Here is a 111,188-nt window from a genome sequence, read left to right as displayed (position 1 = left end):
CCCAACTGGACCGGATGCATGTATCATGCAGAGGGGACGGGCGGGAGCCACCCCGAGACTGCACACATCACTGGACTTGACGAATGGGATCCTATTTGCCAATAAATGAACAAGTGTTCAGATAATCAGAGTGACTCGAACGCGACTGGCTCGGGAGGAGACGCGCAAATGTTCAACGCAAGCATGACATTCGATCTAGGCGAGGACGTGAACGCCCTGCGCGACATGGTGCACCGCTGGGCGCAAGAGCGCGTCAAGCCGATGGCGCAGGAGATCGATCAGAAGAATGAATTCCCCGCCGACCTCTGGACAGAGATGGGCGAGCTGGGCCTTCTGGGGATCACCGTGGATGAGGAATATGGCGGTGCGGGCATGTCCTATCTGGCGCATACCGTCGCGGTCGAGGAAATCGCGCGGGCCTCGGCTTCGGTGTCGCTGTCTTACGGCGCGCATTCCAACCTCTGTGTCAACCAGATCAAGCTCAACGGCAATGCCGAGCAAAAGGCAAAATACCTGCCGCGTCTGATTTCCGGCGACCATGTGGGCGCGCTGGCAATGTCCGAGGCCGGGGCGGGTTCCGACGTTGTGTCGATGTCGCTGCGTGCCGAAAAGCGCAATGACCGCTATGTTCTGAACGGCAACAAATACTGGATCACCAACGGTCCTGACGCCGACACGCTGGTGGTCTATGCCAAGACCGATCCAGAGGCGGGCTCTAAAGGCATCACCGCCTTCCTGATCGAGAAGGAATTCAAGGGGTTCTCCACCTCCAAGCATTTCGACAAGCTCGGCATGCGCGGGTCGAACACCGCCGAGCTGGTGTTCGAAGACGTCGAAGTGCCGTTCGAAAACGTGCTGGGCGAGGAGGGCAAGGGCGTGCGCGTTCTGATGTCCGGTCTGGATTACGAACGCGTGGTGCTGGCCGGCATCGGCACCGGGATCATGGCCTCCTGCATGGATGAGATGATGCCCTATATGGCCGAGCGCAAACAGTTCGGCCAACCCATCGGGAACTTCCAGCTGATGCAGGGCAAAATCGCCGATATGTACACCGCGATGAACACCGCGCGCGCCTATGTCTATGAGGTCGCCAAGGCCTGCGACAAGGGCACGGTGACCCGTCAGGATGCGGCGGCCTGCTGTCTCTACGCCTCCGAGGTGGCGATGACGCAGGCGCATCAGGCGGTGCAGGCCTTTGGCGGGGCGGGCTATCTGAGCGACAACCCGGTGGGTCGGATCTTCCGCGATGCCAAGCTGATGGAGATCGGCGCGGGCACATCGGAAATCCGGCGCATGCTGATCGGGCGCGAACTGATGTCGCATATGAGCTGATGCGGATCGCCTACTGGATCCCGATTGCGGTGCTGGCGGTGGTGCTGGCCGGGATCGGGTTTCGCTATGGCATCATGCGGCAAGGCATCACCGAGTCCGATGTGATCACGCTCTACGCGCAACAATACCTTGCCGATCACGCGGCCTCCGGTGGGGCCGGGATAGCGCGGATCAGCGACTGCGCGGCGCGACCGGCCGAGGGGATCTGGGCCTGGCTGGTGATTACATGCCGCCCGGAGGGATCCGCGTCTGATGCCGGATTTCGCTACACGGTCAACTGGTTGGGCGGGCTGATCGACCTGGAGGCGCCGGGGCAGACACCACCTGCCACGCCGCAGGCCTGACGGCACATTGGACAGAGCCGGACGGCGTTGGGCAAAGCGCCAGACGGGTCCGAAGCGGGAACGAAAAAAGGCGCCGCAGGCAGGCGACGCCACTTGGATCGAAAATCGCCGGGCGGGCCGCGCCCACCCGGCAACTGCAAAGGATCAGAAGCGGTGCACGTAAGAGACACCCACAGTGATCGGATCAATCTCGGCGGTGCCGATGGAGGCGCCGTTCAGCTTGGCGTCGGCGTCGATATCCATGTAGCGCACGTTCAGACGCAGCGCGCCCTGCTCGGAGATCTTCCAGTCCGCGCCCACGGTCGCGGCGAGACCAAAGCTGTTGTCCAGATCCAGACGCCCCAGCGGGGTCTCTTCGGAGAAGAAGGTGGTGTAGTTCACACCCAGCCCAACAAAAGGCGTGATCTTGCCGTTGGTGGGGATGTGATAGACCATCGACAGGGTCGGCGGCAGGTGCTTGGTGGAGCCGACATTGCTGCCGCCAAGCGCGATGTCATGTTCGAACGGCGACGCCGCCAGCAACTCGATGCCGAGGTTGTCGCGGATGAAATACTCCGCCGTGAGCGACAGTTGGGTGTCGTCGTCAATCGTGGCCGCAGCACCGGCGAGGGTGCCATTGTCGGATTTGGGGTTCACGTTGATGATCCCGACACCAAAGGTCCAGTCGCCCTGCGATTGGGCCATGGCAGGGGCGGCAAAGCTCGACGCGGCAACGCCCAGTGCGAGGGCGGAAACCAGAGTTTTCATGGGGGAAATCCCTTCTTCAATCAGTACGCCGCGACAGTGCCACGTCCGGCGCGCGACATCTCTGATCCAGATCAAATTGCCCCTGCCTTTCCCTTTGGAAAGACTGGGGAAAACCGCATATCAGCTATGCGCTACGTGCAGGGTTAAACATGACCGAGAGACGCATCATTCCGGGGCTGACAGAGGCAGGCGCTTGGGACATTCCTGAGCGGCTCAATATGGCCGCACAGGCGATGGATCACGCGGGTGATAAACTGGCGATTATAGACCTAACCTCCGGGACGCGTCGTGATGTGAGCCATGGTGATCTGGCCGTGATGGTCGATGGTCTGGCGCGCGCATTGGTGCAACGTGTCGCTCCCGGTGATCGGGTTGGCGTGCTCCTGTCTCAGTCGCCGTGGTGTGCGGCGGCGCATCTGGCGATCTGGAAGATCGGCGCCATTTCCGTGCCGCTCTTTAAACTGTTCCAGCACGATGCGCTTGCCAACCGGGTCGAGGACGCGGGCGCGCAATATGTGCTGACCGACCGGGAGGGCGCGGCACAGCTTGGCAATCTGGCCGAGCCGCTGATCGCCGCAGAGATTGGCGTCGAGGGCGATCCGGTGCCCTTTGCCGATACTGGTCCTGAGGACCCGGCGGTCATTATCTATACCTCCGGCACCACCGGCAAACCCAAGGGAGCCTTGCACGGGCACCGGATGCTGACAGGGCACCTACCGGGCGTGTCGATCAGTCACGACCATCTGGGCCAGCCCGGTGATTGTCTCTGGACGCCTGCGGATTGGGCGTGGATCGGCGGGCTCTTCGACGTCGCCATGCCGGGGCTTGCGCTGGGCGTACCGGTGGTGGCCGCGCGGCTTGATAAGTTCACGCCAGACACCTGCGCCGAGGTGATCCGCTTGGGCGAGGTGCGCAACGTCTTCTTTCCGCCCACCGCCCTGCGCATGCTGAAAGCGGCGGGGCAGGGGCTTCGGGCCTTGCGTTCCGTGGCCTCCGGCGGAGAGCCCCTGGGCGCGGAGATGCTCGCTTGGGGCCAGCGTCACCTGGGCGTCACCATCAACGAATTCTACGGCCAGACCGAATGCAATATGACGGTGTCCTCCTGTGGCGCAGATTTCCCCGTGCGCCCCGGCTGCATCGGGAAACCGGTGCCGGGGCATGTGGTCGATGTGATCGACGCAGACGGCCAGCCCACGCGTGAGGAAGGCGATGTGGCGGTGCGCCGTGGTTCCGGGTCCATGATGCTGGAATACTGGAACCGCCCCGACGCCACCGCCGAGAAGTTTCACGGCGACTGGCTGGTGACCGGGGATCGCGGCATTTGGGAGCAGGGCTATCTGCGCTTTGTGGGGCGTGAGGATGACGTGATCACCTCTGCCGGTTACCGCATCGGCCCCTCCGAGATCGAGGATTGCCTGCTGACCCACCCGGCCATTGCCACCGTCGGTGTGGTGGGCAAGCCCGACGCCCTGCGCACCGAGATCGTCAAGGCCTATGTGGTGCTGAAGCCGGACCACGCCCCGAACGAAAAAGAGCTGCAAGATTACGTCAAAGAGCGCCTTGCCAGCTATTCCTATCCCCGCGAGATCGCCTTTCTGGAGGCCCTGCCGATGACGGTTACGGGCAAGGTGATCCGCAAAGAATTGAAACGCCGCGCGGCGGCGGAAGTGGAGGACTGATCCAATGAAACTCCAATCCAAGGCAATGCCTTCCTCTGAAGGTTTCAAGGCAAACAAAGCTGCTCATCTCTCCGCCCTGGCCGAGATCAGCGAGGCCGCCGAGGCCGCGCGCTTGGGCGGGGGCGAGAAATCCCGTGCCCGTCATGAAAGCCGCGGCAAGATGCTGCCGCGCCGCCGGGTGGCGAACTTGCTTGATCCCGGCTCGCCCTTTTTGGAGGTCGGCGCGACGGCGGCCCATGGCATGTATGATGGCGCAGCCCCGGCGGCAGGCGTGATCGCAGGCATCGGGCGTGTCCACGGTCAGGAAGTCATGGTGGTCTGCAACGACGCCACCGTGAAGGGCGGCACCTATTTCCCGATGACGGTGAAAAAACACCTGCGCGCCCAAGAGATTGCCGAGGAAAACAACCTCCCCTGCGTTTATCTGGTGGACAGTGGCGGCGCCAACCTGCCGCAGCAGGATGAGGTCTTTCCCGACCGCGACCACTTTGGCCGCATCTTTTACAATCAGGCGCGGATGTCCGCGAAGGGCATTCCGCAGATCGCCGTGGTCATGGGCTCCTGTACCGCAGGTGGTGCTTATGTGCCGGCAATGTCCGACGTCACCATCATCGTTAAGGAGCAGGGCACCATCTTCCTTGCAGGCCCGCCGCTGGTGAAGGCCGCCACGGGCGAGGTCGTCTCGGCCGAGGATCTGGGCGGCGGCGATGTACACACGCGTTTGTCAGGCGTGGCGGACTACCTCGCTGAGGATGACGCCCATGCGCTGGCCCTCGCGCGGCGCGCGGTCAGTCATCTCAATCGCACCAAACCACAGGGCGTGAACTGGCAGAGCCCGGAAGAACCCGCCTATGACCCCGAGGAGATCCTCGGCGTGGTGCCGGGCGATCTGCGCACGCCCTATGACATCCGCGAGGTGATCGCGCGTCTCGTCGATGGCTCGCGCTTTGATGAATTCAAACCCCGCTTTGGAGAAACGCTGGTCACCGGCTTTGCCCACCTCAAGGGCTGCCCCATCGGCATCATCGCCAACAACGGCGTGCTCTTTTCAGAAGCCGCGCAAAAGGGCGCGCATTTCGTGGAACTCTGCAGCCAGCGCAAGATCCCGCTGGTCTTCCTGCAAAACATCACCGGCTTCATGGTGGGCCGCAGGTATGAGAACGAGGGCATCGCCCGCCATGGGGCCAAGATGGTGACGGCGGTGGCCTCCACAAATCTGCCCAAGATCACCATGCTGGTGGGCGGCTCCTTTGGCGCGGGCAACTACGGCATGGCGGGGCGGGCCTATTCGCCCCGGTTCCTCTGGACATGGCCCAATTCGCGCATCTCCGTGATGGGCGGCGAGCAGGCGGCGGGCGTTCTGGCCACGGTCAAACGCGATGCGATCGAACGCCAGGGCGGCACATGGTCCGCTGAAGAAGAAGCGCAGTTCAAGCAGCCCACCATCGACATGTTCGCCGAACAAAGCCACCCGCTCTATGCCTCCGCGCGGCTTTGGGATGACGGCATTATTGACCCACGCAAAAGCCGCGATGTGCTGTCACTGTCGCTCAGCGCCGCCCTCAACGCCCCCATCGAGGACACGCGCTTTGGCGTGTTCCGCATGTAACCTCTTCTAACCTCAAATATCCCGGGGGTCCGGGGGCAGAGCCCCCGGCCGCGACGGTCCCTCAAAAGGAGCACCGCAAGATGTTCAACAAGATCCTGATTGCCAACCGTGGCGAAATTGCATGCCGGGTGATGGAAACCGCCCGTCGTCTGGGTGTACGCACCGTCGCCGTCTACTCCGATGCCGACCGAGACGCCAAACATGTGGCCCTTGCGGATGAGGCTGTCCATATCGGTCATGGACCTGCCCCGGCGGATAGCTACCTGCTGCAGGACGAGATCCTCGCCGCCGCCAAAGCCACCGGCGCGCAAGGCATACATCCGGGCTATGGGTTTCTGTCGGAAAACCCCGATTTCGTGGAAAAGGTCGAGTCAGAGGGTCTCGCCTTCATCGGCCCCTCTGCCAGTGCGATCCGCAAGATGGGCCTCAAGGACGCCGCCAAGGCGCTGATGGAAGAGGCGGGCGTTCCGGTGGTTCCGGGTTATCACGGCGACACTCAGGACGCAGGCTTCCTCGCCGAACAGGCCAAGAGCATTGGCTACCCGGTCCTGATCAAAGCGGTCGCGGGCGGCGGTGGCAAGGGCATGCGGCTGGTCGAGGACCCCAGGGATTTCAACGATGCGCTCGCCTCGGCGCAGGGCGAGGCCACCACGTCCTTTGGCAACCCGGCGGTGCTGATTGAAAAATACATCCAGAAACCGCGCCATATCGAGGTGCAGGTCTTTGGCGACGGCACATCGGCGGTGCATCTGTTTGAACGCGACTGTTCGCTGCAACGCCGCCACCAAAAGGTGATCGAAGAAGCGCCGGCCCCCGGCATGACCGAAGAGATGCGCGCCGCCATGGGGCAGGCCGCCGTGCGCGCCGCCGAGGCGATCGGCTATGCGGGCGCGGGCACGGTGGAGTTCATCGTGGACGGCTCGGACGGGCTGCGTGCGGACGGGTTCTGGTTCATGGAGATGAACACCCGTTTGCAGGTCGAGCATCCGGTCACGGAACTCATCACTGGCGTCGATCTGGTGGAATGGCAATTGCGCGTCGCTTCTGGCGAAGGGCTGCCCATGCAGCAGGACGAGCTCACCATCACCGGCCACGCCTTTGAGGCACGGCTTTATGCCGAGGACGTGCCCAAGGGCTTTTTGCCCGCCACTGGCACGCTTTCGCATCTTGCCTTTCCTGAAGGTGTGCGCGCCGACAGCGGGGTTAGGGCAGGGGACACCATCAGCCCGTGGTATGATCCGATGATCTCGAAGGTGATCGTGCACGGCCCCTCCCGCGCCGCCGCGCTGCGCCAGCTGGATGACGCGCTCGCGCGGACCGAGGTTGCCGGAACTGTCACCAACCTTGCCTTCCTTGGCGCACTGACCCGTCACGCGGGCTTTGCTGCGGGCGACGTGGACACAGGCCTGATCGCGCGGGATCTCGGCACACTCGCGGCAGCTCCAGTCGCCAAGCCCGAGCATAAGGCCGCCGCTGCAATGGCCGCGCTTGATCTGATCGAGGCGCGCCCCGAGATGGGCTTTACGCTGTGGGCCGACCTGCACCGCTCCGTCACGCTGGAATGGCAGGGCGAGCGGTTCGAGGCCACCGTCGAGGTCAACGGCCCCGACCGTCAGGATTGGACGATCGAGGGCGCGCATATCGCCGTGAACCGCATGGCCTCAGGCTGGGTGATCGGCAGCATGCCCCTGCCGCCCCTGTCGATCTGCGGCGACACGATCACGGTGTTTGATCACTACGGGCTGAGCTTTACGGTGATCGACCCGCTGGAGCGCGCCGCCGGGGCCGCCGGGGATGGTAACCTGATCGAGGCCCCGATGCCGGGCCTGGTCAAGGCGGTCTTTGCGGAGGCGGGCGCCACCGTCAAGGAAGGCGACCGGCTCGCCATCCTGGAGGCGATGAAAATGGAGCACTCTTTGCTGGCCGCCCGGGACGGTGTGGTTGCAGAAGTTCTTGCGCAAGCCGGCGATCAGGTGGAGGCTGGAGCAGCGCTGGTCCGGCTGGAGGAAGACGCCTGAGCCGCGCCCATGAACCGGGAGGAGCAAAACCCATGAAAGACCGCGTCGAGATCTTTGAGGTGGGCCCACGCGACGGGCTGCAAAACGAAAAGCGCGACATCCCCGTCGCCGACAAGGTGGCGCTGGTGGATTGCCTCAGCCGCGCAGGCTTTTCCCGGATCGAGGTGGCGAGTTTCGTGTCTCCGAAATGGGTGCCGCAGATGGCCGGTAGCGCCGAGGTGCTGGCCGGGATCACCAAGGCCAAAGGCGTGCGCTATGCGGCGCTCACCCCGAATATGCGGGGCTATGAGGACGCGCTGGCCGCGCGCGCCGATGAAATCGCCATCTTTGCCTCCGCATCCGAGGGGTTTTCACAGGCTAATATCAATGCCTCGATTGCCGAGAGTATTGAACGCTTTGCCCCCATTCTGGAGGCCGCGCGCCATATTGACCTGCCGGTGCGGGGTTATGTCTCCTGCGTGACCGACTGCCCCTATGATGGCTCTGTCGCCCCCGACAAAGTGGCCGAGGTCGCGGATCGGCTGTTCTCGATGGGCTGCTATGAGATCTCGCTGGGCGACACCATCGGCAAGGCCACACCCGACAAGATCGCCAAGATGCTGATTGCGGTCAAAGACGCCGTGCCAGTGACGCGGCTTGCGGGGCATTACCACGACACCGCAGGCCGGGCGGTGGACAATATCGACGCCTCGCTGGCGCTGGGCGTGCGGGTGTTTGATGCCGCCGTGGGCGGGCTTGGCGGTTGCCCCTATGCGCCCGGTGCGGCGGGCAATGTCGCCACCGAGGTCGTGCACGAACACCTGACCCGGCTGGGCTATGACACTGGGCTGGATGGCGATGTCCTGGAGGAGGCCGCCGCCATGGCGCGCGCTCTGCGTCCCGTTGCCGCCGATGCCTGATACTTCATCACAATAAGGACCCTTTGGCCATGTATGACACGCTAACGCTCACACGCGATGATCGCGGCGTGGCGACCCTGACGCTCAACCGTCCCGAAAAGCACAACGCCATGTCGGGGCAGATGCTGCAGGAATTGCAGGATGCAGCGCGCGCGCTGGCTGCGGACCGAAGCGTGCGTGTGGTGGTCTTGACCGGCGCGGGAAAAAGCTTCTGCGCCGGGGGCGATCTGGCGTGGATGCAGGCGCAGATGGATGCGGATGCCGAGACCCGCGCCCGCGAGGCGCGGGTGCTGGCGGACATGCTGAACCTTCTGAACACCTTGCCGCAGCCCTTGATCGGGCGGCTACAGGGCAACGCGTTTGGCGGTGGCGTGGGCATGGCCTCGGTCTGTGATGTGGCGATCGGCGTCGACAGCCTCAGGATGGGCCTCACCGAGACCAGGCTCGGCCTGATCCCCGCCACCATCGGCCCCTATGTCATCGCCCGCATGGGTGAGGCGCGCGCGCGGCGCGTGTTCATGTCGGCGCGGCTCTTTGACGCGTCGGAAGCGGTGGAGCTGGGGCTTCTGGCCCGGGTGGTTCCAGCCGACTCACTCGACGCCGCGGTCGAGGCAGAAGTGGTGCCATACCTTGATTGTGCGCCGGGCGCGGTCGCTGACGCCAAGGCACTGGCGCGCGCCCTGGGTCCGCAGATCGATAAATCCGTGATTGATTTTACCATTTCGGCCCTTGTGGACCGCTGGGAAAGCCCCGAGGCCGTGGACGGCATCAACGCGTTTTTTGAAAAACGCGCCCCCGCCTGGCGTAGCAAATAAGGGGTTTCCCGCCGCTTTGGCCGGGCCGGTCCGCACCAACTTGTCGCGCGCTAAATTCCGACAAAAACCATCAGTTTTTAAGGCGTTGTTGCGTGTCTGCCGGTCTGGTCGAGAAAGCTTTTCACATTAACTTCCCCTTGGTTGACGGTGTAGGGGGACGGGAGTAGTAACGGCCCAAGTCAACACGCCAATTGACGGTGCACGAGCAGATCTTGCCGTGTGCGCGGAAAGGAGCCACTCGTGGAAGAGATGTTGCGGGAATACCTGCCCATTCTGGTGTTTTTGGCCGTCGCCATCGGCCTTGGTCTCGTGCTTATTCTTGCTGCCGTTGTTGTTGCGGTGCGCAATCCCGACCCGGAAAAAGTCAGCGCCTACGAGTGCGGTTTCAACGCATTCGATGACGCCCGCATGAAGTTCGACGTGCGCTTTTATCTGGTCTCGATCCTGTTCATCATCTTCGATCTGGAGATTGCCTTCCTGTTTCCCTGGGCCGTCGGCTTTAAGGACATCAGCGATACCGGCTTCTGGTCCATGATGGTGTTCCTGGGCGTGCTGACGATCGGCTTTGCCTACGAATGGAAGAAGGGGGCATTGGAATGGGAGTGACAGCTGGCGCGAACACCGCGGGTGTCGACAAGGAAATGGTCACCCAGGCCCTCAATGCGGAATTGCAGGACAAAGGGTTTCTGCTGACCTCTGCCGAGGACATCATCAACTGGGCGCGCACCGGTTCGCTGCACTGGATGACCTTTGGTCTGGCCTGCTGCGCGGTTGAGATGATGCATACGTCTATGCCCCGCTATGACGCCGAACGCTTTGGCATCGCGCCGCGCGCGAGCCCGCGTCAATCGGATGTGATGATCGTTGCGGGCACCCTCACCAACAAAATGGCCCCGGCGCTGCGCAAGGTCTACGACCAGATGCCAGAGCCGCGCTACGTGATCTCGATGGGGTCCTGCGCCAATGGCGGTGGCTATTATCACTACAGCTATTCCGTCGTGCGCGGCTGTGACCGGATCGTGCCGGTCGACATCTACGTGCCCGGCTGCCCGCCCACCGCAGAGGCGCTGCTTTATGGGCTGATGCAACTGCAGCGCAAGATCCGCCGCACCGGCACCCTTGTGCGCTAAGGGCAGGAGACACAGATGATTGAAGCATTGCAAGACCTTGGCCATCAGATCGAAGCCAAGCGCCCCGAGTGCGTGTTGTCCTGGGACATCGCGCATGGCGAGCTGAATATCGACGTGAAACCGGCCAATATCGCAGGTCTTGTGGAGTTCCTGCGCGTTGACAGCGCCTGCCGGTTCTCCACCTTGGTTGACATCACCGCCGTCGATTACCCCGAGCGCACCAAGCGCTTTGACGTGGTGTATCACCTGCTGTCGATGTACCAGAACCACCGCATCCGCCTGCGGGTTGCGGTGCGCGAAGAGGACATGGTGCCCTCCATCGTGGATGTGCACCCCTCCGCCAACTGGTTCGAGCGCGAAGTCTTTGACATGTTCGGCATCCTGTTCACAGGCCACCCGGACCTGCGCCGCCTGCTGACCGACTACGGCTTTCGCGGCCACCCGCTGCGCAAGGATTTCCCGACCACCGGCTACACCGAAGTCCGCTATGACGAGGCGCAAAAGCGCGTGGTCTACGAGCCGGTGAAACTGGTTCAGGAATACCGCCAGTTTGACTTCATGAGCCCATGGGAGGGTGCCGACTACATCCTGCCCGGTGACGAGAAAGAGGGGGCGAAATGATGGACGGCTCCAAAGGTTTCGACGACGCCCAGACGGGCGAGCAGAAGATCCGTAACTTCAACATCAACTTCGGCCCGCAACACCCGGCGGCCCACGGCGTTTTGCGTCTTGTGCTGGAACTGGACGGCGAGATCGTGGAACGCTGCGACCCGCATATCGGCCTCTTGCACCGCGGCACCGAAAAGCTGATGGAGAGCCGCACCTACCTGCAGAACCTGCCGTATTTCGACCGCCTCGATTATGTGGCGCCGATGAACCAGGAGCACGCATGGTGTCTGGCGATCGAGAAACTCACCGGGGTTGAGGTGCCGCGCCGCGCCCAGCTCATCCGGGTGCTCTATTCGGAAATTGGCCGCATCCTCAATCACCTGCTGAACGTCACCACGCAGGCGATGGACGTGGGCGCGCTGACGCCGCCGCTCTGGGGCTTTGAAGAACGCGAAAAGCTGATGATCTTCTACGAGCGGGCGTGTGGTGCACGTCTGCACGCGGCTTACTTCCGCCCCGGTGGTGTGCATCAGGACCTGCCGGATGAACTGCTCGACGATATCGAGGAATGGGCGATCGAATTCCCCGCCGTGATGGACGACATCGACGGGCTGCTGACCGAGAACCGCATCTTCAAGCAGCGCAACTGCGACATCGGTGTCGTCACCGAGGAGGAGATCCAGCAATACGGGTTCTCCGGCGTCATGGTGCGTGGCTCCGGCCTGGCGTGGGATTTGCGCCGTGCGCAGCCCTATGAATGCTACGACGAGTTCGACTTTCAGATCCCGGTGGGCAAGAACGGCGACTGCTACGACCGTTACCTTGTCCGGATGGAAGAGATGCGCCAGTCGCTGTCGATCATCCGTCAGGCGATCCACAAGCTGCGCGAGGCCACCGGCGACGTGATGGCGCGCGGCAAGATCAGCCCGCCCAAGCGCACCGACATGAAAACCTCGATGGAGAGCCTGATCCACCACTTCAAGCTCTATACCGAAGGCTTCCACGTCCCCGAGGGCGAGGTCTACGCCGCGGTCGAGGCGCCCAAGGGCGAATTCGGGGTCTATCTGGTGGCGGATGGCACCAACAAACCCTACCGCGCCAAGCTGCGCGCGCCGGGCTTCCTGCATTTGCAGGCGATGGACCACGTCGCCAAGGGCCACCAGCTCGCCGACGTCGCGGCCATCATCGGCACCATGGACATCGTTTTTGGAGAGATTGACCGCTAATGCTCCGTCGTCTGCATTCCGAACAACCCGATAGTTTTGCCTTCACCCCGGCCAACCAGGCCTGGGCAGAGGCGCAAATGACCAAATACCCCGAAGGCCGTCAGGCCTCGGCGGTGATCCCGATCCTGTGGCGCGCGCAGGAACAGGAAGGCTGGATCACCAAGCCGGCGATCGAATATGTCGCCGATATGCTCGGCATGGCCTATATCCGCGTGCTGGAGGTGGCCTCCTTCTACTTCATGTTCCAGCTGCAACCGACCGGCTCTGTTGCACATATCCAGGTTTGTGGCACCACCTCCTGCATGATCTGCGAGGCGGAGGATCTGATTGCGGTCTGCAAGGACAAGATCGCGCCCAAGCCGCATACCGTGTCCGAGGATGGCAAGTTTTCCTGGGAAGAGGTGGAATGCCTCGGGTCCTGCACCAATGCGCCGATGGCGCAGATCGGCAAGGACTACTACGAGGATCTGACCGCCGCGAGCTTTACCAAGCTGATCGACGATCTGGCCGCTGGCAAGGACGTGGTGCCGGGCCCGCAAAATGGCCGTTACGCGGCGGAGCCGAAATCCGGTCTTACCTCGCTCAAGGATTATGAGGCGGACAAGCCGCAGTATAACGCGTCTGCCGAACTTGCGACCGAGCTTGGCGACGGTGTGAAGCGCATTCAGGGCGATGAAGTACCGCTGCTGACCCCTTGGGTCGGCAAGGATGGCGTGGTTGCGGGGCGTGCAGCGGCAGAGCCCACTCCGGCAGCACCGGAGCGTCCGAAACCCGCCGCCAAGCAGGCGGAAGCGGCCAAGGCAGAGACGCCCTCCAAGCCTCCGGCAAAGAAATCCGACGCCGCCACCCCGGCACAGCCCGAGGCCGCCGCCGCAAAGGTGACGGAGCCGAAGACAGAGCCCAAGGCGGATGCGGCAGATGCGGTCGAGGAAAAAGAGCCCGAGACGCTGACCGCGGCGCGCGAGGGCGGGGCGGACGACCTCAAACTCCTCAAAGGGGTGGGGCCGAAGCTTGAACAGACGCTGAATGAGCTGGGCTTTTTCCACTTCGACCAGATCGCCAAATGGACCGAGGCCGAGGTGGCCTGGGTGGATGCGCGCCTGAAGTTCAAAGGCCGCATCGAACGTGACGGCTGGATCGACCAATCCAAGAAACTGGCAGCGGGTGAAGAGACCGAGTTTGCCAAATCGGCCAAGACAGACGGCCGTTACAAAGACAAATCATAATCGCAGATCGCGGCCATGGGGCCGTGCGCTGTGGTCAAGGATGACTGGACCCGATGACGAAGGACGAACAGGATAAGGCCATTGCTGCCAAGGGGCGGCACATCTCGCTGGTGATCGCCGGCACGATGGTGGCCTGGCTGATCCTGTCGCTTCTGATCGGTCCCGCGATCGGCCTGCCGGGCCGCTATGCGCTGCTGTTCGATTTCGCCGCTCTCGCGGCGATGATCTATGCGGGCGTCAACATCATTCAACTCTGGCGCATGCGTCAGAACAGTCAAAGGTAGGCACACATGCTGAAGGATCAGGACCGGATCTTTACCAACCTTTACGGGATGCACGAACGCACGTTGGCGGGCGCACAAAAGCGTGGCCATTGGGACGGTACGGCGGGCCTCATTGAAAAAGGGCGCGACTGGATCATCCAGACCATGAAGGATTCCGGCCTGCGCGGGCGCGGCGGTGCGGGCTTCCCCACCGGCCTCAAATGGTCCTTCATGCCCAAGGAAAGCGACGGGCGTCCGGCCTATCTGGTTATCAACGCCGATGAGTCCGAGCCCGGCACCTGCAAAGACCGCGAAATCATGCGCCACGATCCGCACACGCTGATCGAGGGCGCGCTGATCGCATCCTTCGCGATGAACGCACACACCTGCTACATCTACCTGCGCGGCGAATATATCCGCGAGCGCGAGGCGCTGCAGGCGGCGATTGACGAATGCTACGACAAGGGGCTTTTGGGCAAAAACGCCGCAGGCTCCGGCTGGGATTTCGACGTCTTCCTGCACCACGGGGCAGGGGCCTATATCTGCGGCGAGGAAACCGCCCTGATCGAGAGCCTTGAGGGCAAAAAAGGCATGCCGCGCATGAAGCCGCCGTTCCCGGCAGGCGCGGGGCTTTATGGCTGCCCGACCACCGTGAACAATGTGGAATCCATCGCCGTGGTGCCGACCATCCTGCGGCGCGGGGCGGAGTGGTTTGCGGGCTTTGGCCGTCAGAACAACGCGGGCACCAAGCTCTTTGCGATCTCCGGTCACGTCAACAACCCCTGCGTCGTCGAGGAAGCGATGAGCATTTCCTTTGAGGAACTCATCGACAAACACTGCGGCGGCATTCGCGGCGGCTGGGACAAGCTGCTGGCGGTGATCCCCGGCGGTTCTTCCGTGCCGTGTGTGCGCGGCGAGAAAATGCGCGACGCGATCATGGATTTTGATTACCTGCGCGGCGAGCTGGGCTCCGGCCTTGGCACCGCGGCGGTGATCGTGATGGACAAACAGACCGACATCATCAAGGCGATCTGGCGGCTGTCCAAATTCTACAAACACGAGAGCTGCGGCCAGTGTACCCCGTGCCGTGAGGGCACCGGCTGGATGATGCGCGTCATGGATCGTCTGGTCCGGGGCGAAGCAGAACTCGAAGAAATTGACATGCTCTGGGATGTCACAAAACAAGTTGAAGGCCACACCATCTGTGCATTGGGTGATGCAGCTGCCTGGCCCATTCAGGGTCTCATTCGCAACTTCCGCGAAGAAATCGAAGACCGCATCAAGGCTCAGAAAACGGGTCGCGTCGGCGTGATGGCAGCGGAATAACCTGAAGAGATGATAATGACCTCACGTTTTACTTTAACGCTGATACTGGCGGCCTCGGTGGGGCTTGCGGCCTGTGGTGGCAAGACCCGCGAGGACAAGCGCATGCGGTTTGACGGCATCGCCTTCCGCACCAGTGCCAAAGCGATCAACAAGAGAGAGACCCTCGCCGATTTTCGCATCGAGGTGCGTGATGCGCTGCAATCCCAGCGGGGGGCGCTGGCAGCTGCCGATCACCAGGCCAAACGCTATTGCATCGTGAACTTCGGCACCTCGCGGTTTGATTGGACCAACATCGCGCTGGACGCCGAGGGCAACTACAATATCCAGCTCGACAAGGGCGATGCGGTCTATACGGGACGTTGCGAGTCTTGATGCGCAGGTCGGCATATCATGGCCGGTCCGGCGGGGTGCTATTGTATAACAGCGCGTCTCACTCCTGTGGTTCTGTCAGAACCACCAAGGAGTCTGACATGTCTGAATCAATTGCCATTTCCCCGGCACGCACCGCCGTGATGGCCACCTCTCTGGCGGCTTTGGCGGCCCTGCTTCTGGCCTTTGGTGCCAGCGCGGGCGAGGCCAGGCCGTCGTTGCGCGATGTGCAGGAAATCGAGGATCCGCTGTTTGCCGTGGCCGTGGCCAGCGAAGTGGCCGATCAATGTGATCGCCTCGCGCCGCGCACGCTCAAAGGGCTGAACCAGCTCTATCAGATCCGCAGCCGCGCCAATGCGCTTGGCTACAGCGACGCTGAAATCAAGTCCTACATCAAGTCGGACCAGGAAAAATCCCGGATGCGCGCCAAGGGCGAGCGCCTGCTGCGGCAGGCAGGGGTCGATCTGGACCAACCAGAAACATTCTGCGCCTACGGGCTGGCGGAAATCGAGAAAAACAGCGCGATCGGCGTGTTACTGAGGGCGAAATAGACCATGTCTGACCTCCGCAAGATCAACATTGACGGAACCGAGATCGAAGTCGACGGGGCGATGACCCTGATCCAGGCCTGCGAGCAGGCCGGGATCGAGATCCCGCGCTTCTGCTACCACGAGCGTCTCTCGATTGCGGGCAACTGTCGTATGTGCCTTGTGGAGGTCGTCGGCGGCCCGCCCAAGCCCGCCGCCTCCTGCGCGATGCAGGTGCGCGATCTGCGCCCCGGTCCCGAGGGCCAGGCGCCGCAGGTGAAGACCAATTCACCGATGGTGAAAAAGGCGCGCGAAGGGGTGATGGAGTTTCTCCTGATCAACCACCCGCTGGATTGCCCGATCTGCGATCAGGGCGGCGAATGCGACCTGCAGGATCAGGCGATGGCCTACGGCGTTGATTTTTCGCGCTTCCGCGAGCCCAAGCGCGCGGTGGACGATCTGAACCTCGGCCCGCTTGTGGGCACCGCAATGACCCGCTGCATCTCCTGCACCCGTTGCGTGCGCTTCACCACCGAGGTCGCAGGCATTTCCCAGATGGGCCAGACCGGACGCGGCGAGGATGCGGAGATCACCTCCTACCTAAACGAGACGCTGGACTCGAACCTTCAGGGCAACATTATCGACCTTTGCCCGGTCGGCGCGCTGACCTCGAAACCCTATGCGTTTACCGCGCGTCCATGGGAGCTGACCAAGACCGAGACCATCGACGTGATGGACGCGCTGGGATCGAACATCCGCGTGGACACCAAGGGCCGCGAAGTGATGCGGATCCTGCCGCGCAACCATGATGGCGTGAACGAAGAATGGATCTCCGACAAGACCCGTTTTGTCTGGGATGGTCTGCGTCGCCAACGTCTGGACCGCCCCTATGTGCGCGTGGATGGCAAGCTGAAGCCCGCCACATGGCCCGAGGCGCTGGAGGCTGTCGCCACCGCGATGAAGGGCAAGAAAGTCGCAGGCCTGATCGGTGATCTGGTCCCGGTCGAGGCGGCCTATGCGCTGAAGAACCTGATCGAGAGCCTTGAGGGTAAGGTCGAATGCCGCACCGATAATGCGCGCCTGCCCATCGGCAACCGCGCGGGCTATGTCGGCACCGCCACCATCGAGGATATCGACACCGCCAAGGACATCATCCTGATTGGCACCAACCCGCGCGACGAGGCTCCGGTCCTGAATGCCCGCATCCGCAAGGCGTGGCTCAAGGGGGCCAATGTCAAACTGGTCGGCCCGGCCGCAGATCTGACCTATGATCACGATCATGTGGGAACGGATCGCGCCGCGCTTGACGGGCTGACAGCCCCGGAAGATGCGATCGTCATCGTGGGGCAGGGCGCTCTGCGCGAAGCCGACGGTCTGGCGGTTCTCGCCAAGGCGCAATCTCTGGGCAAGCTCTTGGTCCTGCACAGCGCCGCCGCTCGTGTGGGCGCCATGGACGTCGGGGCCGTCACCGAGGGTGGCATGGCGGCTGCAATCGACGGGGCGGAGGTGATCTACAACCTCGGGGCCGATGAGGTCGAAATCGATGCGGGCGCATTTGTGATCTATCAGGGCAGCCATGGCGACCGTGGTGCGCACCGCGCCGACGTGATCCTGCCCGGTGCGGCTTATACCGAGGAAAACGGCCTCTTTGTGAACACCGAAGGCCGTCCGCAGCTTGCCATGCGCGCAGGCTTTGCACCCGGTGAGGCCAAGGAAAACTGGGCCATCCTGCGGGCGCTGTCGGCGGAACTCGATGCAAAACTGCCCTATGACAGCCTCGCGCAACTGCGCAAGGCGCTGATCAAGGACGTCCCGCATCTGGCCAAGGTCGATCGCGTTGTTGCCAATGAAGGCGAGGCGCTGCCGGTTGAAAAACTCGGCAAGGCGGATTTCCTGCCTGCGGTTAAAGACTTCTACCTGACCAACCCGATTGCGCGCGCATCGCAGCTGATGGCGGAGCTCTCCGCTCAGGCCAAGGCGCGCCGCGACACGGCGATTGCGGCAGAGTGATCCGGGCGGCGCTCATATCGCTCGCGGGGCTTGCCCTCATGGCCTGCACGGATGTGTCGGGCGATGAGGTGAGCCGCGCCGCGCCCGATTATCTGGGCGTGGACACCAGCCTCCTCGATGGGGATCTGGTGCAGTTCCATGTCACCATGGACCGGGTCGGGGCGCTTGAGGATCTGAACGATTATGCCGATTGCGCGGCAGCACAATATGCGCTGATCCGGGGATACGGCTTTGCGCGTCATGTGCGCACAAAAACGAAACAAGAGGCTGGTATTTGGAAGGCCGATGCGGTCTACACCATCTCGCCAGCCTTACCGCGCGGTTTGCGCACCCTCGACGCCGAAGTCGTGGTGCAGGACTGCAAGGCAAACGGAATACCTACGGTGTGAGGACCCATGGCTGAATTCTTTAACACCCCAGGCGGCATTGCTGTCATCATCCTGGCGCAGACCCTGGCGGTTGTCGCCTTTGTGATGATCTCGCTTCTGTTCCTTGTCTACGGCGACCGCAAAATCTGGGCGGCTGTCCAGATGCGGCGCGGTCCCAATGTGGTGGGCGTCTATGGCCTGTTGCAGACCGTCGCGGATGCGCTGAAATACGTGGTCAAGGAGGTGGTCATCCCGGCTGGCTCTGACCGGACCGTGTTTATCATGGCGCCGCTCACCTCCTTTGTGTTGGCGATGATCGCCTGGGCGGTGATCCCGTTCAACGACACATGGGTGCTCTCGGACATCAATGTCGCCATCCTCTATGTGTTCGCGGTTTCCTCGCTTGAGGTCTACGGCGTCATCATGGGCGGCTGGGCGTCGAACTCCAAATACCCGTTCCTTGGCTCCTTGCGCTCTGCGGCGCAGATGATCTCCTATGAGGTCTCCATTGGTCTCATCATCATTGGTGTGATCCTGTCGACGGGCTCCATGAACTTTGGCGATATCGTGCGGGCACAGGACGGCAATGCAGGCCTGTTCAACTGGTACTGGCTGCCGCATTTCCCGATGGTGTTCCTGTTCTTCATCTCCTGCCTTGCGGAAACCAACCGCCCACCGTTCGACCTGCCCGAGGCGGAATCGGAACTGGTGGCAGGCTATCAGGTGGAATACTCCTCGACGCCGTTCCTGTTGTTCATGGCCGGTGAATACATCGCCATCTTCCTGATGTGCGCGCTCACCTCGCTGCTGTTCTTTGGTGGCTGGCTGTCGCCGGTGCCGTTCCTGCCGGACAGCCCGCTGTGGATGATCGCAAAGATGGCGTTCTTCTTCTTCCTCTTCGCCATGGTCAAAGCCATCACCCCGCGTTACCGCTACGACCAGCTGATGCGTCTGGGCTGGAAAGTCTTCCTGCCGTTCAGCCTGGTCTGGGTGGTCTTCGTGGCCTTTGCCGCACGTTTCGATTGGTTCTGGGGGGCGTTCGCCCGCTGGAGCACAGGAGGCTGATATGACCCAAATCGATTACACCCGCGCCGCCAAATACTTCCTGCTGCAAGACGTGTGGCAGGGGTTCAAACTGGGGCTGAAGTATTTCTTCGCCCCCAAGGCGACCCTGAACTACCCGCATGAAAAAGGCCCGCTCAGCCCGCGGTTTCGCGGTGAGCATGCGCTGCGCCGTTATCCCAATGGCGAGGAACGCTGCATTGCCTGCAAACTCTGCGAGGCGATCTGCCCGGCGCAGGCCATCACCATTGATGCCGAACCGCGCGAGGACGGCAGCCGCCGCACCACGCGCTACGACATCGACATGACCAAATGCATCTACTGCGGTTTCTGTCAGGAAGCCTGCCCGGTGGACGCCATCGTTGAGGGGCCGAATTTTGAATTCGCCACCGAGACCCGCGAGGAGCTGTTCTACGACAAGGACAAGCTGCTGGCCAATGGCGAGCGCTGGGAAGCCGAGATTGCCCGCAACCTTGAGCTGGACGCGCCCTACAGATGAGTGAGACGCCGAAAAACCCTTTCGAGGCCATGATGGCCCAGGCGCAGGAGATGGCGAAGGCCCTCAATCCTGCGCTTGAGAGTTTCTCTCCCAAAGGGTTTGAGGCGCTCTGGCCCACCATGCCCAAAGAAGTCATGGAGATGATGTTCGGCAACACCGTCAACAAAGACGGGCTTGATGCCAAAACCCGCCTGCTGCTGACGCTGGCGGGGTTGACCATGCAGGGCGCGCAGGCCGATACGGCCGTGCGTCAGACCGTGCGCCACGCTCTTGCGGCGGGCGCGAAGAAACAAGAGATCGTTGAAACGATCGGACAGATGTCGGTGTTTGCCGGCATTCCGGCCATGACCCGCGCAATGGATTTGGCGCAGGAGGTCATGGACGACAAAGGGGACGATGAGACATGAGCGTGTTTGCCTTTTACCTCTTCGCCATCAGCGCCATCACCGGCGGGCTGTTCACTGTGATCAGCCGCCAGCCGGTGCATTCGGTGCTGTGGCTGATTCTGGCGTTTATTTCCTCGGCCGGGCTGTTTGTGCTGCTGGGGGCGGAATTTGTCGCCATGTTGCTGGTGATCGTCTACGTGGGCGCGGTCGCGGTGCTGTTCCTCTTTGTGGTGATGATGCTCGACGTGGACTTTGCCGAGCTCAAGGCCGAAATGGCCCGCTACATGCCGCTGGCACTGCTGATCGGGCTGGTGATCCTGATGCAATTCGTGATCGCCTATGGCTCGTGGGAGAGCGCGCATGACGTGGCGCAGAACCTGAGCCAGCCGATCCCTGTTGATCGGCACAACACCGAGGCGCTTGGCCTCATTATCTACGACCAATATTTCCTTCTGTTCCAGCTTGCGGGTCTGATCCTTCTGGTGGCCATGATCGGTGCCATCGTTCTGACCCTGCGCCACCGCCAGGATGTGAAGCGTCAGGACGTGCTCGCCCAGATGTATCGCGACCCGGCCAAGGCAATGGAGCTCAAGGACATCAAACCGGGGCAGGGGCTTTGATCAATGATCGGACTTGAACATTATCTCACCGTCGCGGCGACGCTGTTCGTTATCGGCATTTTCGGGCTTTTCCTGAACCGCAAGAACGTGATCATCCTTTTGATGAGCATCGAACTGATGCTGCTGGCCGTGAACATCAACCTCGTCGCCTTCTCGTCGTTCCTTGGCGATCTGGTGGGGCAGGTGTTCACGCTGTTCGTGCTGACCGTCGCCGCCGCTGAGGCCGCGATTGGCCTTGCGATCCTCGTCTGCTTCTTCCGGAACCGCGGCACCATCGCTGTCGAAGACATCAACGTGATGAAGGGCTGAACTCGTTGCGCGGATTGACCTTCATAGCAATATTGACTTCAGCGGGTGTGCTTTGCGCGACCTCGGCTGTTGCAACCGGGTACGACGCCGGTTGCGATGATCCGGACGGCACAGGCTATCGCTGGGTCACGAACTACGGTTCCGTTATGCGGGCTGATTTGGTCGCTCCAAATTCTGACGAGGCAGAACGCGTAATCATGCTTCATTGCCAGTCAAACCAAGCATTAATTGCAGAAAACTCGCCCTACTTGCTGCGAGAGTTTTACAAGATGGCGACCTCCAAACGCCGTTTTACTCTCGATGCGGTTGAGCGTTACCTGCGAGAACAGCCAGGTTTTATCGAGCGGATAGCCTGGAATCCCGATACATGTCTGTGCGATGAGGCAACTCAGTCTTTGGCCTTTCAAGAAGACCCGAGGACGCCTCAGTCGAGACAAAAGGTGGAAAAATAATGGAAACCATCCTCCTCTTTGCCCCGCTTGTGGGGGCGGTGATCTGCGGCTTTGGCCATAAGATCATCGGCGAAAAAGCCGCCATGTGGACCGCTACCGGCCTGTTGTTCCTCACGGCGCTGTTGTCGTGGATCACATTCCTGTCCTTTGACGGCGAAACCCGCATCATCGAGATTTTCCGCTGGATCGAGAGCGGCAGCCTGTCGACCTCCTGGTCGATCCGACTGGACCGGTTGACCGCGATCATGCTGATCGTGATCTCTACCGTGTCGGCGCTCGTGCATCTTTATTCCTTCGGCTACATGGATCACGACCCGCAGTACAAAGAGGGCGAGAGCTACAAGCCGCGCTTCTTTGCCTATCTGTCGTTCTTCACCTTCGCCATGCTGATGCTGGTGACCTCCGACAACCTGGTGCAGATGTTCTTCGGCTGGGAAGGCGTGGGCGTTGCCTCTTACCTTCTGATTGGTTTTTACTACCGCAAGCCCTCTGCCGGGGCGGCGGCGATGAAAGCCTTCATCGTCAACCGTGTGGGCGACTTTGGCTTTTCGCTCGGGATCTTTGCGCTGTTTTTCCTGACGGACAGCATCAACCTTGGCACCATCTTTGCCGAGACGCCGGATCTGGCGGAGACCACCGTGTCATTCCTCTGGACCGACTGGAACGCGGCCAACCTGATTGCCTTCCTGCTGTTTGTCGGCGCGATGGGGAAATCGGCGCAGCTGATCCTGCACACATGGCTGCCGGACGCGATGGAGGGCCCGACCCCGGTGTCGGCACTCATTCACGCCGCAACCATGGTGACGGCGGGTGTCTTCCTCGTGTGCCGCATGTCGCCCTTGATGGAGGTTGCGCCCGAAGCGACCACCTTTATCACCGTGCTGGGGGCCACCACCGCATTCTTTGCCGCGACCGTGGGTCTGGTTCAGACCGACATCAAGCGCGTGATCGCCTATTCGACCTGCTCGCAGCTGGGCTACATGTTCGTGGCCGCAGGCGTAGGCATGTATTCGGCGGCGATGTTCCACCTGTTCACCCACGCGTTCTTTAAGGCGATGCTGTTCCTCGGGGCGGGCTCCGTCATTCACGCGATGCACCACGAACAGGACATGATGAACTACGGCGGCCTGCGCAAAAAGATCCCCTATACCTTCTGGGCGATGATGATCGGTACGCTGGCCATCACCGGCGTTGGCATTCCGCTCACCCACATCGGGTTTGCAGGCTTCCTGTCCAAGGATGCCATCATCGAGAGCGCCTATGCGGGCGGGTCCATGTATGGCTTCTGGATGCTGGTGATTGCGGCGGCGATGACGTCCTTCTACAGCTGGCGCCTGATCTTCCTGACCTTCTACGGCAAACCGCGTGGCGACAAGCACACCCATGACCACGCGCATGAAAGCCCGATGGTCATGCTGATCCCGCTGGGTGTTCTGGCGCTGGGGGCGGTGTTTGCCGGTATGCTCTGGTACAACTCCTTCTTTGGTCACGCAGACAAGGTGGGCAAATTCTACGGCATCCCGGTGGCCGAGGCAGTTGCGCACGGCGATACCGCCTCCCACGGCGACGACCACGCAAGTGACTCGCATGCCGCAGAAGAGGACCACGGTTCGGCGGATCACGGCACGGATGCCACCCATGGCGCCGAGGGCGAGCATCACTATGCCTTTGTTGGCAAACCGGGTGAGGGCGCGCTGTATATGGCACCGGACAACCATGTTCTGGATGACGCCCATGCTGCGCCAAAATGGGTGAAGGTCTCCCCCTTCATTGCCATGCTCCTGGGGCTTGGTCTGGCGTTCCTGTTCTACATCGTGAACCCGGAGCTGCCCAAACGCCTCGCGCAGCAGCAGCGTCCGCTTTACCTGTTCCTCAAGAACAAGTGGTACTTTGACGAGCTTTATAACGTGGTCTTTGTCAAACCGGCGCTGGCGCTTGGCCGCTTCTTCTGGAAGAAGGGCGACGGCAAGACCATTGACGGGTTCCTCAACGGTGTGGCGATGGGCATCGTGCCCTTCTTCACCCGTCTCGCTGGCCGGGCCCAGTCCGGTTACATCTTCACTTACGCCTTCTGGATGGTGCTGGGGATCGCAGCCCTTGTCACCTGGATGTCGATCGGCGGAGGATCGCACTGATGGATCACAATCTCCTTTCCATCGTAACCTTCATTCCTGCGCTGGCGGCGGCGTTCATGGCGCTGCTGATGCGCGGTGACGACGAAGCCGCACGACGCAACGCAAAGATCCTGGCGCTCTTTGCCACCACGATCACCTTTGTGGTGAGCCTGTTCATCTATGCGGGCTTTGATCCGGCCAATCCCGGCTTTCAGTTCGTCGAGGAGCGCGCCTGGATCTTTGGCCTGAAGTACAAGATGGGCGTTGACGGCATATCGGTGCTGTTTGTGCTGCTGACGACCTTTGTGATGCCGCTGACCATCCTGGCCAGCTGGTCCGTCACCACCCGGGTCAAGGAATACATGATCGCCTTCTTGGTGCTGGAGACGCTGATGCTCGGCGTGTTCATGGCGCTGGACATGGTGCTCTTCTACCTGTTCTTCGAAGCCGGCCTTATTCCGATGTTCCTGATCATCGGCATCTGGGGCGGCAAGGACCGGATCTACGCCTCGTTCAAGTTCTTCCTCTACACCTTCTTTGGCTCGGTGCTGATGCTGGTGGCGATGGTGGCGATGTATTTCGATGCGGGCACCACCGATATGGTCCGGCTGCTGGCGCATGAGTTCTCCTATGCGGGCTTTGACGTGCTGGGCGTTCACGTGGTGGGCGGCATGCAGACGCTGCTGTTCCTCGCCTTCTTTGCCTCCTTTGCGGTGAAGATGCCGATGTGGCCGGTGCACACATGGTTGCCGGACGCACACGTTCAGGCCCCGACGGCGGGCTCCGTGGTGCTGGCGGCGATCCTCTTGAAGATGGGCGGCTACGGCTTCCTGCGGTTCTCCTTGCCCATGTTCCCGATCGGGGCGGAGGTGATGACCGATGTCGTCCTGTGGATGTCGGCGATCGCAATTGTCTATACCTCGCTGGTGGCGATGGTGCAGGACGACATGAAAAAGCTGATCGCCTATTCCTCGGTCGCCCACATGGGGTTTGTCACCATGGGCATCTTTGCGGCGAACCAGCAGGGTGTGGACGGGGCGATCTTCCAGATGCTGAGCCACGGCTTCATTTCGGCCGCGCTCTTCCTCTGCGTGGGGGTCATCTATGACCGCATGCATACCCGCGACATCGACGCCTATGGCGGTCTGGTGATCCGCATGCCCGCCTACGCGCTGGTGTTCATGTTCTTCACCATGGGCAACGTCGGCCTGCCGGGCACCTCTGGTTTCATCGGGGAGTTCCTGACGCTGGTCGGCACCTTCCAGGAAAACACCTGGGTTGCCTTTGTCGCCACCACCGGCGTGATCTTCTCGGCCTGCTATGCGCTCTGGCTCTATCGCCGGGTGGTCTTTGGCGATCTGATCAAGGAAAGCCTCAAGGCCATTCAGGACATGAACGCCCGAGAAAAATGGATCTTTGCGCCGCTCATCGCGATGACGCTGCTGCTTGGTGTCTACCCGTCCGTCGTCACCGATGTGATCGGTCCCTCGACCGAAGCGCTGGTGCAATCCGTCAACACGGCCGTTGCCGACGCGGGGCCCCTCTGGGATGCCGCCGAGGTCGATGTCGCCGCCACCAATTCCCACTAAGGAGCTGATGAGATGCAAGCTGATCTCTCCGTGATCCTGCCCGAGATCATCCTCGCCGTCTTTGCGATGGCGGCGCTGCTCGGTGCTGTCTACACCGTCAAGGACAAGCTGGCGCCGATGCTCGTGTGGGTGACCGCCGCGCTGATGGTGGTGCTGGGCATCTGGATCGGAACCTCCGGCTCCGGCTCGACCGAGGCCTTTGGCGGCATGATCGTCAACGACGCCTTCGCGCGCTTTGCCAAGGTTGCGATCCTGTTCTCTGCCGCCGCCGTGATGGTGATGGGGCAGGACTATATGTCCAAACGCGGCATGCTGCGGTTTGAATACCCGATCCTGATCGCGCTTTCTGCCATCGGCATGATGGTGATGGTCTCCGCAGGCGATCTGATGGCGCTTTACATGGGGCTGGAACTGCAATCGCTGGCGCTTTATGTGGTGGCCGCCCTGCGCCGCGACAGCGTCAAATCCACCGAGGCGGGTCTCAAGTATTTTGTGCTTGGCGCGCTCTCCTCCGGTCTGCTGCTCTACGGCGCGTCGCTGGTCTATGGCTTTGCGGGCACCACCAAATTTGCGGGCATCATCGAGGTCGCCCAGCACGGCGAAGTCTCCATCGGCCTGTTGTTCGGGATCGTCTTCCTGATCTCCGGCATGGCGTTCAAGGTCTCTGCGGTGCCGTTCCACATGTGGACGCCGGACGTCTACGAGGGCGCGCCGACCCCGGTCACCGCCTTTTTTGCCTCCGCACCCAAAGTGGCCGCGATGGGTCTCTTTGCCCGCGTGTTGCATGATGCCTTTGGCTACGCGATCGAGGACTGGAGCCAGGTCATCGCGCTCCTGTCGGTGCTGTCGATGTTCCTCGGCGCGGTTGCGGCCATTGGCCAGACCGACCTCAAACGCCTGATGGCCTATTCGTCGATTGCCCATATGGGCTATGCGCTGATCGGTCTGGCAGCAGGCACCGCGCTGGGTGTGCAGGCGCTGCTGATCTACATGTCGATCTATGTGGCGATGAATATCGGCACCTTTGCCTTCATCATGATGCTGCACCGTGACGGCAAACCCGTCACCGACATCGCCGCGCTGAACCAATACGCCAAGCGTGAGCCGGGCCGCGCGCTTGGCATGCTGGTGCTGTTGTTCTCGCTTGCGGGCGTGCCGCCGATGCTGGGCTTCTTTGGCAAGTTCTTCGTGCTGCGCGCCGCGGTCGAGGCGGACATGGCATGGCTCGCGATTGCCGGTGTGATCGCCTCGGTCATCGGGGCCTACTACTACCTGCGCATCGTGTTCTTCATGTACTTCGGCGCGGAGGGTGATGACGTGGAAACCTCCCGCTCGCCGGTGCTGCTGGCCTTCTTTACGGTTGGGGCCGGGCTGATGCTGGTCGGGGTTGTCACCACCTTTGGCGTCGAGGGGGCCGCGGCCTCTGCAGCGGCCATGCTGGTCAACTGATGATCGCAGGCAAAAATTTCACAAAAGGCCCGGTCCGGCGCGACCGGGCCTTTTGCCTTTTGTCACACCGGGTGCTAAAGGGGCGCGCATGACAGATTGGCCGATCGGATACGGGCGCCGTGTGCTGGCAGAAGTCGACAGCACGTTGGACGAGGCCGCCCGCCTTGCGCCCGACCTTCCCGGGCCGGAGTGGATACTCGCCCTGCGCCAGACCAAAGGCCGCGGACGGCGCGGACGCGCGTGGACCGATCCCAAGGGCAACTTTGCCGGCACGCTGGTCTATCGCCCCGAGGGCACGCCCGACCAGATCGCCCTGCGCAGCTTTGTCGCCGCACTTGCGCTCTATGACGCCGTGGAGACCGTGACTGGCCGCACCAGCGGTCTGGCGCTCAAATGGCCCAATGATGTGCTGCTGAATGGTGGCAAGCTTGCAGGCATCCTCCTTGAAAGCGCGGGCGCCAAATCCGGTGTCGATCATCTCTCTATCGGGATTGGCGTCAATCTGGCCGAAACCCCGATGAAGGAATGGCTGGAGCCCGGTGCGGTCTGGCCGGTGTCGCTCCAGTCGGAAACCGGCGTGCGTGTCGATCCGGAGACGTTTCTGTCGGCGCTTGCCCTTGCATTTGCCCGCCATGAGGACCAGTTCACCACCTACGGCTTTGCGCCCATCCGCGAGTTGTGGCTGTCACGGGCGGCCAAGCTGGGTGAGGTGATCACCGCCCGCACCGCGCGCGAGGAAACCTCGGGCACCTTTGAAACCATCGACGACGCGGGCAACCTCGTTCTCAAGACCGCAAAGGGGAAAGTCACCATCCCCGCCGCGGATATCTTTTTCTGACGGAGGCGGGGCACATGCTTCTCGCGGTTGATTGCGGCAACACCAACACTGTCTTTGCGCTTTGGGATGGCGATCAGATGATCGGCCATTGGCGCACCTCGACCGAATGGCAGCGCACCGCAGATCAGTATTATGTCTGGCTCTCCACCCTGATGAACCTGCAAGGCATCAAGGCGCAGATCACTGATATGATTATCTCGTCGACCGTGCCGCGCGTGGTCTTCAACCTGCGTGTGCTCTCGGACCGCTATTTCAAGACCCGCCCGCTGGTGGTGGGCAAACCCGAATGCGCGCTCCCGGTGGATGTGCGCGTCGACGAAGGCACCACCGTCGGCCCTGACCGTCTGGTCAATACGGTCGCCGGGTATCACAAATACGGCGGCGATCTGATCGTCGTTGATTTTGGAACCGCAACCACATTCGACGTGGTGGCCGTGGACGGCGCCTATGTGGGCGGCGTCATCGCGCCGGGGGTGAACCTCAGCCTTGAGGCGCTGCACCACGCCGCCGCCGCGCTGCCCCATGTCGACATCTCGAAACCACAAAATGTCATCGGCACCAACACGGTGGCCTGTATGCAATCCGGCGTGTTCTGGGGCTATGTCGGCCTCGTGCGCGAGATCTGCGATCGCATCAAGACCGAATCCGGCGTGCCGATGACAGTCATATCAACCGGCGGGCTGGCGCCGCTCTTCCAGCAGACAGCAGATCTATTTGACGCATACGAGGATGACCTGACCATGCAAGGTCTGCGGCGCATCCACGAACATAATAAGGATATCGGTACTCACGCATGAGCAGTGAACGTTTAATCTATTTGCCCCTCGGCGGGGCAGGTGAAATCGGCATGAACGCCTACGTCTATGGCTATGGCGCGCCGGGCAAGGAACGCCTGATCCTGGTGGATCTGGGCGTGGCCTTTCCGGACATGGACACCACCCCCGGCGTGGACCTGATCATGCCCGACATCAGCTGGCTGGCGCAACGCGCCGATCAGCTGGAGGGGATTTTCATCACCCACGCCCACGAGGACCACATCGGTGCGGTGGCGCATCTTTATAACCGCCTCAATGTGCCGGTCTATGCGCGCGCCTTCACCGCCAATATCGCCCGTCGCAAGATGGAAGAGCAGGGCCATGACCCCGACGCCGTGGTGACGATCTCGCCCTGGCCCGAAGTGACCAAGCTCGGCCCCTTCACCATCGGCGCGGTGCCCATCTCGCACTCGATCCCGGAATCGGGTGGTTTGGTGATCGACAGCCCCGCAGGCCGGGTGATCCATACTGGTGATTTCAAACTGGACGCCAACCCCATCGTGGGCGAGGCCTTTGATCCCGACCTCTGGGCCGAGATTTCCAAGGACGGCGTGCTGGCGCTGGTGTGCGATTCCACCAATGTGTTCTCACCGCATGCGGGCCGCTCCGAGAGCGATCTGGGCGACAACATCACCAAGCTGATCGCAGAGGCCTCCGGCATGGTGGCGGCGACCACCTTTGCCTCCAACGTTGCGCGCGTCAAAACGCTGGCGCAGGCGGGCGAACGGGCAGGGCGCTCTATTGTGCTCTTGGGCCGTGCCATGCGCCGGATGATCGAAGCCTCGATCGAAACCGGTGTGCTGAGCGATTTTCCCAAAGTGGTGCAACCCGAGGAAGCGGCTGATATTCCGCGCGAAAACCTGATGCTGATCACCACCGGATCGCAGGGCGAACGCCGCGCCGCCTCCGCGCAGCTGGCCCGTGGCAAGTATCGCGGCATGGAACTCAAGGAAGGCGATCTGTTCCTGTTCTCCTCCAAGACCATTCCCGGCAATGAAAAAGGCGTGATCTGGATCATCAACCAGTTCTCCGAGAAGGGCGTTGATGTGGTGGATGACAGCTCTGGTCTCTATCACGTGTCTGGTCACGCCAACCGCCCCGACCTTGAGCAGATGCATGACATCGTGAAGCCCAAGATCTTGATCCCGATGCACGGCGAACACCGCCATCTGCGCCAGCATGCGCGCCTCGGCGAGGACAAGGGCATCGCCTCCGCCATTGCCGTCAATGGCATGATGATGGACCTCACGGGCGATACGCCCAAAGTGGCCGACTATATCGACACGGGCCGCACCTATCTGGACGGTTCGGTCAAGATTGGCGCCATGGATGGCATCGTGCGCGACCGCATTCGTATGGCGCTCAACGGTCATGTGGTGGTCACGGCCATCCTCGATGAAGAGGACGAGCCGCTTGGCGAACCTTGGGTGGACCTCAAGGGACTTGCCGAGACCGGTCAGTCCAACGCCACGCTGGCCGAGGTCATGGAAGAGGACCTGAACCAGTTCCTGATGCGCGCGGGCAAGAAAACGCTGAAGGATGACGATAAGCTGGAACAGGAACTGAAGCGTATTGCGCGTCAGACCGCCCAGTCCGAGATCGGCAAGAAGCCCGAAGTGACGGTTGTCGTCAGCCGTATGCGCTGATCGCGGAGGAGGGGGCGCTGCCCCCTCGTGCCCCTTCGGATCACTTCACCCCCGAGGTATTTTTGAAAAGATGAAGGGGGCGCAGGCCTCTGAAACGGAAAACGCCCGGACCGCTCTGGTCCGGGCGTTTTTCGCAAGAGCGCAGGTCGGCAGAAGGCCGCAGCCCTGATCAGGCGTGGCGCGGGCGGCTCAGCAGCAGGGCCGGGGCCTTGATCACGCGCTGAAGACCGGCACCGATGGCCAACAACATGCTGCGGAAGGCTTCGGCGCGCATCTTGCGGGCACGCAGTTCGATTTCTTTCAGATCGTCGCTCAGAAGCGGTGCGGTTGTCATCAAGTCCATAACATCACCTTGGGGGTATCGTGTTGATACAGCCGATGTAGAGGATGTCGGGCCTGATGACATCGCATAGCTCGGCAATCCCGCTATGCCGCTGCTGCAATGCAGCACCGATTGGGGGATCACGCGTGGCCACAAAAAACCGCCCGTGCCTGGGGCAGGGCGGTTTTCCGATAAAGCGATCCGATCAAGGGTCAGCTGGCGCGACGCTCGTCGAAACTCAGCGCGATGAAGCTGGGCATATGATCGCCCATGCCCACGACCTTGTCGTCGCGGCGATCATCCTTGCGGCCGCGCCCACGGGACTTGCCGGATTTCTGGCTGTCCTGCTTGTCTGCACGGTCGGATTTGTTTGCTGCCTTGGTGGTCGGCTGTTCAGCCGCCTGTTCGGGGGCGGGTGCAGGCGCCGGTGCGGCGGTTTGTGCCTCCGCAGCGGCCTCGCTGTTGCCACCACGGCTGCGGCTGCGACGGCTGGGTTTGGGCTTGTCGGTGGTCTCGGGCGCATCCGCTGCGTCCTTGGCGGCGGCTTTGCGCGGCGCCGGCTTGACCGGGTTGTCCAGCCGGTTGATCTGCTTCTGCACCAGGCCTTCGACCGCATCCAGCGCCTTCTCGTCGCGCGGGGTGCAGATGGTGATCGCCTTGCCGTCGCGACCCGCGCGCCCGGTGCGGCCGATGCGGTGCACGTAGTCCTCGGCATGGCCGGGCACGTCGAAGTTGAACACATGGCTCACCGACGGGACATCCAGACCGCGTGCGGCCACGTCAGAGGCCACGAGGATCTTCAGCGCGCCATCGCGGAACCCGTCCAGCGTTTTTGTCCGCTGGCTCTGATCCAGATCGCCATGGATCGGTGCGGCGTCATAGCCGTATTTCTTCAGCGATTTGGCGACGATATCCACGTCGGTTTTGCGGTTGCAGAAGATGATGGCGTTTTTGACGGCTTCACCTTCCTGATTGATCAGCTCGCGCAGAACGCGGCGTTTCTCGCTGCCTTCGCGATCCTTGCGGGAGGCTTTGAACATCACCACCGCCTGTTCGATCGTCTCGGAGGTGGTCGCTTGCCGCGCGATCTCCACCCGTTCGGGGCCGGAGAGGAACGTATTGGTGATGCGCTCGATCTCCGGCGCCATGGTGGCGGAGAAGAACAGCGTCTGGCGGGTGAAGGGCGTCAGCGAGAAGATGCGTTCGATGTCGGGAATAAAGCCCATATCGAGCATCCGGTCGGCCTCATCCACCACCATGATCTCGATGCCGGTCAAGAGCAGCTTGCCGCGCTCGAAATGGTCCAGAAGGCGGCCCGGTGTGGCGATCAGCACGTCAACGCCACGGTCGATGGCTGCATCCTGTTCCTTGAAGGAGACGCCGCCGATCAGCAGGGCCTTCGTCAGCTTGACGTGTTTGGCGTAGGTGTCGAAGTTCTCCGCCACCTGTGCTGCCAATTCGCGCGTCGGGCAGAGCACCAGCGAGCGCGGCATGCGCGCCCGGGCGCGGCCACGGGCAAGGCGGGTGATCATCGGCAGGGTGAAAGAGGCGGTCTTGCCGGTGCCGGTCTGAGCGATCCCGAGGACATCGCGTCCTTCCAGTGCGGCGGGAATCGCGCCTGCCTGGATCGGGGTCGGGCTTTCATATCCTGCTTCCTCAATGGCTTTGAGGACCTTCGGATTAAGGTTCAGATCGGTGAATTTTGTCATATGCGTCCGTTTTTGCGGACACTGACCTGGCCCGCGCGTGTGTCTCTATGCCGGTATCAGTCGGACGCCTGAACAGACAGGAGTCCCCGGTTGAGGCGGCACATAGCAAAATTGCGTGATATGGTCAAATGATCGCGAATTTCCGCCGAGAATTCGCCGGAGGTTCTGGGCATTTGCAGTATTTTGGGAACAGTTCAGCGGAAGTCGGGGAAATGTTTCTGCCGCGCCTGCGTTTGGGCCAGCGGGCGGGTGCGCAACAGGCCCTCCGCCTGAAGCCGCCGGCGCAATTCGGGACCATCGGCGCAGACCTCGTCAAAAAAGGCGCGCAGCCCAGATTCGCCCTGTTCGGCCTCGAGCGCGGACAGCACCTCGTGCAGTGTGACACCGCCTGCCGCGCGCGGTTTCGCCGGGCGCAGATCTGATCGGTAGGATCCTTTTTGCAGGCGGTAGCGGTAGTGGTGCAGCCAATGATCCCAGTCGGTCGCATGCCGGTGGCACAGGTCGACCGCGTCCAGCTCCGTCTGGGCGGGATTCTCCGCCCCGCCGACAAAGACGTTATGGATGCGCAGATCGACATCGTCGAGGCCGGTGCGCACGAACAGCTTGCCCTGCACGTGACTGATGAACCCGCCCCTCAGGTAGCTGCCGAACCGGGGATAGAGACGGGTGCCCGTCGCCTCGGCGTCCTTACCGGCAGGGAGGCGCGCCTTGTAGTGATCCGCACTGCCGGCCAGCAGTTCCAAGGGGCGCACGCGGGCGCAGAGCGTGTCGGGCGCGAGGCCTGCCAGATGCGCCGAGATTGGCGTGTCCGACCAGAGGAATTCATCCACGTCGATATGGATCAGCCAATCCAGGTCGCGGGCCTGACGGCGATAGGCACGGGTGGCGTTCAGGCTCTGACGGACCTGATGTTTCTGCGGCACCCGGCCCCGGCGTTTTTGCCAATGGGCCTCGGTGGTCTCGATCACCCGGATGCGCGGATGCGCCTTGAGATGCGGCAGGGCCGCGGGGCAGGGCGCGTCCAGATAGAGAAACAGCCGGTGGGCCCCCTGTTCAAGGTGCCAGGCGGCAAAGTTCAGGATCGCGCGTGCCTCGGCCTTGAGCGTCGCGACGAGGCCCCATGTTCCCGGGGCTGCGGGATCTTGCATCTCAACACCTGCCTGGCTGATTGAAAACGGGCGCCCGGTGAAGGGCGCCCGCGGTCTCAGACCATCATTTCCTTGGTGGAGGAGAGTTTCAAGTCGGGATAATCCCGTTCCACCCTATCGATGTCCCACTGAAGACGCGTCAGATAGACGATGTCGCCATCGTTATCATGGGCGATGTGCTGTTTGTTGGCGTTGGTGAATTTGTCCACCGCCGCCTTGTCGCCATGCACCCAGCGTGCCGAGGTGAACTGGCTGGCCTCAAAACGCACCGGCAGGCCGTATTCCATCTCGATCCGGCTGGCGAGCACTTCGAACTGCAACTGGCCGACGACGCCGACAATAAAGCCGGAGCCGATCGAGGGTTTGAACACCTTGGCAGCACCTTCTTCGGCGAATTGCATCAGCGCCTTTTCCAGATGCTTGGCTTTCATCGGGTCGCCCGCCCGAACGCCTTGCAACAGTTCCGGCGCAAAGGACGGAATGCCGGTGACGCGCAAGGCCTCGCCCTCGGTCAGCGTGTCGCCGATGCGCAGCTGGCCGTGGTTGGGGATGCCGATGATGTCACCGCCCCAGGCCTCTTCGGCAAGCTCGCGGTCGGAGGCGAGGAACAGCACCGGGTTGGAGATCGCCATCGGTTTCTTGGTGCGCACATGGGTCAGCTTCATGCCGCGCTTGAAATGGCCGGAGGCCAGTCGCACAAAGGCGACGCGGTCGCGGTGTTTGGGGTCCATATTGGCCTGCACCTTGAAGACAAAGCCCGCGACCTTCTTCTCCTCGGGGGCGATCTGGCGGGGCTCGGCGGACTGGACCTGCGGCAAGGGGCCGTAGGCACCGATGCCGTCCATCAGCTCGCGCACGCCAAAGGAGTTGATCGCAGAGCCGAACCAGATCGGGGTCATATGGCCCTCGAGCACCGCTTGCGGGTCGAGTGCGGGCAGCAGCTCGCGCGCCATTTCGACCTCTTCGAGCAGCTTTTCCAAGAGGTGTTCGGGCACGTGTTCGGCCAGTTTGGGATCATCGAGCCCGTTGATGGAGATGCTCTCGGCAACCTTGTTGCGGTCGGCGCGGTCCATCAGCTCCAGCCGGTCACGCAAGAGGTCATAACAGCCGATGAAATCGCGCCCCACACCGATGGGCCAGCTGGCGGGTGTCACATCAATGGCGAGGTTTTCCTGAATCTCATCAATGATTTCAAAGGTGTCGCGGCTTTCGCGGTCCATCTTGTTACAGAAGGTCAGGATCGGCAGATCGCGCAGGCGGCAAACCTCAAAGAGCTTCTGGGTCTGGCTCTCGACGCCCTTGGCACCGTCGATCACCATGACGGCTGCATCCACCGCCGTGAGCGTGCGGTAGGTGTCCTCGGAAAAGTCCGAGTGGCCGGGGGTGTCGACGAGGTTGTAGCGGAAATCGCCGTAATCAAAGGACATTGCGGAGGCCGAGACGGAGATGCCGCGGTCTTTTTCCATCTGCATGAAGTCCGACCGCGTGCGCCGGGCTTCGCCCTTGGCACGTACCTGGCCCGCCATCTGGATGGCACCACCATAGAGGAGGAACTTCTCGGTCAGGGTGGTCTTGCCCGCATCCGGGTGCGAGATGATCGCAAAGGTGCGGCGCCGCGCGATTTCCGGCGGCAGATCGGGGCGGTTATGAGCGGTGTCCAACATGAGGCTGGCCTTAGCCAGAAAGCGGGTGCGAGGCAAGGAAAAGCGGTGTCTGTGCCATGATCGGAGGGGACGCAGGACCGGGGGCGCTCCCGCCCATCCGTCGGTGCGCCCCATACGGGGCACCCCGCGTCCGGTTGGGCCGGGCGCCGGGCCATTCGGCCCGGCGAGGCTCACAGCCCCGCACCGGGGCTGTGAGCCATGCCCAACGCCGGACTGGGCGTCTTGTCGTCAGACGAGACACCAGACCGGGGGCGGGAGGAATTGCGACCCCCCTAAATTTTCGCGGAACAAAATCCTGCGGCGTCACGTTTCCTCTGCGAACGCGAAACAAAACGGAAAGGAATTTCCCATGCCGAAGGATCAAGCCGCCCCGTCCACCGAAGACATTGCAACCCAGATGGACGTGCTGCGCTCCGACATTTCCGCGCTCAGCAAATCCGTCTCCGACCTCGCCAAGGATCGCGCAGGCAGGGCGCGGGATGCCGCGCGGGATACTGCACGCGAACAGAGCCAGGCCGTGGCCGATGGCGCAGCCCAGATGACCCGTCAGGCCGAAGACGCGGTGCGCGCGCAGCCCCTGACCGCCACCGCAATTGCGGCCGGGCTGGGCTTTGCCCTTGGGTATCTGAGCAATCGCCGCTGATCCGATGCTGGGTCACATCAAATCAAAGGCCCGGCGTGGAGCGCGCCGGGTCCAGTTCTCCCTGCTGAGTGCAGGGTGTGCCGCGGTTGGTGCCGGGTTTGGCTCTGCCTCGCTCTATGTCGCATTGCTGCAGGCGGGGCAGGGGCACGCGATGGCCGCCTTTGTGCTGACCTGCATCTGGTTTGGCCTGTCAGGGGTGTTCCTGCTGCTGAAGGGGATGGTCGGAGACCGGATGTCTGACCGCGAGGATGCCCCGGCCGCAACCGCGCCGCCGGTGGCGCATCCCAATGGTCATGCGGCGACCGCGCCAGGGGTTGCCGATGCGTTTCTCGCTGGCATGAGCGAAGGTGCGGGCTTTGCCCGGATGCAACAGCGGCGCGGTGACTGACTGCGGCCCGCTCGTCAGCGGGCCGGGGCCTGCGTGCCGCGACAGGCGCCGACGTTGCGGGGGGTGAGTGTACGCGCAGCTCCGCTGCCGGTGGGCACAGATCAGCGGAGCGAGGCCCGCCGCAGCAGGTCCACCGCATCCGGCCGCTCTTCCAGAAGCGGCCGCTTGACGTCCAGCCCATGATCGGCCCGCGCGCCATGGCGTCGCGTGCTGCGCATGCGCCATTGCACGTCTGCCGGCAGGGTCGGCTGCGAGATCGGGTCCACGAGGAGCGACTCCGCCGCGATGCCCTCGGCATAGATGATGTAATGCCGGTCAAACAGGATCTGGAAATAGTCGACAAAACCGCCATCCTGCACCACCACGGTATCGCCATTGACCAGATCGCGGGCGCGCAGCAACAGTTCCAGCCGACCCGCCTGCAGGGCATCGGAGCGCTGATAGACCATCAGCCGATGATCCGGGCTGACCAGCAGGTCGCGGGCGTTGTTCAACGCCCCCTTGCGGATCAGGATCGGCGCCATTTCCCCAACCGCCCGCAGTGTTGTCTGGCCGATCCAGGTGATGGGCTGCGCGCCGCTGTCGCGCGTCAGGATGCGATCACCGGGGCGCAGATCCTCGATGGCGCGCTGCGCGCCGGTGGCCAGCGTGATGCGGGTGCCGCGCGCAAAGGCGACGCAGGACATTTGCGCCAGCCGGTGCTGCAGGCCCTGCCGCGTGCCGTTCACCAGACGATAGCCAGTGAACGGGGCCAGTGGGGCCTGTGGTAGCAGGTAGATCGCCGCGATCATGCCCTCCGGATCGGTTTCGACGATCAACAGCGCCTCCACCGCAGCGCCGAGTTCCGGCATCAGCGTCACGACGCCATCCAGGAACAAGGGCGCCCCCGGCGTGCCGAGCGCACTGTCGTGATGCACGGAAAACCCGCCATCCAGCTGCGCGCAAATGCCCAGCCGCGCCGGGCTGGCACTGCTGCGCAATTCATAGACATCATCCATCACCAGCTCGTCCAGGATGCCGATCGGATCGCCTGCGTTCACGCCGAAACTGGCGCGGAACAGGTCCGCCGGATAGGCCGGCAGCGACTGGATGGAATGGGCGGTGCGGCTCACGTTGATCATGCGCGGTGGTCCAGGCTTTGGGTTTCAGGGGGCGCGGCGCCTCGTACAGGACACCCGATATTGCGCGGGTCTTGGTAAACACTAGGTTCACACTTGGGCGAGAACCGGGCGCTGGCGGGAAAAATTCTGGTCCGGGCGCTCCGTCCCGGCTGGTCAATCCCCTGCGCGGCTGGCAGGGTCTGGCAAACCACACGCATGGGGAGAAGTGTCATGGATCTGGGTATTCGCGGAAAGCGCGCATTGGTATGTGCATCGAGCAAAGGGTTGGGTCTGGGCTGTGCAGAAGCATTGGCAGAGGCCGGTGTCGACCTGGTGATGAATGCCCGTGGAGCCGAGGCGCTGGAAGCCTCGGCGCAGGATCTCCGGGATCGGTTTGGCGTCCGCGTGGATACGGCCGCCTGTGACGTGACCGATGAAGGCGCGCGCGCAGAGCTGATCGAACGCGCCAAAGGGGTCGACATTCTGGTGACCAACGCCGGTGGCCCGCCTCCGGGCGTCTGGAGCGATTGGGACCGCGACGATTTCATCACCGCGCTTGATGCCAACATGCTGACGCCGATCGCGCTGATGAAAGCGCTGCTGCCGGAAATGATGGACAAGGGTTGGGGCCGGGTGGTCAATATCACCTCGCAATCCGTCAAGGCGCCGATCGCAGCGCTGGGCCTGTCCAATTCCGCCCGCGCCGGGCTGACCGGCTATGTCGCGGGCACCGCGCGCCAGGTGGCCGGGGCGGGCGTGACGATCAACAATCTGCTGCCGGGGATCCATGCCACCGACCGGGCCGTGTCGCTTGATACCGGGGTGGCGCAGTCCCAGGGGATCAGTCTCGACGAGGCCCGCGACCAACGCGCCGCCACCATTCCGGCGGGGCGCTACGGCACCCGGCAGGAGTTCGGCGCAACCTGCGCCTTCCTTTGTTCGCAGCACGCAGGGTTTATCGTGGGCCAGAATATCCTCCTGGACGGTGGTGCCACCAATATGACGATCTGATCCATGGCTGAGAAATTCTCCTTGAAGGATCAATTGTTCAATCTTCAGAAGACCCGCTACCTCGCCGGTCTGTTTTCGGGCGCGACCTCCGATTTCGACGCTGCGGGGTTCGAGGCGTCGGTGATGGCGCGGCTGCTGGATCTGGAGCTGAAGGACCGTATCAACTGGATTGCCGAGCAGCTTGCGGTGCATGTGCCGGGCCCCTTGTCGCAGGTGGCGCCGGTGATCGCGGCGGCCCTGCCGCCGCCGCTTGATCCGAGCTTGCGCGATGACGATTTCGGCGATTTCATCTTTGCCCCGCTGGGCGAATGGGTCACGGCGCTGACCACGCAGGAGGCTGATCTGCCGCTGGCGCTCGACACGCTCGAAGCGCTCACCCAGCGCTTTTCGATGGAGTTTGCCCTGCGCCCCCTGCTGAAACGCTGGCCCGATCCGGTGCTCTCCCGCATGATGCAGTGGACGGATCATGACCATTACCACGTGCGCCGGCTGGCCAGCGAGGGCAGCCGGCCGCGTCTGCCCTGGGGGCTGGCGGTGAACCTGCCGCTGGAGGCGCCGCTGCCGATCCTCGACCGGCTGCATCGGGATCCGGCGCGCTTTGTGACCCGATCGGTTGCCAACCACCTCAACGACATTGCCAAGAAGGAGCCGCAGATCGTCATCGACCGGCTGACCGATTGGCAAGGGCAGGGGATGCAGGCGCAGAAAGAGCTGGACTGGATCACCGCACACGCGCTGCGCGGGTTGGTGAAGGCGGGCGATCCACGGGCCTTGCGGCTGTTGGGCTATGACCCGGATCTGGAGCTGACCGCGCGGTTGCAACTGCCCGCCAGCGTGCGCATCGGCGACAAGCTGGCCCTCGGGGCCGATGTGCAGGGGGCGCGGGGCGCGCGGGTGCTCGTGGATTATGCGCTGACCTTTCAGCGCGCCGGTGGCAAGACCGCCACCAAGGTCTTCAAGTGGAAGACCGGCAGCCTCGGCGCCGACGGGCTCAGCCTGCAGAAATCGCATCCGCTGAAGGCGCAGGCCTCCACCTTTACATTGTTGCCGGGGGCGCATCGGGTGACGCTGCTGGTCAATGGGGTGCCGCGGGCCGAAGGCGAGGTGGAGCTCCTTGCCTGACCTGCGCCGGCTTGGTATCAGCCCGCGATGCCCCAATGTGCACCCGACACAGGATAGAAGGCCCCGCAATGTCCGAGCAGATGACCCAATCCGCGCTGCCGCCCGCCCAGGCTGACGGCCATGAGGTGACGCCGCGGCTGGAGATCCGCAACCTGCGCCGTTTCTTTGACGGGCGCGCGGTGGTGGATGACGTGTCCCTCCGGGTCCTGCCGGGGCAGGTCACCTGTCTCCTCGGCCCGTCGGGCTGTGGCAAGTCCACCACCCTGCGCATGGTCGCAGGCGTGGAGATGCAGGACGCTGGTGAAATCTATGTCGACGGCAGCCTGATCTGCGACACCGTGTTTCGCGTGCCGCCGGAGCGGCGCGAAATCGGACTGATGTTTCAGGACTTTGCGCTGTTTCCGCATCTGAGCGTCGGGGACAACGTCGCCTTTGGCCTGAAGGGCGCGAAGGAGAAGAAACGCGCCCGCGCCCGCGAGCTGCTGGATCGGGTCTCGCTTGGCCAGTATATCGACGAGTATCCGCATCAGCTGTCTGGCGGCGAACAGCAGCGGGTGGCGCTGGCCCGGGCGCTGGCGCCGCGCCCCAAGATCATGCTGATGGATGAGCCCTTCTCCGGGCTCGACAACCGGCTGCGCGACGGTATTCGCGATGAGACACTGAGCCTGCTGAAAGAGGAGGACACCGCGGTCCTGCTGGTCACCCATGAACCGGAGGAAGCGATGCGCATGGCCGACGAGATCGCGCTGATGCGCGATGGCCGGATCGTGCAGCAGGGGGCGCCCTACAATGTCTACACCCGCCCGGTGGACAAGGCGGCGGTGGCCTTCTTTTCCGATGTGAACACGCTGCCGGCGCGGGTCAACGGCGCTCTGGCGGATACGCCCTTCGGGCAGTTCCTGGCGCCCGGGGTGCCGGATGGCACGGATGTGGAGATCGTCTTTCGCCCGCAACACATCCGTATCGATTTCGACCGCAACGGTCGCGGACCGGAGGCTACCCACACGCAGGGCGTGCCCGCCCGTGGCGTGGTCCAGCGGGCGCGGTTTCTCGGCAATGAGAGCCTGGTCGAGTTCCGTATGGATTTCGACGGGTCGATCCTGAAGGCGACGGTGCCCAATGTCTTTCTGCCGGCGGTGGGGCGCGCGATGTGGCTGACGGTTCCGCGTGATCGGTGTTTCGTCTTTCCACGGTGATCTTCCTCCGTCATGGTGGCCGCGGAATCGACGGAGGTCGCCATGTTGGAACACTATGAAATCCGCCCGCTGTCGCGGGATGAAATCGACACCGCCGTGGACTGGGCCGCGCGCGAGGGCTGGAACCCGGGCGCCCAGGATGCGGCTTGTTTCGCCGTGCAGGACGGTCAGGGGTTCTGGGGCGGTTTCCTCGACGGCGAGATGATTGCCTGTATTTCGGTCGTGACCTATGGCGCGGCGTTTGCCTTTCTCGGTTTTTATATCGTTGACCCGGTGCACCGGGGGCAGGGCTACGGCTATGCGTTGTGGCAAAAGGCGCTGGAGCATGCCGGCCGGCGCACGGTGGGGCTCGACGGGGTGGTGGCGCAGCAGGAGGCCTATCGCCGTTCCGGGTTCGAATTTGCCTGGCGCAATATCCGGTTCGGCGGGGTGCCCAAGGGGCGGCTCAAGGTGTCGGATGCCTTTACGCTGACCTGGCTCGACGGGCTGTCGCCCGAGGTGGCGGGTTTGGATGCGCGGGTGTTTCCCGCGCCGCGGCCGAGTTTCTGGCAGGCCTGGCTCAGCGCGCCGGGGCATGTGAGCATCGCGGTACATGCCGACGGCGAGATGCAGGGGTTCGGCACCCTGCGCCGTTGTCGCACCGGGGCCAAGATCGGCCCGCTGGTGGCCACCCATCGGGCGGCGGCGCTGTCGGTTCTGGCGGGGCTGCTGAAAGACTGGCCGCAGGATCAGGAGATCTTTCTCGACGTGCCCGAGACCAACACCAGCGCGGTAGAGCTGGCGAAATCGCTGGGATTGCAACCGGTGTTCGAGACCGCGCGAATGTATCGCGGCAAGGCGCCCGAGGTGGCACAGGACCTGATCTACGGCGTGACCAGTTTCGAACTCGGGTAGGGGCTACCTGAGGAAGGGCGCTGTGACCGGGGATCGGGGACGACCGCCCTTGGGGTAGAAGGCCCGCCGGGGGCGCTCCCGCCCGTTTCCACCGCCGCAGGGCGGCGATCAAAACCGTTGGGCCGGGCGCCGCGCCCCTGACGGGACGCGGCGGGGACCTGCGCCAATGTCAACGCAGCGCCACCCCCTTGCGCCCGGCCAGATCGGTGAAGAACTGCCACGCCACCCGGCCCGACCGCGCGCCACGCGTGGCCTGCCATTCGATCGCCTCGGCCCGCAGCGTCTCGGCATCGACCTCGACGCCATAGGCGGCGCAATAGCCCGCGATCATCGCCAGATAGGCGTCCTGGTTGCAGGGGTGGAACCCAAGCCAAAGACCAAAACGATCCGAGAGCGAGACCTTTTCCTCCACCGCCTCGGAGGGGGTGATCGCGGAGGAGCGTTCATTCTCGATCATGTCGCGGGGCATCAGGTGGCGGCGGTTGGAGGTGGCGTAGAACACCACATTCTCGGGCCGGCCTTCGATGCCGCCATCCAGCACGGCCTTCAGGCTCTTGTAGTGCTGGTCGTCATGGCTGAACGACAGGTCATCGCAGAACAGGATGAACCGGTAGGGCGCGCCGCGCAGATGGTTCAGCAGACGCGCGACCGAGGGCAGATCCTCCCGTTGCAGCTCCACCAGTTTGAGGTCGGGATGCGTGGGCACCAGGGAGCCGTGGATCGCCTTCACCAGCGAGGATTTCCCCATCCCGCGCGCGCCCCACAGCAGCGCATTGTTGGCCGCGTGACCTGCTGCAAACCGGCGGGTGTTGTCCAACAGCGTGTCGCGCGAGCGGTCAATCCCCACCAGGAGATCCAGCTCCACCCGGTTGATTTCGGGCACCGGCTCCAGCCGGTCCGGGCCCACATGCCAGACGAACCCCGAAGCCGCCGCAAAATCCGGTGTCGCCAGCGGGGCCGGGGCCATGCGCTCCAGCGCCTCGGCAATGCGGCTGAGTGTGTCGTGATCCAAATCCTGCGCCATCGCTCGGGGTCCTCCTGTACGTCTTGGGCGTGACAAACCATGTTCCGCCGCACCCGGCAAGAGGCAGCCGCCAGATCCGGCCCCGGCTGCCGCCCCCCGGAAGCGACGGGGTGGTGGGTCACTGGTCGTGCAGTCCCTTGCCGGCGAGGATGCGCGGCGCGTGTTTGTCGATCCGGGCGTTGCGTGTCTTGGCCTGTTTGGCATCCGACACATGCAGGACATAGCCGCGCTGCCGCCCCGGCGTGAGCGCGGCAAACGCCTCGGCCAGTGCGGCATCCGCCTCCAGACGGGCGATCAGCTCTTCCGGCCACTCCAGATCATCCTTCGGGAAGGGGACGGTCACACCGGCGTCTTCGGCTGCGATGGCCTGACCGACAAATGCGCGGAGCTGATCGGCGTCGCGCGCCACCTCGGCCGCGGTGGTAAACCGCATCACCCGCATGGACCGGGAATTGGCGCCGGGGGCGACCAGACGCGCATCGGGGTCCTCCAGCAGGACCCCTTTGAAGAACGAGACCGAGCAATAGTCCTTCATCGCCCAGAGCGTGGCGAGGTTGCTGCCTTTGTAGGTGTAGCAAGGGGAATTCCATTTGAAATCCTCCTCCAGCGGGCTGTCTTGCAGGATCCTGCGCAGGGCGATGAGCGGTTCTTGCCAGCGAGTCAAGGCGACAAAATACGCCTCCACCCTGGGATCTGACACTGACATGGCTGGGCTCCAATGATGTACTCAAATCGCAACCAGAGTGCCGCGCGCCGGCGCCGCTGTCCAGTTGCGCCCCAAAGCGAGCCCCCCGCCGGCCGGCCCGGGCCGAGACCAAAAAAAGGCGCGCCCCGTGGGACGCGCCTTCTGATTGGGTCATTGCAGGGGGCGGAGCTTACTCGCCGTCCAGCTCGTCATCGTAGTAGCCTTCGGCGCGCAGCTGTTCCTCGCGCTTTTTCTCGACACGGGCGACGAGGAAGATCGACACCTCATAAAGCCCGTAGACCACCGTGAAGAGGATCACCTGGGTGATGACATCCGGCGGGGTGACCAGCGCGGCCAGCACCAGAATGGCCACCACCGCATATTTGCGCATGCCGCCCAGCCCCTCGGCACTCACCAGACCGGCTTTGCCCATCAGGGTCAGAAGCACCGGCAGCTGGAAGCACAGGCCAAAGGCCATGATGAATTTGAGCGTGATATCAAGGCTCTCGTTCACCTTGCCAAAGAAGGTGATTTTCACCCCTTCCGAGGTTTCCGGCACCACTGCCACATCCGCGGGCACTTCGCCGCCGGTGGCCTGCGACAACAGACCGGCAAAGATCGAACTCACGTCCGCAAAGCCCAGGAAGAACTGCATCGCCAGCGGCGTGACCACAAACTGCGCAAAGCTTGCGCCCAGCAGGAACATGAAGGGCGAGGCAATGAGGAACGGCAGAAACGCGCCCTTTTCGCTCTTGTAGAGACCCGGTGCCACGAACCGCCACAGCTGGAAGCCGATCACCGGGAAGGACAGCGCAAAGCCGAACACCATGGAGATCCGGAACAGCGTGAACAGATATTCCTGCGGCGAGGTATATTGCAGCGTCGGGGAGGGATCGCCCAATTCGCGCAGGGTCTGCTCGATCGGGGCCACCAGGAACTGCAGGATCGGCTCTGCCACCATGAAGGCCAGCACGATGCCGACGGCAAAGGCGATCACCGCCCGGATCAGGCGGCTGCGCAGCTCCGCCAGATGCTCGATCAGCGGCGCTGTGGAATCGTCAAGATCTTCTGTCTGGCTCATGCCTTGGTCTCACTGTCGGAAGACGGCGCGCTGCTGGCTGGTGCAGACAGTGCCGCCTCGGCCTCTTCTGCCTTGGCCATCGCCTCGGCGGCCTCCTTGGCCTTGCGCTCTGCCGCGGCCCGCGCGGTGGCGGCCTGTATCTTCTTGGCGCTTTCGGCCCGTTCTGCGGCCAGCTTGCCGGTCTCGCTGTCGGGGTCGAATTTCGTCGGGTCGATGGAATCGGTCAGGTCACGCGTGGCCTGTTTGACGCTGTCCATCGCCGACCCCATCGGGTTCGTCGCCGTTTTAAAACTCTTCTGGATGTCACTGACGCCCGCCTCATCCGCCGCGTCTTCCATCGCGCGGCTGAATTCGCGGGCCATGCCGCGTGCCTTGCCCACGAAGCGGCCCACGTTGCGGAACAACTTGGGCAGATCCTTGGGCCCGACCACGATCAGGGCCACAACGCCAATGACCAGAAGCTCGGTCCAGCCAAGATCGAACATCTAGGGGTTACACCTTGTCTTTGTCGGCTTCGGGGGTGACATCCTTGGCCTCTGCGGCGGCGTCGTCTTCCAGCTCCTTGCTGCCCTCGCTGATGCCCTTCTTGAAGGAGGTGATGCCTTTGCCCACTTCGCCCATCAGCGAAGAGATCTTGCCGCGGCCAAAGAGAACCAGAACCACGACAGCGATGAGGAGAATGCCGGGAAGGCCGATGTTGTTCAGCATGGGGTTTGCCTTTCGTTATGCGGGGCGCGGGACCTGGTCCGATGCGCCGAAATACGGTGTCCTGCCTTGAGTGTTAGGCGCTGCATGGGCCGGAGCAAAGCACAGGCTGGCAATCGCGCCCTCCGTTCGGCCCCGGATCTGCGATTTTTTCCGCAGGCCCGCACTCAACTGACAGGTTTGTGTCAGTTGCTCTGGTCTAGGACAGGATCATCGAAACCGTCAAGACAAGGATGACGACAGATGACCAAGACCGTGGTGGAAGTGGTAACCTTCAAACTGAACCCGGGCGTCAGCGACGCCGACTATGTGGCCGCAACCCAAAAGACCGAGAGCTTCATCGGCGGCATGCGCGGCTTTGTCGACCGGCGCCTGTCCAAGGGCGAGGACGGCACCTGGATGGACTATGTGATCTGGGCCGATCTAGCGGCTGCGCAGGAGGCCAGCGCCAAGTTCCCGCAAGCCGACTGCACCGCCGACATCATGCGCATGATCGACCAGAGCAGCCTGGTGATGCGGCATGAAACGCAGATGTGGACGATGCAACCGGCGCCTGCCATGGGTTGACCTTGAGGTGCGGCGCAGGTGAAAGATTTCTCCATGCGCCGCACCGACCGCCTTTTCGAGATTATCCAGATCCTGCGCGACGGGAAATTGCACCGGGCGCAGGACATTGCCGCACGGCTGGAGGTCTCCACCCGCACCATCTATCGCGACATGGACACGCTGGTGGCCTCAGGCGTGCCGGTCGAGGGCGAGCGCGGTGTCGGCTATCTGGTGCGCGAGGCGATCACCCTGCCACCGCTGACCCTGACCCCGTCCGAGCTGGAGGCGCTCAACCTCGGCATGGCGATCGTGGCCGAGGCCGCCGATCCGGAGCTGAAGGCCGCGGCAGAGAGCCTCGCCACCAAGGTCGACGCGGTGCTGCCCATTGAGACGGTGACAGAGGCGGATGCCTGGAAGTTCGCGGTCTACCCCTTTGCCGATGCGGCGCGCGGGTTTACCTGGATGCCGACCCTGCGGGCGGCGATCAAGGCCCGCCAGAAACTCGCCCTGCGCTATCGCCGCATTGACGAGACCCTGACCGAACGGGTGATCCGCCCCTTGCATATGGAGTATTGGGGCCGGGTCTGGACCCTGACCGCATGGTGCGAGACGCGGGGGGATTTCCGGGTGTTCCGCGTCGACCTGATCGAGAGCGCCGAGCCCTTGCCGGAACTGTTTGTCGATGAACCCGGCAAGCGTTTGCAGGACTATGAACCCGACGCGGAAAAACACGGAGCCTCACGCGGCGGCGCCGCACCCTGAGGGCGCGGCGCGCGATCCCCTTGTGGGGCACAAAGGTCAGGCAGGCAGGGCAGCTGGCCCCGCCGTGGCCTTATTGCAGATAGGGCAGCGGATCGACGCTTTCGAAGCCGTCGCGCACCTCGAAATGGACATAGGCCTCTTCCGCCGTGCCGCGCAGCTGGGCGATGGACTGGCCGCGGTTGACGCGATCGCCCTTCTTGACCTTGATGCCATCCACATTGGCATAGACCGACAGCAGGTTGCGGTCGTGGCGGATGACGATGATCGGCACCTTGTTGGAATCGGCCGTGATCGCGGCCACCGTGCCGGCCTCTGCGGCCTTTACCGCGCTGCCCGGCGCGGCGGAGATGTCGATGCCGTCGTTCTTGCCCTTGGAGTAGGCGCGAATGATCTTGCCGGTGACGGGATAGCCCATCGCCGCCTGCGAGGCGCGGGTGGGCTGTTCGACATCGACCGAAGGTTTGGGCTCGGACGTCACGTTGGCGACGGGGGCGACCTCCTCATCCGGCAGCGGCTTGGTGGCGCTGGGCGGCGTGGGGGTGGCGCTGCCCTGTCCGGGCGCGGTCACCGCTGTCTCGGTGGCCTCCGGCGTGGGGGCCGGGGCGTTGGGGTCCTTCAGCGGGATCAGCAGGTATTGGCCTTCGCGGATGGCAAAGTCACTGCCCAGCCCGTTCCATTCCGCCAGCGATTTGACCGGGATCTGGTAGAGCCGGGCAATGGTATAGGCGGTTTCGCCGCGCGTCACCTTGTGGCGCACCGGCTCCGGGCCCTCCTGGACGCGGGTGGGCGCGGGTTTGGCCGGCGTCTCCTGAAGCGTGGTGGTGGTCACCGACCCCGGATTGGGCGAGCTGGCCGGGGCGCTGTCGATGGCGTTGCCGGCCAGCGACGCGATGTCGACGCCGCCGGGGCTGCGGTTGCTGCCGCGCGCCGAGGCGTCGGGGGCACGGCGCGGCAGCACCAGCACCTCGCCCTTGCGCAGCGGATCGCGGGTTTCGACGCCGTTGAACCGGGCGACCTCCACCGCAGGCAGGCCGACCCGCGTGGCCAGATCAGCGACGGTATCGCCATTGCGCGCCACCGCCACCTGATACGACGGATAGGTGATCAGCCCGCGCGAGTCCGGCGCCGGGCGGCTCTCGGTTGCGGTCTGGGCGGCCTTGGTGGTGTTGAAGGCACCGATCTGCCCGCGCAGGTCGTAATCCAGCGGCGCGGTGCAGGCGGCGGCGATCAGCGCCAGCGGCAGCAGGGCGGCGGGGCGCAGGAACTTCGGGTGGAAGACCGTCTGGGGGCGGGTCATGTCTCTTGCTCTCCTCGAATGACGTCTCCTGTTGGGCGGAGACTTGGACGGCAGCGGTTCTGTCTTGCCCGGGCCTGACCGGTGGACCGCTACAGTGCAACGGGGCTGACCCCGGAATAGGACAGCTCAGGTGTCTTTTCCAAGCCCTTCCAGCAGCGGAACAAAGCGCACCGGGCGCAATTCGTCATATTCCAGCCCATTTTCGCTCTTGCGGACGCGAATGAGGGTCTGCACCGCGTCGGATTGGCCGACCGGCACCACCATGATACCGCCGACCTTGAGCTGCGCCAACAGCGGGCCGGGCGGGTCCTCGGCGGCGGCGGTCACGATGATTCGATCAAAGGGCGCCTGTTCCGGCAACCCATGGCTGCCGTCGCCCACCAGCGAGGTAATATTGGCCAGTCCCAAGGTCTGGAACACCTGCCGGGCCTCCTGCACCAGGCGGCCATGGCGGTCGACGGTGTAGACCCGGCGCGCCAGCTTGGCCAGGATCGCAGCCTGATAGCCCGAGCCGGTGCCCACCTCCAGCACGGTGTCGCGGGGCGAGATCTGAAGCGCCTGCGTCATCAGCCCCACCACCGAGGGCTGCGAGATGGTCTGACCGCAGGCGATCGGCAGCGGCACATCCTCATAGGCGCGTTCGGAGAAGAAGCCCCGCAGGAACAGGCCGCGATCCACCGCTTCCATCGCTTCCAGCACAGCCGCCTCCGTCACCCCGCGCGAGCGTAGGGCAAACAGGAACTGCATCTTGGTTTCCGCGTCCGGGCCAGTCATTCGATCGCCTTCAGGGCCTCCAGCGCGTCATGGGCGGTCAGATCCGCCCGCATCGGCGTGACGGAGACATAGCCCTCCAGGTTGACCGCCGCATCGGTGCCCGGCGCGGTCGCCACCTGCTGGTCGCCGCCCTTGACCCACATGTAGCGCCGCCCGTTGGGCGAGAACTGTTCTTCGGCCGAAAACCGAGTGCCGGGACGGGCGCCCTGGGTGCTGACCCGCAGGCCCTTCACATCCGCAGCCGCTACCGGCGGGAAATTGATGTTGTAGAACAGGCCATAGTCATGATCGTTTTCGGGCTGCGCCGCCAACAGCTTGCGCAGCACCTCGGCGCCATGCTGGCGGGCGGCCTCAAACGGGTTGTCCAGATCGCGATTGGCGGGCCCGTAATATTGCGACAGCGCCATGGCGGGCAGCCCCTGCAACGCGCCTTCCATGGCCCCGCCCAGGGTGCCGGAATAGAGCGCGTTCTCGGCAGAGTTGTTGCCCCGGTTCACCCCCGACAGCACCAGATCGGGGCGGTGATCCTTCATCACCACATGCAGACCGGCCAACACGCAATCCGCCGGAGAGCCTTCGGCGGCAAAGCGGCGCGGCCCCAGTTCCGAGATCATCGAGGGATGGGTGTAGCTGATGCAGTGACCAACGCCGGATTGCTCAAAGGCGGGCGCCACGGTCCAGACCTCGCCGTCGGGACCGGCAAGCTCGGCTGCGATCTCTTCCAGCACCGCCAGCCCCGGGGCGCTGATGCCGTCGTCGTTGGTGACCAGAATGCGCATTTTGCCCCCTTGACTGCGTGCGGTTTTCTCCGGTGTCGGCGGGAATTCGCCCCCGCGCCGGTTGCTGCCCTGCATAGGCGGCAGGGGCGGGCAGGGCAAGGAATTTGCAGGCCGGTGACCGGGCGGATGCGCCGGGGTGTGGCCAAATCACCCGCCGCCCGCGCACGGGCCAGCGGGCGCTGGCCGTTGTGGGGCGTGATGGCGCGGTTGGCCGGGCGCTAGTCAGACAGGATCTGGGGCAGGAGATCGGCCGCTGCCTCAGCGGGCGAGGTCAGCACGGTCCGGTCCTCGCCGGGGAAAAACCGCGCCCGCAAGGCGGTTGGCATCGGCGGCGGCGTCAGCAGCGTGACCCGTGGGCCGGTGCGCAGGGTTTCCTCCTGCCAGCTGCGGGCCAGGGCGATCTGTGCCGATTTGGTCGCGCCATAAGCGCCAAAGAATTTCTCGCCGGCGCGCGGATCGTCAAAGAACACCGCCTTGCCGTGCTGTCCCAGCAGCGGCGCGACATAGGGGATCAGGACCGAGGTCGCAGTGGCATTGATCTCCATCGACTTCTGCCAGTCCTTGGCGGCCACATGATGCGCCGGGCTCAGCGGGGCGGCGTGGATGGCGCTGTGCACCCAGAGATCCAGCTTGCCCCAGCGGTCAAAGATGCCCCGGCACAGGGTCGCCATGGCCTCCGGCACGGTGATGTCCATCGGGGCCAGCGTGGCAGAACCGCCCGCGGCCTTGATCCGGTCGTCCAGCTCTTCCAGCGCGCCGGTGGTCCGGGCGACGGCAATGATGTGATGGGTGGGCGCAAGCGCCTCGGCCAAAGCGGCGCCAAGGCCCCGCGAGGCCCCGGTGATAAGGGCGAGTCTGTCGGTCATGGCGCCTACATGCGGTGACCTCGCGCCGGGGTCAAGCCCCGCCGGGTGGCCGCGGTGGCGGATGCGACGGTTGCGCGCCTCAGTTGGCGAGGATCGGCAACCGCCCGACGGTACCGCCGCGCTCCACCAGCAGACCGTCGGGGTCGATGGCGACGATGCGGCCGATCGGCAGGCGCGCGCCGGGTTGCACCGTCTTGATCCGGCCCGACGACAGGCGGACCATTCCCTGCAAGGCGTCCTGCGGACCAAACAGCCCGATCAGGGTGACGCGGCGATCTGGCAGGGCGTCCTTCTGGGTGGCGATGGATTCTGCGGTGGTCTGTGCTGTGTTGGCCATTGGCATCCGGTTCTCCCGCGGCGACCGGTCCGTCGACCGCGCCGCCACGGGAACTGTCTTGTGTGAGTGGTGAGTGGTGTCTGGCGTATCGGCAGGTCGGTATCAGGCCCGCCGCGACGGCAAAAGCAGATCCCGCCAACCGCCGACGCAACCGGCCAGAGATGGCCGAGGTGCCCCGGAAAATGCGCGGCAGCTTGCCGGTCAGCCGGCGTGCTCAGGCATCATAGGCCAGCGAGGCAAGATCATGCCCATAGGCATGCAGGAAGGTCAGCAGATCCTCCAGGTCGAGGCCGATCTCCTGCATCCGGGCGAGGTCGTGATTCACCTCGGAGACCTGCAACTCCGGATACTGGCCTTCGGGGCGCATATGCAGCATGCAGGCCAGCGGGCCGCCGCTTTCGGGCGGGATCTGGTTCGACAGCCACGCGGGCTGGCTGCCCATGCTCTCGGCCTCGCGCAGCTCGAACAGGTCGAGATACGCGTCGAACACCTCTTCGCTGACACCGGCCCAGGTGCCGAGGATGAATTCCTCGCCGCGCGAATCCGCCAGCGGGATCGCCAGTACCGCCCGCAGGAACCGCAGGCTGCCGAAACGGCAGAAATCCTCGGTCAGCACATCGCCTTCGGAGACAAAGATGGCGGCGTTGTCCTGCACCTGCAGATCCGCCGGCACGATGTCGGGCCGGTCGCAGGAGAGGCTGAGAAGCTGGGCAAAGGTCGCGCCGCAACAGCGGCACTGACGCGATGAGCTCAGCATGCGGGCGAGATGCGCGTCCAAGAAGGCGCCCCTTTCGAAAGTCAAATAGAGAATGGCGCCGACCTGTCCGGATCAGCGCCATCGCGTTATACGCGGCTCCCTTACGCCTGTTGGCGGCAACTTGCAATCATTGCGCCGCAGCACGCGCCCGAACCCGCCGGGCGGCGGCGCGCATCTCGCGCCAGGCGCATGCGGGGCCTGTCGCGCTCAGGTGGCCAGCGTGGCCCCGTTCCAGGACGCCCCCGCATCGGGCATGTCCTTGATTTTCTTGCTCACGCGGCTGCTGCCTTCGAGCGTGTCGAGATATTCCGCGCTCACCGAGCCGGTGACATACTGGCCGTCGAAACAGGAACAATCAAAGGCTTCGATATCCGGGTTGCCGCCCTGCGCCGCCCAGATCAGATCGTCGAGGTTCTGATAGAACAGCTCATCCGCGCCCAGCTCCTCGCGAATCTCCTCGATCGAGCGGCCATTGGCGATCAGCTCATGCTTGGTCGGCATATCGATGCCATAGACATTGGGGTATTTCACCGGCGGCGAGGCGGAGGCGATATAGACCTTCTTGGCGCCGGCTTCACGACACATCTGCACGATCTTCTTGATGGTGTTGCCGCGCACGATCGAGTCGTCGATCAGCAGGATGTTGCGGTCCTGCATTTCGCGCGGGATCGCGTTCAGCTTGCGACGCACGGATTTCTGCCGCTCTTCCTGACCGGGCATGATGAAGGTGCGACCCACATAGCGGTTCTTGACCAGCGCCTCGCGGTAGCGGATGCCGGTGATGTTGGAGACCTCCAGCGCCACGGGCCGGGCGCTGTCCGGGACCGGGATGATGGCATCGATGTCCAGCCCCGAGGCCTCGATCTGCTTGGCCAGGGTCTGGCCCATGCGGATCTGGGTCTTGTAGACCGAAATCCCGTCGAGCAGGCTGTCGGGCCGCGCGAGGTAGACATATTCAAAGATGCACGGCGTCAGCTTGCCCTCGACCGCTTGGAACTCATGCTTGTTGCCGTCGAGATCAATCAAGATCGCCTCGCCGGGCTTCAGATCGCGCAGTTTGGTGAACCCGTTGATGCCAAAGGCCACATCTTCCGAGGCAAAGGCGTAGTCGGCCCCGTCGCCCGCGCCATCGGCGTTGCGTTGGGCGACTGACAGCGGCCGGATGCCATGCGGGTCGCGGAAGGCCAGCATGCCGACACCGGCAATCAGGCAGATCACCGAATAGGCGCCCTGCACCCGCTCCATGGTCATCTTCACCCCGGCAAAGATGTTGCGGATCGGATCGGCGTTGCCGTTGACCTTGATCGCATCGGCCACTTTGTCGGCCAGCACGTTCAGCAGGATCTCGGAATCCGAGGTGGTGCGCAGGTGGCGGCTGTATTTGCCGGTGACCTTGGCGCGCTGTTCCTCGGTATTGGTGATATTGCCGTTGTGGACCAGATAGATGCCATAGGGCGCGTTTACAAAAAACGGCTGCGCCTCGGCAGCCGACAGCGATCCGGCGGTGGGGTAGCGCACGTGGCCCATGCCGACGCGGCCCTGAAGCGTCTCGGCATCCTTGGCGCCAAAGACATCCTTGACCAGACCGTTGGCTTTGCGTTCGCGAAAGAACCCGTCGCCATAGGTCACGATGCCAGAGGCATCCTGGCCGCGATGCTGTAGCATCAACAGCCCGTCATAGAGTTCCGCAAACACTTGTTCGGTTCTGCTTGCGATGCCCAAGATACCGCACATGGCGAGGCTCCAATATAGTCGTTCGTGTGGCTTACAGCCCGCAGGCTGCGGCAGGAGAGACCCGGGCAAGGGTGCCACGAGTCGCGAGCCCGATGCGGGGCACCGGGACAATACTAGGGGAATTTCTCGTGAACGGGGAGGCGGAGCGCAGGCGGTGCAGCGGGCGGCATGCCTTGGCTGCACTGCGGCTGTGGCGGGCCAGAGGGGCAGATCCTGCCGCGCACGGCGGGCGGCGCAGGTCAGCTGGGGACTGGGTCAACACAGGGGCTTTGGCTCCGAATCCTGTCGAACAGTGACGGCTCTCACATAGGCGGTCTGGCAGGCAATGTCACCAAAGGATCACATTCAACAGACAGATCGGGGCGGGAATTCACATCTGGCGCGGGCTGCGCCTGTTCCGCAGGCAAGCGGAACGGGGTCCTGGCCCGATATGGGCCGGAAAACGGCGCGCGATCAGGCGGCGTAGCGGCCAAACAGCAGGTCGATCGGATCGAAGGCCGGTGCCGGTGCCATGTCGCCACCAAAGAAACGCGCATCCTCGGCGTCCTCGTCCGCATCCTCTACGGCAGTCTGGTCCTGTTCCGGCTCCATACGCCCGGCGTTGACGATCAGGCGGGTCTCGGCGAGGGACAGCACGCTGTAGTAGCTTTCGTCCTCGACCGCACCGGCATTCATCACCATGCCGCCTTCGGTCCAGAGCAGTTCTTCTTCTTCGCAATCGACATGAATACGGGCCAGGCGCTGGGGCAGGGCGGTGCTGATGCCGTTATGGCCGATCAGCGCCACCAGCTTGACCGTGACCACCGGCAGGTCAAAGAGATCCAGCGCCAGATCGCCCTCGATGGCGACAATGGCATCGGACGGCAGGTCGAGGTCGGCGTCATTGCCAAGCGCGCCGGCGGGCACATGCACCATGGCCGTCAGACGCGGAACCGAGTGGCGGATATTGACCACTTCGCGCAGGCCGCCGTCAAAGGTCTGAACCATGTCGCCGGGGCGCAGGGCGCGGGCTTGCTTGAAGCCGAATTCGGTCTCGATCAGGGTGCCGGGGAGCACGCCGCCATGTTGCGGACGCAGACGGGTGTTTGCCTGGTCTTCGGCCTCCTGCGAGCGCAGGTCCAGAAGCAGGTCAACCGGCTGATAGTTTGTAAACGCGGTGGTGTGATCCAGCAGCATGTCCAAATGTCCCTTCTGAGAGCGTCGAGGCTTTTTGCCTTCGTTGATCTCAATTGGCCTCTGAATTGGGACAAGAATGGGGCAGGCTTGCGTCGGTTTCGGTACCAGAGCCGCTTTCATGCAGGAAAATCACAGTCAAACCCAAAGGTTAACGCCCGATCTGGGGGTAATTAAGGGTTTGTTAAGGTAATCGGCAGCGCGTTTGCGAAAACTTTACGGAGTTAAGAATCGATTCTTCATTCTTAACAAAACGTTAATGCCCGGCCTCGCTGGGTTAACGTCACGGCAGCGGTGGGGATAACTCTGTGTATAGTCGCCACTGTCTCCGGCCGTTTTCAAAAATGTAAAAGGGCGCCCCGCAGGAGCGCCCAATCGCATGGTAACTGTGATGCGGAGATCAGCCCTCGCAGGAGGAGATCAGATCTTCGTATTTCTGCGTCACCCAGCCCAGTGCCTGTTCGGGGTTCTGTTCCTCGACCTTGCCGATCACCCGGTTGAACACCGCCGCCGAGCGGCTTTCGTCGACCATGGTAAAGCTCTGCCCGGTCATCACCACGTTGTAGACGAAGAACCCGATCACCACGAGCAGGATGCCGCGCAGCACGCCAAAGAAGAACCCCGCCCCCTGATCCAGTCCGCCAAGCGCCGACCGTTGCACCAGCCCGGCCAGCAGCGGCGTGAAGAAGGAGACGACGATCAGCGCAATCGCAAAGACCGCAAAGAACGCCGCAATCAGCGACAATTCGCAGCTGTCGGCGATGAATTCGCCGACCACCGGGATTTCCGCCATCAGCGGTTCCGCCTGTGGTGCGAACATATAGGCCAGGATACCGGCGGCGACCCAGCCGATGATGGCCATGACTTCGCGTACGAAGCCGCGTGCATAGGCGAGTAGCGCCGACACTACGATAACCAGCGCCACTGCGCCGTCGATTATGGTGAAACCTTCCATGTCCCTCGCCTGTTTGCCCGCGAAATATCTCTTGAGTGGCCTTTTAGCCTGCTCCGAAATATTCGCCAACAAATCCTGTGAGGTCGGCGGCCGGGCGCAGGGTCAGGCCGGGGACAGAGACAGATTTGCCACCGCTCGGAGCGATCGCTGCCGTGAAACCAAGTTTTTGCGCTTCTTTCAACCGGTTTTCCGTCTGTGGCGCCGGTCTGAGCGCCCCGGACAGGGATATTTCGCCAAATATTGCCGTATCCGCCGGAAGTGCCGTGTCCTCGCGGGCGCTGAGCAGCGCCGCGGCCACCGCCAGGTCAGCGGCAGGTTCGGTGATTTTCATCCCACCCGCGACGTTCAGATAGACATCAAGCCCGGCAAAGGGGATGCCGCAGCGCGCCTCCAGCACCGCGAGGATCATCGCAAGGCGCGAGCTGTCCCAGCCCACCACCGCGCGGCGCGGCTGTGAATGGGGCGAGGGCGCCACCAGCGCCTGCATCTCCACCAGCACCGGCCGGGTGCCCTCGATGCCGGCAAAGACCACCGACCCGGGCGAGGGCTGACCGCGTTCGGACAGAAACAGCGCCGAGGGGTTGAGGACCTGTGCCAGCCCGCCGCCGGTCATCTCAAACACGCCGATCTCGTCGGCGGGACCAAAGCGGTTCTTGACGGCACGCAGGATGCGGAACTGATGACCGCGCTCGCCCTCGAAATAGAGCACCGTGTCGACCATATGCTCCACCACGCGGGGACCTGCGATCTGGCCCTCCTTGGTGACATGGCCCACCATGATGATGCTGATGCCGTTGGTCTTGGCGAATGTGGTCAGTTCATGCGCGGCGGCGCGCACCTGGCTGACCGATCCCGGTGCGCTGTCGACGTTATCGGCCCACATGGTCTGGATGGAATCGATGATCGCCAGTTGCGGCTTTTCCGCCTCCAGCGTGGTCAAGATATCGCGCAGATTGGTTTCTGCTGCGAGCTTGACCGGCGCCTGCTCCAGCCCCAGCCGCTGCGCCCGCATCCGCACCTGCGCAGAGGCTTCCTCGCCGGAGACATAGACGGTCTTCAGCCCCGCATGGGCGAACTGCGCCGCCGCCTGCAACAAGAGCGTCGATTTGCCGATGCCGGGATCGCCCCCCACAAGGATGGCCGACGCCTCCACCAGACCGCCCCCAAGCACGCGGTCGAGTTCGGCGACCCCGCATAATGTGCGCGGTGGTGGTGTTTCCTGCGTGGCCAGATCGGTGAGCGGCACCCGCTTGCCGCGCATGGCGCCCAGCGATTTCTTGGCCGGACCGGCGGAGGTGAGGCCCTTGTCCTCGGAAATGGTGTTCCATTCGCCGCAGCCTTCGCAGCGACCGGACCATTTGGAATAGGAGGCCCCACAGGCGGAGCAGGAGAATGTTGTCTTTGCCATGGGCGATCAGTGGCAGATGTTTCCGGTTTGTTCAAGGGGGGCGCCGAGGCCTTGTGCCATTCTGCCCCTAGGCGTTTGCGATCCGCACGGGGACGCTCCCGCCAGTCGCACGATCATCACAGATGATCTCCTCCTGTTGGGCCGCGCGCCGCTGGCGCGGCGCGAAGGGGCTGCCGAGAAGCGGTTCAGGGGCAGGTCTGCCCTGAACGCGCCCTGTCTAGCCTGAATGCGAGTCGCCGGCGCCTCAATGATCTGCGACCGCGCGGGGCGCGGCGGCCCGCTGGGCCGTCATTGACCCGCCGCCGACTCGCGTTTGATCTGGCGGTCCGTCAGAATCGACAGGAGGATGGAGGCCAGGATGCAGGCGGTGAAGAGATACATCCCCCAGGCCACCTCGATGGTGGCGTAGCTGATGCCTTTCGCCAGCGTGATATAGAGCGCAATCAGGAAGACATCCGCCATCGCAAGCTTGCCGAGGATGTTGAGTACGGGCAGGCTGCGCGCATCCAGCAGGTGGAACTGCACCAGCGCGAGGCCGATGGTCTTGAGGTAGGGGGCGAAGAGCGCAAATGCGGTGACCACCAGCGCCAGCACTATGTCGCTGTCCCAGAGGCTCTGAAGGCCGGTGAGGACGGAGATTTCCGACAGGCCGAAGATCGGCAGCAGGCCCGCTCGCAACAAGGGCGCAAACCATGCGATGGGGTAGAGGATCAGCAGGGAGAGGTTGGCGAGGCGGAGAAAAAGAGGCGTTTTGCCGCGCGCGCTGTCTGCAGTCATGGAAGCCGACACTTCAGGTTCTCCGTATCAAAGCTCTTTTGCGCGCCGGATTTCGATGCGACAATCCGTTCTGCCACGATGATCGCGGTTTCGGTCTTTGTGCAAGGGCGTTTCTCTTTTGCTGCCAGCACATTGTTGTAGACCCACAGGCCCAGAATCCCGCAGCCCACAGCCAGAACAGCGCCCGTGACGTAGGAGCGGCGGCGACTGCGGACATGTGATGTGTCCACGGGCGGCGCGTCGGTGGTCTGGGCAATTGTGTCTTTTGGTTTCGGGGCCGATGGATCGTTGCGCAAACAAGAGCCGATTGCGGCCGCGACCAGCATGCCCACAAACGCAGCCAATACGGAATGGGTGCTGTAGGCTGATCTCAGGATGTTCTGAGTGTCCCCTTCAAAGAAAAGCGCCATCCCTGCCAGAAGATAAAGCGTTGCCGCGATCGCAACGGCGAAGAACACAAACGAAATGCCGCGCGCATGGCTCGCAAGTCCCAAAAGCCGCACAAGGCCCCAAATCAAGTGGCTGAATGCTGCAATGAGGGCCAGATAAACCCAGATGATAGCGTCGACAATGGGGGCAACAATCGGGGCAAGTACAGGTGAGAGCAATTCTGCGATCAGGCTGACAAAGGCTGCAAACAGGCCGAGTATAGCCTCAACGATTGGCGCGAATATGGCGGCGATCATGTCGCCGAGTAATACGTTTAAATTCATAAATAAAACTCTTTAAAAAATTGGAGCTAACGCTGTTCTACCGTACCGCCTCGATCGGCCCCTCCGCGCTGCCGGAGATGAACTGTTCCACGTAAGGGTCGCCCGACTGATCCATCTCTGCCACAGGACCCGTCCAGCGGATCTTGCCGCCGTGGAGCATGGCAACATTGTCGGCGATGGCACGCACCGAGGTCATGTCGTGGGTGATGGTCATGGCGGTGGCGCCCATCTCCACCACGATCTCGCGGATGAGATCGTTGATGACGCCGGACATGATCGGATCGAGCCCGGTGGTGGGCTCGTCGAAAAAGATGATCTCCGGGTCGGCGGCAATGGCGCGGGCGAGGCCGACGCGTTTTTGCATACCGCCGGACAGCTCTGCGGGCAGGCGGTCGGCGACATCAGCCTTCAGGCCCACACGGCGGAGTTTCTCGATGGCGATCTCGCGGGCCTCATCACGGGGACGGGCGAGGCTGCCACGCAAAAGACGAAAGGCCACATTCTGCCAGACCGGCAGGCTGTCAAACAGTGCCGCACCCTGAAACAACATGCCAAAGCGGGCAAGGAAGGCATCGCGGTCGCCCTGGCCCACGGGTTTGCCGTCCACGCGGATTTCACCGGTGTCAGGTTCAATGAGGCCAAGCACACATTTCAGCGCCACAGATTTGCCGGTGCCGGAGCCGCCGATGATGACCAGAGAGGAGCCCTTGGCGACCTCCAGATCGACACCGCGCAGAACTTCGTTGGAGCCGAAGGCCTTGGCGACCTGACGCATTTCAATCATCGGATGGGTCATAGCGAGAAGAACACCCCGGTCAGCACAAAGTTGGCGGCGAGGATCAGCACGGCGGCGGCCTCGACCGAGCCTTTGGTGGCGCGGCCCACGCCCTGCGCGCCGCGGCCCGATTGCATGCCGTAGTAGCATCCCATGAGGGCGGCGATGGTGCCAAAGGCTGCGCCCTTGACCAGGCTGGAGACGATATCGCGCAGCTCAAGGAAATCGACGGTGTTTTTCAGATAGGCAGCGGCGTTGAAATCCAGGGTCTCGGTGGCCACCACATAGCCGCCCATGATGCCGATGATGTCACCGACGCCGACCAGCACCGGCACGGTGATCAGGGCCGCCAGCACGCGCGGCGCGACGAGATATTTCATCGGGTTGGTGGAGAGCGTCACCAGCGCGTCGATCTGCTCGGTGACTTTCATGGTGGCGATTTCGGCGGCAATGGAGGACGTTACCCGCGCCGCGATCATCAGCCCCACCAGTACCGGGCCCAACTCGCGGACCATGCCGATGGCGACAATCTGCGGCACCACGGCTTCGGCATTGAACCGCGCGCCGCCGGCGTAGATCTGCAGCGCCAGCGCGCCGCCGGTGAAAATCGCGGTCAGGGCGACGACAGGCAGGCTGAGCCAGCCGACCTGCAGCAGCGCATTGGCAAACTCGCGCGGATAGAACGGCGGGCGCAGCATGTGGCTGAAGGTCGAAGCGGCAAAGCGGGTGATCCGCCCGAGGGCCGCGAGGCGGCCCAGCGAGGTGCGGCCGATCATCCCAAGGGCGGAGATGGGGCTCATGCGCTATAGGTCCTCGCATAGCGATTGCCGAGCGCGGTCAGAACCTCATAGCCGATGGTGTCGGCGGCATTGGCCAGCACATCCACCGTCTGCGCCTCGTTCATCAGGCTCAGATAGGGGGGTACCTCGTCCAGATCGGTGACGTCAACGGTGACCAGATCCATCGAGATCCGCCCCACAACGGGGCAGGGGGTGGAACCCGCATAGGCCATGATGCCCTGCCGCTGAAAGGCGCGGTGCAGACCGTCCGCGTAACCCGCGGCAATGGTGGCAATGCGGGTGTCGCGCTGTGCGATCCAGGTGTTGCCGTAGCCCACGCTTTCGCCGGGCGCGAGGTCGCGGATCTGGATCACCGGCACCTCCAGTTCGACCACCGGCAGCGCGTCGCTGTAGGGCGCACCGCCATAAAGACCGATGCCCGGACGGCAGAGATCAAAGTGATAGTCGCGGCCCAGGAGCAGACCGCCGGTGGCGGCGAGCGAGCGGGGCAGGTTCAACCCCTCGGTCATCTCGATAAAGTTCTTCAGCTGATAGGGGTTCATCCCATGGCCGGGTTCATCCGAACAGGCCAGATGCGACATCAAGAGGACCGGGTTCTGATCCAGTGCAATGTCGCGCACCGCCATCCATTCAGCGGCCTCCATCCCGAGCCGGTTCATGCCGCTGTCGAGCTGCACGCCAAAGGGATGTCCCGGAAGGCTCTCGAAATGGCGCAGCATCTGGTCGAGCGAGTTGAGCATCGGCGTCAGCTGGAAGTCGCGCAACAGTTTTGCGTCGCCCTCCATATGGCCGGAAAAGACCGAAATCCCGGGTCCCGGTCCCAGCGCGCGCCGGAGCGCGATGCCCTCTTCGGCGATGGCGACAAAAAAGTTGCGTGCGCCTGCCTGGGCCAGCGCCTTGCCGACGCGGCCAGCCTCCAGACCATAGCCATTGGCCTTGACCACCGCTGCGGTCTCGCAGTTGGTCTTGGCATCCAGATTGCGCCAGTTGATCGCCAGCGCATCCAGGTTGATTTTCAAACGTGCCGTACTCATGCGTCGTTCATGACATGGAGGCCACCGGGGTCAAGGGGGAAACCGCAGCGGTGTGGCTTTGGGCAGGCTGTTGCGCTGTGTTTGCGGGCGGGGAGGGGGCGCTGCCCCCGGCCCGATGGGCCTCCCCCGAGATATTTTTGAAAAGATGAAGGGGGCCAGATGAAGAAGGTCAGTGGCCCCGGCGCGGTTTTGCGCTCAATAGCCGTCGGGCTGCTGTTGCCAGGATTTGGCGAGGTTGCCAAAACGGGTGAATTGCGCCTCAAACGCCAGCTCCACCGTACCGATGGGGCCGTGACGCTGTTTGCCGACGATGACTTCGGCCTTGGCGTGCAGACGCTCCATCGCCTGTTTCCACTCTTCCATCTTGTCGAGTTCGTGATCGCCGGGTTTTTCGCGTTCCTTGTAGTATTCTTCGCGGAATACAAACATCACCACATCGGCGTCCTGTTCGATCGAGCCCGATTCCCTGAGGTCCGACAGCTGCGGGCGTTTGTCCTCACGGCTTTCCACCTGACGCGACAGCTGCGAGAGGGCGACTACGGGAATGTTCAATTCCTTGGCGATGGCCTTCATGCCCATGGAAATCTCGGCGATTTCGTTCACCCGGTTGTCGGACATGCCGCGGCAAAGCTGCAAGTAGTCGATCACCAGAAGATCGAGCCCGTGGGTCCGTTTCAGACGTCGCGCGCGCGCGGCAAGCTGCGAGATCGGGATCGCAGGCGTGTCGTCGATAAAGAGTGGGCAGCTCTCCAGGTCCTTGGCGGCCTGCACGAAGCGGCGGAATTCCTCTTCGGTCATGTCACCTTGACGGATCTTGTGCGAGGAAATCTCGGAGGCTTCGGCCAGGATACGGCCCGCCAGCTGTTCGGCCGACATCTCAAGCGAGAAGAAGCCGACGACGCCGCCGTCCACCGCGCCTTCGCTGCCGTCCTGTTTGATGCCGCGCTTGTAGGCCTTGGCCACGTTGAAGGCGATGTTGGTGGCGAGCGAGGTTTTCCCCATCGAGGGACGACCCGCGAGGATCAACAGGTCCGACGGGTGCAAGCCGCCAAGTTGTTTGTCGAGATCATCCAGCCCGGTGGAAATCCCGGCCATGCCGCCGCCGCGCTGGTAGGCCTCATTGGTGACGTTGACCGCCTCGGTCACCGCGCGCAGGAAGGATTTGAACCCTTGTTCGGTCTGGCCCTGTTCGGCCAGTTGGTAGAGCGACTGTTCCGCCTCGACGATCTGTTCCTTGGGTTCGGAGGCGACATCGACGCGGCGGGCCTTTTCGGCGATGGTCTGACCAAGGGCGATCAACTCGCGCCGGATCGCCAGATCATAGATCATCTGCGCATAGTCGCGCACCGCAAAGGCGGAGATCGAGGCCGAGGCCAGCTTGGCCAGATAGGCGGGGCCACCCAGTTCGCGCAGGCCCTGGTCGTCCTCCATGAAGGCCTTGAGCGTGACCGGTGAGGCCAGCGCATTTTTTGAGATGCGGGCAGCGGCGACCTCGTAGATCCGGGCGTGCACGGGATCATAGAAATGCGAGGAGTTTATGATCGAGGCGACTTTGTCGTAGACGTCGTTGTTGGTGAGAATTGCCCCCAGCAGTTGCTGTTCCGCCTCGACGGAGTGGGGCAATTCCGATGCCTGTGCGTCATCTGCCGTACCGCTGGCGTCCGGGGACGCGGGCGGCTGTGGATCGCCGTTGAAAGAGGTGATCTCGTTCATGTCTGCTCTCTATTAATAGGCTCGTGTTCTACGCCGGAACCGGGCCGGATTTCCATCTGGAAATCCCTGTGGATGGTTTGAGGATAACCGCAGAGACGGGTGTGGGCAATTTTTCGAAAAACCATGAGGGTCTGCCGCCGCTTCTGTATCTGGTGTGTCACCCCTGCTTTGGCCACAGGATATGGGAAAGGCCGCCCCGATTCGGTGCGGCCTTGTCCACAGTATGCAGGGGCTCTGGTGGGAAAGTTTTCCTCAGCCTGTCTTGTTTGCCTCTTGCCAGGCGCGCGGATCGCGCAGGAATTTCTCTACCTCGTCAAGGGTTTCGGTGCTGAAGGCCCCCTGCGCGCGGGCCTCTTTCAGCACGTCCCACCAGGTGCACAAGTAGTGCAGCGCGACGCCGTGATCGCCCAGTGTCTTGGTGGTTTCGGGGAAGATGTCGTAATAAAAAATCACCGCCGTGTGGCCGCAGGTCGCGCCCGTGTCGCGGATCGCATCCACGAAGGAGAGCTTGGAGCCGCCATCGGTGGTCAGGTCTTCGACCAGAAGCACCCGCTCGCCTTCGGACATTGCGCCCTCAATACGGGCGTTGCGGCCGTAGCCTTTGGGCTTTTTGCGCACATAGGTCATCGGCAGGGCGAGGCGTTCGGCCACCAAGGCGGCAAAGGGAATGCCCGCGGTTTCGCCGCCGGCGATATTGTCAAAGGCCTCAAAGCCTGCATCCCGCATCACGGTGACGGCCATGAAATCCATCAGAGTGGAGCGGATGCGCGGGAAGGAAATCAGCTTGCGGCAGTCGATGTAGCTCGGCGAGGGCAGGCCGGAGGCCAGCGTGTAGGGCTCATCGGTGTTGAAGTTCACCGCGCCGATTTCCAACAGCATCCGGGCGGAGAGGCGGGCGATTTCTTCTTTGGACGGGTAGGAGGAGGGGATCATGGCGTATCCTTCGAGAGCAGAGTGCCAGAGGCGCGGGCGGGAGCCTCCGGCGGGGATATTTATCGAGAAGATGAAGTCAGGCGACGGTCCAATGCACCGGGAATCCGGGGTCAAAGACGGTGACCGGGCCGTCCGGCGTGTCGATCTGTTCCGGGAACGCGACGGGGGCGTCCTGTTTCACCAGCGTGATTTGGCCGGGGTTTTCCGGCAGTCGGTAGAAGGCGGGGCCGTTCCTGGAGGCGAAGCTTTCGAGCTGCTCCAGCGCGCCGTCTTCTTCGAACACATGCGCCAGCAGCGCCATGGTGTTGGTGGCGGTGAAACAGCCGGCACAGCCGCAGGCTTGCAGCTTGTTGGCGTCCGTATGCGGCGCCGAGTCGGTGCCAAGGAAGAACCGTGGATCGCCCGAGGTGGCGGCCGCGCGCAGGGCGATCCGGTGTTCCTCGCGCTTGGCAACCGGCAGGCAATAGTAATGCGGCTTGATGCCACCGACGAGGATGTGGTTGCGGTTGATGATCAGGTGATGCGTGGTGATGGTCGCGCCCAGATCCTTATCCTGCGACCGCACGTAATCGGCAGCGTTCCGGGTGGTGATATGTTCCATCACCACACGCAGGCCCGGGGTCGCCTGACGGATCGGATCCAGAACCCGGTCGATAAACACCGCCTCGCGATCAAAAATGTCGATGTCGGGGGCGGTGACCTCGCCATGGGTGCAGAGCGGCAGGCCGATTTCTGCCATCTTCTCCAGCACCGGGCGCACCTTGTCGAAATCGCGCACGCCGGAAGCGGAGTTGGTGGTCGCCCCGGCGGGGTAGAGTTTGACCGCTTTGACCAGACCCGACGCATGGGCGGCGGCGACATCTTCGGGGTCGGTGTCCTCGGTGAGGTAGAGCGTCATCAGCGGCTCGAACGTCATGTCACCGGGCAGGGCGGACAGGATACGGTCGCGGTAAGCGCCTGCCTGTTCGCCGGTCACCACCGGCGGCACCAGGTTTGGCATGATGATGGCACGGCCAAAATGGCGCGCGGTCTCCGGCAGCACCGCGCGCAGCATGTCGCCGTCGCGCAGATGAAGATGCCAGTCGTCGGGGCGGGTGATCGTCAGGCTCTGGGTCATGGCGCAGGCGTTAGCACAGCCCCATGAGCTTGGGAAGGCGCTCCGGACGCCGGTGTTACCCGCGTGTCAGCGGACCGGGCGGGGGGCCGGGCGGTGGCGCGCGGAAAGCACCCTGTTCCGCCTGGTCCTCCAGCGCCCGCAGGCGGCGGCGGAACCGTGGCATCCGGCGGCGGTCGTTCACGTTGCGGCACAGCAGCATGGTCAGATAGGGGCGCTCCAGATAGTCCAGCCGGTTCAACAGGTTGCGCAGGTAGACATTGTTGTCCCGCCGCGCCCGTGCCAGGCGGTGGAACGCCGGGGCGGACAGCCGACCACTGCCGGCCAGCGACATGATCCGATAGAGGATCTCCATTTCGATCAGGCGTGTCTGGATCGCCTCTCCCATGCAGGGCATCCGCAAGCGGGTCACATTGGGCCGGGCAAACAGCGCCGCATGCATCGCATCCAGCGATTGATAGGGATCATAGAGCACAAAGGCCCGCTCGGCCGCATCCAGCATGTCCGGCGCATAGCCGTAGCGGTCGGTAAAGGAGGTGCGGCGCATCTCGACAAAGCGGTCGTCCCATTCGGTCATGCGCGGATCGAGCGTCGCCTGCGGCTGGATCGCCACCACGGTTGCGCCCGGGGCCGCCACCGAATAGGCCGCCGCCGCATAGCCGCAGGGGCCGGCGCCATAGAACACGACATTGTCGAATTCCTCAAAGAATCCGTCGTCGATCAACTGGTCGAAAAAACCGTAGATACGGTTTTCGCGGAACCAGGTGTCGCCGTCGGAAATCAGGCAGAGGTGGGACCAGCCCAGGTTTTTCACCAGGTCAAACCCGAGCGGCTGCGCGGTCTCGGAAAAGCTCTCGATTCCCTGGCGGCTTTCGAAGGTCACCAGCAGCGTGTTGCCCTGATCGATGAAGGTGGCGAAGTGGCGCGGGCCCAGCGGCTGATACATGCCGTTTTCCTCGGCCATATCCGCCAGCCGCTGCTGCCATTCGGCGGGCTTCAACCCGGAAAGGTCCTGCTCCAGTATATCTGTGTCGTCCTGCATGCGCGCCACCTGCCACCCGTTATTCGGTGTTGTTCAGATCCAGACCTAGGCGCAGATTGAGGCTAAATTTAGAAAAACCTTGGCCCAATTGTCGACGATCGCCGCCACGCTGCGCTGCTGTGACAGGTGGGGCAGGGGGCGGCCGTGTCAATCCTGACCGGAGGGAGCATCGGGCTTTGGCTTGCGCTCGACCGGCGTCACCGGCGTGCCGCGCCGGCCCAGGGTGGCAAAGCCGGCCAGGGTGCGCCCGGTGACCTCGCTAATGGGGCGCGAGGGGGGCGTCATCATCAGCCGCCCGAACAGGGCGCGATAGGGCTCCTGGCGCATCAGCTCCATGAACCGGTCCTTGCGCCATTGCACCGCGCTGTCGTGCAGTTTGCGCAGCTTGCGATCCTCCAGCAGCATGTCGAGGATGGCGTCGCGGGCCGGGCGGTAGCGGGCGATGGAGGTGTCCTCGGCGGTGTTGAAATTGCGCTCCACCCAATAGTCGATGTCCAGCAGGTCTTCCGAATGCACCGCGCGGCCGCGATCCGCCTTCAGGATATAGCTCTCCATCGCGCCCAGCGGATAATGGTTCAGCTGCGCCAGCTGGTAGTTGTCCTGACCGTAGTTTGAAAACACCCGCTTGGTCTTGAAATCCCCCATCAGTTCGCGGCCGACGCAATCGAACCAGCGGTACTGCTCCAGTGCGGCGTCGTCCTTGATGCTGCGGGGGCGGTGGATGCCGATCTTGCGATAGGTGCCGGAGTTGCGAAACAGGGTCTTGAACATCGAGGCCCGCCACGGCCAGTGCATCACCGCCGGGGCGGCCCGGGTGAAACGGTCGGTGACGCGCTCGCCCTGATAGCGCACCTGATCGGCATTGCCGAACAGCCGCCAGGTCAGGGTGATCGCATCCGCATCGGGCAGCGCCGCCAGCAGATCCGCGATCTGGCCCTTGCCGGCGTGGATGTTGACAAATTCGTCGATGTCCAGCGCCAGGATCCAGTCGGCGCCCTTGGTCAGCGGATGCTTGTCGGCGCGTTTCATTGCGGTGAACTGGATCCCGCCCTTGTCAAAGGGGCCGGTGTTTTCCTCATGCGTCAGGTGGCCCAGCGCATCCAGCCGGTCCAGCATCTGGGTCGTGGGGTCATCGCAATCGTTTGAAAAGACAAGAATATCCGTGAAGCCCACCGCCTTGTGATGGGCCAGCCACTCCAGCAGGAATGCGGCTTCGTTGCGAACGGTCAGAACTGCCAGCGTGCGCATTCTCAGCTCTCCAGATCCAGCGAAAGCGCCCAGGCCACGCGTTCGGTCGCGCTGAGGTCGATCTCCAGCGCCTGTTGGTACAGCTCTTCGAATTCCGCGCGCTGGTGCAACTCGGCAGCCTTGGTCCGATGCCAGTCCAGCCCCGCCGCATGCAGATCGCGCAGGGTCTTGTCCTGCATCAGCCGCGCCAGTTCCGCCTGCATGCGCGGCAGGTTGCGCTGGATGGTGATGTCGCGGTGATCGTTCCAGTCCATCCGGATCCAGTAGTTGAGCCCGATCGAACGGTCCACATGCAGCGCCCGACCGCGCTGGCGTTTGACCAGAAAACTCTCGGCCGAGCGCAGCGCATAGTGGTTCAGCTGCAATAGGTCATAGCCGATGGATTTCTTCGAGCTGCGCCAGCCGTTGTCGACCACCTCCGCCGTCATGTCCTGACCGGAGCCATTGACCCATGTGACCTGCGCGCGTTTGTCCTCCGCCAGCTTGTTGGGCCGGTGGCAGGAGATTTTCTGATAGGCGCCAATGGGTTTGAACATGGTCTTGAAGCCCCAGACCGTATGCGGCTTGGGGCAGAACTGCGGCGCGCAGTGGTCGAATTGGGCAATGACCGGCCGGTCGGCCAGCGCGGTGACGCCATTGTGGCCAAACAGCCGCCAGGTCATCGCGACATTGGTGGCCTCCGGCACATGGTCAAAGAAATCCGCCAATGTGCCATTGCCGCAGCGCACGTTGATGAACTCGTCGACGTCGATATGGATCACCCAGTCGGCCTGTTTGATCACCGGCTCTTTCAGCGCCTGGTTCAGCGCGTATTGCTGCGGCGAGTTGCCCTTCCAGTTGTCGTTGTTGCGATGCTGGAGGAGGCCAAGCTCCTGCAGGCGATCCAGCAGCTCGGCGGTGCCATCGCTGCATCCATTGGTGTAGATCAGGAAATGATCCACCCCGATCATCCGGTGATAGGCCACCCATTCCAGGATATAAGGCGCTTCATCCTTCATGCAGCCGACGATCACATTGCTGCTCCGGCCTTTGGGCAGCGTGCGCACGGGCGTTTCCGCGTAGGGCGGCATTGGGGTGGTCTCGTCGAGGCTGCCGATCCGGTTGTGCGGCTTGAACGAAGAGCCCTGCAACATCTCGAAATTCTTCAACGCCAGCGGTGGCATCAGCCGCTGCGCCCGGGCGCTCGGGGCGGCAGGCGTGTCGGTCTCCTGCGCCGCGCGGGCGCTCCGGTGCGCCTGCAAGTCCCCCTCGCGTGCGGCGCGCTCCTCGCGGGTGGCTTTCTCGATCCGGTGCAGGAAGGCCAGCAGGTATTGCGAGGCGCGAAACCCCATCTGCGGGTCCGCCTCCGCCCAGTCCTCAGAGGAGATTTCCACATCAAACAGCGCCGGCGACAGATCCGCATGCCGGGCACAGAGGCGGGCGTTGTCGGCGGCAAAGAACCGTGTCACCGCCCCCAGCCGGGCCGGGTCGATGGGCGGTCCATCGACCTGGAGATCCTGGATCATCTGCCGCCACAGCTTGCGCGGCAGGATGTGGTTGCCCTGCGCCAGAAGCCGCAACAAAAGCGCGTTGAACTGGCGCCCCCGCGTCAGCCAGGCCGCCGGGATCGGCGCGTCGGGCCGCTGTTCGGCGACCCGCCCGATCTGGCCGTCGATGCCAAAGGCGGCGCGGATTTCTTCGGTCACATCGGCGCTGCCGAAGCGTGCCGGATCATAGGGGCGAAAGGTCACCGAGCCGGCGCCAAAGACCTCTTCCCAGAACTCTTGCAGCGCCAGATAATCGAGCCAGAAGGGCGCGCCCTGGCTTTCCTCGAACTGGCCGGCCTGAGGATCCACCGGCGGCAGGGTCTCCAGGGCCGCCTGCCACCAGCTGTTCTCGCGCGTCATCTCCACCTCGCGGGCCAGCCCGGCGGCGCGCCCTTCGAGGACCTGCGCGGCAAAGACCTCCGCCAGCATCCGCGCCTGTGCGTCCAGATGCGCCACGATGCGGATATCCTCCGACAGCGGCGCCAGCAGCGCCTTCAGCCGGTCCAATTCGCTGCGGCGCGACAGCTGCGTGCCCAGCTGATGGGCGCTCAGGATCAGCGTGTGCGGGCTGTGCTGGGCCACGTCGCGGCGCAGATCCTCCAGCAGCGTCTCGCGCAGCTGGGCCTGTTTGGCCGCGCCGATGTAGCCGCGATTGTAGCGCAGCGGGTCGACGTGGTCGGGATCGGTGACCGCCATGAACAGGCGGGTGTGGTTCTTGGCCCCCGCCGCGCGCGGCACCAGCACGCCCTTGTCCAGCAGCTGGGCCCGTTTCTCTGCCAGCACCGCCTGCACGCGCGTCGCGCCCGCCACATGAAGTCCGATATGTAGATAGATCCGCATCAGCCCGCCCTGTCCTGCGTTGTGTCCGGCGCTGTGTCCGGCGCCGCGTCGGACGGGGGCTGGCGTTCCCCGTCCGGATTGATGTTGGACTGTCCCCACCAGGGCAGGCGCCGCCCCAGGAACCGCTCCAGCCGCTGCGGCGCGTCCGCTGCGGCCACATCGACCTCCAGATACAGGGGGTCATCGCGGAACCAATGGGCCAGCGCCTCGTAATGGCCATCGATCCAGATCATCTGCTCGTCCATGTCGTGCCCATATCCGACCGGCAACCCCGGCACCGTCGACAGCGGCAGGCGCAGCTTGCCGAGGTTGTTCCAGCGCATGATCGAACGCGCCATCTCCTCGGTCGCCCGCCGGGTGGCGACAAAGCGCAGTTTCGGGTGCAGCTTGCGCAGCGCCAGCAGCATCGCATGGTCGCATTGCGGCCAGACCGAATTGCCGCCGTAGATAAAGCTCACCTCGCTCAGCGCGGTATAGCCCGCCAGCAGCGCCGCCGGGTCGCCGTATTTATAGAGCCCCTCGTACATCAGGTTGCCGACAAACACGCGGTCGCTTGGATCGGCGGGATCTTCCTGGTCCTTGATACGGTGATCGGCCACGCGGTAGCCGGCGCGGATCAGCGCGTTCTTCAGCGTGGTGGTCCCGGATTTCGGCAGTCCGAGGTTGATGACGTCCAGTCCCATCAGTGCGGCCTCACGCCAGTCCCAGTCGCTGCAGCATGGCGTCTTCCTGCGGTGGCAGCGGCGCGGCGGCCTGCAACTGCGCCCGCATCTGCTGATAGGCGGGGTCCGCCAGCAGCGCATCCCGCCGCGCCAGATGGCGGGCCACGCAGTCCGCGTGCAGGCGGGCGATCTCCGGATCGGCCTTCAGCTGCGCCAGCGCGTCGTGCAGGGCCGGCAGCATCCGCTGGATCGAGCGATCCTCCCAGGCCGGATCATTGCGCTCGCGCCAGTAAGTGTCGTCAAAGGCCCGGTTCTCGCGGTTCACATCGCCGCGGTCGGTCTTGACCAGATAGCTGTCCAGCGCCCGCAGCGCATAGTGGTTGAGCGTCGCCAGCGCGCGCGCGCCGCGGGCGGGAAACCTGCGGATGCGGCGCGGGTTTGCCGCCACCAGAAACCGGTGCGGCACCGCCCGTCCGCTGCCGTCGCACCAGCGCGGGCGGGCCTCGGCCGGGGTGTTCTTGCGCAGGAACGGGCGATGCGCGCCGTAATAGCCCAGCGGAAAGTCCCGCCGGGTCAGCGTCTTGACCTCGATCGCCGTCTCGCCGCACCAGACATCCGGGTTGTGGCTGTGGGTGAATTGCTCGATCACCGGACGGTCCTCAAATGCCTCGACCCCGCCATTGGCAAAGAACTGGAAATTGAGCGAAATCGCCTGCGGCTCGGCACAGGCGGCAATCAGCGCCGGGATGCTGTGATCGCCCACATGAATGTTGAGGAACTCGTCCACATCCGCGATCCACAGCCAGTCGGCCTGCTGCACCACCGGCTGGTGGGCGCAATCCTTCAGCGCCTCCATCTGATAGGCGCGCCCCTTCGCCGGGTTGGGCAGATGCGTGACACCGCCCCGCGCCGCCAGCGCATCCAGCAACGCATCGGTGCCATCGCTGCAATCGTTGGAGTAGAACAGGAAATCGGTCACCCCGATCAGGCGGTTATAGGCAATCCATTCCAGCAGGAACGGACCCTCGTTCTTGACGCAGGTCACCGCGGTGATGCGCATGTCGCTGTTCCTTCCCCTCGTCGACCCAGGCCGCGGCGCGGTCCGGTCTGCCCTCTGCGCGTCTGCCCCTGTGCGTCTGCCCCCTGTGTCCGGGGCTGTGCGCGCGTATGACTTGTTGCATCCCCGCGCGCGCGCCGTCAATTGCCCTGACAGGAGAACGCCGCACCTGTTGCATCGCCTCCGCGTGACGCCTGTTGACGGCTGTTGACGCCTGGGCGCAGAGCGTGTCCTCTGGGCGTCGGAATATGCAAAACAGGGGCACGCGGGCGGATGACCACAGAGGCAACAGAAGCGATGCCGCAGCAGGCGGCAGGGACGCAGGGATTTGCATCGATCAACGCGGTGCAGGCCCGGCTGGCCGCGGCCGGCTATGTCTGTGGCCGGGCGCTGGCCACCGTGGTCTTCCTCTCCGCCCGCCTCGGTCGGCCCCTGTTCCTGGAGGGCGAGGCCGGCGTCGGCAAGACCGAGATCGCGAGGGCGCTGGCCTCCGTCACCGGCCGGCCCCTGATCCGGCTGCAATGCTACGAGGGGCTGGATGCGGCCAGTGCGGTTTATGAGTGGAACTTTGCCGCCCAGATGGTGGCGATCCGCGCCGCCGAGGCCTCCGGCACCGCCGACCGCAAGACCCTGCAAACCGAGATGTTCTCCGAGGATTTCCTGATCGCGCGGCCCTTGCTGCGGGCGATGCAACCCGATCCGCGCGGCGCGCCGATCCTGCTCATCGACGAGCTGGACCGCACCGACGAGCCGTTCGAGGCCTTCCTGCTGGAGGCGCTCTCGGACTTCCAGGTCACCATTCCGGAGCTGGGCACCATCAAGGCGCCAGAGCCGCCGACGGTGATCCTCACCTCCAACCGCACCCGCGAGGTGCATGACGCGTTGAAGCGGCGCTGCCTCTATCACTGGGTCGATTATCCCGATTTCGACCGCGAGATGGAAATCCTGCGCGCCCGCGTCCCCGAGGCCGCCGAGACCCTCAGCCGCGAGGTGGTCGCCTTTGTGCAGGCGCTGCGTACCGAGGATCTGTTCAAGAAACCCGGCGTGGCCGAAACCATCGACTGGGCCAACTGCCTGCTGGCGCTTGACGTGGTGGCGCTCAGCCCCGAAGTCATCGCCGACACGCTGGGCGCGATCCTGAAATATCAGGACGACATTGCAAAACTCCAGGGGTCCGAGGCCAAGCGCCTGCTCGATCAGGCCCGTGCCGCGCTGCCGGAGGGCTGACATGCGCCTTCATCTTCTTAAAAATATCCTGGGGGTGCGGGGGCAAGGCCCCCGCGCGTGCTGATGGCGGACTATGTCCAACTTGCTCTGCCGGATCGCCCGAAACTGGTGGCCAATCTCACCCATTTCGCCCGGGCGCTGCGCAAGGCCGGGCTGAAGGTCGGCACCGGGCGCGTCATCGACGCGGTGGAGGCGGTGGCCGCGGCGGGGTTCACCTCGCGGCGCGATTTCTACTGGACGCTGCACGCCTGTTTTGTGTCGCGCCCCGAGGACCGGGCGGTGTTTGCGCAGGTGTTCCGGCTCTACTGGCGTGATCCGCGCTATCTGGAACACATGATGGCGGCGATGCTGCCCGCGATCCGCGGCGTGCAGGAAGAGCGCGGCGCCAAACCCGCCGAGAAACGCGCCGCCGAGGCGCTTTTGGACGGGCAGCTGCCCGATGCGCCCGCCGAAGACGCACCCGACGGCACCGAGATCGAGCTGGACGCGACCATGACGCTCTCGGCCGAGGAGCGGCTGAAGACGCTGGATTTCGAACAGATGAGCGCGGCGGAGATCGCTGCGGCCAAACGCATGCTTGCAGGTCTGACCCTGCCGGTGAAACCGTTGAAAACGCGCCGCCATCGACCGGATGCGCATGGCGCGCGGGCGGATTGGCGGCGCACGATACGGGACGCCTGCCGCACCGGGGGCGACATCCACCGGATGGCCCGGACCGCCCGGACGGAGCGCGATCCGACCCTGGTGGTGCTCTGCGATATTTCCGGCTCGATGAGCCAATACAGCCGCATGGTGCTGCATTTCCTGCATGCTGTCGCCAATGCGCGTGGTGGCCGCAAGACACAGGGCTGGGCCCGGGTGCATGGGTTTACCTTCGGCACCCGCCTGACCAACATCACCCGGCATCTGCGCCAGCGCGATGTGGACGCAGCGCTGGCCGCCGCCGGGGCCGAGGCGCAGGACTGGCAGGGCGGCACCCGGATCGGCGCCTGCCTGCATGCCTTCAACCGCGACTGGTCGCGCCGGGTGATGGGGCAGGGGGCGGTGGTGCTCCTGGTGACCGACGGGCTGGATCGCGAAGCACCGGAGGATCTGGCCCGCGAGATGCAGCGCCTGCGGTTGTCTTCCCGGCGCCTGATCTGGCTCAACCCGCTCTTGCGGTGGGACGGGTTTGCCCCGCGCGCCCAGGGCATCCGCGCCATGCTGCCCCATGTGGACAGCCTGCGCGCCGGTCACAGCATTGCCGCGCTCGAAGATCTGGCCGCCGTGATCTCGCGCCCCGAGGATGCCGGCGAAAAGGCGCGGCTGCTGGCGATGCTGGCGGAGTGAGCACGCACGCCCCCCCGCCGCACGCCACCGGCAGGCGCAATTTGGCACGATTTGTCCTTGATCTTCGCGGCTTTAGGGCCAAGCTTTGAGGGGCAACAGGCACCGGGATCCACACCATGACATCTGGCACCGAACAGGCTGACGCCGCCCGCTTTGAAAACGCCTCCGAACTGGCGCTGCACTGGCACCGCGAGGGGATCGGCGCGGTGCTGTGTACGGTGGTGCAGACCTGGGGATCGGCGCCGCGCCGCACCGGCTCGCAACTGGTGGTGGGCGGTGACGGCCGCATCGAGGGCTCGGTCTCCGGCGGCTGCGTCGAGGGGGCGGTGATCCTGGAGGCGCAGGAGGCGCTGGCGCAGGGCGCCCACAAGCTGCTGGAATTCGGCGTCAGCGATGATGATGCCTTTGCCGTCGGGCTGGCCTGCGGCGGCACCATCAAGGTGCTGCTGGAGCCGGTCGGCAAGACGCTGGACGAAGAGACATTGGAGGCGCTGGTGCTGGCCCGTGCCGAACGCCGCCCGCTGGCCTATGAGGTCAACCTGACCGGCGGTCAGGGGCATCTGGTCAATACCGCCTCCTACCCCGATCGCATGCGGATGGATCGCTCCGGTGTCGAGGAGGATGGCGAGACCTTCGTGGCGGTGCACAACCCGCCGCTGCGGCTGATCCTGGTCGGCGCGGTGCATATCGCCAAGGCGCTGGTGCCGATGGCCCGGATCGCCGGCTATGACCCGATCCTGATCGAACCGCGCGCCGCCTTTGGCTCTGCCGAGCGGTTCCCGGGCGAGCGTATTCTCGACGACTGGCCGGATGAGGCGGTAGAAAAACTGGGACTGGATGCGCGCACCGCGCTGGTGCTCTTGACCCATGACCCCAAACTGGATGACCCGGCGCTGATGGCGGCGCTGCGGGCGGAGTGTTTCTATATCGGCGCGCTGGGCTCCAAACGGACCCACGGCCAGCGCCAGCAGCGGATGATCGCGGCGGGCTTCTCCCAGGACGATCTGGCCCGCGTTCACGGGCCTGTCGGGCTTGACATCGGCGCCGCCAGCCCGGCGGAAATCGCGGTGTCGATCCTCGCTGAGATGACCGGCGTGCTGCGGGGCAAGGTGGCATGAAATTCGGCCCACTCGCGCTGACCGCCGCCGAGGGGGCGCTGCTGGCGCACTCGTTGCAAGGCGCCGGCGGTCGGATTGCCAAGGGCACGCGGCTGACGGCGCAGGACCTCGACGACCTCCGGGCCGCCGGCCATACCGAGGTGATCGCCGCGCGGCTCGACCCCGGCGACCTGCATGAGGATGAGGCGGCGTTGCGGCTGGCGCAGGCGATGGCGCCGGATGCGGCGGCTCTGGGGCTTCGGATTTCGGGCGCGGGGGCCGGGCGGGTGAACCTCTATGCCACCACGCCGGGGGTGGCGCGGGTGCGCGCGGATCAGATCCTGGCGATGAACAGCGTCGATCCGATGATCTCGGTGGCGACGGTGCCGGATTTTCACCGGGTGGATGCAAACAGCATGGTCGCGACGATCAAGATCATTGCCTACGCGGTGCCCGACGCGGATCTGGCGCGCGCCGTGGCGGCGGCCTGGGCGGCGCTTCAGGTGCTGCCACCGGTCTATGGCACCGCCAGCCTGATCGAAACCCGGGTGACCGAGGACACGCCCGCCGACAAGGGTCGCGCCGCGATGGCCGGGCGGCTGGACCGGATGGCAATGACCCTCAGCCCCCGCGTGGTGGTGCCGCACCGCGCCGCGGATATTGCACAGGCGCTGGGCGACGCCCCGGGCGAGGTGCTGTTTGTCCTCACCGGCTCTGCCACCTCCGACCCCGCCGATGTGGCCCCCGAGGCGGTGCGGCTGGCGGGGGGCACGGTCACGCGCTTTGGCATGCCGGTGGATCCGGGCAATCTGCTGTTCCTCGGCCAGCTGGGCACAAAGCCGGTGATCGGCCTGCCGGGCTGCGCCCGCTCGCCAGCGCTCAATGGTGCCGACTGGGTGCTGGAGCGGGTGGTCTGCGGCATTGATGTGACGTCGGCGGATATCGCCGCGATGGGGGTGGGCGGCCTGTTGAAGGAAATCCCGACCCGGCCGCGGCCACGGCGGGATGGGGAGTAAACACCGAAGCCCGTGCCTGACCCTGGGGAGGCGGGGGGGCGGCGGGAAGCGCCTTTCCGGCGGGAAGGTCAGGTGCTGTCCGACCTTTCGGACGGACGCAGCATGCAAATCCGCAATCGTCGCCGCGCCCCTTGCCGCAAAAATTCCTCGCGCCATCTCAAGACGCGTGATTAACTGATCTCAGCCAGACAAAGAATTTCAAGCTAGGGAGGAATTTATGACGAAGGTCTCCATGACCGTGAACGGTCGCCCCATGTCCGGGGAGGTCGAAGGTCGTACACTCTTGGTGTCGTTCCTGCGCGACCAGCAGGGGCTCACCGGCACCCATGTGGGTTGCGACACCAGCCAATGCGGTGCCTGCGTTGTCCATGTGGACGGCAAGGCGGTGAAATCCTGCACCATGCTGGCGCTTGAGGCCGAAGGGGCGGAGGTTGCTACGATCGAGGGGCAGGCGGCTCCTGACGGCACACTCAACGCGATTCAGGCGGCGTTTCAGGAACACCACGGGCTGCAATGCGGCTTTTGCACGCCCGGCATGGTGATGTCGGCAGCGGCATTGCTGAAGGAGAACCCAAAACCCTCCGAGGCCGAGATCCGCCATTATCTGGAGGGCAACCTCTGTCGTTGCACCGGCTACCACAATATCGTCAAGGCGATCATGGCAGCCTCGGGTCAGGACGTGACCTCGATCGCGGCGGAATAACGCCCGCCCCAAGTGACCTGTGCCAGCCCGTTTGCAGACGGGCTGAGGAACGTAGCCCGTATCAATCCAGCGGACCGCTCGGTCAGGCGGCGCGGCGGGAAGAGGAGCCCAAAGCGCAACAGCCCAAAAGGACCCGGCCCGCATTCTGGGAGGAGTTTGGATTATGCCTAAAGATATTGACGCCAAGGAGAGCGGCATCGGCGCCGCCACCAAACGGCGCGAAGACATCAGGTTCCTGACGGGAACCGGCAATTACACCGACGACATCAATGTAAACGGTCAGGCCTACGTGCATTTCCTGCGCTCGGATGTGGCGCATGGGCGGATCACCTCGCTTGATACCGCGGCGGCGGCGGCGATGCCCGGCGTGCTGCGGGTGTTCACCGGGGCGGATTTCGAAAGCGTTGGCGGTCTGCCCTGCGGCTGGCAGGTCACCGACCGCTTTGGCGAGGTGATGCAGGAACCGGCGCATCCCGTTCTGGCGCAGGGCAAGGTGCGCCATGTGGGCGATCCCATCGCCGCCGTGGTGGCCGAAAGCGCCGAATTGGCCCGCGATGCCGCCGAGGCGATCGAGCTGGAGATCGAAGACCTGCCCGCCGTGATCGACATGAAGGCGGCCCTCTCTGAGGATGCGCCCAAGGTGCATGACGATCTGACCTCCAACCTCTGCTATGACTGGGGTTTTGTGGAGGAAAACAAGGAGGCGGTGGCCAAGGCCTTTGACGACGCGGCCCATGTCACCACGCTGGAGCTGGTCAACAACCGGCTGGTCGCCAACCCGATGGAGCCGCGCGTGGCGGTGGGTGATTTCAACCGCGCCACCGGTGAAAGCACGCTCTATACCCCCAGCCAGAACCCGCATGTGATCCGGCTTTTGATGGGGGCCTTTGTGCTCGGCATCCCGGAGCATAAATTGCGCGTGGTGGCCCCGGATGTGGGCGGCGGCTTTGGCTCCAAGATCTTCCACTACGCCGAAGAGGCGTTCTGCACCTTTGCCGCCAAGGCGCTCAATCGTGCAGTGAAATGGACCTCCTCGCGGTCCGAGGCCTTTATGTCCGACGCCCATGGCCGCGATCATGTCACCAAGATCGAACTGGCGCTGGACGCAGACAATAACTTTACCGCGCTGCGCACCGAAACTTACGCCAACATGGGCGCCTATCTCTCGACCTTTGCACCCTCGGTGCCGACCTGGCTGCATGGCACGCTGATGGCGGGCAATTACAAGACGCCGCTGATCTATGTGAACGTCAAGGCGGTGTTCACCAATACGGTGCCGGTCGATGCCTATCGCGGCGCGGGGCGGCCCGAGGCGACCTTCCAGCTGGAACGCGTCATCGACAAGGCGGCGCGCGAACTGGGTGTCGACCCGATCGCACTGCGGCGGCAGAACTTTGTCACCGAGTTCCCCTATGCCACGCCTGTGGCGGTGGAATATGACACCGGCGACTATGTGGCGACGATGGATAAGCTCGAAAAGATCGCGGATATCGCAGGCTTTGCCGCGCGCCGGGCCGAAAGCGAGAAATCCGGCAAGCTGCGCGGTCTGGGTGTGAACTGCTATATCGAGGCCTGCGGCATCGCGCCCTCGAACCTCGTCGGGCAATTGGGCGCCCGAGCGGGGCTTTATGAGAGCGCCACGGTGCGGGTCAACGCCACCGGCGGCATCGTGGTGATGACCGGCAGCCATAGCCACGGGCAGGGGCATGAGACGTCCTTTCCGCAGGTGATCGCCGAGATGATCGGCATTCCCGAGGATATGGTGGAGATCGAACACGGCGACACCAACAACGCCCCGATGGGCATGGGCACCTATGGCTCGCGCTCGCTGGCGGTGGGCGGCTCTGCCATGGTGCGCGCAACCGAGAAGATCATCAACAAGGCCAAGAAGATCGCCGCCCATCTGATGGAGGCCTCGGACGCCGATATCGAGCTGAAGGACGGCAAGTTCTCGGTCGCGGGCACGGATAAATCCGTGGCCTGGGGGGATGTGACCCTCGCCGCCTATGTGCCGCATAACTACCCGCTGGAGGAGATCGAACCGGGGCTGGAGGAGACGGCGTTCTACGACCCGGCCAATTTCACCTATCCGGCGGGGGCCTATGCCTGCGAGGTTGAGGTTGACCCCGACACCGGCAAGGTCACCATCGAACGCTTTGCCGCCGCAGATGACTTTGGCAATGTGGTCAACCCGATGATCGTCGACGGTCAGGTGCATGGTGGTCTGGGGCAGGGCATCGGTCAGGCGCTCTTGGAGGGCTGTGTTTATGACGAGGACGGTCAGCTTTTGTCGGCGTCGTTCATGGATTACGCCATGCCACGCGCTGACGATGTACCGTTCTATCAGGTGGATCATTCCTGCCAGACGCCCTGCACCCACAACCCGCTGGGGGTGAAAGGCTGTGGCGAGGCCGGGGCGATCGGCTCGCCGCCGGCGGTGGTCAACGCGGTGGTGGATGCGCTGCGCTCTGCCGGCAAGGATGTGACCCATATCGACATGCCGCTGACCCCCGCGCGGGTCTGGGCGGCGATGCAAGGTTAAAGTGGGGCGAGGGGCGCTGCCCCTCGCGCTCCCCGAGGTATTTTGAAAAAGATGAAAGCCCCGGCCGGGGATCTTTCGGAAAGGATGAGCGATGTATGAGTTTGAATTCGCGCGACCATCGAGCGTCGCTGATGCGGTACAGGCGCTGAGCGAAGAGGATGCGCAGGCGCTGGGCGGCGGGCAGACCCTGATCCCGACGCTGAAGCAACGTCTGGCGATGCCCACGACCCTGGTGAGCCTGGGCGGCATTGCCGAGATCAAGGGGGTTTGCCAGACCGACGATGGCAAGCTGGCGATCGGTGGCGGGACGACCCATGCCGACGTGGCAGCGGGCGCGGACGCCTATCCGGCGCTGGCCGCGCTTGCGGGGCAGATCGGTGATCCGGCGGTGCGCAACCGGGGCACCATCGGTGGATCTTTGGCCAACAACGACCCGGCTGCCTGCTATCCGGCGGCGGCGCTGGCGTCGGGCGCAACCATCGTGACCAATGCCCGCGAGATTGCGGCGGATGACTATTTCCAGGGCATGTTCACCACCGCGCTTGAGGAGGGTGAGATCATCACCGAGGTGCGCTTTCCGGTGCCCGAAGCGGCGAACTATCAGAAGTTCCTGCAACCGGCGTCGCGCTTTGCCATGGTTGGCGTCTTTGTCGCCAAATTTGCGGATGGTGTGCGGGTGGCGGTCACCGGCGCGTCAGAGGAGGGCGTGTTCCGCTGGACCGAGGCCGAAGCGGCGCTGTCGGCCAATTTCAGCGCGGATGCGATCACCGGCCTCAGCGTCGCGGAGGACGGTATGATCGGCGATATCCACGGCACCAAGGCCTATCGCGCGCATCTGGTCGGCGTGATGACCAAACGGGCGGTCGCCGCCGCAGGCTGACAGCCTGGTTTTGGAAAACGGGTCGAACGCAGGAAAAGCGCTCTGTCGATGACAGGGCGCTTTTTTGCAGCGTCGCGCCACGTGTCGATCAGGTGCGCAGGAAGCCGGCGATGTCGGTCAGCAGCGTCTGGGTGTGATCCGCCAGACCGCGGATCTCGGTTGCGATCACGGCAAACCCCTTGCCCTGATCGCCGATCCGCGCCGCCTCGATCGAGGCGTTGAAGGCGATCAGGCGAATGTTGCGGCCCACGGCCTCGGCATTCTTGATCGCGTCGAGCATGTCGCCGGAGCGCTGCGCGTCCCGGCTGCGTTGTGCCGCGCTCAGCTGCTCCACCAGCGCGTCGAGGAAACCGGAGATGGCGGGCTCCAGCCGGTGCAGGCAGAGTTCCTCCACCTGGGGGAGGGCACGGATCCGCTCCATCATCGAGGCGCCGCCACCGGTGGTCACCGCATGGAGCGGTTCCAGCACATCGAGGCAGGCGACACGGCGCTCCTCCAGATGTTCGGGCAGTTCATAGCTGCTGTCCTGCAAACGGGTGACCAGATCCTCCGACAGCATCTGATGGGCGGTCGCGATCCGCTTTGCCGAGAGGGTCAGCGCGCGCTCGCTCTCCGGGTCGCCGCTGACCTTTGTGTCCTGATGCAACAGGGCGACGAGCGACAGTGCTGCGATGCGACACGGGCCGATCGCCATCACGGCGTCGCTTTGAATATCGGTGAGAGTCATATGGCCCGTCCCTGGTTAAACTGCGGCAATGCTACGCCGGGTTAGATTAAGGCTCCGCTAATGAATGCAAGAATTTCACGACAGATTTGCGCGTGCCGCCGGACGAGGGCGGGGGATTGCGATGATATATAAAACGTATATATTTCATATTCGAATCACCAATGGAGCGTAAAGTGGGACTTGTCAAAATCGGGGACGATCTGCACGAAGATATCCGGCGTGCCAGCGGTGTCATGTGCCGCTCGATCAATGCCCAGGCGGAGTTCTGGATGAAGATCGGCATGCTGGCGGAGGCCAACCCGACCCTGACCTTCAGCGAGATCCTGCACCAGCAATTGCAGGCCGCCGCGGTGGCGCCGTCGGACGAGACGGCCGCGTGACATGGTCAAGTCGCCTCAGGAGCTGACCTTGATGCGGCAGTCCGGGCGTCTACTTGCCTCGGTGTTTGACATGCTGGACCAGATGCCCTTGCTGGGGCGCAGCACGCTGGAGATCAACGATCGCGTCGAACGCTTTATCGAGCAGGAGCTTCAGGCCCGCCCGGCGAGCAAGGGTCAATACGGGTTTGAGTATGTGCTGAACTGCTCTCGCAACCATGTGGTCTGTCACGGGGTGCCGAGCGCGTCGGAGGTGATCACCGACGGCGACATCATCAACCTGGATATCACCCTGGAAAAGAACGGCTATATCGCCGATTCCAGCAAGACGTACCTGGTGGGCAATGTGTCCGGCGCCGCCCGGCGGCTGGTCCGCATCGCCTATGGTGCGATGTGGCAGGGCATTGCCCAGGTGCGCCCCGGGGGGCGGATGGGGGACGTCGGCCATGCGATCGAGCGGTATGCGCGCAGACACGCCTGCTCGGTGGTGCGGGAGTATTGCGGTCACGGGATCGGACGGCAGATGCACGAGGCGCCACAGGTGCTGAACTTCGGCCGCCCCGGCACCGGCGAACGGCTACGCGCGGGCATGGTCTTTACCGTGGAGCCGATGGTGAACCTCGGCAGTCGCCGGGTGGAAACGGAGCCGGACGGCTGGACCATCGTCACACGGGACCGCCGGTTGTCGGCGCAGTTCGAACATACGGTGGCGGTGACCGATGCCGGGGTCGAGGTTCTGACGTTGCGCCGGGGCGAGCGGCCCGCAGGACAGCCGCTCCGCGCGTGACCTCAGCCCCGCAAACAGCCCCGCCTGAACAGCCCCGGCAACGCGGCCCGTGGCGCTGGGCGGGCGGCGGCGCGGTATAAAAAAACCTCCCGGCACCAGGTGCGGGGAGGTCGCGGGCGCAGGGAGACCCCGCGCCGGATCGCCATAAGGGCGTTACTTGCTCGGAAGCGGGCCGATCATCATGATCATCTGACGGCCTTCCATCTTCGGCATGTTTTCGACCTTGCCGAGTTCCTTGATGTCCTCGGCCACCCGTTGCAGCAGCTCGCGGCCCAGGTTCTGGTGCGCCATCTCGCGGCCACGGAAACGCAGGGTGACCTTCACCTTGTCGCCGTTTTCCAGAAACTTGACCACGTTGCGCATCTTCACGTCATAGTCGTGGGTGTCCGTGTTGGGACGGAACTTGACCTCTTTGACCTCGATGATCTTCTGCTTCTTGCGCGCTTCGCTTTCGCGTTTCTGCTGTTCATACTTGAACTTGCCGTAGTCCATGATCTTGCAGACCGGCGGATTGGCGTTGGGCGAGATCTCCACCAGGTCCAGACCGGCCTCTTCGGCCATCTGCATGGCCTTGGCGGGATGCACAACACCGACGTTATCGCCATCTGCACCGATCAGGCGGATTTCGGGAGCGCGGATTTTGTCGTTGACGCGCGGGCCGGTATCACGGGTCGGCGGCGCGTTATGAGGTCTGCGAGCTATGGGTTCTATCCTTTGATAATTGCAGAAATTTGAGCCGGGAATTTAATCGGTGTCCGGCGGTCTTGCAAGCCGGAAACACGGTGCTTTTCATCATTGAGGGGAGTTTTCACGATAGAGCGCGCCCCCCGGCGGCGGAGCATGGCCGAGGGGAGCAGTATTTACCACTTCCCCCTTGTTGTCGACGCCTAAGACGCACATGAACATGCGCAATCCGTCCCGCGTCGGGACGTCAGCATGGAAGGACTATGCCATGAAAATCGCAGGAGTGGGCGCCGCTGTCGGCGTCGTGGTCGTCGCAGGGGCGTTCTGGTATCTGAACCAATCCGAGGAACCGCTTGCCACGGAGGCCCCGGCAGAGGTGGCAAACGAAGTCGCCCCGGCGGACACCGAAACCGCGGCTGAGACCGAAGCCGAGACCGACACCGCCGCCGAGGCGGCCGCAGAGGCCGCAGCCGAGGCCGAAGCCACCGCCGAGGATCTGCAACAGCAGGTCGAGGATGGCGTTGCCGCGGCGGAGGACGCCGCCGAAGAACTGGCCGATCAGGCCGCTGACGCGGTCTCGGATGCTGCCGACGCCGCCTCCGAGGCGGCCGCCGACCTTGGTGAAGGCGCCAGCGCCGCAGCCGACGCCGCGCAGGAGCAGGCCGCCGAGGCCGTGGACGCCGCCGAGGACACCGCTGCCGCCGTGGCAGAGACCGCAAGCGAGGCGGTCGACAGCGTGACCGAAGGCGCGGCTGATCTTGCCGAGGGCGCTCAGGAGGCCGCCGAGACCGCAGCGCAGGAGGTTCAGGACAGCCTGACGCAGGATGTGGGCGATGCGCTGCCGGACGAGAGCACCGTGGCAGAGCAGGCCGAGGCCGGCGCGGGGGCCGATACCGAGGCAGCGGCAGAGGCTGAGGCAGACGCCGCCGCCGCGGACACCGATGTCACCACCGAGACCTCGACTGAGTCTTCGACGGAGACCACAACCGAAGCCGACGCCGGCACCGACGCCGATGTGGCGGCGGACAGCCCGGCCACGCTGCTCACGCCCGAGGGTTTTGACTATGACCGGGTGATCGAGCTGATCGACGGCTCGCAACTGGACCCGCTGAAAAAGACCGCGGTGAAATCCGCGATCACCCAGGCGCGCGACAACCCCGATTTGCTGAAAGCGGCGCTGGAGCAGGCCCGCACTGCGCTCGGGCTCTAACGCCCCCGCGGCAAACGCCAGACATCAGACAGGGGCGGCGCATCAGCGTCGCCCTTTTTGTTGCGCGTCCCGATGCGCAAATAATTCTGCTGGAGCGCTGCGGTCACAAGCCCTGGCAGAGGTTCACGCACGGGAGGCCTTCTATCGCGGTCTCGAGGTCACGCTGTCGGAATGAAAAATGCGGACCTCGCTGACGAGATCCGCAGTGTTTCTGTTTGATGTGATGTGCCCGAGGGCTCAGTCGAGGAAGGCTTTTTCCACCACGAAATGTGCGGGCTTGGAATTGGCGCCTTCTTCCAGACCATAGGTGTTTTCAAACAGGTCCTTCAGTTCCAGGTTGAACGCCAGGTTGCCGCAGATCATCGCGCGGTCGCTTTCCGGGTTCAGCGGCGGCACGCCCAGATCCTCAAACGCCTCGCCCGAGCGCATCAGGTCGGTGATGCGGCCCATCTTGGCGCTCTCTTCGCGGGTGGTGGTAGGGTAGTATTTGATCTTCTTCCAGAAACCCTCACCGATCACCTCGTTCAGAAGCTCGTCGTCCTTGAGGCTCTCGATCAACTCGCGGCCATAAGTCAGCTCACCGGCCTCGCGGCAGGTGTGGGTGATGATGACCTCGTCGAATTTCTCGTAGGTTTCCGGCTCGCGCAGCAGCGAGGCAAAAGGCGCAAAGCCGGTGCCGGTGGCAAAGAACCAGATCCGCTTGCCGGGGACCAGCGCGTCATGCACCAGGGTGCCGACGGGTTTCGGGCGCAGGATGATCTCGTCGCCGACCTTGATGTGCTGGAGCTTGGAGGTCAGCGGGCCGTCCTGCACCTTGATGGAGTAGAACTCCATTTCCTCGTCCCAGCTTGGGGACGCGATGGAATAGGCGCGCAACAGCGGTTTCTGCTTGCCGGTCTTTGGGTCCGGATCGCCCATCAGACCGATCATCACGAACTCGCCCGAGCGGAACCGCAGGGACGCAGGCCGCGTGCAGCGGAAGGAAAACAGCCGGTCGGTCCAGTGCTTGACCTCTGTCACGGTCTGGGCGTCGGGCAGGGTCGGTTTGGCCTTTGCAGGCGCGGCGGCTTCGGTCACAGGCTCACTCACAGTCTCGGTCACGGCGGCAATCTCGTTCATCATGTCTCTGCCAGCGGGGATAGGCTGGCACCTCTGATTAAGCATTGATCCAGGTCAGGGGAACCCCTCCTGCGGCAATCTTGCGCAGATCCGGCCCGGCATCGCAGATGCGGGGCCGGGCAGGGGCGGCCTGACGGCGGGGTCTTGGGGCTGGCTTAGCGCGCGGCGTTCGAATGCGCGCGCAGGCGGGCCTGATAGTTGTGGCTTTGCCAATTGGCGCGGAACTGCCACTGGTCCTCTGGCTGGCGGGTGGCCAGGTCGTCGGAGATTTCCACCTCGTCGAACCCCACCCGGCGTGCCATGGCATATTGATCCGAGATCACATGCCCCTTGGCCCGCAGACGCCCCTCGTATCCCATCAGGCGCAGCATGCGCGCAATGGTGAAACCGCGCCCGTCGGCAAAAGAGGGGAAATCAACGCGGATCATCTCCACGCCGTCCAGCTGCCCGGCCAGCGCGGCCGCATCGGTGTCGGAGGCCAGGTCGAGCACATGCTCGCCCTCAAAGCCGCCGGTCCAGTCATCATGGGCAAAGCCCGTATCGGTCACGATAACGCTCATGTCACTCAAGCTCCTGTACGGACGAATTTGCCATCCACCACGTGGATGCCGCATTCTTCCTTGTTCTGGTTGCGCCAGCGGCCGGCGCGGGGGTCTTCGCCTTCGGCCACCGGGCTGGTGCAGGGGGCACAGCCGATCGACGGATAGCCCTTGGCCACCAGCGGGTGCCGGGGCAGGCGGTTTTCATCCATATAGGCGCGCACATCCTCGGGCGCCCAATGGGCCAGCGGGTTGATCTTCATCCGCCCCGTTCCGTCCTCGACCTCAAAGAAATCAAGCGCGGCGCGGGTGCCGGACTGGAACCGCTTGCGGCCGGTGATCCAGCCGTCATAGCCCGCCAGCGCCTTTTGAAGCGGGATGGTCTTGCGCAGGGCGCAGCAGGCATCGGTGTCGGAAAACCGCAGCGCGCCATAGGGGTCCTTGTCGGCGATGTCATCGGCCTTGATGACATGCACGTTCCGCAGCCCCAGACGCTCGCTCACCTCCTGCTGGTAGACCAGCGTTTCGGTGAACAGCAGTTCGGTATCGACAAACAGCACCGGCACCATCGGGTCGATGATGGCGGCCATGTGCAGCAGCACCACCGACTCCGCGCCGAAAGACGAGACCAGCGCGATATTGCCGGCATCGCGAAGCGCCCCCTCCATCACGGAGGTCGCCGAATGGTGCTTGAACCGCGCATTGAGCGCCGCCACCTGTTCGGCCAGGGCCACCGCGCTGCGCGAGGCAGCGGGCTGTCCCTGTATTTCCTGGTCTATGCGGGTCATGGCTCAGGCCACCTTTTTGTCTGCCGCCGGGTAGAGCGCCGCCTTGAAGGGCTCCATGCCAACGCGGCGATAGGTCTGGAGGAATTCCTCCTCCGCACTCTCGCGCTGCTCCAGATAGGTCTCCACGATGCGCTCCACCGCGGGGACGATCTCGTCATAGGCAAAGCCGGGCCCGGTGCGGGTGCCGATCGCTGCCGTTTCGGTCGCGTCACCGCCGAGGGTGATCTGGTAGTTCTCGACCCCTGCGCGATCCAGGCCAAGGATGCCGATATGGCCGACGTGGTGGTGACCGCAGGCGTTGATGCAGCCGGAGATCTTGATCTGCAGATGGCCCACATCGTGCTCCATCTTCAGATCCTCGAACCGGGTGGCGATCTCCTGCGCGACCGGGATCGAGCGGGCGGTGGCCAGCGCGCAGTAATCCATGCCGGGGCAGGCGATGATGTCCGAGATCAGCCCGATGTTGGCGGTGGCCAGATCGGCGGCCCTCAGACGCGCGTGGATCGCCGGCAGGTCGTTCTTGTGCACATGCGGCAGGATCACGTTCTGCTCGTGGCTGATGCGCAGCTCGCCATAGGCGAACTCTTCGGCAATATCGGCCATCTCGCGCATCTGCGCGGCGGTCGCATCACCCGGGGTCGCCCCGTGTTTCTTGATCGAGATGGTCACGATCGCATGCCCGGGCGCCTTGTGCGCGGCCAGGTTGGTATCGGCCCAGGCGCGGAACACCGGGTCGGAGTCGTAGGCGGCGTCAAAGGCCTCGGTGCTGCCGCTGCGGAACTCCGGCGCGGCAAAGTGGCGCTTGATGTCCTGGAACAGCGCCTGATCGGCACCGCCAAAAGTCGGGCGCACCTGTTCAAACCGCGCGTCGGTCAGCTCGCGGATCTTCTCCAGACCCATTTCATGCACGGTGATCTTGATGCGGGCCTTGTATTTGTTGTCGCGGCGCCCGTACTGGTTCCAGACCGAGATCACGCTCTCGATATAGGGCAGCAGGTCATCGGCAGCGACAAAGTCGTTCAGCACCTTGCCGATCATCGGGGTACGGCCAAGGCCACCACCCACCAGCACCTGATAGCCAAGCTCGCCCGCGTCATTGCGAACGATCTTCACCGCCAGGTCATGCGCCTTCAGCACCGCACGGTCATTGGCGGCGCCAGAGACGGCGATCTTGAACTTGCGGCCCATGAACTGGAATTCCGGATGGTCGGTGGACCACTGCCGGATCAGCTCGGCGATCGGGCGCGGATCTTCGATCTCGTCGGCGGCTGCACCGGCGAAATGGTCCGCGGTCACGTTGCGGATGGTGTTGCCCGAGGTCTGGATGGCGTGCAGGTTCACCTCCGCCAGCGCGTCCAGCATGTCCGGCACGTCCTTCAGCTTCGGCCAGTTGTACTGGATGTTCTGACGGGTGGTGAAATGGCCATAGCCCTTGTCCCATTTCTCGGCCAGCAGCGCCAGCGCGCGCATCTGATCGGGATTGAGCGTGCCATAGGGGATCGCCACCCGCAGCATATAGGCATGCAGTTGCAGGTAGAGCCCGTTCATCAGGCGCAGCGGCTTGAACTCGTCTTCGGTCAGCGCGCCGTCGATGCGACGCTCGACCTGGGCGCGGAACTGACGGTTGCGCTCGGCGAGAAAGGCGTGGTCGAAGTCGTTGTACTTATACATTGGCTGCGGCCTCCTGTTTGCCGTGGCGGTAGTTCGAGGGTCCGGTGCGGCGGAACTCCTCGCGGAAGTGGGTGGGTTCAGGACCGGTCTCCCCGGCCTGGGCATCGGCGAGATAGGCGCCCACCGCGACCTGCGGCTGGCTCTGCGCCTCCAGCAGGCGCAGCTGCGCCTCCGCCTCGTCGACGATCAGCTCGGCCTCTTCCAGGACGCGGGTCCAGCCGCCCGCGGCGGTGAGATAGATCACATCGCCTTCGAGCAGGTCGTTGGCGGTGACGACTTTGGGGGTAAATGCACGGGCCATCAGGCAAGCTCCATCTGAATATCGGTGCGGGCGGCGGTGGCGGCAGCTGCGCGCGGCGCCAGCCCGAGGAAGGTGAGGGCCGGGCCGTCAAAGGCGGCGGCGGCCAGATCGGCGGGCAGCCGGTCGAGGGTGGTGGCCAGCACGCGCTGGCTGTCACGAGAGGCGTTCTCCACCACGGTCACGGGCGTCGCCGGGTCAGCGCCATGCATCAGCATGCGTCCCTGCACGAACCGGGCGGATTTCTTGCCCATATAGACGGCAGCCACCTCGCCCGGACGGGCAAGCTGCGCCCAGTCGTGATCGGCAAAACCCTTCATGTCGTGACCGGTGAGGAACCGCACCGAGGAATTGCGCCCGCGCTGGGTCAGGCTCTGGCCGATCGCGGCCACGGCGGCAGAGGCGGCAGTGATGCCGGGCAGGATCTGCGTGTCCACATCGGCGGCCTCGCAGGCGGAAAGCTCCTCGTCGAGGCGGCCAAAGATCGTCGGATCGCCCGATTTCAGCCGCAGCACGCTGCGCCCGCGCTTGGCATGATGCACCAGCCGCGCGCAGATCTCTTCCTGCGCCATCGAGGGGCCGAAGCCCTCCTTGCCGACGTCTTCGAGAATGGCCCCGTCATGGGCCAGCGCCATGATCTCGGCGCTGACCAGACGGTCGTAGAGGATCACATCCGCCGTGCGCAGCGCCTTCAGCACCTTGAGCGTCAGAAGGTCCGGGTCTCCGGGGCCGGAGCCGGCAAAGGCCACCACGCCCGGGCACATCACGCCCTGCGGTCCCGGAAGGGCGGGCAGGTCGGCGGGGATATGGCTGGTGTCGCGTGGCATTGGCGGGTCCGTCCGTGGTGTTTGACTTGGGATTAGATATAGGAAATATTCCCGTCTGGACGCTATATGCGCCGGGAAATAAGGACATGCGTCCGCAGCCCTCCGGGCAGGAAGTCCGGATGTCCTCAGGTTTGGAGAATTTTGGAATGACAGTGCGGATCGACGCCACGGATCGGAAAATTCTGGCGGAACTGCAACGCGATGCGGGGCAATCCCTGGACGAAATCGCCAAGCAGGTGGGCAGTTCCAAGACGCCGGTGTGGAATCGTATCCGCAAGCTGCGCGAGGCCGGGGTGGTGGGCAATCAGACCATGATCCTCGATGCCGAGGCGCTGGGGTTCGAGGCCTGTTTCTTCGTGCTGATCCGGACTTCGGAGCACGAGGCCGACTGGCAGGCCGCGTTCCTCAAGGCGCTGCGCGAACGCCCCGAGGTGCAGGAGGCGCATCGGCTTGCCGGTGACATCGACTATATTCTCAAGGTTCGGGTCCGCAACGCGCGCGCCTACGACAAATTCTATCAGGCGCTGATCTCCGAGGTGCGGGTGCACAATGTCACCGCGCTCCTGTCGATGGAGGAGATCAAATCCACCACCCATTTGCCGCTGGAGCAGATCCGGGTGGAGTGACCCGGCGGCGATCCGCAGCGCCAACCTGTGTATCGCAGCAAACTCTGACCGCCGCGTGACGGAGGCACGCCCGCGCGCCGCCGTGGGCGGCGCCGTGCCGCGACCCTAGAGGGGCGAGCGCAGCACCAGTTGCCGCCCGTCCTCCAGCCGCCACGGCTGCTGATCCGTGCCGCTGGTGGCAGGGTGTACGCCAATGTCGGCGAGCAGATGCGGCGAGGTTTCCGCCAGCCTGCGCAGATCCTGTTCCGGAACCCTGACAACCGGCGCAGATTTTCTCACGCCAAATCTTTCGCGAATCCGGCGAAGAAGACTGCGGACCCCGGAGCGCCTGCCCAGTGCTGCCTGGGTGTTCAATGCTGTGGTCATGGTCTCAATCCCCTTCCTCTCGGTGTCGGTGCAATGGGAATACGGTGTCTGGGGGCTTGCGCGCAAATCAGTTAAATTCCATGATTGGATCAGAAAAACTGATCCATGAGGGAGCGTCATGCGCCTGCCGCCGTTGAATGCCCTGCGCGCCTTCGAGGCCGCCGCCCGCCATCAGGGGTTCATCCAGGCGGCCGAGGAGCTGTTCGTGACCCGCGGTGCCATCAGCCGTCAGGTCAAGATCCTGGAGGATCACCTCGGGGTGGCGCTGTTTCACCGACATGCCCGCGGGGTGGAGCTGACCACCGCCGGGCGGCGGCTCCATCCGGTGCTGACCGAGGCGTTCCAGATGATGCAGCGGCAGGTCGAACAGATCGCCTCCGATGCCTCTGAGCTGCGGGTGATCTGCCCGCCAACCCTGTCGATCCGCTGGCTGCTGCCGCAGCTGGAGACGTTCCGGGCGGCCCATCCGGAGATCAAGCTGCGGCTGACCACCGACTTCTACAGCACCAAGGGGTTCGAGGCCGCCGAGTACGACCTTGGCATCTCCTTGCAGAACCGCCCTGGCCGGTCGGCATCGCTCCAGGTGCTGCCGCTGTTTGAAATGGTGCTGTCACCGGCCTGCGCGCCGGCGCTGCTGCCGGACCTGGCGGCGAAGGGACCCGCGGCGCTGGCGCAGCAACGGCTGCTGCACGAAAGCCCGCGGCGCAGCGACTGGCCCACCTGGGTGCAGCACTTCGGCGTCGCGCAGGTCGACGCCACCGCCGGCGAGGTGTTTCCCAACCTCGACATGGCCACGCGCGCGGCGGTGATCGGGGCCGGTGTGGTGATGGCGGATCTGGTCCTCTGTGCCGAGGAGCTGGCGCGCGGCGATCTGGTGCTGCCCTTCCCGGAGATGACCTGCGGCACCCCGGATGGCGCCTATGCGCTGGTTGGCGAGGCGGAGAAATGGCACGATCCCAAGGTGGTGGCCTTTCGCGACTGGCTGATGGCGGGGCCCTGCGCGGCGGCGCTTTCGGCGCTGCCGCAGTGACGGGACGCAGGCTGCGAAGGTGGGGGGCGCTGCCCCCTCGGGGCGTTCGCGCCTCCCCCCCGAGGTATTTGACAAAAGGTGAAAGAGACGCGCCGCGCCGCGTCAGCGGCGCCGGGCCCAACGGCGCAAGGGGATCTGTGATCCCCGCCGCGCGGGCGGGAGCGCCCCCGGCCGGGTTTGTCCTCAGCTGCGCGTCACCCACAGGCGGGTCAGCCCGTGGAAGTGATAGGTGTTGGAATAGACAGGCTGTTCCGCCAGCGCCAGCTCCGGGCAGCGCGCAAACAGGATCGGTAGGGCAATTTCCATCTCCAACCGCGCCAGCGGCGCGCCAACACAGAAATGCAGCCCGCCGCCAAAGCTCTTGTTCACCTTGGGCGGCCGTGTCGGGTCAAACTGATCTGCGCGCGCCAGCGCCTCCGGGTCGCGGTTGGCCGCCGCCAGCATCAGCGCCACCAAATCACCGCGCTGGAAGGTATGGCCGAGCATCTCGATCTCCTCGTAGGCGTAGCGGGTGAACATATGCAGCGGCGGATCATAGCGCAGGATCTCCTCCACCAGCCCCGTGATGCCCTCGGGGGCCAGCCACTCCGGCGACCAGCCCTGTTCCAGCATTGTCTTCACCCCGTTGCCGAGCGAATGCACCGTCGCCTCGTGCCCGGCATTGAGCAGCAGGATGCAGGTGCCGATCAGTTCGTCGGTGGAGAGGCTCTCGCCATCTTCTTCGGCCTGAATGAGGCGGGTGATCAGATCATCGCCCGGTGTCTTGCGGCGCTCGTCCACATAATCGGTGAGAAAGGCGATGAACTCTTCGCTCGCCGTGGCGGCGGAATGTTCGGTCTCGATGGTCTTGGAGGCCTGATACATCGCCACCATCTTGTGCGACCAGTCCAAGAGCTTCGGGGCCATGTCTTCCGGCACGCCGAGCAGGCGGCAGATCGCGATCACCGGCACTTGGGTGCAATAGGCGGTCAGCAGATCAAAGGGCGCATCTTTGGGAAAGGCGTCGATCAGATCATGGCACAGCGTCTCCAGCCCCGGTGCCAGCGCCTTGATCTCGCGGCTGGTAAAGGCGCGCAGCACCAGTTTGCGCAGGCGTGTGTGCCGGGGCGGTTCCGCATCCAGCAGAGAATGTGCTTCCACCTGCAAGAAGGGCGCCAGATGGGCCGGGCCCTCGGTGGCCATCTCGGCGGGGATTTCGCGGCCAAAGCGGCGGTCGCGCAGCAGCATATGCACCGCGTCATGGCTAAAGGCCGCCACCATTTTATAGTCCTGCCAGTACCCGAGCTTCCCGGCCGCGCGCGCGGCGTCGTAAAACGGGTAGGGGTCCTGGACAAACGCCGGCTCGGTCGGGGATTGGATCAGTGTTTTCATGGCTATGGGTTTTTGCCGAGGTCTCTGGCCTTGGCAAGGGGGGCTTTGCTACTGTGGCGCAATGTTGAAAACACGTCACCCCCGTCTGGCCCTGATCCTGGGCGTTGCCATCGCCATTGCGCTGCTATCGGCTGCGGTCTGGTCCTCGGGCTACCGGCAGGCACTGACCGCCCTGGCGGAGCGCAGCGCCTCCGATCTGGCGCTGGCCTCCGACCGGGTTAGCACGCAATTGCAGATCTACCGCGAACAGGCGGTGCTGGTGGCGACCCATCCGGCGCTGCGGCGGCTGGATGAGCCGGTGGGCCGGCGCGCCGCCCAGGCGCTGCTGCGCGGGGTGGCGGACAAGACCGGTGCGCTCGACGTGTTCTATGCGGATGCGCAGGGACAGGTGCTGGCCGCCGCCGAAGGGGTCACCAGCCCCAGCGTGGCCACCAGTGACTATTTCCGCCGCGCCATGCAGGGCGCCATGGGCACCGAGGCCCGGGTGCTGGCGGGCAGCGACCGGCGGGTCTATTTCTTTGCCGCGCCGGATTTCGGCCCCGATGGCCGGGTGCGCGGCACCCTGGTGGTGGCGGCGGATATCGAGCTGGTGGAGCAGACCTGGCGCGGCTCCTTGCCGGCGGTCTATTTCACCATCCGCGACGGGCAGGTGTTCATGTCGAACCACTCCGAACTGCTGTTCTGGCAGCGCGAGAGCACCCGCCCGGGGTTGCGCGCGGCGTCGGGTGCGCCGCAGCCGCTGCGGGTGCGTCACATCGGATCGCACGAGATCTGGCAGCAACGCTGGAGCCCCTATCTGCCCAACCAGGCGCTGCATCTGGGCATCGACCTGCCGGCGATCGACATGCAGGGCGAGATCCTGGTGGACATTGCCCCGGCGCGGCGGCTGGCGGCGCTACAGACCATGGCAATGGCGGCGGTGGGGCTGGCGTTCGGCACCATCCTGTTCCTGGTGGCAGAGCGCCGCCGGACCCTGGCCGCCGCCAATGCGGAGCTGGAGCAGCGCGTCGACACCCGCACCCGTGCCCTGTCGGAGGCCAACGTCCAGCTGCGCCGCGAGGTGCGCGAGCGCAAGGAGGCGGAAGCGGCACTGAAACAGGCGCAGGCCGAACTGGTGCAGGCTGATAAACTCTCGGCGCTGGGGCAGATGTCGGCAGGGATCAGCCACGAGCTGAACCAGCCCTTGATGGCGATCCAGCAGTTTGCCGAGAACGGTCAGGCCTTTCTGGAGCGCGGCAAGGCCGAACGCGCGGGCGAGAACCTCACCCGCATTGCGCAGATGTCGGCGCGGATGGCCCGGATCATCAAGAACCTGCGCGCCTTTGCCCGCAACGAGAGCGAGCCGGTGGGCCGGGTCGACCTGGTGCAGGTGATCACCGCGGCGGTGGAGCTGACTGAAACCCGCCTGCGCGACCATGACGTGACGCTTGACTGGCAACCGCCCGAGGCGGGCGCGATCTGGGTGCGCGGCGGCGAGGTACGTCTGACGCAGGTGTTTGTGAACCTGATCAACAATGCGGTGGATGCGATGATGGGACAGGACGACCGCCTGGTTCGGATCGTCGTCAACGCGGGCAATCGGCTGACGGTGACCGTGCAGGACATCGGCCCCGGTCTGAAGCAGCCCGAAAAGGTGTTTGAGCCGTTCTACTCGACCAAGGCGGTGGGCAGTTCCGAAGGCATGGGGCTGGGGCTGTCCATTTCCTACGGTCTGGTGCAAAGCTTTGGCGGCAATATCCGGGGCACCAATACCGAACATGGCGCCCTGTTCACGGTCGAACTGGACTACTGGAAAGAGGAAACCGCCGCATGATGCGCTCCCTGTCACCGCTGCCCACGCGCAAGGTCCTGCTGGTGGATGACGACGCCGCCGTGCGCGAGGCGCTGGGCCAGACGCTGGAACTGGCTGATCTGGACACCATGACGGCGGGGTCGTTTGTGGCCGCCAAGGATCACATCACCGCCGATTTCGACGGGGTGATCCTGTCGGACATGCGCATGCCGGGGCGCGACGGGTTCCACCTGCTGGACTACGCCCAGGGGGTGGATGCGGAGCTGCCCGTGGTGCTGCTGACCGGCGAGGGCGACATCCCGATGGCGGTCAAGGCGATGTCCGAAGGGGCGTTTGATTTCCTCGAAAAACCCTGCGAGGCGGCGACGCTGCTGGCGGTGCTGGAACGGGCGCTGAAGACCCGGGCGCTGGTGCTGGAAAACCGCCGCCTGCAAACCCAGCTCGAAAGCGGCGATCCGGCGGCGCGGATGCTGTTCGGCTCCTCTCCGCAGGCGCAGGAGCTGCGGGCGCGGGTGCGCTCTGTCGCGCCGACCGAGGCGGAGGTGCTGGTCTCCGGCCCGCCGGGCAGCGGCATTCCCAAGGTGGCCGAAGTGGTGCATCTGATGTCGCGTCGCGGGCAGGGGGCCTTTGTCAAACGTCCCGCCGCCGGTCTCACGCCCGAGGCGTTCGAGGAGCTGTGCCACCGCGCCGAAGGGGGATCGCTGTTCCTGGACGAGCTGTCGGCGATGCCCGAGGCGACGCAATTTGCGGTGCTGGAGCGGCTGGAGCAGGGCCCGGAGGTGCGCATCATCGGCGGCTCCTCCGCCGATCTGGCCGATCTTGTTGCGGCGGGAAAATTCAACGCCGACCTGTTCTACCGGCTCGATGTGATGCGGGTGCGCATCCCCGCGCTGGCGGAGCGGCGCGACGACATTCCGGTGCTGTTTCGCCACTATGTGAGCCAGGCCGCCGAACAGGCCGGGATCGAGGCGCCGGAAATCAGCGCCGACACCCTCGCCGGTCTGATGGCGCAGGATTGGCCCGGCAATGCGCGCTCGCTGATGTCGGCGGCGATGCGCTTTGTCCTTGGCATGCCGGAAGAGGTCTCCGAGGCTGCCGATCTGGGGCTGGCAGAGCAGATGGCACAGGTGGAGCGCTCGCTGCTGATCGCCGCGCTGGGCCGGCAGAACGGCAAGGCCTCTGCCGCCGCCGAGGCGCTGAAGCTGCCGCGCAAGACCTTCTATGACAAGCTCACGCGCTATGGGATTCGCCCCGAGGATTACCGGCGCTAACAGATGTGCGGTTTTTCGCACAATGCCCGGCACCCCATGTGCGGGATTTCGCACAGCCGCGCCGCACGGCCGTGTGCGTAATGCAAAGAACCTGGAATAACCGCAAGATAAGAAACAAAAAAACGGTTTGTTTGATCGATTCTCGAATCATCGCTTGAGCCTGTCTCCCCCATTGCCAATTCTACCTGCCAAGCCCCGGGCGCTGTTTCGGGGTTGGAGGACAAATTAGGATTCTTAGGGAGGATCACCATGAAGTTCCTGACTGCTGCCGCCACCGCAATGGCGCTGACCGTGACCGCTGGCGTGGCCCAGGCGGATGCCTGTGATGATGGAGAGATCGTCGTCAAGTTCAGCCATGTGACCAACACCGACAAGCACCCCAAGGGGATCGCGGCCTCGTTGCTGGAAAAGCGCGTGAACGAGGAAATGGACGGCACCATGTGCATGGTGGTCTATCCGAACTCCACGCTCTATGACGATAACAAGGTGCTGGAGGCGATGCTCCAGGGCGACGTGCAGCTGGCCGCGCCGTCCCTGTCGAAGTTCGAGAAATTCACCAAGCAGTTCCGCCTCTTCGACCTGCCGTTCATGTTCAAGAACATCGACGCCGTGGACGCGTTCCAGGCTTCTGAAAACGGTCAGGCGATGCTCGACAGCATGCAGCGCCGTGGTCTGCAAGGTCTGGGTTACTGGCACAATGGCATGAAGCAGATGTCGGCCAACAAGCCGCTATTGCTGCCCGAAGATGCCAATGGTCTGAAGTTCCGCGTGCAGTCCTCTGACGTGCTGGTTGCGCAGATGGAAGCGATCGGCGGCAGCCCGCAGAAAATGGCGTTTTCCGAGGTCTATGGCGCGCTGCAGCAGGGTGTTGTGGACGGTCAGGAAAACACCTGGTCCAACATCTACGGCAAGAAATTCTTCGAGGTGCAGGACGGTGTGACCGAAACCAACCACGGGGTGCTGGACTATCTGGTTGTGGCCTCTGTCGACTGGCTCGACAGCCTCGATCCCGAAGTGCGCGACCAGTTCATGACCATCATGGATGAAGTCACCGCAACCCGGAACGCCGAATCCACCAAGGTCAACAACGAAGCCAAACAGGCGATCGTCGAGGCCGGCGGCACCGTGCGTCAGTTGAGCCCGGAACAGCGTCAGGCCTGGGTCGACGTGATGAAACCGGTGTGGGAGCAATTCGCCGGTGACGTGGGTCAGGACATGATCGACGCGGCGCAATCCATCAACGCCGGGCTGTAATCCGCCCGCCTGATCCGCTGCCACGCTCCGGGGCCCGCGATACGGCCCCGGACCCCGCGGCGGTCAGGTCCGAGACATCGACGAGAGCGCGCACCACCGGGCGCTCCGTCACACTGGCGGCAGTGATTTTCCTGCCGCCCCTTTTTTCAAAAAAACTGGGGAGACGACCATGTCGGGGGCAAGAACCGGCCCAACGGGGTTCATCCATTCGCTTGAAGAGACGCTGATCGCGCTGCTCCTGGGGTTCATGACACTCCTGACCTTTGCCAATGTGATCGCGCGCTATGTGTTCAATTCCAATATCCTCTGGGCGCTGGAGGTCACCGTGTTCCTCTTTGCCTGGCTGGTGCTGCTGGGCGCGTCCTATGCGGTCAAGGTGCATGCGCATCTGGGGGTCGACGCCATCGTCAACATGCTGCCGGCAAGCGCCCGTCGCACGCTGGGCCTGATTGCCGCGACCGCCTGCATCGTGTTTTCGCTGCTGATGCTGAAGGGGGCCTATGACTACTGGGCGGTGTTTGCCGACCTGCCGCCGACCTCGGGCCGCTGGTTCCCCACCGGGTTTGACACCGGCGCGCGCAGCCAGAGCTTTTACGAGGTGCAGGACGTGCCGATGATCGGGGTGCTGCGGTTCCTTGAGGATCTCATCAACTACGGCGAATCCTACGAGAAACTGCCCAAGGTGGTGCCCTATCTGGTGCTGCCGCTGTCGATGCTGTTGCTGGTGCTGCGGTTTTTCCAGGCGGCGCTGCAAATCCTGCGCGGGCAGGCGGATCGCCTGGTTGCAAGTCACGAAGTCGAAGACGAACTCGAAGCGGTTCGCGCTCAACAGGGAGAGCATGACTGATGGAAGTTGTCCTTCTTTTTGCACTGGTCATTGGTCTGCTGCTGATCGGGGTGCCGATCGCGGTGTCGCTGGGGCTGTCCTCGACCCTTTTCCTGCTGTTTTATTCCGACAGCTCTCTGGCCTCGGTGGCGGGCACGCTGTTCCAGGCTTTCGAGGGGCATTTCACCCTGCTGGCGATCCCCTTCTTCATCCTGGCCTCCAGTTTCATGACCACGGGCGGCGTGGCGCGGCGGATCATCCGTTTCTCCATCGCCTGCGTCGGTCACCTGCCGGGCGGTCTGGCCATTGCAGGCGTCTTTGCCTGTATGCTGTTTGCGGCGCTATCTGGGTCTTCGCCGGCCACCGTTGTGGCGATCGGCTCGATCGTGATCGCGGGCATGCGCCAGGTGGGCTATTCCAAGGAGTTCGCCGCCGGGGTGATCTGTAACGCCGGCACGCTCGGCATCCTGATCCCGCCCTCCATCGTGATGGTGGTCTATGCGGCGGCGGTCGAGGTTTCGGTCGGTCGGATGTTCCTTGCCGGTGTCATTCCGGGCCTGATGGCGGGGCTGATGCTGATGGTGACCATCTATGTGATGGCCAAGGTCAAGAACCTGCCCAAGGGCGACTGGAACGGCTGGGGCGAGGTCTTTGCCTCTGCCCGCGAGGCCGGCTGGGGCCTGTTCCTGATCGTCATCATCCTCGGCGGCATCTATGGCGGCATTTTCACCCCGACCGAAGCGGCGGCGGTGGCGGCGGTCTATGCCTTCCTGATCGCCTGTTTTGTCTACAAGGACATGGGGCCGCTGTCGAACGGCGAGGGCGCGGCCAAGACCTCGCTCCTGAAGATGCCGCAGGCGCTGGTCACCGCCTTTGTGCATCCCGACACCAAACACACGCTGTTCGAGGCCGGCAAGCTGACCGTGACGCTCTTGTTCGTGATCGCCAACGCGCTGATCCTGAAGCACGTGCTGACCGACGAGCAGGTGCCGCAGCATATCGCCAATGCGATGCTGTCGGCGGGCTTTGGTCCGGTGATGTTCCTGATTGTGGTCAATGTGATCCTGCTGATCGGGGGCCAGTTCATGGAACCCTCGGGGCTTCTGGTGATCGTGGCGCCGCTGGTGTTCCCGATCGCCATCGAGCTGGGCATTGATCCGATCCATCTGGGCATCATCATGGTGGTGAACATGGAGATCGGCATGATTACACCGCCGGTGGGGCTGAACCTCTTTGTCACCTCGGGCGTGGCGGGCATGCCGATGATGGGCGTGGTGCGGGCAGCGCTGCCGTTCCTTGCGGTGCTCTTCGTATTCCTGATCATGATCACCTATATCCCCTGGCTGTCGACGGTGCTGCCAAATGCGATCATGGGGCCGGAGATCATAACCAACTGATCCGATGTCTGAAAAAGATGTCTGAAAAACGGAAAAGCGCCCGGGGAGTGTCCTCCCCGGGCGCTTTGCTTTTTTGCTGGTGTCAGGGGCGCTGCCCCTCTTGGCCTGGCGGCCAATTCACCCCGAGATATTTGGGAAAAGATGAAACAGGGCCAGCTCAGCTGGCGCCAAGCGCGGCGATGATCGGCTTGAAATCCGCAGCTTTCAGGCTTGCGCCGCCGACCAGGGCCCCGTCGACGTTGGAGACCGCAAAGATCTCTGCCGCATTGCCCGGTTTCACCGAGCCGCCATAGAGCAGCGGGATGTCGGTGCCGGCATCGCCGTAGCGCTGGGTCAGCGCGTCGCGCAGGGCATCATGCACCTCGGCGATCTGATCTGGGGTCGGCACCTTGCCGGTGCCGATCGCCCAGACCGGCTCGTAGGCCACCACGGTATTGTCGGCGGTGACGCTGTCGGGCAGGGAGCCGGCCAGCTGCATGCAGACCACCTGCAGGGTGGAGCCGGCCTCGCGGTCCTCCAGCGTTTCCCCGACGCAGACCACGGCGGTCAGATCGGCGGCAAAGGCGGCTTCGGTCTTGGCCCGCACCACCTCGTCGCTCTCGCCATGGTCGCTGCGGCGTTCGGAGTGGCCGAGGATCACGTAGCTGGCGCCTGCGTCGCGGAGCATCGGAGCGCTGATGTCGCCGGTATGGGCGCCGGAGGTCTCCGTGTGGCAGTCCTGGCCGCCAAGGCGGACCGCACCGGCCAGCGCCGCCGCGCGCGAGAGCAGCGTGGCGGGCGGGCAGATCAGCACCTCGACCCCTTGGGGCAGGTCCGCCTCGGCCAGCGCTTCCAGCTCTGCCAGGTTGTCGCCGGTGCCGTTCATCTTCCAGTTGCCTGCCGCGAGTTTGCGCGCCATGTCGCCCCCCATGTGTTGTTACATAATATCGTCACCACAGGTGGTAGCACCGGGGCGCGAGGCGGGCAATCGCCGCCGCACCGGACAGCAAAAAAGGGCGGCGCATGGCCACCCCTCTGATCCGGACGATACGGGATGTGCGGGGTTACTCGCCCACCTTGAAGCTGATCGATTCACCGCAGCCGCAGGCCTCAGCGACGTTGGGGTTGTTGAACTTGAAGCTCGACTCCAACAGCGTGGTCTCATAGTCGATCTCGGTGCCGAACAGGAACATCTGCGCCATCGGCGCAATCAGCACCCGCGCGCCGTCCTGTTCCACCACCTCGTCATTGGGGTCGGCGGCATCGACATATTCCATGGTGTATTCCATGCCCGCACAGCCGCCTTTCTTGATGCCGATGCGCAGACCGGCATGGCCCGCCTTCTCCATCAGTCTGGAGATCTGCGCGGCGGCGCGGGGGGTCATGGTGACAGCTTGCTTGCCGGGAATGGCGAACATGGGAAGGCTCCGTTTTCTGTTACCCTGTAACCTAGGGGGGGCGAGGCGGCGCATCAAGGGGCGACCACCGGCAGGCCGTGGTCGGGGCCGGGCGGGGGGCGTGCGATCACGATGCCGCGACCGCACAGGGCGCACAGGGCGCCGTTACATAAAGCCCAGTTCCAGCCGGGCCTCGTCCGACATCATGTCCATGCCCCAGGGCGGCTCCCAGGTCATTTCCACATCGACGCTCTTGACCCCGGGCACCGGAGAAATCGCATCGACGATCCAGCCGGGCATTTCACCCGCCACCGGACAGCCGGGGGCGGTCAGGGTCATAATGATCTTCACGTCGTTTTCATCCGAAATTTCAACGGTGTAGATCAGCCCCAACTCGTAGATGTTCACCGGGATTTCCGGGTCATAGACGGTGCGGCAGGCATCGACCACCGGCTCGTAGAGCGGATGGGACACGGAGGAGGGCGCGATCAGGGGGGCGCCTTCAAGCGGTTCGGATGCGTCGGTCATTCAAGCCTCGGTCAGTTATCTGACGGTTTATATAGGAAACATGGCAGGCGGGGTCCAGTGGGCGTGCCGCCGCGGCGGTCAGATCACCCGCCTTGCGGTTCAGTCGTTGATGTCGGTGTCGAAGGTCTTGACCTGGCCCTTGGGCAGGGCAAACAGGCGTTTCAGGATCAGCCAGGCCGCCAGCGACAGGGCGGCAAAGATCAGCAGCAACAGCGGCAGCGACACCTTCAGCGTCATCAGCAGAAGCACCGCCACGCAGGTGGCGCCGATGGCAAAGCCGAGGAAGATGAACCCCGGCAGCAGGATCTCGGCAATCCCCAGCAGCAGCGCAAAGGCGCCCCAGATCCACCACAGTGACCAGAGCGCGCCCATCATTTGCCCTTCAGCATCTTGAAGGCATCGCCAAAGGCCTCGATCGCCTGGGCGGGCACGATGATGGTCTGCTTGCCGTCGCCGTTGCCAAGGGCATTGAGCGCCTCGACCTGTTTCAGCGCCACCTGATACTGCGCCGCCGACAGGCCGTTGTCGGCGATCGCCTTGGCGACGACCTCGGTGGCAAAGGCCTCGGCCTCGGCCTGGATGCGGCGGGCCTTGGCGGTCTGCTCGGCGGCATAGAGCTCCGCATCGGCAGAGAGCTCCACCGCGCGTTTCTTGCCCTCGGCCTCGGTGACCTGGGCGCGGCGGGCGCGTTCGGCATTGAGCTGTTGCAGCATCGCGTCGCGGGTGGCCTGGTCGAGGTTCACATCGAGGATCTCGGCCCGGGTCACTTCGATGCCCCAATCATCCACCGCGCTTTCGACGCTGTGCTTGATCTCGGCAATCAGCTGCGAGCGGTTGGATTGCACCTCGTCCAGATCCATCTTGCCGATCTCGGCGCGCACGATGCCCGCCACGGTGGTGGAAATCGCCCCATCCACATCGCGGATGCGGTAGACGGTCTTTTCCGGTTCGAGGATGCGGTAGAACACCGAGGTGTCGATCTCCACCAGCACGTTGTCGCGGGTGATCGCGTCCTGGCTGGCGTTGGGCAGCTGACGTTCGAGGATGGAGACCTTGTGGCGCACAACATCCAGAAACGGCACGATGAAGTTGATGCCCGGCCCAAGCACGGATTTCAGCCGGCCAAAGCGTTCGACCACGAATTTCTCCGATTGGGGCACGATGCGCACCCCTTTGAAGATCACGATGACGAGGAAGACCGCCCCGAGGATATACAGCAAGCCGCCAGAGAGGGCGTCGATGATCTCTTGTTCGTTCATGGGAAAAATCCGGCTATGACATGATGTTGGGAGGCACCGTCCCCGCTGGGCCGGGGCGGGTCAAGGGGAAAGCCGCTGCCGGGCGCCCCTTCCGTCATTCGGCGGCATCCCCCAGCGCCTTGCGGCTGCGCAGGGGCATGGGGCGCACGTTGGCCTCGATCTCGTCGTGGATCAGGGACGCGATGTCCTTTTTCGAGGTTTTCTCGATCCCCTCCAGCCCCGGCGAGGAATTGACCTCCAGCACCTTGGGCCCGGATTCGGAGCGCAGCAGGTCCACCCCCGCCACGCCAAGGCCAAAGCAGCGCGCGGCCCGGATCGCGGTGGAGCGTTCCTCCTTGGTGATGCGCACTGACACGGCGCTGCCGCCCAGATGCAGGTTGGAGCGGAAATCGCCCTCCGCGCCGGAGCGTTTCATCGCCGCCACCACCTTGGAGCCGATCACAAGGCAGCGAATGTCGACGCCGGCGGCCTCCTTGACGAACTGCTGCACCAGAAAGTTGGCCTTGAGGCCACGAAAGGCGGTGATGACGGAGTCAGCCGCCTTCTTGGTCTCCGCCAGCACCACGCCCTTGCCCTGCGTGCTTTCCAATAGCTTCACGATCAGGGGCGCGCCGCCGACGATGTCGATCAGCGCCGACGTGTCCTTGGGCGAGGCGGCGAATGCGGTGGGCGGCATGCCGATCTTGTGACGCGCCAGCATCTGATGCGCGTGCAGCTTGTCGCGGCTGGCGGTGATGCCGGCGCTGCCGTTGACGCAATAGGTGCCGATGGTCTCGAACTGGCGCAACAGCGCGGTGCCGTATTGGGTGATCGAGGCGCCGATGCGCGGGATCACCGCATCATAGCGGGGCAGGCGCTTGCCGTCATAGTGGATCTCCGGCGACAGCGAGTTGATCGACATGTAGCAGCGGGTGGTGTCGATCACCTCGACCGAATGGCCGCGTTTCTCGCCCTCTTCGACCAGGCGGCGGGTGGAGTAATTGTCCTCGCGGCTCAGCACGGCAATGCGCAGCGCCCGGTTCGGCGCCTTCTTGCGGATCGCGGGGGTGGCATAGACGGAATAGTCCAGCTCCGGCTGGCAATAGCGTTCGGAGGGCACGATGGAGATATTGTCGCTCAGCGCCTGACGCCCCAGCAGCATATGCAGCGCCATGCCGCGCCGGTCGGTCAGCGTCACCTCCACCGGCCAGGTGACACCGCCGATTTCCAGCGTGGTCTCGATTACGCAGCGCAGCTCGCGATCCCCGTTGGAGGAGGTCACCTCGCGCCGGTCCTTCAGCTGGGCCGAACAGGGGATCAGCAGATCGTCCCGGCCCGGGATCGGATGCACGGTAAAGCGCACCTTGGGCGCTTTCGATGGCCCGAAGGTCTCGATGTCGGTGGCATGAAGCGCCGAGGTCCGGGCGCCGGTATCAACCTTGGCGCGCAGGGCGGGCAGGCCGAGTTCGGGCAATTTGACCCATTCCTCCCAGCCGAGACGCAGATTCTGGTTCGGGTCATCTGTGGACATGGGGGCGCCTCCTTGGCATTAGGGGTGAATCACCGCCAGGGCGGTGCGCAGACTGACGCAGGAACATGAGATGGCAGAGCTTTTCAACTTTGAAATGACAGCAACGGATGGCAAGGCGCGCACTGGTGTAATTCATACACCGCGTGGCGACATCCGCACGCCGGCGTTCATGCCTGTTGGCACTGCGGCGACGGTCAAGGCGATGATGCCCGAAAGCGTGCGCGCCACCGGCGCCGACATCCTCTTGGGCAACACCTACCATCTGATGCTGCGCCCCACCGCCGAGCGGATCGACCGTCTGGGGGGGCTGCACAAGTTCATGAACTGGGACCGGCCGATCCTGACGGACTCGGGCGGTTTTCAGGTGATGTCGCTGGCGGGGCTGCGCAAGCTCACCGAAAAGGGCGTGACCTTCAAATCCCACATCGACGGCTCGCGGCACGAGCTGACGCCGGAACGCTCGATGGAGATCCAGGCGCTGCTGGGCTCTGACATCGTGATGTGTTTTGACGAATGCCCCGCGCTGCCCGCCGATCGCGACCGCATCGCCGAGAGCATGCGCCTGTCGATGCGCTGGGCGGAACGCTCCAAGGAGGCTTTTGGCGACCGGCCGGGCCATGCGCTCTTTGGCATCCAGCAGGGTGGTCTGGAACAGGATTTCCGCGAAGAAAGCGCCGAAGCCCTCACCAAGATCGGCTTTGACGGCTACGCCGTGGGCGGCCTTGCGGTGGGCGAAGGACAAGAGGCGATGTTTGGCTGCCTGGACTATGCGCCCGACATGCTGCCGGTGGACAAGCCGCGCTACCTGATGGGTGTGGGCAAGCCCGACGACATCGTCGGCGCGGTGGCCCGGGGCATCGACATGATGGATTGCGTGCTGCCCTCGCGCTCGGGTCGCACCGGGCAGGCGTTTACCCGTCATGGCGTGGTCAATATCAAGAACGCCCGCCATCAGGACGACCCGCGCCCGCTGGACGAAAACTGCAGCTGTCCGGCGTGCAGCAACTATTCGCGCGCCTATCTGCACCACGTGTTCCGGTCGAACGAGATGATCTCCGGCATGCTTCTGACATGGCACAACCTGCATTACTTTCAGGACATCATGGCGGGTATGCGCGAGTCAATCGCGGCGGGCACATTTGACGCCTGGCAGAAGACCTTTCACGACATGCGTGCCCAAGGTGACATCGAACCCCTGTGACCTCCTGTGAGGCACGCGGCGCGGAAGGCGCCGCCTGTCCTGCCGGGCTTGATGGTGATGCGGCAGCACATTTTATTGTGAACAGAACCGGGCCACCTCTTGGGGTGGCCCTTTAGCGTTTTGATAGTAATCGTCTTTTTTCGAAATTCTTTTGGGGGCGCTGGCAGAACCACAGGAATGTTTCTGCGCCCCGAAACATTCTTGTGGCTGGAGGGTTGAAAGGCGCAGAGGGCGTGCTCAGCTCTTGTGGGGCAACATTCCTGTTGCTGGATACTTTGAGCGAAGGATACTCCCCGTGAGCCAGAAACCCGTGAGCCAGAACCTGTTTGCCGCAACCACTGCCGGTGCCCTTGAGTTGACAAATCGCGTGGTGATGGCGCCGCTGACGCGCAACCGTGCCGACGACAGCACCGGAGAGGTGCTCGACCGTCACGTCGAATACTATGCCCAACGCGCCAGCGCCGGTCTGATCATCACCGAAGGCAGCCAGATCAGCGCCGAGGCCAAAGGGTATATCCAGACCCCCGGCATCCACACCGCCGCGCAGGCTGCCGCATGGCGCAAGGTCACTGATGCGGTGCATGCCAAGGGCGGCAAGATTGTGATCCAGCTGTGGCACGTGGGGCGGATCACCCATGACTCGCTGCTGCCCGAGGGGGTGAAGGCCGTCGGCCCCACCGATCAGGCGGCGGAGGCGCAGACCTTTACCCATGCCGGGTTTGAACCCACCGCGACGCCCGAGGCGCTGACCGTTGCAGGCATCCAGCGCGTGATCGAGGATTACGTTCAGGCCGCAAAATACGCCAAAGAGGCGGGTTTTGACGGCGTTGAGCTGCATGCCGCCAATGGCTACTTGCTGGAACAATTCCTCAAGGATGGGGTCAACACCCGCAGTGATGCCTACGGCGGCTCGGCAGAAAACCGGGCGCGTTTCCTGTTTGAAGTACTGGATGCATTGGCCACCGTCTGGGAGCCGGGGCGGATCGGCGTGCGGCTGTCGCCCTTTGCCAGCTTTAACGATGTTTCCGACAGCGATCCGGTGGCCCATTACACCCCGGTGATCGAACGGCTGAACACCTATGATCTGGCCTATCTGCATCTGATCGAAGGCGACACCGGCGGCGCGCGCGAAGGCGATTTTGAGACCCTGCGCCAGCTTTATACCGGAACCTATATGGCCAATAACGGCTATGATCGCGAGACGGCCCTGGCCCGAACCGAAAGCGGCGCGGTGGATCTGGTGGCCTTTGGGCGGCCTTTCATCTCCAACCCGGATCTTGTGGCGCGCCTGCAGGCGGACGCTCCGCTGGCACAAGGCGATCAAGCGACCTTTTATGGCGGCGGTGACGAAGGGTTCACCGACTATCCGACGCTGGAACTGCAGGCGGCGGAATAGGGCTCGACCTCTGGCCGGATCACCTTAGCTTTATTAACGCAGGCGGGGAAATCCGCCTGCGGACCCACAACGATTTGCGCCCGCTTGATGGCGACAGAGCGGCGTCGACCAAAGATGTTAGGTCTTTGCTCACCGTTTCACCATTTGCGCCCTTGTGGTCAGGTCAGGCACGAGTCATTCTGGCAGCCAACGTTTGAGGCAAGGCGGTTGAATATCTCGACCCGCCTGACCAGATTAATAATCCGAGTGAGGAGACGACCGTGGTTGCCGTGAAACGGGGCCTGGCCGTCTTGCTAAGAAAAAGGACCGAGTATGCAAGAGCCTCTCAATTCCTCCTACCCCGTACTGCCGCTGCGCGACATCGTGGTCTTTCCCCACATGATCGTGCCGCTGTTCGTGGGCCGGGAGAAGTCGGTACATGCCCTCGAAGAAGTCATGTCCGATGACAAGCAGATTCTCTTGTCCAGCCAGATCGACCCGTCCGAGGACGATCCGGATCAGGATGGTATCTACCGCACTGGCGTGCTGGCCAATGTGCTGCAACTGCTGAAGCTGCCCGACGGCACCGTGAAGGTGCTGGTCGAAGGCCACCAGCGGGTGAAGATCACCGAGTTTCTGGACAACGACACGTTCTTTGAGGCCCGCGCCGAAGCGCTGTCGGAAATGCCCGGCGATGTGACCACCACCGAGGCGCTGCTGCGCACCGTCGGTGATGAGTTCGAGCGCTATGCCAAGGTGCGCAAAAACATCCCCGAAGAGGCGCTGACCGCCGTCGGTGAAACCACCGAGCCTGCCAAACTGGCGGACCTCGTGGCGGGTCACCTCGGCATCGAGGTGGACCGCAAGCAGGAGCTGCTGGAAACCCTGCCGGTCAGCGAGCGGCTGGAGAAGGTCTATGCGCTGATGCAGTCCGAACTGTCGGTGCTGCAGGTCGAGAAAAAGATCAAGACCCGCGTCAAGTCGCAGATGGAGAAGACCCAGCGCGAGTATTATCTGAATGAGCAGATGAAAGCCATTCAGAAGGAGCTGGGCGACGGCGAGGATGGCGCCGGCGAAATTGCCGAGCTGGAAGAAAAGATCGAAGGCACGAAGCTGTCGAAAGAGGCCCGTGAAAAGGCCGATGCCGAGATCAAGAAGCTCAAGAATATGTCGCCGATGTCGGCCGAGGCCACGGTTGTGCGCAACTACCTCGACTGGATGCTTTCGATCCCGTGGGGCACCAAATCCCGCGTCAAAAAGGATCTGGGCCGCGCGCAGGACATTCTGGATACCGATCACTACGGTCTGGAGAAGGTCAAGGAACGCATCGTCGAATATCTCGCGGTGCAGCAGCGGTCGAAGAAACTCAAGGGGCCGATCCTGTGCCTCGTGGGGCCTCCGGGCGTGGGCAAGACCTCGCTGGGCAAATCCGTGGCCAAGGCGACGGGCCGCGAGTTCATCCGGATTTCTCTGGGTGGCGTGCGCGACGAGTCCGAGATCCGCGGCCACCGCCGGACCTACATTGGCTCCATGCCGGGCAAGATCATTCAGGCGCTGAAAAAGGCCAAGACCACGAACCCGCTGATCCTCTTGGATGAGATCGACAAGATGGGGCAGGACTTCCGGGGCGATCCGGCCTCGGCGATGCTCGAAGTGCTTGATCCGGAACAGAACGGCACCTTTGTGGACCACTATCTGGAGGTCGAATATGACCTCTCGAACGTGATGTTCCTGACCACCTCGAACAGCTACAACATGCCGGGCCCGCTTCTGGACCGGATGGAGATCATTCCGCTGTCGGGCTACACCGAGGACGAAAAGCGCGAGATCGCCAAGCAGCACCTGATTTCCAAGCAGGTGAAGAACCACGGTCTCAAGGCCAAGGAGTTCGAACTGACGGACGAGGCGCTGACCGAGATCATCCGCACCTACACCCGCGAGGCAGGCGTGCGGAACCTCGAACGCGAGATCGCCAAGGTGGCCCGCAAGGCGCTGACCTCCATCGTCAAGAAAGAGACCGAGAGCGTGAAAGTCACGCCCGACAATCTCGACGATTTCCTCGGCGTGGCGAAGTATCGCTACGGTCTGGCCGAGCTGGAGGATCAGATCGGCGTGGTGACCGGGCTGGCCTATACCTCTGTCGGGGGGGAGCTGTTGTCCATCGAGGCGCTGCGCCTGCCGGGCAAGGGCCGGATGAAGACCACCGGTAAACTGGGCGATGTGATGAAGGAGTCGATCGAGGCGGCAAGCTCATACGTGCGCTCCGTCTCGCCGCGTCTGGGCATCAAGCCGCCGCGCTTTGACAAATGGGACATCCACGTGCACGTCCCCGAAGGCGCAACGCCCAAGGATGGCCCCTCGGCGGGTCTGGCGATGGTGACCTCGATCGTGTCGGTGCTGACGGGCATTCCCGTGCGCAAGGACATCGCCATGACCGGCGAGGTCACCCTGCGCGGCAATGCGCTGGCCATTGGTGGTCTGAAGGAAAAACTGCTCGCGGCGCTGCGTGGCGGCATCAAGACCGTTCTCATCCCCAAGGAGAACGAGAAAGATCTGCCGGAGATCCCGGACAACGTGAAAGAGGGGCTGGACATCATCCCGGTCGATCACGTCTCTGAGGTGCTGAAGCACGCGCTGGTCCGCCAGCCCGAAGCGATCGAGTGGGATGAGGAGGCCGAAGAGGCCGCCGCCGCCGCTGCCGCGCTGAAAGGCGGAGACGACGCCAGCGGCGCCACGGCGCACTAAGCACCGTCGCGTATTGAGTGTGATGGAGGGCGTCCCGGTTCGGGGCGCCCTTTCTTTATGCAGGGCGTCGTAGGGTTGGGTGCGGTGCGATCCTTAGGTTTCGCGGTTTTGCACCAGATGGCGGCGCCGCCGGGAGGGCAGGCGGGTTTGATCCACGCGGGCCTGTCCCGCGCGTGATCCGGATAACGTCTTCAGATCGGACCCCCTGTACCTTTGGTTGAGAGGTGATCTCTGGGGGCAAATCCCGGTCCGGAGGTGTCAACTCCGGTGCCATGTCGCGACATCCGGCAGTCTGCCACACAGAGATGAACGCGCGCCGATCAGGGCGCGCGCTCTACTGGCAACGGGATGCGAGGCTCTGCCTCGCGCTCCGAGATATTTATAAAAAGCTGAAGGGGGCGGTCGGCCTGTTCCCCGCTGACGGGGTTATTCGGCCGCCTGCGGCGCCGCCATCATCCGGTCCACGGTGTTGATCGCGACCGTGTCGGGGCTGACGTCCTTGGCCTGCGCGTCGGCGAGGATCTGACGCAAGGTCTGATCGAGCGCGGCGAGTTTGTCGTCGACGAAGTGCGCGCGGTCGGAGATTTTCAGGATTTCGGTGGCGACGTTGATGATCCCGCCGCCATTGGCCACGAAGTCCGGCGCATAGAGAATGCCGCGATCATGCAGCGCTTTGGCATCCGCCGGGGTGGCCAGCTGGTTGTTGGCGCCGCCGGCGACGATGGCGGTTTTCAGCTGCGGGATGGTTTCGGCGTTGAGAATGCCGCCGATGGCGCAGGGGGCAAAGATGTCCGCCTCGACCCCGTAGATGTCATCAAGCGCCACCGGGCGGGCATCAAAGGCCTGCACCGCGGCGGTGACACGCACCGGATCCACATCGGTCACGATCAGCTTTGCGCCCGCCTGATGCAGCAAGCCGGCCAGATGCCAGCCGACATGTCCGAGGCCCTGCAGGCTGACGGTGCAGCCGTTCAGGTCGCCGCTGCCGTGGCGGGCCGCCCAGGTGGAGCAGATCGCGTTGAAAATCCCGCGCGCGGTGACCGGAGAGGGGTCGCCGCTGGCAAATTCGCCTTCTGGCAGGCCGGCGACATGGCGGGTTTCCGTGCCGATCACCGCCATGTCTTCCGGGGTCATGCCCATGTCCTCGGCGGTGATGTAGCGCCCGTCCAGGCGTTCGATCGCCCGGCCGAAGGCCCGCAGCAGCTCCGGTGTTTTCTGGGTTGCGGGATCGGCGATGATCACCGCCTTGCCGCCGCCCAGCGGCAGGCCGGCAGCGGCGTTCTTGTAGGTCATGCCCAGCGACAGCCGCGAGACGTCCTCCAGCGCGGCCTCGAAACTGTCGTAGGGGCGCATGCGCAGCCCTCCGGCGGCCGGGCCGAGTTGAGTGGAATGAATGGCAATCAGGCCAAGAAGCCCGCTGTCGGGGTCTTCGACCCGGTGAATGGCGTCATGGGTGTCGCTGGGAATCAAGGTCATGGCTGCTCCTCCTACTGGGGGTAGTGTAGCCCGGGGGACATGCAGAAAAACTCCAATTGCCGCTGGTTTGCGGGTAGTGTTTAGAGGAATCCTCTATTCAAATGGCATAGATTGGTGAAAATCGTGGATAATCTGGATCGAAAGATCATTTCTGCATTGCAGCGCGACGGGCGTATGACCATGGCGGAGCTGTCGGAGGTGGTGGGGCTGTCGCCGACGCCCTGCGCGCGGCGTGTGGCCAACCTGGAGAAGTCCGGGGTGATTTCCGGCTATGGCGCTCGGGTCGATCAGACTCGGCTGGGGTTGCCGGTGACGATCTTTGTGGCGGTCGAGCTGGAACGGCAGTCCCGCGAGGCCTTGCAGAGGTTCGAAGCGGCGGTGCGGCAGTTCGATCAGGTCATGGAGTGCTATCTGATGACCGGCACGCGGGATATTCTGTTGCGGGTGGTGGCGGCCAGTCTCAGCGATTTTGACGATTTCCTGGAAAACCGGCTGATGTGCGTGCCGGGTATTCGCAATACGCGCTCCAGCTTCACACTGCGCACGATGGTCCAGCGCAGTGCGCTGCCGGATCGGGGGGCGCGCGGGTGATCCCGCTGCCGGTTCCGGGGTGTGGCGGGGTATGGTCTTGAAATGCCCGGATTTTGTTATTGTGCCGGGGACGGATGGGCTCTGCGCTTGCAACCCGGTGGCTCCTGCCCCTAGGCTTGCCCCATAGCGTGCGACTGGCGGGCTGCGATCAGGGGCAGGCCACAGGCCCCGGCCTGCCAGCGCCGCCGGAGATGTAACGAGCAGAAGGACCACAGGCCCCATGACACGTTCGAAATCCCCCGCAACAGGCGCAACAGGCACGACACCCTCTGGCGATCCGCAGCCGGCAGAAGCGCATCTGACGCCCGGGCAGCGTCCGGCGCCCGCGGACCCGAAGGAGACACCGGCGGCGGGGAATGATCCCGCAGCGGCGGAGGCAGCGGGTGCTTCGGTGACGCTCGAGCTGCGCAAGAAGGAGCTGATCGAGCAGGCCGTGGAGCGCAGCGGGGTCAAGAAACGCGACGCCAAGCCGGTGATCGAGGCCATGCTGGCGCTGCTGGGCGAGGCGATCAGCGCCGAGCGGCCCCTGAACCTGGAGCCGATGGGCAAGCTGCGGGTGACCCGCATCAAGGACAATCCCAACGGGCGCGTGCATGTCTGCAAGCTGCGCCGCAAACGGATCCAGCCGGAAAAACCCGATACGGCGGAAAAAACTGCATCAGACCCTCTTGCAGAGGCAGATCGCTCGGGATAAAAGCCGTCCTCACGGGTGATTAGCTCAGTGGTAGAGCGCTTCGTTCACATCGAAGATGTCAGGAGTTCAAATCTCTTATCACCCACCAT

Annotated in this window: 111 protein-coding genes and 1 tRNA gene; 61 read left to right on the top strand and 51 right to left on the bottom strand. The window is 63.8% G+C overall.

Annotated features, from left to right (window positions below; all coding sequences use genetic code 11):
- The first annotated feature begins 168 nt into the window (after positions 1-168).
- Together MHM88_RS16950 and MHM88_RS16945 are read left to right on the top strand one after the other, a co-directional pair.
- Entirely contained in the window at positions 169-1,332 is a 1,164-nt protein-coding gene (locus MHM88_RS16950; RefSeq protein ID WP_239367716.1) for an isovaleryl-CoA dehydrogenase, read from the top strand.
- Positions 1,332-1,676: a hypothetical protein gene (locus MHM88_RS16945; protein WP_239367714.1), complete on the top strand. Its 345-nt coding sequence runs from the start codon at positions 1,332-1,334 to the stop codon at positions 1,674-1,676. Before MHM88_RS16950 ends, MHM88_RS16945 begins: the two co-directional genes overlap by 1 nt.
- Positions 1,677-1,820: 144 nt before the next feature.
- Here MHM88_RS16945 and MHM88_RS16940 read toward each other — a convergent pair whose 3' ends face one another.
- Positions 1,821-2,423 (bottom strand): OmpW family protein, encoded by a 603-nt coding sequence (locus MHM88_RS16940; protein WP_239367712.1) that lies wholly within the window; start codon positions 2,421-2,423, stop codon positions 1,821-1,823.
- Positions 2,424-2,572: 149 nt separating this feature from the next.
- Here MHM88_RS16940 and MHM88_RS16935 point away from each other — a divergent pair, with 149 nt between their 5' ends.
- From MHM88_RS16935 to MHM88_RS16800, 28 genes are all read left to right on the top strand, one after another.
- On the top strand, positions 2,573-4,102 hold the full coding sequence (locus tag MHM88_RS16935; protein ID WP_239367710.1) for an AMP-binding protein: 1,530 nt from the start codon (positions 2,573-2,575) through the stop codon (positions 4,100-4,102).
- Between the two features lie 4 nt (positions 4,103-4,106).
- Positions 4,107-5,711, top strand: a complete 1,605-nt coding sequence (locus tag MHM88_RS16930; RefSeq protein ID WP_239367708.1) for a carboxyl transferase domain-containing protein — start codon at positions 4,107-4,109, stop codon at positions 5,709-5,711.
- A gap of 80 nt (positions 5,712-5,791) precedes the next feature.
- Positions 5,792-7,729 carry an acetyl/propionyl/methylcrotonyl-CoA carboxylase subunit alpha gene (locus MHM88_RS16925; protein ID WP_239367706.1) on the top strand — a complete coding sequence of 646 codons (1,938 nt, stop codon included), beginning with the start codon at positions 5,792-5,794 and terminating at the stop codon, positions 7,727-7,729.
- 32 nt (positions 7,730-7,761) lie between these two features.
- Positions 7,762-8,628, top strand: a complete 867-nt coding sequence (locus tag MHM88_RS16920; RefSeq protein WP_239367704.1) for a hydroxymethylglutaryl-CoA lyase — start codon at positions 7,762-7,764, stop codon at positions 8,626-8,628.
- Positions 8,629-8,657: 29 nt separating this feature from the next.
- On the top strand, positions 8,658-9,443 hold the full coding sequence (locus MHM88_RS16915; protein WP_239367702.1) for a crotonase/enoyl-CoA hydratase family protein: 786 nt from the start codon (positions 8,658-8,660) through the stop codon (positions 9,441-9,443).
- Positions 9,444-9,683: 240 nt separating this feature from the next.
- Positions 9,684-10,049, top strand: a complete 366-nt coding sequence (locus MHM88_RS16910) for an NADH-quinone oxidoreductase subunit A (RefSeq protein WP_005618552.1) — start codon at positions 9,684-9,686, stop codon at positions 10,047-10,049.
- Positions 10,040-10,573 (top strand): NADH-quinone oxidoreductase subunit B family protein, encoded by a 534-nt coding sequence (locus MHM88_RS16905; RefSeq protein WP_239323350.1) that lies wholly within the window; start codon positions 10,040-10,042, stop codon positions 10,571-10,573. The genes MHM88_RS16910 and MHM88_RS16905 overlap by 10 nt, the downstream gene beginning before the upstream one ends.
- Before the next feature lie 15 nt (positions 10,574-10,588).
- A complete protein-coding gene (locus MHM88_RS16900) occupies positions 10,589-11,194 on the top strand; it encodes an NADH-quinone oxidoreductase subunit C (RefSeq protein ID WP_239367700.1) in 606 nt (201 codons plus the stop codon).
- Positions 11,194-12,408 (top strand): NADH-quinone oxidoreductase subunit D, encoded by a 1,215-nt coding sequence (locus MHM88_RS16895; protein WP_239323511.1) that lies wholly within the window; start codon positions 11,194-11,196, stop codon positions 12,406-12,408. The genes MHM88_RS16900 and MHM88_RS16895 overlap by 1 nt, the downstream gene beginning before the upstream one ends.
- A complete protein-coding gene (locus MHM88_RS16890; protein WP_239367698.1) occupies positions 12,408-13,634 on the top strand; it encodes an NADH-quinone oxidoreductase subunit E in 1,227 nt (408 codons plus the stop codon). Before MHM88_RS16895 ends, MHM88_RS16890 begins: the two co-directional genes overlap by 1 nt.
- Positions 13,635-13,687: 53 nt before the next feature.
- On the top strand, positions 13,688-13,918 hold the full coding sequence (locus MHM88_RS16885) for a DUF5337 domain-containing protein (RefSeq protein ID WP_065326950.1): 231 nt from the start codon (positions 13,688-13,690) through the stop codon (positions 13,916-13,918).
- Positions 13,919-13,924: 6 nt separating this feature from the next.
- A complete protein-coding gene (gene nuoF, locus MHM88_RS16880) occupies positions 13,925-15,223 on the top strand; it encodes an NADH-quinone oxidoreductase subunit NuoF (protein WP_239367696.1) in 1,299 nt (432 codons plus the stop codon).
- Between the two features lie 15 nt (positions 15,224-15,238).
- Positions 15,239-15,595 (top strand): hypothetical protein, encoded by a 357-nt coding sequence (locus MHM88_RS16875; protein WP_239367694.1) that lies wholly within the window; start codon positions 15,239-15,241, stop codon positions 15,593-15,595.
- Positions 15,596-15,693: 98 nt separating this feature from the next.
- Entirely contained in the window at positions 15,694-16,143 is a 450-nt protein-coding gene (locus tag MHM88_RS16870) for a DUF5333 domain-containing protein (RefSeq protein WP_239367692.1), read from the top strand.
- Between the two features lie 3 nt (positions 16,144-16,146).
- Positions 16,147-18,129: an NADH-quinone oxidoreductase subunit NuoG gene (nuoG, locus tag MHM88_RS16865; protein WP_239367690.1), complete on the top strand. Its 1,983-nt coding sequence runs from the start codon at positions 16,147-16,149 to the stop codon at positions 18,127-18,129.
- Positions 18,126-18,518, top strand: a complete 393-nt coding sequence (locus MHM88_RS16860) for a hypothetical protein (protein ID WP_005624612.1) — start codon at positions 18,126-18,128, stop codon at positions 18,516-18,518. The genes nuoG and MHM88_RS16860 overlap by 4 nt, the downstream gene beginning before the upstream one ends.
- A gap of 6 nt (positions 18,519-18,524) precedes the next feature.
- A complete protein-coding gene (gene nuoH / locus MHM88_RS16855; protein WP_065330698.1) occupies positions 18,525-19,562 on the top strand; it encodes an NADH-quinone oxidoreductase subunit NuoH in 1,038 nt (345 codons plus the stop codon).
- A 1-nt stretch (position 19,563) separates the two neighbouring features.
- A complete protein-coding gene (gene nuoI, locus MHM88_RS16850) occupies positions 19,564-20,058 on the top strand; it encodes an NADH-quinone oxidoreductase subunit NuoI (protein WP_005624618.1) in 495 nt (164 codons plus the stop codon).
- Positions 20,055-20,465: a carboxymuconolactone decarboxylase family protein gene (locus MHM88_RS16845; RefSeq protein ID WP_005624621.1), complete on the top strand. Its 411-nt coding sequence runs from the start codon at positions 20,055-20,057 to the stop codon at positions 20,463-20,465. The genes nuoI and MHM88_RS16845 overlap by 4 nt, the downstream gene beginning before the upstream one ends.
- Positions 20,462-21,064, top strand: a complete 603-nt coding sequence (locus MHM88_RS16840) for an NADH-quinone oxidoreductase subunit J (RefSeq protein ID WP_005624623.1) — start codon at positions 20,462-20,464, stop codon at positions 21,062-21,064. The genes MHM88_RS16845 and MHM88_RS16840 overlap by 4 nt, the downstream gene beginning before the upstream one ends.
- Before the next feature lie 3 nt (positions 21,065-21,067).
- Positions 21,068-21,373 (top strand): NADH-quinone oxidoreductase subunit NuoK, encoded by a 306-nt coding sequence (gene nuoK / locus MHM88_RS16835; RefSeq protein WP_005624625.1) that lies wholly within the window; start codon positions 21,068-21,070, stop codon positions 21,371-21,373.
- Between the two features lie 5 nt (positions 21,374-21,378).
- Complete coding sequence (locus tag MHM88_RS16830; RefSeq protein ID WP_239367688.1) at positions 21,379-21,825, top strand: hypothetical protein; 447 nt, start codon at positions 21,379-21,381, stop codon at positions 21,823-21,825.
- Complete coding sequence (gene nuoL / locus MHM88_RS16825; protein ID WP_239367686.1) at positions 21,825-23,960, top strand: NADH-quinone oxidoreductase subunit L; 2,136 nt, start codon at positions 21,825-21,827, stop codon at positions 23,958-23,960. The genes MHM88_RS16830 and nuoL overlap by 1 nt, the downstream gene beginning before the upstream one ends.
- On the top strand, positions 23,960-25,528 hold the full coding sequence (locus tag MHM88_RS16820) for an NADH-quinone oxidoreductase subunit M (RefSeq protein WP_239323361.1): 1,569 nt from the start codon (positions 23,960-23,962) through the stop codon (positions 25,526-25,528). Before nuoL ends, MHM88_RS16820 begins: the two co-directional genes overlap by 1 nt.
- Before the next feature lie 12 nt (positions 25,529-25,540).
- Complete coding sequence (nuoN, locus tag MHM88_RS16815) at positions 25,541-26,977, top strand: NADH-quinone oxidoreductase subunit NuoN (RefSeq protein ID WP_239367684.1); 1,437 nt, start codon at positions 25,541-25,543, stop codon at positions 26,975-26,977.
- 88 nt (positions 26,978-27,065) lie between these two features.
- Positions 27,066-27,815 (top strand): biotin--[acetyl-CoA-carboxylase] ligase, encoded by a 750-nt coding sequence (locus tag MHM88_RS16810; RefSeq protein WP_239367682.1) that lies wholly within the window; start codon positions 27,066-27,068, stop codon positions 27,813-27,815.
- A gap of 14 nt (positions 27,816-27,829) precedes the next feature.
- Positions 27,830-28,612: a type III pantothenate kinase gene (locus MHM88_RS16805; RefSeq protein ID WP_239367680.1), complete on the top strand. Its 783-nt coding sequence runs from the start codon at positions 27,830-27,832 to the stop codon at positions 28,610-28,612.
- Positions 28,609-30,276 (top strand): ribonuclease J, encoded by a 1,668-nt coding sequence (locus tag MHM88_RS16800; protein WP_239367678.1) that lies wholly within the window; start codon positions 28,609-28,611, stop codon positions 30,274-30,276. Before MHM88_RS16805 ends, MHM88_RS16800 begins: the two co-directional genes overlap by 4 nt.
- A 169-nt stretch (positions 30,277-30,445) precedes the next feature.
- Here the strand turns inward: MHM88_RS16800 and MHM88_RS16795 are convergent, their stop codons facing one another.
- The 4 genes from MHM88_RS16795 to MHM88_RS16780 form a co-directional block, all read right to left on the bottom strand.
- The gene (locus MHM88_RS16795; RefSeq protein ID WP_239323366.1) at positions 30,446-30,619 is read right to left on the bottom strand and encodes an RSP_7527 family protein; all 174 of its coding nucleotides are present in this window, start codon (positions 30,617-30,619) and stop codon (positions 30,446-30,448) included.
- A gap of 191 nt (positions 30,620-30,810) precedes the next feature.
- Positions 30,811-32,307 (bottom strand): DEAD/DEAH box helicase, encoded by a 1,497-nt coding sequence (locus tag MHM88_RS16790; RefSeq protein WP_239367676.1) that lies wholly within the window; start codon positions 32,305-32,307, stop codon positions 30,811-30,813.
- 194 nt (positions 32,308-32,501) lie between these two features.
- Positions 32,502-33,455, bottom strand: coding sequence for a glycosyltransferase family 2 protein (locus MHM88_RS16785; protein WP_239367674.1), 954 nt, complete (start codon positions 33,453-33,455; stop codon positions 32,502-32,504).
- A 56-nt stretch (positions 33,456-33,511) separates the two neighbouring features.
- Positions 33,512-35,119: a peptide chain release factor 3 gene (locus tag MHM88_RS16780; RefSeq protein WP_239367672.1), complete on the bottom strand. Its 1,608-nt coding sequence runs from the start codon at positions 35,117-35,119 to the stop codon at positions 33,512-33,514.
- Between the two features lie 349 nt (positions 35,120-35,468).
- On the opposite strand from MHM88_RS16780, the gene MHM88_RS16775 reads away from it, so the two are divergent.
- Positions 35,469-35,762 carry a DUF883 domain-containing protein gene (locus MHM88_RS16775; RefSeq protein ID WP_239367670.1) on the top strand — a complete coding sequence of 98 codons (294 nt, stop codon included), beginning with the start codon at positions 35,469-35,471 and terminating at the stop codon, positions 35,760-35,762.
- Positions 35,763-35,766: 4 nt separating this feature from the next.
- On the top strand, positions 35,767-36,150 hold the full coding sequence (locus MHM88_RS16770; RefSeq protein ID WP_239367668.1) for a hypothetical protein: 384 nt from the start codon (positions 35,767-35,769) through the stop codon (positions 36,148-36,150).
- A gap of 101 nt (positions 36,151-36,251) precedes the next feature.
- Here MHM88_RS16770 and MHM88_RS16765 read toward each other — a convergent pair whose 3' ends face one another.
- Positions 36,252-37,271 carry a Hint domain-containing protein gene (locus MHM88_RS16765; RefSeq protein ID WP_239367666.1) on the bottom strand — a complete coding sequence of 340 codons (1,020 nt, stop codon included), beginning with the start codon at positions 37,269-37,271 and terminating at the stop codon, positions 36,252-36,254.
- Positions 37,272-37,481: 210 nt separating this feature from the next.
- On the opposite strand from MHM88_RS16765, the gene MHM88_RS16760 reads away from it, so the two are divergent.
- The 4 genes from MHM88_RS16760 (at position 37,482) to MHM88_RS16745 (ending at position 41,473) form a co-directional block, all read left to right on the top strand.
- Positions 37,482-38,261: an SDR family oxidoreductase gene (locus tag MHM88_RS16760; protein WP_239323373.1), complete on the top strand. Its 780-nt coding sequence runs from the start codon at positions 37,482-37,484 to the stop codon at positions 38,259-38,261.
- A gap of 3 nt (positions 38,262-38,264) precedes the next feature.
- On the top strand, positions 38,265-39,383 hold the full coding sequence (locus MHM88_RS16755; RefSeq protein WP_239367664.1) for a hypothetical protein: 1,119 nt from the start codon (positions 38,265-38,267) through the stop codon (positions 39,381-39,383).
- Positions 39,384-39,463: 80 nt separating this feature from the next.
- On the top strand, positions 39,464-40,579 hold the full coding sequence (locus MHM88_RS16750) for an ABC transporter ATP-binding protein (RefSeq protein ID WP_239323513.1): 1,116 nt from the start codon (positions 39,464-39,466) through the stop codon (positions 40,577-40,579).
- 42 nt (positions 40,580-40,621) lie between these two features.
- Positions 40,622-41,473, top strand: coding sequence for a GNAT family N-acetyltransferase (locus tag MHM88_RS16745; protein WP_239367662.1), 852 nt, complete (start codon positions 40,622-40,624; stop codon positions 41,471-41,473).
- A 169-nt stretch (positions 41,474-41,642) separates the two neighbouring features.
- Here the strand turns inward: MHM88_RS16745 and MHM88_RS16740 are convergent, their stop codons facing one another.
- From MHM88_RS16740 to MHM88_RS16720, 5 genes are all read right to left on the bottom strand, one after another.
- The gene (locus tag MHM88_RS16740) at positions 41,643-42,497 is read right to left on the bottom strand and encodes an ATP-binding protein (RefSeq protein ID WP_370687505.1); all 855 of its coding nucleotides are present in this window, start codon (positions 42,495-42,497) and stop codon (positions 41,643-41,645) included.
- Between the two features lie 118 nt (positions 42,498-42,615).
- On the bottom strand, positions 42,616-43,203 hold the full coding sequence (locus tag MHM88_RS16735) for a YdeI family protein (RefSeq protein WP_239367660.1): 588 nt from the start codon (positions 43,201-43,203) through the stop codon (positions 42,616-42,618).
- A gap of 169 nt (positions 43,204-43,372) precedes the next feature.
- On the bottom strand, positions 43,373-44,263 hold the full coding sequence (locus MHM88_RS16730; RefSeq protein ID WP_239323377.1) for a twin-arginine translocase subunit TatC: 891 nt from the start codon (positions 44,261-44,263) through the stop codon (positions 43,373-43,375).
- Positions 44,260-44,748: a Sec-independent protein translocase protein TatB gene (gene tatB / locus MHM88_RS16725; protein WP_239323378.1), complete on the bottom strand. Its 489-nt coding sequence runs from the start codon at positions 44,746-44,748 to the stop codon at positions 44,260-44,262. Before tatB ends, MHM88_RS16730 begins: the two co-directional genes overlap by 4 nt.
- Before the next feature lie 7 nt (positions 44,749-44,755).
- The gene (locus tag MHM88_RS16720; RefSeq protein WP_239367658.1) at positions 44,756-44,971 is read right to left on the bottom strand and encodes a twin-arginine translocase TatA/TatE family subunit; all 216 of its coding nucleotides are present in this window, start codon (positions 44,969-44,971) and stop codon (positions 44,756-44,758) included.
- A 240-nt stretch (positions 44,972-45,211) separates the two neighbouring features.
- On the opposite strand from MHM88_RS16720, the gene MHM88_RS16715 reads away from it, so the two are divergent.
- Positions 45,212-45,535 (top strand): hypothetical protein, encoded by a 324-nt coding sequence (locus MHM88_RS16715; RefSeq protein WP_239367656.1) that lies wholly within the window; start codon positions 45,212-45,214, stop codon positions 45,533-45,535.
- A 33-nt stretch (positions 45,536-45,568) separates the two neighbouring features.
- Complete coding sequence (locus MHM88_RS16710; protein ID WP_239367654.1) at positions 45,569-46,276, top strand: YafY family protein; 708 nt, start codon at positions 45,569-45,571, stop codon at positions 46,274-46,276.
- Between the two features lie 70 nt (positions 46,277-46,346).
- Here the strand turns inward: MHM88_RS16710 and MHM88_RS16705 are convergent, their stop codons facing one another.
- The 23 genes from MHM88_RS16705 to MHM88_RS16595 all read right to left on the bottom strand — a co-directional run bounded on the left by MHM88_RS16705 (position 46,347) and on the right by MHM88_RS16595 (position 70,593).
- Positions 46,347-47,573, bottom strand: a complete 1,227-nt coding sequence (locus MHM88_RS16705; protein ID WP_239367652.1) for a M23 family metallopeptidase — start codon at positions 47,571-47,573, stop codon at positions 46,347-46,349.
- A gap of 126 nt (positions 47,574-47,699) precedes the next feature.
- A complete protein-coding gene (locus tag MHM88_RS16700; protein ID WP_239367650.1) occupies positions 47,700-48,347 on the bottom strand; it encodes a protein-L-isoaspartate(D-aspartate) O-methyltransferase in 648 nt (215 codons plus the stop codon).
- Complete coding sequence (gene surE, locus MHM88_RS16695; RefSeq protein ID WP_239323384.1) at positions 48,344-49,126, bottom strand: 5'/3'-nucleotidase SurE; 783 nt, start codon at positions 49,124-49,126, stop codon at positions 48,344-48,346. The genes MHM88_RS16700 and surE overlap by 4 nt, the downstream gene beginning before the upstream one ends.
- A gap of 218 nt (positions 49,127-49,344) precedes the next feature.
- Positions 49,345-49,992 (bottom strand): SDR family oxidoreductase, encoded by a 648-nt coding sequence (locus MHM88_RS16690; RefSeq protein WP_239367648.1) that lies wholly within the window; start codon positions 49,990-49,992, stop codon positions 49,345-49,347.
- A gap of 79 nt (positions 49,993-50,071) precedes the next feature.
- Complete coding sequence (locus MHM88_RS16685; RefSeq protein ID WP_239367646.1) at positions 50,072-50,329, bottom strand: hypothetical protein; 258 nt, start codon at positions 50,327-50,329, stop codon at positions 50,072-50,074.
- Between the two features lie 214 nt (positions 50,330-50,543).
- On the bottom strand, positions 50,544-51,107 hold the full coding sequence (locus tag MHM88_RS16680) for a DUF2199 domain-containing protein (protein ID WP_239367644.1): 564 nt from the start codon (positions 51,105-51,107) through the stop codon (positions 50,544-50,546).
- Positions 51,108-51,293: 186 nt separating this feature from the next.
- On the bottom strand, positions 51,294-52,820 hold the full coding sequence (gene purF, locus MHM88_RS16675) for an amidophosphoribosyltransferase (protein WP_239367642.1): 1,527 nt from the start codon (positions 52,818-52,820) through the stop codon (positions 51,294-51,296).
- A gap of 453 nt (positions 52,821-53,273) precedes the next feature.
- Positions 53,274-53,996, bottom strand: coding sequence for a Hint domain-containing protein (locus MHM88_RS16670; RefSeq protein WP_239367640.1), 723 nt, complete (start codon positions 53,994-53,996; stop codon positions 53,274-53,276).
- 397 nt (positions 53,997-54,393) lie between these two features.
- Positions 54,394-54,948 (bottom strand): CvpA family protein, encoded by a 555-nt coding sequence (locus tag MHM88_RS16665; protein ID WP_239323390.1) that lies wholly within the window; start codon positions 54,946-54,948, stop codon positions 54,394-54,396.
- A 43-nt stretch (positions 54,949-54,991) separates the two neighbouring features.
- A complete protein-coding gene (gene radA, locus MHM88_RS16660; protein ID WP_239323391.1) occupies positions 54,992-56,356 on the bottom strand; it encodes a DNA repair protein RadA in 1,365 nt (454 codons plus the stop codon).
- Positions 56,357-56,644: 288 nt separating this feature from the next.
- The gene (locus MHM88_RS16655; protein ID WP_239367638.1) at positions 56,645-57,133 is read right to left on the bottom strand and encodes a paraquat-inducible protein A; all 489 of its coding nucleotides are present in this window, start codon (positions 57,131-57,133) and stop codon (positions 56,645-56,647) included.
- The gene (locus tag MHM88_RS16650; RefSeq protein ID WP_239367636.1) at positions 57,130-57,846 is read right to left on the bottom strand and encodes a hypothetical protein; all 717 of its coding nucleotides are present in this window, start codon (positions 57,844-57,846) and stop codon (positions 57,130-57,132) included. The genes MHM88_RS16655 and MHM88_RS16650 overlap by 4 nt, the downstream gene beginning before the upstream one ends.
- Before the next feature lie 37 nt (positions 57,847-57,883).
- Positions 57,884-58,630: an ABC transporter ATP-binding protein gene (locus tag MHM88_RS16645; protein ID WP_065322158.1), complete on the bottom strand. Its 747-nt coding sequence runs from the start codon at positions 58,628-58,630 to the stop codon at positions 57,884-57,886.
- 8 nt (positions 58,631-58,638) lie between these two features.
- Positions 58,639-59,421: an ABC transporter permease gene (locus MHM88_RS16640; protein ID WP_239367634.1), complete on the bottom strand. Its 783-nt coding sequence runs from the start codon at positions 59,419-59,421 to the stop codon at positions 58,639-58,641.
- On the bottom strand, positions 59,418-60,455 hold the full coding sequence (gene alr, locus MHM88_RS16635) for an alanine racemase (RefSeq protein WP_239367632.1): 1,038 nt from the start codon (positions 60,453-60,455) through the stop codon (positions 59,418-59,420). Before alr ends, MHM88_RS16640 begins: the two co-directional genes overlap by 4 nt.
- Before the next feature lie 195 nt (positions 60,456-60,650).
- Entirely contained in the window at positions 60,651-62,168 is a 1,518-nt protein-coding gene (locus tag MHM88_RS16630) for a replicative DNA helicase (RefSeq protein WP_239367630.1), read from the bottom strand.
- A gap of 252 nt (positions 62,169-62,420) precedes the next feature.
- Entirely contained in the window at positions 62,421-63,101 is a 681-nt protein-coding gene (locus MHM88_RS16625) for an orotate phosphoribosyltransferase (RefSeq protein WP_239367628.1), read from the bottom strand.
- Between the two features lie 76 nt (positions 63,102-63,177).
- Positions 63,178-64,218, bottom strand: a complete 1,041-nt coding sequence (gene pyrC, locus MHM88_RS16620) for a dihydroorotase (protein ID WP_239367626.1) — start codon at positions 64,216-64,218, stop codon at positions 63,178-63,180.
- Positions 64,219-64,273: 55 nt separating this feature from the next.
- Positions 64,274-65,257, bottom strand: coding sequence for a phosphoadenosine phosphosulfate reductase (locus MHM88_RS16615; protein ID WP_239367624.1), 984 nt, complete (start codon positions 65,255-65,257; stop codon positions 64,274-64,276).
- A gap of 147 nt (positions 65,258-65,404) precedes the next feature.
- Positions 65,405-66,505: a glycosyltransferase family 2 protein gene (locus tag MHM88_RS16610; RefSeq protein ID WP_239367622.1), complete on the bottom strand. Its 1,101-nt coding sequence runs from the start codon at positions 66,503-66,505 to the stop codon at positions 65,405-65,407.
- A 2-nt stretch (positions 66,506-66,507) separates the two neighbouring features.
- Entirely contained in the window at positions 66,508-68,871 is a 2,364-nt protein-coding gene (locus MHM88_RS16605; protein ID WP_239367620.1) for a glycosyltransferase family 2 protein, read from the bottom strand.
- Positions 68,871-69,554, bottom strand: a complete 684-nt coding sequence (locus MHM88_RS16600) for a sulfotransferase (RefSeq protein WP_239367618.1) — start codon at positions 69,552-69,554, stop codon at positions 68,871-68,873. The genes MHM88_RS16605 and MHM88_RS16600 overlap by 1 nt, the downstream gene beginning before the upstream one ends.
- Positions 69,555-69,564: 10 nt before the next feature.
- Complete coding sequence (locus tag MHM88_RS16595) at positions 69,565-70,593, bottom strand: glycosyltransferase family 2 protein (protein ID WP_239367616.1); 1,029 nt, start codon at positions 70,591-70,593, stop codon at positions 69,565-69,567.
- A gap of 270 nt (positions 70,594-70,863) precedes the next feature.
- Between MHM88_RS16595 and MHM88_RS16590 the strand changes: the two genes are divergently transcribed.
- The 7 genes from MHM88_RS16590 (at position 70,864) to MHM88_RS16560 (ending at position 79,384) form a co-directional block, all read left to right on the top strand.
- Positions 70,864-71,817 (top strand): MoxR family ATPase, encoded by a 954-nt coding sequence (locus tag MHM88_RS16590; RefSeq protein ID WP_239367614.1) that lies wholly within the window; start codon positions 70,864-70,866, stop codon positions 71,815-71,817.
- Positions 71,818-71,880: 63 nt separating this feature from the next.
- Positions 71,881-73,146, top strand: a complete 1,266-nt coding sequence (locus MHM88_RS16585) for a VWA domain-containing protein (RefSeq protein WP_239367612.1) — start codon at positions 71,881-71,883, stop codon at positions 73,144-73,146.
- Between the two features lie 116 nt (positions 73,147-73,262).
- Positions 73,263-74,264: an XdhC family protein gene (locus MHM88_RS16580; RefSeq protein ID WP_239367610.1), complete on the top strand. Its 1,002-nt coding sequence runs from the start codon at positions 73,263-73,265 to the stop codon at positions 74,262-74,264.
- A complete protein-coding gene (locus tag MHM88_RS16575; RefSeq protein WP_239367608.1) occupies positions 74,261-75,259 on the top strand; it encodes a molybdopterin-binding protein in 999 nt (332 codons plus the stop codon). The genes MHM88_RS16580 and MHM88_RS16575 overlap by 4 nt, the downstream gene beginning before the upstream one ends.
- A 217-nt stretch (positions 75,260-75,476) precedes the next feature.
- Positions 75,477-75,962: a (2Fe-2S)-binding protein gene (locus MHM88_RS16570; protein WP_239367606.1), complete on the top strand. Its 486-nt coding sequence runs from the start codon at positions 75,477-75,479 to the stop codon at positions 75,960-75,962.
- A 163-nt stretch (positions 75,963-76,125) separates the two neighbouring features.
- On the top strand, positions 76,126-78,504 hold the full coding sequence (locus MHM88_RS16565) for a xanthine dehydrogenase family protein molybdopterin-binding subunit (RefSeq protein ID WP_239367604.1): 2,379 nt from the start codon (positions 76,126-76,128) through the stop codon (positions 78,502-78,504).
- Between the two features lie 91 nt (positions 78,505-78,595).
- A complete protein-coding gene (locus MHM88_RS16560) occupies positions 78,596-79,384 on the top strand; it encodes a xanthine dehydrogenase family protein subunit M (RefSeq protein WP_239367602.1) in 789 nt (262 codons plus the stop codon).
- A gap of 88 nt (positions 79,385-79,472) precedes the next feature.
- Here the strand turns inward: MHM88_RS16560 and MHM88_RS23185 are convergent, their stop codons facing one another.
- Positions 79,473-80,111, bottom strand: coding sequence for a methyl-accepting chemotaxis protein (locus MHM88_RS23185; protein ID WP_305037632.1), 639 nt, complete (start codon positions 80,109-80,111; stop codon positions 79,473-79,475).
- A 173-nt stretch (positions 80,112-80,284) separates the two neighbouring features.
- Here MHM88_RS23185 and MHM88_RS16550 point away from each other — a divergent pair, with 173 nt between their 5' ends.
- Both MHM88_RS16550 and map read left to right on the top strand, forming a co-directional pair.
- Complete coding sequence (locus tag MHM88_RS16550; RefSeq protein ID WP_239367600.1) at positions 80,285-80,491, top strand: ParD-like family protein; 207 nt, start codon at positions 80,285-80,287, stop codon at positions 80,489-80,491.
- A 1-nt stretch (position 80,492) separates the two neighbouring features.
- Positions 80,493-81,275, top strand: coding sequence for a type I methionyl aminopeptidase (map, locus tag MHM88_RS16545; RefSeq protein WP_239367598.1), 783 nt, complete (start codon positions 80,493-80,495; stop codon positions 81,273-81,275).
- A gap of 153 nt (positions 81,276-81,428) precedes the next feature.
- On the opposite strand, the gene infC is transcribed toward map, so the two are convergent.
- Positions 81,429-81,977 (bottom strand): translation initiation factor IF-3, encoded by a 549-nt coding sequence (infC, locus tag MHM88_RS16540; RefSeq protein ID WP_239323517.1) that lies wholly within the window; start codon positions 81,975-81,977, stop codon positions 81,429-81,431.
- Between the two features lie 250 nt (positions 81,978-82,227).
- Here infC and MHM88_RS16535 point away from each other — a divergent pair, with 250 nt between their 5' ends.
- Positions 82,228-83,169: a hypothetical protein gene (locus tag MHM88_RS16535; protein ID WP_239367596.1), complete on the top strand. Its 942-nt coding sequence runs from the start codon at positions 82,228-82,230 to the stop codon at positions 83,167-83,169.
- Positions 83,170-83,406: 237 nt separating this feature from the next.
- Here MHM88_RS16535 and MHM88_RS16530 read toward each other — a convergent pair whose 3' ends face one another.
- The 6 genes from MHM88_RS16530 to cobA all read right to left on the bottom strand — a co-directional run bounded on the left by MHM88_RS16530 (position 83,407) and on the right by cobA (position 88,348).
- On the bottom strand, positions 83,407-84,288 hold the full coding sequence (locus MHM88_RS16530) for a ferredoxin--NADP reductase (RefSeq protein ID WP_239323519.1): 882 nt from the start codon (positions 84,286-84,288) through the stop codon (positions 83,407-83,409).
- 155 nt (positions 84,289-84,443) lie between these two features.
- Positions 84,444-84,848, bottom strand: a complete 405-nt coding sequence (locus tag MHM88_RS16525) for a DUF934 domain-containing protein (RefSeq protein ID WP_239323413.1) — start codon at positions 84,846-84,848, stop codon at positions 84,444-84,446.
- Between the two features lie 5 nt (positions 84,849-84,853).
- On the bottom strand, positions 84,854-85,615 hold the full coding sequence (locus tag MHM88_RS16520) for a phosphoadenylyl-sulfate reductase (RefSeq protein WP_239323414.1): 762 nt from the start codon (positions 85,613-85,615) through the stop codon (positions 84,854-84,856).
- Between the two features lie 3 nt (positions 85,616-85,618).
- A complete protein-coding gene (locus MHM88_RS16515) occupies positions 85,619-87,286 on the bottom strand; it encodes a nitrite/sulfite reductase (RefSeq protein WP_239367594.1) in 1,668 nt (555 codons plus the stop codon).
- Complete coding sequence (locus tag MHM88_RS16510; RefSeq protein WP_239367592.1) at positions 87,279-87,587, bottom strand: DUF2849 domain-containing protein; 309 nt, start codon at positions 87,585-87,587, stop codon at positions 87,279-87,281. The genes MHM88_RS16515 and MHM88_RS16510 overlap by 8 nt, the downstream gene beginning before the upstream one ends.
- The gene (gene cobA, locus MHM88_RS16505) at positions 87,587-88,348 is read right to left on the bottom strand and encodes a uroporphyrinogen-III C-methyltransferase (protein ID WP_239367748.1); all 762 of its coding nucleotides are present in this window, start codon (positions 88,346-88,348) and stop codon (positions 87,587-87,589) included. Before cobA ends, MHM88_RS16510 begins: the two co-directional genes overlap by 1 nt.
- A 209-nt stretch (positions 88,349-88,557) precedes the next feature.
- Here cobA and MHM88_RS16500 point away from each other — a divergent pair, with 209 nt between their 5' ends.
- Complete coding sequence (locus MHM88_RS16500; protein ID WP_239323417.1) at positions 88,558-89,037, top strand: Lrp/AsnC family transcriptional regulator; 480 nt, start codon at positions 88,558-88,560, stop codon at positions 89,035-89,037.
- A gap of 105 nt (positions 89,038-89,142) precedes the next feature.
- Here MHM88_RS16500 and MHM88_RS16495 read toward each other — a convergent pair whose 3' ends face one another.
- A complete protein-coding gene (locus MHM88_RS16495; protein WP_239367590.1) occupies positions 89,143-89,316 on the bottom strand; it encodes a hypothetical protein in 174 nt (57 codons plus the stop codon).
- A 205-nt stretch (positions 89,317-89,521) separates the two neighbouring features.
- On the opposite strand from MHM88_RS16495, the gene MHM88_RS16490 reads away from it, so the two are divergent.
- Entirely contained in the window at positions 89,522-90,433 is a 912-nt protein-coding gene (locus MHM88_RS16490; RefSeq protein ID WP_239367588.1) for a LysR substrate-binding domain-containing protein, read from the top strand.
- 183 nt (positions 90,434-90,616) lie between these two features.
- Here the strand turns inward: MHM88_RS16490 and MHM88_RS16485 are convergent, their stop codons facing one another.
- On the bottom strand, positions 90,617-91,804 hold the full coding sequence (locus MHM88_RS16485) for a cytochrome P450 (RefSeq protein ID WP_239367586.1): 1,188 nt from the start codon (positions 91,802-91,804) through the stop codon (positions 90,617-90,619).
- Between the two features lie 61 nt (positions 91,805-91,865).
- Here MHM88_RS16485 and MHM88_RS16480 point away from each other — a divergent pair, with 61 nt between their 5' ends.
- The 5 genes from MHM88_RS16480 (at position 91,866) to MHM88_RS16460 (ending at position 98,344) form a co-directional block, all read left to right on the top strand.
- A complete protein-coding gene (locus MHM88_RS16480) occupies positions 91,866-93,617 on the top strand; it encodes an ATP-binding protein (protein WP_239367584.1) in 1,752 nt (583 codons plus the stop codon).
- Entirely contained in the window at positions 93,614-94,867 is a 1,254-nt protein-coding gene (locus MHM88_RS16475) for a sigma-54 dependent transcriptional regulator (RefSeq protein ID WP_239323422.1), read from the top strand. The genes MHM88_RS16480 and MHM88_RS16475 overlap by 4 nt, the downstream gene beginning before the upstream one ends.
- 249 nt (positions 94,868-95,116) lie before the next feature.
- Positions 95,117-96,121: a DctP family TRAP transporter solute-binding subunit gene (locus MHM88_RS16470; protein WP_239367582.1), complete on the top strand. Its 1,005-nt coding sequence runs from the start codon at positions 95,117-95,119 to the stop codon at positions 96,119-96,121.
- Positions 96,122-96,290: 169 nt separating this feature from the next.
- Positions 96,291-96,968, top strand: a complete 678-nt coding sequence (locus MHM88_RS16465; RefSeq protein WP_239323424.1) for a TRAP transporter small permease — start codon at positions 96,291-96,293, stop codon at positions 96,966-96,968.
- Positions 96,968-98,344, top strand: coding sequence for a TRAP transporter large permease (locus MHM88_RS16460; RefSeq protein WP_239367580.1), 1,377 nt, complete (start codon positions 96,968-96,970; stop codon positions 98,342-98,344). Before MHM88_RS16465 ends, MHM88_RS16460 begins: the two co-directional genes overlap by 1 nt.
- A 157-nt stretch (positions 98,345-98,501) precedes the next feature.
- Here the strand turns inward: MHM88_RS16460 and tpiA are convergent, their stop codons facing one another.
- From tpiA to rimK, 6 genes are all read right to left on the bottom strand, one after another.
- Entirely contained in the window at positions 98,502-99,242 is a 741-nt protein-coding gene (gene tpiA, locus MHM88_RS16455; RefSeq protein WP_239367578.1) for a triose-phosphate isomerase, read from the bottom strand.
- Between the two features lie 145 nt (positions 99,243-99,387).
- Complete coding sequence (locus tag MHM88_RS16450; RefSeq protein ID WP_239323427.1) at positions 99,388-99,741, bottom strand: iron-sulfur cluster assembly accessory protein; 354 nt, start codon at positions 99,739-99,741, stop codon at positions 99,388-99,390.
- Between the two features lie 144 nt (positions 99,742-99,885).
- A complete protein-coding gene (locus MHM88_RS16445; protein ID WP_239323428.1) occupies positions 99,886-100,248 on the bottom strand; it encodes an SUF system Fe-S cluster assembly protein in 363 nt (120 codons plus the stop codon).
- A 99-nt stretch (positions 100,249-100,347) separates the two neighbouring features.
- The gene (locus tag MHM88_RS16440) at positions 100,348-100,620 is read right to left on the bottom strand and encodes an NfeD family protein (RefSeq protein WP_239323527.1); all 273 of its coding nucleotides are present in this window, start codon (positions 100,618-100,620) and stop codon (positions 100,348-100,350) included.
- The gene (locus MHM88_RS16435; RefSeq protein ID WP_239323429.1) at positions 100,620-101,507 is read right to left on the bottom strand and encodes an SPFH domain-containing protein; all 888 of its coding nucleotides are present in this window, start codon (positions 101,505-101,507) and stop codon (positions 100,620-100,622) included. The genes MHM88_RS16440 and MHM88_RS16435 overlap by 1 nt, the downstream gene beginning before the upstream one ends.
- Positions 101,508-101,601: 94 nt before the next feature.
- Positions 101,602-103,017, bottom strand: coding sequence for a 30S ribosomal protein S6--L-glutamate ligase (gene rimK / locus MHM88_RS16430; protein WP_239323430.1), 1,416 nt, complete (start codon positions 103,015-103,017; stop codon positions 101,602-101,604).
- Positions 103,018-103,087: 70 nt separating this feature from the next.
- Here rimK and tgt point away from each other — a divergent pair, with 70 nt between their 5' ends.
- The 3 genes from tgt to lon all read left to right on the top strand — a co-directional run bounded on the left by tgt (position 103,088) and on the right by lon (position 108,338).
- The gene (gene tgt, locus MHM88_RS16425) at positions 103,088-104,218 is read left to right on the top strand and encodes a tRNA guanosine(34) transglycosylase Tgt (protein WP_239367576.1); all 1,131 of its coding nucleotides are present in this window, start codon (positions 103,088-103,090) and stop codon (positions 104,216-104,218) included.
- A 295-nt stretch (positions 104,219-104,513) separates the two neighbouring features.
- Complete coding sequence (locus tag MHM88_RS16420; RefSeq protein ID WP_239367574.1) at positions 104,514-105,614, top strand: alkene reductase; 1,101 nt, start codon at positions 104,514-104,516, stop codon at positions 105,612-105,614.
- Positions 105,615-105,926: 312 nt separating this feature from the next.
- Positions 105,927-108,338, top strand: a complete 2,412-nt coding sequence (gene lon, locus MHM88_RS16415; RefSeq protein ID WP_239367572.1) for an endopeptidase La — start codon at positions 105,927-105,929, stop codon at positions 108,336-108,338.
- Between the two features lie 426 nt (positions 108,339-108,764).
- Here the strand turns inward: lon and MHM88_RS16410 are convergent, their stop codons facing one another.
- Positions 108,765-109,814 (bottom strand): Glu/Leu/Phe/Val dehydrogenase, encoded by a 1,050-nt coding sequence (locus tag MHM88_RS16410; protein ID WP_239367570.1) that lies wholly within the window; start codon positions 109,812-109,814, stop codon positions 108,765-108,767.
- Between the two features lie 123 nt (positions 109,815-109,937).
- Between MHM88_RS16410 and MHM88_RS16405 the strand changes: the two genes are divergently transcribed.
- From MHM88_RS16405 to MHM88_RS16395, 3 genes are all read left to right on the top strand, one after another.
- The gene (locus MHM88_RS16405; protein WP_239367568.1) at positions 109,938-110,405 is read left to right on the top strand and encodes an Lrp/AsnC family transcriptional regulator; all 468 of its coding nucleotides are present in this window, start codon (positions 109,938-109,940) and stop codon (positions 110,403-110,405) included.
- Between the two features lie 220 nt (positions 110,406-110,625).
- Positions 110,626-111,099 carry an HU family DNA-binding protein gene (locus MHM88_RS16400; protein ID WP_239367567.1) on the top strand — a complete coding sequence of 158 codons (474 nt, stop codon included), beginning with the start codon at positions 110,626-110,628 and terminating at the stop codon, positions 111,097-111,099.
- Positions 111,100-111,112: 13 nt separating this feature from the next.
- Positions 111,113-111,187, top strand: a tRNA-Val gene (locus tag MHM88_RS16395).
- Position 111,188: the final 1 nt, after the last annotated feature.

Source organism: Epibacterium sp. MM17-32 (assembly GCF_022348205.1).
GTDB lineage: Bacteria > Pseudomonadota > Alphaproteobacteria > Rhodobacterales > Rhodobacteraceae > Epibacterium.
The sequence above is the reverse complement of the archived record's forward strand: the minus strand, read 5'-3'. Positions and strand labels throughout refer to the sequence as shown.

What these genes read in the sequence shown, in the direction of transcription:
- MHM88_RS16950 (WP_239367716.1), top strand. Translation starts at nt 169, where the DNA reads ATGTTCAACGCAAGCATGACATTCGATCTAGGCGAGGACGTGAACGCC.
- MHM88_RS16945 (WP_239367714.1), top strand. Translation starts at nt 1,332, where the DNA reads ATGCGGATCGCCTACTGGATCCCGATTGCGGTGCTGGCGGTGGTGCTG.
- MHM88_RS16940 (WP_239367712.1), bottom strand. Translation starts at nt 2,423, where the DNA reads ATGAAAACTCTGGTTTCCGCCCTCGCACTGGGCGTTGCCGCGTCGAGC.
- MHM88_RS16935 (WP_239367710.1), top strand. Translation starts at nt 2,573, where the DNA reads ATGACCGAGAGACGCATCATTCCGGGGCTGACAGAGGCAGGCGCTTGG.
- MHM88_RS16930 (WP_239367708.1), top strand. Translation starts at nt 4,107, where the DNA reads ATGAAACTCCAATCCAAGGCAATGCCTTCCTCTGAAGGTTTCAAGGCA.
- MHM88_RS16925 (WP_239367706.1), top strand. Translation starts at nt 5,792, where the DNA reads ATGTTCAACAAGATCCTGATTGCCAACCGTGGCGAAATTGCATGCCGG.
- MHM88_RS16920 (WP_239367704.1), top strand. Translation starts at nt 7,762, where the DNA reads ATGAAAGACCGCGTCGAGATCTTTGAGGTGGGCCCACGCGACGGGCTG.
- MHM88_RS16915 (WP_239367702.1), top strand. Translation starts at nt 8,658, where the DNA reads ATGTATGACACGCTAACGCTCACACGCGATGATCGCGGCGTGGCGACC.
- MHM88_RS16905 (WP_239323350.1), top strand. Translation starts at nt 10,040, where the DNA reads ATGGGAGTGACAGCTGGCGCGAACACCGCGGGTGTCGACAAGGAAATG.
- MHM88_RS16900 (WP_239367700.1), top strand. Translation starts at nt 10,589, where the DNA reads ATGATTGAAGCATTGCAAGACCTTGGCCATCAGATCGAAGCCAAGCGC.
- MHM88_RS16895 (WP_239323511.1), top strand. Translation starts at nt 11,194, where the DNA reads ATGGACGGCTCCAAAGGTTTCGACGACGCCCAGACGGGCGAGCAGAAG.
- MHM88_RS16890 (WP_239367698.1), top strand. Translation starts at nt 12,408, where the DNA reads ATGCTCCGTCGTCTGCATTCCGAACAACCCGATAGTTTTGCCTTCACC.
- MHM88_RS16885 (WP_065326950.1), top strand. Translation starts at nt 13,688, where the DNA reads ATGACGAAGGACGAACAGGATAAGGCCATTGCTGCCAAGGGGCGGCAC.
- nuoF (WP_239367696.1), top strand. Translation starts at nt 13,925, where the DNA reads ATGCTGAAGGATCAGGACCGGATCTTTACCAACCTTTACGGGATGCAC.
- MHM88_RS16875 (WP_239367694.1), top strand. Translation starts at nt 15,239, where the DNA reads ATGACCTCACGTTTTACTTTAACGCTGATACTGGCGGCCTCGGTGGGG.
- MHM88_RS16870 (WP_239367692.1), top strand. Translation starts at nt 15,694, where the DNA reads ATGTCTGAATCAATTGCCATTTCCCCGGCACGCACCGCCGTGATGGCC.
- nuoG (WP_239367690.1), top strand. Translation starts at nt 16,147, where the DNA reads ATGTCTGACCTCCGCAAGATCAACATTGACGGAACCGAGATCGAAGTC.
- nuoH (WP_065330698.1), top strand. Translation starts at nt 18,525, where the DNA reads ATGGCTGAATTCTTTAACACCCCAGGCGGCATTGCTGTCATCATCCTG.
- nuoI (WP_005624618.1), top strand. Translation starts at nt 19,564, where the DNA reads ATGACCCAAATCGATTACACCCGCGCCGCCAAATACTTCCTGCTGCAA.
- MHM88_RS16845 (WP_005624621.1), top strand. Translation starts at nt 20,055, where the DNA reads ATGAGTGAGACGCCGAAAAACCCTTTCGAGGCCATGATGGCCCAGGCG.
- MHM88_RS16840 (WP_005624623.1), top strand. Translation starts at nt 20,462, where the DNA reads ATGAGCGTGTTTGCCTTTTACCTCTTCGCCATCAGCGCCATCACCGGC.
- nuoK (WP_005624625.1), top strand. Translation starts at nt 21,068, where the DNA reads ATGATCGGACTTGAACATTATCTCACCGTCGCGGCGACGCTGTTCGTT.
- nuoL (WP_239367686.1), top strand. Translation starts at nt 21,825, where the DNA reads ATGGAAACCATCCTCCTCTTTGCCCCGCTTGTGGGGGCGGTGATCTGC.
- MHM88_RS16820 (WP_239323361.1), top strand. Translation starts at nt 23,960, where the DNA reads ATGGATCACAATCTCCTTTCCATCGTAACCTTCATTCCTGCGCTGGCG.
- nuoN (WP_239367684.1), top strand. Translation starts at nt 25,541, where the DNA reads ATGCAAGCTGATCTCTCCGTGATCCTGCCCGAGATCATCCTCGCCGTC.
- MHM88_RS16810 (WP_239367682.1), top strand. Translation starts at nt 27,066, where the DNA reads ATGACAGATTGGCCGATCGGATACGGGCGCCGTGTGCTGGCAGAAGTC.
- MHM88_RS16805 (WP_239367680.1), top strand. Translation starts at nt 27,830, where the DNA reads ATGCTTCTCGCGGTTGATTGCGGCAACACCAACACTGTCTTTGCGCTT.
- MHM88_RS16800 (WP_239367678.1), top strand. Translation starts at nt 28,609, where the DNA reads ATGAGCAGTGAACGTTTAATCTATTTGCCCCTCGGCGGGGCAGGTGAA.
- MHM88_RS16795 (WP_239323366.1), bottom strand. Translation starts at nt 30,619, where the DNA reads ATGGACTTGATGACAACCGCACCGCTTCTGAGCGACGATCTGAAAGAA.
- MHM88_RS16790 (WP_239367676.1), bottom strand. Translation starts at nt 32,307, where the DNA reads ATGACAAAATTCACCGATCTGAACCTTAATCCGAAGGTCCTCAAAGCC.
- MHM88_RS16785 (WP_239367674.1), bottom strand. Translation starts at nt 33,455, where the DNA reads ATGCAAGATCCCGCAGCCCCGGGAACATGGGGCCTCGTCGCGACGCTC.
- MHM88_RS16780 (WP_239367672.1), bottom strand. Translation starts at nt 35,119, where the DNA reads ATGTTGGACACCGCTCATAACCGCCCCGATCTGCCGCCGGAAATCGCG.
- MHM88_RS16775 (WP_239367670.1), top strand. Translation starts at nt 35,469, where the DNA reads ATGCCGAAGGATCAAGCCGCCCCGTCCACCGAAGACATTGCAACCCAG.
- MHM88_RS16770 (WP_239367668.1), top strand. Translation starts at nt 35,767, where the DNA reads ATGCTGGGTCACATCAAATCAAAGGCCCGGCGTGGAGCGCGCCGGGTC.
- MHM88_RS16765 (WP_239367666.1), bottom strand. Translation starts at nt 37,271, where the DNA reads ATGATCAACGTGAGCCGCACCGCCCATTCCATCCAGTCGCTGCCGGCC.
- MHM88_RS16760 (WP_239323373.1), top strand. Translation starts at nt 37,482, where the DNA reads ATGGATCTGGGTATTCGCGGAAAGCGCGCATTGGTATGTGCATCGAGC.
- MHM88_RS16755 (WP_239367664.1), top strand. Translation starts at nt 38,265, where the DNA reads ATGGCTGAGAAATTCTCCTTGAAGGATCAATTGTTCAATCTTCAGAAG.
- MHM88_RS16750 (WP_239323513.1), top strand. Translation starts at nt 39,464, where the DNA reads ATGACCCAATCCGCGCTGCCGCCCGCCCAGGCTGACGGCCATGAGGTG.
- MHM88_RS16745 (WP_239367662.1), top strand. Translation starts at nt 40,622, where the DNA reads ATGTTGGAACACTATGAAATCCGCCCGCTGTCGCGGGATGAAATCGAC.
- MHM88_RS16740 (WP_370687505.1), bottom strand. Translation starts at nt 42,497, where the DNA reads ATGGCGCAGGATTTGGATCACGACACACTCAGCCGCATTGCCGAGGCG.
- MHM88_RS16735 (WP_239367660.1), bottom strand. Translation starts at nt 43,203, where the DNA reads ATGTCAGTGTCAGATCCCAGGGTGGAGGCGTATTTTGTCGCCTTGACT.
- MHM88_RS16730 (WP_239323377.1), bottom strand. Translation starts at nt 44,263, where the DNA reads ATGAGCCAGACAGAAGATCTTGACGATTCCACAGCGCCGCTGATCGAG.
- tatB (WP_239323378.1), bottom strand. Translation starts at nt 44,748, where the DNA reads ATGTTCGATCTTGGCTGGACCGAGCTTCTGGTCATTGGCGTTGTGGCC.
- MHM88_RS16720 (WP_239367658.1), bottom strand. Translation starts at nt 44,971, where the DNA reads ATGCTGAACAACATCGGCCTTCCCGGCATTCTCCTCATCGCTGTCGTG.
- MHM88_RS16715 (WP_239367656.1), top strand. Translation starts at nt 45,212, where the DNA reads ATGACCAAGACCGTGGTGGAAGTGGTAACCTTCAAACTGAACCCGGGC.
- MHM88_RS16710 (WP_239367654.1), top strand. Translation starts at nt 45,569, where the DNA reads ATGCGCCGCACCGACCGCCTTTTCGAGATTATCCAGATCCTGCGCGAC.
- MHM88_RS16705 (WP_239367652.1), bottom strand. Translation starts at nt 47,573, where the DNA reads ATGACCCGCCCCCAGACGGTCTTCCACCCGAAGTTCCTGCGCCCCGCC.
- MHM88_RS16700 (WP_239367650.1), bottom strand. Translation starts at nt 48,347, where the DNA reads ATGACTGGCCCGGACGCGGAAACCAAGATGCAGTTCCTGTTTGCCCTA.
- surE (WP_239323384.1), bottom strand. Translation starts at nt 49,126, where the DNA reads ATGCGCATTCTGGTCACCAACGACGACGGCATCAGCGCCCCGGGGCTG.
- MHM88_RS16690 (WP_239367648.1), bottom strand. Translation starts at nt 49,992, where the DNA reads ATGACCGACAGACTCGCCCTTATCACCGGGGCCTCGCGGGGCCTTGGC.
- MHM88_RS16685 (WP_239367646.1), bottom strand. Translation starts at nt 50,329, where the DNA reads ATGGCCAACACAGCACAGACCACCGCAGAATCCATCGCCACCCAGAAG.
- purF (WP_239367642.1), bottom strand. Translation starts at nt 52,820, where the DNA reads ATGTGCGGTATCTTGGGCATCGCAAGCAGAACCGAACAAGTGTTTGCG.
- MHM88_RS16670 (WP_239367640.1), bottom strand. Translation starts at nt 53,996, where the DNA reads ATGCTGCTGGATCACACCACCGCGTTTACAAACTATCAGCCGGTTGAC.
- MHM88_RS16665 (WP_239323390.1), bottom strand. Translation starts at nt 54,948, where the DNA reads ATGGAAGGTTTCACCATAATCGACGGCGCAGTGGCGCTGGTTATCGTA.
- radA (WP_239323391.1), bottom strand. Translation starts at nt 56,356, where the DNA reads ATGGCAAAGACAACATTCTCCTGCTCCGCCTGTGGGGCCTCCTATTCC.
- MHM88_RS16655 (WP_239367638.1), bottom strand. Translation starts at nt 57,133, where the DNA reads ATGACTGCAGACAGCGCGCGCGGCAAAACGCCTCTTTTTCTCCGCCTC.
- MHM88_RS16650 (WP_239367636.1), bottom strand. Translation starts at nt 57,846, where the DNA reads ATGAATTTAAACGTATTACTCGGCGACATGATCGCCGCCATATTCGCG.
- MHM88_RS16645 (WP_065322158.1), bottom strand. Translation starts at nt 58,630, where the DNA reads ATGATTGAAATGCGTCAGGTCGCCAAGGCCTTCGGCTCCAACGAAGTT.
- MHM88_RS16640 (WP_239367634.1), bottom strand. Translation starts at nt 59,421, where the DNA reads ATGAGCCCCATCTCCGCCCTTGGGATGATCGGCCGCACCTCGCTGGGC.
- alr (WP_239367632.1), bottom strand. Translation starts at nt 60,455, where the DNA reads ATGAGTACGGCACGTTTGAAAATCAACCTGGATGCGCTGGCGATCAAC.
- MHM88_RS16630 (WP_239367630.1), bottom strand. Translation starts at nt 62,168, where the DNA reads ATGAACGAGATCACCTCTTTCAACGGCGATCCACAGCCGCCCGCGTCC.
- MHM88_RS16625 (WP_239367628.1), bottom strand. Translation starts at nt 63,101, where the DNA reads ATGATCCCCTCCTCCTACCCGTCCAAAGAAGAAATCGCCCGCCTCTCC.
- pyrC (WP_239367626.1), bottom strand. Translation starts at nt 64,218, where the DNA reads ATGACCCAGAGCCTGACGATCACCCGCCCCGACGACTGGCATCTTCAT.
- MHM88_RS16615 (WP_239367624.1), bottom strand. Translation starts at nt 65,257, where the DNA reads ATGCAGGACGACACAGATATACTGGAGCAGGACCTTTCCGGGTTGAAG.
- MHM88_RS16610 (WP_239367622.1), bottom strand. Translation starts at nt 66,505, where the DNA reads ATGCGCACGCTGGCAGTTCTGACCGTTCGCAACGAAGCCGCATTCCTG.
- MHM88_RS16605 (WP_239367620.1), bottom strand. Translation starts at nt 68,871, where the DNA reads ATGCGGATCTATCTACATATCGGACTTCATGTGGCGGGCGCGACGCGC.
- MHM88_RS16600 (WP_239367618.1), bottom strand. Translation starts at nt 69,554, where the DNA reads ATGGGACTGGACGTCATCAACCTCGGACTGCCGAAATCCGGGACCACC.
- MHM88_RS16595 (WP_239367616.1), bottom strand. Translation starts at nt 70,593, where the DNA reads ATGCGCATCACCGCGGTGACCTGCGTCAAGAACGAGGGTCCGTTCCTG.
- MHM88_RS16590 (WP_239367614.1), top strand. Translation starts at nt 70,864, where the DNA reads ATGACCACAGAGGCAACAGAAGCGATGCCGCAGCAGGCGGCAGGGACG.
- MHM88_RS16585 (WP_239367612.1), top strand. Translation starts at nt 71,881, where the DNA reads ATGGCGGACTATGTCCAACTTGCTCTGCCGGATCGCCCGAAACTGGTG.
- MHM88_RS16580 (WP_239367610.1), top strand. Translation starts at nt 73,263, where the DNA reads ATGACATCTGGCACCGAACAGGCTGACGCCGCCCGCTTTGAAAACGCC.
- MHM88_RS16575 (WP_239367608.1), top strand. Translation starts at nt 74,261, where the DNA reads ATGAAATTCGGCCCACTCGCGCTGACCGCCGCCGAGGGGGCGCTGCTG.
- MHM88_RS16570 (WP_239367606.1), top strand. Translation starts at nt 75,477, where the DNA reads ATGACGAAGGTCTCCATGACCGTGAACGGTCGCCCCATGTCCGGGGAG.
- MHM88_RS16565 (WP_239367604.1), top strand. Translation starts at nt 76,126, where the DNA reads ATGCCTAAAGATATTGACGCCAAGGAGAGCGGCATCGGCGCCGCCACC.
- MHM88_RS16560 (WP_239367602.1), top strand. Translation starts at nt 78,596, where the DNA reads ATGTATGAGTTTGAATTCGCGCGACCATCGAGCGTCGCTGATGCGGTA.
- MHM88_RS23185 (WP_305037632.1), bottom strand. Translation starts at nt 80,111, where the DNA reads ATGACTCTCACCGATATTCAAAGCGACGCCGTGATGGCGATCGGCCCG.
- map (WP_239367598.1), top strand. Translation starts at nt 80,493, where the DNA reads ATGGTCAAGTCGCCTCAGGAGCTGACCTTGATGCGGCAGTCCGGGCGT.
- MHM88_RS16535 (WP_239367596.1), top strand. Translation starts at nt 82,228, where the DNA reads ATGAAAATCGCAGGAGTGGGCGCCGCTGTCGGCGTCGTGGTCGTCGCA.
- MHM88_RS16530 (WP_239323519.1), bottom strand. Translation starts at nt 84,288, where the DNA reads ATGAACGAGATTGCCGCCGTGACCGAGACTGTGAGTGAGCCTGTGACC.
- MHM88_RS16525 (WP_239323413.1), bottom strand. Translation starts at nt 84,848, where the DNA reads ATGAGCGTTATCGTGACCGATACGGGCTTTGCCCATGATGACTGGACC.
- MHM88_RS16520 (WP_239323414.1), bottom strand. Translation starts at nt 85,615, where the DNA reads ATGACCCGCATAGACCAGGAAATACAGGGACAGCCCGCTGCCTCGCGC.
- MHM88_RS16515 (WP_239367594.1), bottom strand. Translation starts at nt 87,286, where the DNA reads ATGTATAAGTACAACGACTTCGACCACGCCTTTCTCGCCGAGCGCAAC.
- MHM88_RS16510 (WP_239367592.1), bottom strand. Translation starts at nt 87,587, where the DNA reads ATGGCCCGTGCATTTACCCCCAAAGTCGTCACCGCCAACGACCTGCTC.
- cobA (WP_239367748.1), bottom strand. Translation starts at nt 88,348, where the DNA reads ATGTGCCCGGGCGTGGTGGCCTTTGCCGGCTCCGGCCCCGGAGACCCG.
- MHM88_RS16500 (WP_239323417.1), top strand. Translation starts at nt 88,558, where the DNA reads ATGACAGTGCGGATCGACGCCACGGATCGGAAAATTCTGGCGGAACTG.
- MHM88_RS16490 (WP_239367588.1), top strand. Translation starts at nt 89,522, where the DNA reads ATGCGCCTGCCGCCGTTGAATGCCCTGCGCGCCTTCGAGGCCGCCGCC.
- MHM88_RS16485 (WP_239367586.1), bottom strand. Translation starts at nt 91,804, where the DNA reads ATGAAAACACTGATCCAATCCCCGACCGAGCCGGCGTTTGTCCAGGAC.
- MHM88_RS16480 (WP_239367584.1), top strand. Translation starts at nt 91,866, where the DNA reads ATGTTGAAAACACGTCACCCCCGTCTGGCCCTGATCCTGGGCGTTGCC.
- MHM88_RS16475 (WP_239323422.1), top strand. Translation starts at nt 93,614, where the DNA reads ATGATGCGCTCCCTGTCACCGCTGCCCACGCGCAAGGTCCTGCTGGTG.
- MHM88_RS16470 (WP_239367582.1), top strand. Translation starts at nt 95,117, where the DNA reads ATGAAGTTCCTGACTGCTGCCGCCACCGCAATGGCGCTGACCGTGACC.
- MHM88_RS16465 (WP_239323424.1), top strand. Translation starts at nt 96,291, where the DNA reads ATGTCGGGGGCAAGAACCGGCCCAACGGGGTTCATCCATTCGCTTGAA.
- MHM88_RS16460 (WP_239367580.1), top strand. Translation starts at nt 96,968, where the DNA reads ATGGAAGTTGTCCTTCTTTTTGCACTGGTCATTGGTCTGCTGCTGATC.
- tpiA (WP_239367578.1), bottom strand. Translation starts at nt 99,242, where the DNA reads ATGGCGCGCAAACTCGCGGCAGGCAACTGGAAGATGAACGGCACCGGC.
- MHM88_RS16450 (WP_239323427.1), bottom strand. Translation starts at nt 99,741, where the DNA reads ATGTTCGCCATTCCCGGCAAGCAAGCTGTCACCATGACCCCCCGCGCC.
- MHM88_RS16445 (WP_239323428.1), bottom strand. Translation starts at nt 100,248, where the DNA reads ATGACCGACGCATCCGAACCGCTTGAAGGCGCCCCCCTGATCGCGCCC.
- MHM88_RS16440 (WP_239323527.1), bottom strand. Translation starts at nt 100,620, where the DNA reads ATGGGCGCGCTCTGGTCACTGTGGTGGATCTGGGGCGCCTTTGCGCTG.
- MHM88_RS16435 (WP_239323429.1), bottom strand. Translation starts at nt 101,507, where the DNA reads ATGAACGAACAAGAGATCATCGACGCCCTCTCTGGCGGCTTGCTGTAT.
- rimK (WP_239323430.1), bottom strand. Translation starts at nt 103,017, where the DNA reads ATGTCCACAGATGACCCGAACCAGAATCTGCGTCTCGGCTGGGAGGAA.
- tgt (WP_239367576.1), top strand. Translation starts at nt 103,088, where the DNA reads ATGGCAGAGCTTTTCAACTTTGAAATGACAGCAACGGATGGCAAGGCG.
- lon (WP_239367572.1), top strand. Translation starts at nt 105,927, where the DNA reads ATGCAAGAGCCTCTCAATTCCTCCTACCCCGTACTGCCGCTGCGCGAC.
- MHM88_RS16410 (WP_239367570.1), bottom strand. Translation starts at nt 109,814, where the DNA reads ATGACCTTGATTCCCAGCGACACCCATGACGCCATTCACCGGGTCGAA.
- MHM88_RS16400 (WP_239367567.1), top strand. Translation starts at nt 110,626, where the DNA reads ATGACACGTTCGAAATCCCCCGCAACAGGCGCAACAGGCACGACACCC.